A 115,343-nucleotide genomic window follows, 5' to 3' on the forward strand; every position below is an offset into this window, starting at 1 on the left:
GAGGATTTATATATAAATAATCCAGAATTAAAATTTCTTATAGCTAATTCAACTTTACTTGAAGGTGTTAATATACCTGCTACAAAAATGTTTATTCTAGACCCATTCAAGGGTAGAGGCTATATGAACCCTTCATCATTCAAAAATCTTATTGGTAGAATTTGTCGTTTTAGTGAAATTTTTGATGACGAGAGCGGTAATTTAGATTATCTACTTCCAGAAGTCCATGTATTAAAAGGACAGTATTGCTTTAAAGATTTTACTCCCAAAGGATTTATAAGAAAGACAAAATGCTCTGTTGTTGCTGATTTTGATGACATAAATGAGAATCCTTTACTTGAAAATTCCATTTCTGATGCTGAAGAAATCACTAATGCGAATGAGTTCATTGAAAATATAAGTGATAATAGCATCGTTGATATACCTAGTGCAAGAAAAGTTACTACATTTTTTGGTAAACTTTGCTTTCAAAACAACATAAATATATTCGATATAGTTGCTCATGAAGAAGAAATAACTGCCGAAATAAACGATTTATCTAATCTAGCAACAGACTTAGACATTGTTTTTGATCGTTTACATTATATTTTCTTCAAAAGAATGAATGAAGAAATAAATTCTAATAGCAACATAAGACGTCTGCAAGACGTTAAAGCCAGAAATTTCTACAAAATGATATTAAACTGGAGAATGTTAGGCATGAAAACATCTGATATGGTTTTACAGATGCTGGCTTATTGGGAAACTCTTGAAAATGATGAGCTAACCTATGTTGGTAGATGGGGAGATGAAAAACGCGGTGGATTTCGAGAATTATGGACAATAATAGCTAATAAAAGCAATTCAGAAAGAGTAAATCTAGCGATTGTTAGACTTAAAGAAGAATTTGATTTTATTGATAATGAGATAATTAAATATATAGAGGTTCTGTATCAACTTGAACTTCTTGAAGAAAAATTATATCTTAAATTAAAATATGGAACTAGCGATGCGGGTAAAATAGCATTAATTAATTGTGGAATAAGTAATTACTTATCAGATTTATTGAGAGAGAAATATAGTGATTTCTTTCAAATTAATCTGGAAGAAAATAATGTGACATTTGATAAGCAGATACTTGAGGTAATGGAAAGTGAAAAAGAAAACGGCGTTCTTATTACAGAAGTTAAAATTAATTCAAATATATAATTATCTTAAGAAATAGAATGATTTGAAATAATATAAAAAGATAGTAAAAAACTGTAACTTTTATAGCTACAGTTTTTTTGTGGGCAAGATTACTAACTTTTATATTATTGTTCTTTATTACGGGCAATCATATTAAATAATTTAACAATAAAAAAGCTTGTAGATATGGTTCCACAAGCTTATATTGAGCACATGGTTTAATTTACTCTTTAACATTGTTTTGTGAAGTAGTGTTTAAAGAGTAACTACACTAGAAGGTCTTTTTTAGGTATGGGCGAATCCACTCTATTTGTTTGATATACTTATTGTCTTTACGGGAGCTAACCCTTCTGTCTCAACCTCTCTTTTATTTTTCTCTCTTACCTAGTATATTAATGTTTCTTTAGTTCTTCGATTTGTTCTTCTAATGCTTTGATTTTTTGTTGTCTTTTTCTATAGATCATAAATAAAATAATCAATAGCAATAAGACAAAGAAGATGATTATATAAAGCAAGTATTTATTGTTATTTCGATGAATATACGCTCGGTCATTCAATGTTTTGGCTTCTTTTTCTTTGATCTCAAATTCTTTTTCAAAATCCCAAGTTTTCCCTTTTGATTCTGCATGGACAGCTAGTAGATATTTACCTGGCTTAAATTCTGTTTCTTGTAAACTTACTGGGTAGTTAAAAACTGAATTTGGTGCCATTTGCAGTTCACTTTTACTTGTTTCATAAAGGATTTTATCCGAATTTTTCTTTGTGATTTTCACCTGTACATTCATTCGATTTAAATAGGCTGCATTAGGATTCGCTAGGTGGGTAAAAACCACATTTCTATTATTGACTTGTCCTAAACTAACTTTTGATAATTCTAGATTGGGCTCTACTTCTTTATTCCCGTGAAGGACTAGTGCAATTACATAGCCAAATTGATTTTTAATCGCTACATCAGCGGTTGTTTTTTTAGGTTTTTCTGTATTTTCACTAGTAAAAACGAGCCCGCCTGACAAAATTCCTGAAAAATCTTTTTCCGGCATTGTGATTGTATAGTCCACATCTGTTGATTCGTGAGGTGCTAAGGTGATTTTTTTTGTGTTTGTTTTGACCAATTTACTTAAATTATAAGGTAAATCAATTGACTGATTTTGATCACTATTGTTATATTCAACGACCCCATTGGTATTGGTTGTAGCTGTTTTGACTTGGGTATGGATTATTTGTTCTTGCTCAGACCGATTGGTGATTCTAACTTTTATGGTATGACTTTCTTTTGGGTTAAGTCGTAAATCAAAGTATGTTTTGGTTTCATCGACTTGCTTCGTTGAAGGAATTGCTTTTACTTCATAACCTGCATCTTGTGCCTTGACATTCAGTGTTCCTACCATACATCCGAATGCAAAAACCGCCAATGGCAACAAAACTTTAAGTGTTCGTTTTAACATGTAAATTCCTCCATTTTTTTATTTCTATGTATGTACATGGAGGGGAACAAAACTGCTTTAGTCCTGTTCCTCTCACTAATTTATGTTAATTGTTTTCTGGTTGATCTAATAACGTCCATGTCAACGTTGTTTCGTATTGTTTAGCTACTTTGACTGTTTCACCTGGCACTTCTAAAACAGCTGCATCTTTTCCAAAATTTTCAATTGTCACACCATTACCAAGCCCTGCAGCTGCATCTAATATTGTTGTTGCTGAACCATCTGTGTTTAACACGACGTCTGTTTTAGCGTTCGCTGTCCCAGTTGATTTTTCTGAAATCGTCGGTGTTTTCAATGTGATTTGAGCATTTTGCAACTCTTTTTTATCAGCTTTAAGTTGTCCGTTTTCAGCAACTTGAACCGTCCAACCAGCTTCTGTTCCGCGAATATCTTGAACAGTTGTTGTTGTTTCTACTTTATTTTTATAGACTTCATCTTTAGCTGAAATCGGGTTAGAACCGAAGTCAAAATCGGCAACATTCAATAGTGTCAATGCGCCTTCTGTAGGTGCTGTAAAACCAATGTCACTTTTTGAGGTTGGTTGTTCTACTTCCTCTGCATTCACAACGATACTTCCGCTTAAAATCATTGATACTAGTAAAAATCCTACTAAAATTTTGTTTGTTTTCATTTACTTTCTCTCCTCATTCTTTAAAGTTCTATATGATATCATTCCAGTTAGAAATAACAGAATGGATATTCCACTTATTCGTAATTCTTTACTTTGCTGATTGTCGCCTGTCTGTGGTAAGGATCTGTTTTCCTGCTCCTGTTTTTTATCAACTTCGTAAAAACCGACAGTCGCTTTACTATCTTCTGCTGCTTGGCTTTCTACCATTTCAGTTAGAGATAAAAAGTAAGCGCACAGTAATAGCAATTGAATCCATTTTCTATTTTTATTTTTCATTGTTGAAGACCTTTCAATCATTGGACACAACATCGTATAATTCCCAACGGATTTCTCCAGAGTATTGATCGGCTAGCGCTTCTCCTGACTTCACAGCTACTTTCAATCCATCATTAGAGGTTGTCCAGTGATTAGTAACGTTATACTCATCATGAGTTGTTGTCACTGCCGATTGGATGACCGTTGAAGAGTCAGTATATATAGGAAATGACTGACCATCTTTTACATAAAATAACGACTCTGGTAATATGTGCTGCGTTTTATTTCCAGTCAAAGATTTACTTAGGGTTGCTCTTAACTGCCAATTTGAACCTAACATTCTTGTATCTTTCACTACAAGATCTTTATCTTTTGACTCCATCTTGTACTCTTCATCTTTCTCTGATAAGGCGTGTGTACCAAAACTAATTTCCGTTGGTACCGCAGAAAAATCCAAGTGTCCTTGATAGTTATAGAGAACTGTTTGTTCTTCATTCGAGAATAGTCCAGACTCATTTTCTGGTGTTTTTATCAAGGTATAACCAGAAATTTCTTTGGCCTTTGCCTGATAAGGCATGTTGATTTTTCCTTCCAAAATTTCAGTTGGTGCAATCTCTTGTCCATCTTCATTCAAATATTTTACATTAACAGATTTTCCTTGAAGCAAATCGGCTTTAAGTAAGGCTTCATTGCTTGTCTTAGATTCCTCATTCATAGTAGTAATAACTGTATTTGGAATCGCGATTTGATTAACTTGTGGATCAGCCAACTCTTCTTGATTTAGTTTTAGACTGCCATTTAGTTCCATCGTGTAGGTTTTTCCATAAAATGATTCATCAGCTAAACTTTCTGCTTTCGCTTCGATTTTCAATTCATTCTCTTCATTTTTAACAATGGTAAAACGATTTACTACATCAATCCCCGCTTCATCCTTAATGGATACATCTGTTGTAGAAATTTCTAATGAATCTGCCAACTTATCGGTCATTTTTAATGTCTGGACTGGAAAACGTTGAGAATAGGCTGGTATTTTTTGTGAAATACTATATAGCTGTCTTTTTTCAGGTCCTTTATACTCAAATTCCTCTCCTGATTTGATGGGTGCTTCAAGCTCTTCACCATTGATGATGTCCCCTACTCCTGGAAAATCATCATAGTCAAACATACCAGTACTTTCTTCAGTGCTAATTGGCATATTGGTGTGAATATCGTGGCCAGAAATCACACTTCCTAACACCCGCCCTTGTGTATCATCCAAAATTACAGATGCTCGTGGTGCTAAGACTGTTCCGATAAATAGTGATGCATTACTTCTAAATTTGATTTCTTCTTCCTCATCATTAAAGTTATGAACAAGATGCGTAGCTGTTTTATATGTCTTCTCCTTTAACTCTTCAGCAATAGTGTGGCTGTCTGATTTTATTAAAGGTATCGCTTTATCTGCGTATTTTCCTTCAAAAAAAACACCATTATTCCCTTCAAACTGGTACTCTTCATCCCCAGGTAAATTCGGGTAAGCCGTCGCATGAAAAAATGTACTGCCACTAAAGTTAAACGATGGAAAATGTTTATAATTAATAATCACATATGGAGGCAACATAGTATCTGGATCATAGTTGGTATAATTAATGGAAATATCTTGGGCATTTTTAAAGTGATCGATTCTACCATCAATATCAACAATAGCAACGGCTTGAGATGTCTCACCTTTTTTTAAAGCAATGTTGATCTGAATGGATGATTGTCCACCCCAATCATTAGGATTCACAACTTTTTTCTCTGTATTTATCTCTGCCGTTTGAACTGCTGAATTACAGATGATGGCTTGATCTGTATCGATCAACCCTGCATAATAATCACTGACAGCCTGAATGTTGTTCGTTATTTGAGAAAAATCAGAAATACCATTGTCCACAAATGTGGGAAACGAGTTCAGAGAATCATTGTAGATTCGTCTAGAAAAATTTTCACGCAATCCAGGATAATATTGTAAGGCCTCCGTCATTTGTTGTTCAGTCGGTAACTTACCTATGTAATAATGTAAATCTTCATCATCAATATATTTAAAACTTGTTTCATTGGCATACAATCGAATGATATCACTGCCTGTGATTGTCTCAGATACGACAGCTGGATCAATTTGTTCCAACTCCCATTGGCGTGATGATTTTTGATAATTTTGAAAACTGCCTTTGGCTAATCCGGAAGAACCATTAGATGTAATATTTTTCGCTAGAAACTGGCCAACAATTTGTTTCTCCTGTAACTGATCGGTATTAAAATAAAGAGTAGCACCAGCTGTTAAATTTGTTTTTGTTGACACCCCAAGCGGATATCCTACAGGAGGAGAAGAGGTCTCTGCAAAAACGTCCTCCGTTGAACCAACCATATGCAAAAGACAGAAAAATAAAACGAATAAACTAAACATGTTCTTTTTCATCGATTCTCCTATCTGCTTATTTCATTATGTAAAAATAGTAACAAGCGTTTTTTTATTACAATGAAATAATACATTTTTTTTCAGAAAAAATTTATATAATTATGAAACAATCTGTTTCATAATTAAAAAACAACAGTTCTTTATTATCAAAACCTACTGTTCCCAAGTAAAATAAGGCTGAAACAAAACAGTTAATTGTTTTGTTTCAGCCTTATAAAAAATTGAAATCCGATATATTTCAGAGAAAAAACAGATAGTTTACTCATTTCAACTAATTACCTTCTATGTCACTAAAAATCGTTTTATAAAAAATTTTATTGATTGTATCAATCATTTTCCCCCATTGTTCTGGATTCAACTGCTCATCAAGATAGAAATGTTCTGTTTGCGGATTTACTGCTTCATAAGAGTCTGAAATAACTAGATCTGCTGACGATACATCATTAGTGAATAGGATTCTGTCATGATTATAAACATCTAAAATAACCTTCTTTATTCCCTCTGCCAAAATCAAATTATTATTGAAAATAACACAAATTGACATACTCCCTACTTTTTTGCTTAAGTAAATACCCGAATAGATTGTCAATGACAAAATTGACATAACGCCTTTCAATGATTTCTTATTTATTTTAGAATAAAATTCCTGTTGCTGAATTAGGCTAGTAATTTTTTGAAAAATTTCCACATTTTCTCCATTATAATCAATTATTGAGTGAAATGAGAGTCCATTTTTATAGTAGCCAGAGATATCAATATTGATGTGCTTGATATAAATCAATAAAATAATCAAATAAAAATAAAAATCGACATATCCTTCTTCCGTATATTCTATGTCAAATTCTTGCTGAACTTCTGCCATCAATTTGGTTGTATACGTTGCAATTTCTAGTGTTGACTGTTGATAATCTTGAACGATTTTCTTTTTTGTTTCCTTCGAATCTAAATTGTAGATTAGTCCTCTAGTTGCATACAATAATAAAGCCCGTTCTTTCTTATACAACTCATCGGAGAGTCGATGTTTCAGAAAAGGCAGCAATTCTGTGTCTTTGGTATCAAAATAGGCAATATCTGCCATAAATTCTTCGGATAGTTCGATATAATTTTTTTGCCAGAGCACTCTTTTGAATGTAATCAGCTGGATAAACCGTAATTTTGCCCGTTGTGATTCTGATAAAGAAGCCGTATGGTCAAAATATCCCTCCAGCTCTTTGATTTTCCACCAAGATTCAGGATAGTTTTTATGTTCATATTCCGTTGACTTGAAAACGGACCAATATGAATAAAAGCTAAACAATCGAATCCCTATCTCATTTCCTGTCAAAGGACTGGAAAGTTGTTCAAACGAAATCTTCCCTCCAAAAGGAACCAGCATCTCTTTTAAAACTCGCAACTGTTTGTAGACCGATGAACTACTCATATGCAAATCAAGAGCCATCGCTTCAATCGATGCATAATGATTTCTCAATAGCCGATCTAAAATGAAAAAAACACCACTTTTTTCAACGTAAAATAAATGGATATAGTCAATTAAATAGCCGATACTATAAGATTCCGATGTTTTAATTTGATAGGTACCCGTTTGATTATTTTGTACTAAATGGACTTTTTCATCGAAGGTTTCTTCTACTTCTTTCGACAAATCATTAATATATCTGCTGAGGGTACTTTTCGTAAAATCATATTTTTGCAGCAACTCATTGAAGCTCAACCCATTTTTAGAGAAAACAATTGACTTAAACAGTTCAAATTTCATCCGTTCTTTTTTTCCCATAAAAGAATTTCGCATAAATGCCTCCTTCTAATCTGCTGTTTTATTTGCTACCCTCAGATTCTTTTCCTTATTATAGAACACTTTACTATTCTCTTGTTCGCAAACGCTCAATTTGTTACCTAGCTTTAAATGAAAATAAAGAGATAAAAGCAGCTCCTCTTCTTTCTTGGAGCTTTGCTTTTATCTCTCTTTATTATTCTTCAAATGGACGATCTTCACTAATCTGGATTGGTTCGATTTTTTTTGCTCTTCCTGTCTGATCATCTATATCAATGACACAAGCAGATAGCAAACTGCGCCCTTCCTCAACTACTTCAAAGCGCTTCGGTAATGCTGTTCTGAATTTCTCAATGATTGGTCCACGCTTCATTCCTAAAATACCATCATAAGGTCCTGTCATACCAACATCGCTTAAAAAGGCTGTACCTTCCGGTAAAATCCGCGCATCATTTGTCTGCACATGGGTATGAGTGCCAACCACTGCACTGACTTTCCCATCTAAAAACCAGCCCATCGCTTGTTTTTCACTAGTAGTCTCGCCATGGAAATCAACAAAAACCAATGGCGTCCGTTTACGGGCTTCAGTAACTAACTCTTCTGCTTTACGAAAAGGGTCGTCGATATCTGCCATAAAAACACGTGCTTGCATATTAATTACAGCTAATTCAAGTTGATTAACTTTCACAAACACCATGCCTTGTCCAGGTGTTCCTTGTGGAAAATTGGCTGGACGAATCATTTTTTTTGCATCATCGATAAATTCAAAGATATCTTTATTATCCCATGTATGATTACCTAAAGTGACAACATCCACACCGTCTTGTAAAAACTTCTTATAAATCTTCCCAGTGATTCCTCTACCTGCTGCTGCATTCTCGCCATTTAGAATCGTTACTTGGGGCCGGTATTTTTTCTTTAGTTTTGGTAAATATGTGCTGATAGTATCTCGACCTAAAGAACCGACGACATCCCCTATAAATAATATACGCAAAAAACTTCCTCTTCTCTTTTGATTTCTATTGTTATTATAGAGGTTTTTGGTTTGGAAGGAAAGGATTCATGAATAATACTCTTGGAGAATTTTTTATAGAATTACATTTAAACAAAAATAGAACGATTCAAGTGAATTATAATCTCTTTTCAAGTGAAAAAAGTTTTTAACTTCAAATAATACACCAACACGAAATAATTTGTTAAAAACATTACTTTATGTTTTTATAAAAGTTCTTTAAATAATATCTTTATAACAATAAGAATATCTGTTACTATTATCATTAAAGGATATTTGCTTATAATAATAGTACAAATTAAAGTAGCGTTTGCAATATGATTGTCTTGCTGCATATTGGAAGTACCCCAACCGATTTAATAAGTATCTATCCTAGCATTAATAATAAGAAGGAGATTGTCACATGAAGAAAACACCCAAAAATAAAAATAATCTACAAGAAACTAGAAGTAATAACGACATTAGCCAAGAAGAGCTTGCAGATAAAGTCAATGTTTCTATTCAAACAATTAAAAGTATAGAGAAAGGAAAATACAAACCTTCTAACTCGTTAGCTTTGAATATTGCTCAATCACTAAATAAAGAAGTAACTGATATTTTTTCTTAAATCATAATTGATTTAAGAAAAAATATCAGTCGATTAAATTATTTTATAAAGTGAATCAGATATCTGGTTATAAGTTAAAATGTATAAAAAATATCTTTGTACCTAGTTAATTTCTTAGCTTCTTTGCATCGTTTACCTAAAAAAACGATGGTTCCCTTCCCCCAATATCATATCTATTTTTGTATATTATCATTTCGAACTGCTAAACAAGACTTCTAAAGATTATCCAGACAGGAATTATAAAAGTGAATATAGTTGATTCCAGGTCTCAAGATAAAACATCTTTTCCACTAAACTTGCACTATTCTCTTACTTTATACAAATTATTTGATCCATCTATAGTAGTTCATTCTTTTACATACAGTTTCAAAATAAAGTTATTTCTGATCAGAAATTTCCGCATACAGTTCTCTGAATGTCCCATCTGAATCATAAACAACAGCGATTTCTTTCAAAAATTCTTGTTTTTTTCTTAGACCACTAGCATTGGAAACAACTGGTAAATAATCGTCTGTAATAGTTTCATTTCCTTCTTTTATTCTTTTTTCATACCCGTCTATCCCTGACTTGATTTTATCCTCAGGTAGTTTCATGTTTGTTCCGATTTGCTGGATTAGTTCATTTACATTATTATTCGGTAAAATTCCTTTGACGGGGGCAATTTTTATGTTCACTAGTTGAGATTTTAAGTACGCTTCCTTTTGGTCGGCTGAATATGCGTAGTTAAGTGTCACTTCTGCAATAATTTGTAGTTCTTGTTCTTTATAAAATGTGTAAAGGGTGCGAAATTCTAGTTCTTTGTTTCTGGCAAAAATCGAATAAGTGGTTTGCTTTTGTTGGACATCTTTTGATGGAATTTTTTTCACCAGAAGATGCTTGGTTTCTTGATAATATACTGGTATACCTAATTTATACTTCTCTTTTATTAATTTAAACGCTTCTTCTTCTGTTTTTAACTGAGAATCATCCCAGTCTCCAAAAGAACGTGTTTGTTTCCCACTCCAACTTAAGGCTTGATCTTCTTTGGAAAAGTTCGCATATCGAGATGACTTGGCACACCCAGCTATAATGAAAATAAAAATAAAAAATGTGACTCCTACATATATCTTTTGCTTACTCATTTAGGAATCACCACCCGTGTTGGTTCTTTTCCAGGAAAAGCTTCTTGTGAGAAGCTTAGTTCTACGTTGCCCTGATCAAAAAGTTCATAAAGAACAACACTTTCAACGGACTCTCCTTGCTTGACTTCTTTTGTTTGAACAGCCGTTAAGTCTTTAACATCTAGTAATGAAGTATCTTCTGGTAACGCACCTAAAGAGAGCATTTGATCATTTTGTTTAGCTGTCACAAGGCCTTTCCAAATAGAAGGTTGTGTTGGAGCAGCTTGTAAATTCGTAAAAGTATAACGAATGGCTAAGAGTTTCTTTTGGTTGGCACCTGTTAGTTGTCTTACAGCTGTGATTTCCATTTTTAAGTCTTTGTTCTCTGCGGTAATAACGTCCCCTTCTTCTTTCTGTTGGGCTTCTTCTTCTTTTTTAGACCTTTCTTCGTCGTAAGAAACTTCTTTAAAAGTTTCTACTGAAGTATCAATTATTTCTGAGCGTTTCTTATAAGAATTATCATCCGCAGAATAAAAAGTTAGTTGGATAAAACCATGTTCTGTCCAGATATAATAAAAATGTGCCCAAACACTTTTTTCATTATATGTAGTGTTTAAGGTATATTTATAGGCGGGGTTGTTGCCTATTTTTAGTTCCTTCATATAAATATCTTTTGCTTTTTTGTAGTTGTATCGACCTTTTAGCTTTTCTCTGGTTTGTTCTCCAAATCCTTTTTGATCTACTTTTTTCACTGGTGTGGTGATAATAAAGAGATAGGAGTTACTTTTTGTATCTTCTGCACTAAAAGCAGTTTGAAGTCCGTATTCGTCGTTTGCTTTTTTATCGGCATTCCAACCAGAAGGCAGCTGTAACTCATAAGTTACACCTTTATCTTCCAACTCTTGCTTTTTTTGATCCAGTGATTGCTTGCAGCCACTCAAAAAAAACAATAAAGTTAGTAAGAATACATAAATTGTCTTTCTTTTTCTCATTGCGCTCGTTCCTCTTGCTTTCTCTTTTGATTATTTTTCCGAGACCAATAGGCATATAATCCAAACAGAAGAACACAGCTGATAAATAACCCAATGCCTAGTTTCATTCCTTTTGGATAATACGTCAGTTGGATCGTGTGCTTGCCTTTGGGTACTTTCACAGTAATCAACGCATCCTCCACAGCCTCAATTTTGGCTGGTTTTCCGTCAACACGTGCCTGCCAACCAGCATCATAAGGAATGGTTGTAAATACTACTTGTTCTTTGTCTGTAGAAATGTCCGCTTGTACATGATTTCCTTTAACCTCAAAAGTTACTTCTTTTTGCTTAATCCCAGTGATAGCTTGATCTAACGCATCTGTTTTTAAGAAGACTACTGAAGGGCGAATCACTTTTACCACAGATGTTTCCTTGAATTTCGCTGTGACTGTTATCTTTTCTTCTTTATCATAGTAGCCAAGGTTATAATAAGAACCCGTCGAAGATAGAATCCCTGTTACTTTACTTCCTGAAGTCGTTACTTCAACAATCCCATCTTCTCCTCCTTGGGCAGCTCTGGCATCTAAAGTTAGGTAGGCTTGGGCTTTTTCTGGGACACTGACTTCCCAAGTGATACTTTTTTCTTCACTTGTATTCGTTTCTTCTGAGAAATAAGTGAAGTCGCCTTCTTCTCGGATATACATATTGTCACGTGAGACTTCAGTTAATCCGGTAAATTGAAAAAGAGGCGTTTGGCGTTCTGAAAGGTATTGGATCAAGGCCGTTTGATTGCCGTTGTTTTTGGTTCGATAAATGCCTTCATCTGTAAGCATGCCCAAAGGTAACGCATGCTCATTTTCGTATAAGCTATACTTCCCTTTTGAGGCAATTTTTTTAAATCCATATTTTTTAGGATCATTTTTGGCAATATTGTATTTCACACCTAGTAAGTCGTCCATTAAAATCGTGTTATTTCGATATTGAATGGTTAAATTCGTGCCGGGAGAACGGTAGCCTAAACGATCTAAATATTTGGAAGAATGACGATTCCTAACGGAAGAAAACATTGTAATCCCGGAATAATTATAGTTGAAACTATCCGTCCGACTGACGGCATCTATATTTTCTAACCGATAAAAGGCATTGTTTTCTGCTTTTGTTTTTTTCACTAATGGGTCGATATCTTTGTAAGCATTAGTATATTTTGACCGACTAATATAACCCCACTCTCGGTTGATTCCCATCATAATTTGGCGTGTATTAACATACATTTCTCCACACACACAAGCAACCAGAAGAGTTGGGATCAGCCAGGTTAGTTTCCACTCTTTTTCTTTTAATAGGAAAAGGAACAAGTAAACAATCAATACAATGACCGTGACAATCAACGATTCTTGGGTAATGTAGCTGTATCTTTTTTTATTGGAAAAAATCGCCGCCACAATAAAGACACCAATAACCGATAACCCAATATTCCCTAGTAAATTAAGATCTTTTTTCTCAAATTTCTCTAGTCCATATCCGGCTAAAATCAACACTAACGTTGAATATAAAAAGCTGTAACGGAATAAAAACATATTTGGTGAATGGAGTCCTTGCCAGAATAAATTTAATGGCTGAATATAAGAACTGGTTACCATAAATAAAAGCAACCCACCATAGAGTAATTTATTTTTTAAGGGGATTTTTTTCGTCACAAAATAGAAAATGAAAAATAACAATGGCAATAGCCCAATATAAACAAATGGCGCGCTACCGAATTTAGAAGTATCGTAAGTACCTACCATACTTTTGACGATAAAATCCCACGGTCCTAGATCTTTGGTAAAGAAATAGTTGATGGTATCCATTTTTTCCCCATTTGTTCTTAGGTCAATCACTGATGGAAGAATAATTATCATTGATGCGCCACCAGCAAGTATCGACGTCATCAGGTAAGGAAGGATTGCCCCTTTATTTTGTTTCCAATCTGTCAATGTACGTAGAATGAAGTATAGGAAACTAAAAAATCCCACCATAAATGCCATGTAGTAGTTTGTGACAAATAATAAAAAGTAAGACACAAATAATAGAATCGGTTTTTGTTTATCCATCACGCGATGAATCCCTAACAAAACTAACGGAAGATAAATCATCGCATCCATCCACATCAACATAATCGAATAGGCCACTGTAAAACTCATTAACGCATAGCTTACACTTAAGGCCACTTTTAACCATTGAGGTAAGCGGAAAGTATTTTGAGCAAATATCCAAAATGTCACACCCATCGCACCAATTTTAGTTAACAAAATCAGATACATAGCATCAGGCATATGTATGTTATCAAAGAAAAAAACGATAAAACTAAACAAACTATTCACGTAATAACTCATTAATGAGACAAAATTTACCCCTAGAGATCCTGTCCATGTGTAGAAAAAGGACTGTTCACCATGCAGTAAATTATTAAAACCTGCATAAAAATTAACCAATTGACCAAAGGCATCGCTTGCTAAAATCGTCCGATCACTGGTGGGATAAATCCCTAATTGGTAATAACTCACTGCCATGATTACGACTGGTATGAGAAAACTAAGTGCTATCGCTACACTATTTCTTTTAAAAAATGGTTTCTTTTGTTTCATCGTTGTCCTCGCTTTTCTTTACTTAATTAAACCAAGCCGATCCAATGGATAATACCTAAATGTCACGACTCCTTCGATTTTATTTCTATTTATCAGTCCTAATTCCCGACTGTCCGTAGAATTTCTTCTATTGTCTCCTAACACAAAAAATTGATTGTTAGGAATCGTTGAAAGACCTTCTAATTGAGCAGCTACTTCCCAAGTTACTCGAACCTTAAGTGTTCCGTCGGGCAGATCAACACCTGAAAGATTTGTTTCATTAGCTGGTGTTGGATTTGTCTCAGCCATTTGTCCATTCAAATAGAGTGTGTTTTTATCCAGCCAAATACGATCACTAGGCAGTCCGATTACTCGTTTTACATAAGACTCACTTTTGACTTCCCTAGGTTGGAAAGTAATAACTGAATAACGTGTGGGTTCTTTGTCTTTTATGATAAATAATCGATCGTTGTTTTGTAATGTCGGCATCATTGACTCACCGCTTACCATATGGGCTTTTACATTCAACAAAAAACAAACACTTAGAAGTAAAACCAACAAGAGGCTGATTATTTTAAGACAATACGGTTTTAACTGTTTTATTTTCTTTTGACTGCCTTTCCATTGTTTCTTCTTTTTGATACCAACCATCCTTTCTTTTGGTACAATCTAAAATTGTTGTATTAAATGGAGGGGGAAAACCCTCATTTCTACAATCCCTATAATATCTTTCTCATCTATATAACCATACGCTCGACTATCCGCAGCATAAGGGCGGTTATCCCCTAACACCAGATACTTCCCCTTAGGAATCACCTCTGAATCAGGCATCCAATCTGCTGTATATAGAGCCTTACTACTTTTCACTCGCTGGACTTCTGTTGCTATAAATCGTTCATAAACCTCTCGATCATTGACGTATAAGATATCGTCTTTAAAGCGAATAGCCTCGCCCGGCAGTCCAATTACTCGTCTTACCGATGTTTCTTTATTGGTTGAATCTCTATGTACAATTAGCTTAAATCGCTTTGGTTTAGCTAATTTATTGACGAATACCCACTCCCCATTGTTCAGTGTCGGTACCATTGAATAGCCTTCTACTTTGGTAAAAGAAAAAGTAAAAAAAGACAATAGATACAAAAAGATTCCTAATACAGCCAAACTAATCCCAAATTCAACTAGCCTTCGTTTTATCTGAGCCAATCGCCTTTGTTTATTGCGGATTTGTTTCCCCTTAAGAATCCGTTTTGTCTTCTTTTTTATGTGTGTGGGATGCTTCTTTTTTTGATGACTTAGTCGTATTCTAGAAACATCCGATTTATTTGTGTCCCCTTTGGTTCTTGTTTGTTTAGGGTGTGAGTGAGAATGACCACTTCTTTTAACACTCATGATAAAACCCCTTTGACTACTTTATTTTTTTTGCTTTAACGCAGCTTCATTTACACTGAATTGTTTAAAGACTTTTGTTTGTGTTTGTTTGATGCGTTTTAAGTCTGCTACATAGGCGGTAACAGTTTCTTGATTGCTTAACTGTTCTGTCGTAAGGGAATAGGCATTTGTTCCATATTCACGTAACTGAACATAATAACGATTTAATATCTGCTGCCCTTCTTTTGATAACCCGTTTGATGGGGTAGAACTACCATAAGAAGCCAATAATGAGCTTAATTCCATTAATTTCTCTTTTGATTTTTCCACGTCTCCCCCATTTTGAAGGCTGACCAAGGTTTTATTCACTTCATCTGTCACAAAATAACTTTGAACAATAATATTACTGTCCACTGAAGATAAATTGGTTTGTTGATAGTAACGGGCATAAAGTCCGCTACTAGCAAATAACACACTTAAAATAATCAAAAATGTTCCTCGTTTAATTTGATTTTTTTTCCTTTTAATTAATACCCGACGAGCACGAGCCCAACGTTTCTTTTTTTGTTTCTTTTTTGGTCGTTTTTGATTTAGTACTTTCAAATCCTTATGCGTTATAAAAAAGAGTAGGAAAGAAAAAAGACCGATAAAAAAGGTAAGTAGGAAGGCTGAACAACACCCCACAAATAACCAATCCAATACTGTCATTTTTTTATCTCCTTCCTCTCGTTAGCGTTTCTTTTTCTTGTTTCTTTTTTTCTTTTGTTGTTTCTTTTTTGATACGGTTCGAATGATTAAATAGATTGCTAGTAAAATAAGAAGAATACCGCCAACAATCAGTGCAATCACTTTCCAATTGATACCTCGATCTTGAATCAGAGAAACATCCTCAGCATTGTACTTGTCTGCCTCTTCTCGAGTGACTTTAAATTTTTCTCTCCATTCCCATTTTTTATCACCAGCTGTAATAACGATATGCCCAACGTAATCACCCGCGGCAAATAATTCACCATTTAGGTTCACAGGAAACGTCATTGCAGAATTAGGCGCCATCCGGTAATTCTCTTTTTTGGATTCATACAAGACTTCATCTGACCCGTCTTTAAAGATTTGCGCGTCAACCGTCATGCCCTCCACATAAGTTGGGGTAATATTAGAGAAATTGACCATAAAGGCATTGCGGTAATTGGTTAAACCGGTCTCTATTTTATTAAATTCTAAGTCTGGCTGTACTTGGGTATCTGTTTCACTCAGCAACATTCCAGCAATAAAGGCGTATTTATTTACAACACCTTTTGTGGTTTCATCTGCTTTTTTTTCTTCATCCGTTTGGGCTTTCTGTAAGTAGATTCCTCCAGAAATATAGCCATCATATTTTTCGTTTGGCATAGTAATTTCTACAGGAACTTTTTCCGTTCCTTTTGGTGGAAGTGTGATTTTTTCTGGCACTTTAGCAATGTCTTCTAAATCATATTTTAAAGAAGGATCTTTTTCGATCTTTGTTGGTCCGTACTCAATTACACCATTACTATTGGTTTTGGCACTGTGAACGGACAGATCAACCGTAAGCTCTTTATCTGTCATGTTATATAACTCAATTTCAACGGTTTGTTTTTGTCCCATATTCATTCGTAAATCAAAGTAGCCTACATTCCCTATTTGGTTTTCGGGTTTGATGATTTTGTAGCTATAGCCGATTCCTAAACCCTCTTCTTCTGCGGCATATGTAGGATGAGGGATACTTAAAAATAGACAGCTTATGTATAGAAATATAAATAGACTTTGTTTAATAAATAATTTCATAATTGGTTCCTTTCTCGTGACATTCTTCTATAAAATAGGGCGCCGGTCAAAATCAACCGGCAACCATTCTTTTTACTGTCATATAACACAGTAATTTTTTTACAACTAATTACTTAGCAGCAGTTAATACCCATGTTACTTCGCCTTTATAATCGCCTTCAAAGATTGTTTGATCTTTTCCAACTGTTAATTTCACTGATTTTTCAGATGATTCTTCACCTGTAGCAGTTAATTTACCAAAGTGGACATATGTTTGACCTTGACCTTGGTCTTTGTTTGCGCCAGTATTGTCAACGATTGTTTCAGCAGCTGCTTCTGTTACTTCTGCTTGTGTTTTAACCGCACTTGTTGGTAAAGCAATTTCTTCTGCGACATTTGTTTTACGGCCAATGTTTCTATACAATAAAGTAGCTCCTGAAAGTGTACGATCTTCAGACACTTCTCCTTCTTTAACTGTTGTTGTCATTGGTTTTGTGATTTGAGCTGTTAGCGTGTAATTGTGGTTCAATGTACTACGAACATCTTTAATTAATACGTTATTAGCCATAACGCCATTTTCTTCTTTATAGTTTTTAGCCCAGAATGTACGGTCGTTACCATCAGTAACAACGGCATTTTCACCAAAGCTTAGTGGTGTCACATCTTGAATACCGAAAATAGCTGGTTTTAATGGACGTGTAATCGTACCTGACTCAATTTCTGTGTCTTTTGAACCATCTGAATCAGTCAGACTTGGTCTTGTTGTATCATTGTCATCTTCTGTGTTACGAGTGAATTGGATATCCATATCACCTTTAACCGTTGTTTCATCTGCCTTTGTGATTCCAGGAACCGCTACCGCTACTCCTAGTGTTGCTAATAAAACTGCTCCGCATAATTTGTGTGTGAATTTCATTTTTGTTTCCTCCTATTAATGTATGTGATTTATTTATGGTAACTCGGAAATAATCCAAGTCAGCACCGTTGTGTAAGTTCCTGTTTCTTTTTTGGTTCCACCAGGAATAGATAACCGAACTGCATTATTTAAATAAACAGGCTGTTTTTTAGAAGCATCCGTGATTGGCTTCCCATTTTCATCTAATCGGGGGGCAAGCGTGGTAGAATCATCCATTGAATTTTCTGCTGATGATCCAAATACAATACTCCATGTCCCTCCGCCTGTTCCCTTTTCCGCTTTCGCCAAGGTGTACGTTTCCCCTAGATTGTTCAAATGAATCACTTCTTTTGAAACGGTTGGATACTTTGGAACTCCGTTTACTGTATTGATCCATGTTTTATCGAAAGAGAATACTGCACCATCAAGTTGATGTTTCTCATTATCTTGCTTTGTAAATTGGGTTTCTTGGCGGACTTGTACACTCCAACCCGTTTGTGTTTCTCTGTAGTCAGAAATTTGAATAAAATTTTCACGAGGTTCATTCATTCCTTCAAAGGATAACGAATTAACTGAGTAACTAGTGTCCCCTTTGATTATTTTGTTCGTACTGAAATTAATATTTGGAACAAAATCAAACCGTAAGGCACCGCCTGTTTTTCCGTATTCTTCCTTGCTGACTAATTCTTCTTTTGGGTTTTCAGGGTCTAAGATGCCAAAACCTGGATCTTTTAAGCCCTTAAAAGAAATCCCTATCTCACCTGTATTCTCTTGATCTTGCGCTTGAGATTGAACAGGAATCATCACTCCTGTTAGGCAAACAGCAATAAACAATTTTGCAGGAAGCCAATGAATGTTCTTCATTTACTCATTGCCCCTTTCATTGTTTTTTCTGTGTTTAAGCCAATAAAACACAAGTATCAACACGATCAACAAGAACCCGCTAATTAGCACACTGTATTTAACTAACTCACCTGTTGAAGGTAATCGACCTCTAGGTTTTCCAGATGTGTTAGGTAAATTAGAAGACGCACTTGAATCTCTAGGTTCTGATGAGGACGAGTTTGAGTCACTGCTACTTGATGAAGATGAATCATCAAACAGAGTGATTTCTCCTTTTACTTGAACCTCACCACCATCTTGTGCTGATACAGGTTTCACAATAACTACTAGAAAAGCAAGGATAAGGAAAGAAGAAAGGATGGTTTTGACTAAATACTGTTGTTTTCTCATGCGATTCTCCTTTCTTCTACTTCGTATTTTCCAGCGTGATTGTAATTTTCGCTTGGTATTTTCCAAGTGCTTTAACAGCTCCAGGTCTTAAATCAAGTAAGAATCCTTCCCCTTTAGACCAACGTTCTTTGGTGACATCGTAAATACCAGAACCAGTATTTTTATGATTAACAATAACGACCGTGTCTTCGCCCAGTGTCCAGTCTTCTCCCTGATAGTTATACTTGATGGCATCAGGAATAATGACTTCTTTATTCGCTAAACTGGTTAATGGCTGATCAACTTTCGCTTTTAGCGTCCATTCCTCTTTTTCTGTTCGAGTATCTGATACAACCAATGGTTTTCCAGTCACTTTAGGATCAGTGAACTTCACCGCATTAATTGTGGCTTTTTGTGTCTCGAAATCCAGTACATCTGGCGCTGAAATAATTGTCAAAGCTCCATCAAATTGATACGTAACGATATTTTCTGGGTTATCTGAAGCGAGCGTCACCACAACTTCATTATCTGGTTTTTTCACCAATTCATGATTCTCTTTCTTTAACTGCGCTAAGACATCGGTTATTTCAGATTCTTTGGTCAAATCTACTGTTGATCCTAGTTCCTTAACAAGAATAACGTCATCATGAAGCTCATTGCCATTTGTATCTATAAATTTTGCTGCTACCACACCAAAAATATTGATAGAAAAACTCGCTTTGACTATTGTCGTTCCTTTTTTCGCTTGAATAACGGCAAAATAACGTGTCCCAAACTGCGGTTGTTTCGGGAAGTTCGTAGACAAAACTGACAGTTCCACACCTTCTTGTGACCCTGTCTCAACATCCCAGGCCATAGCTTCTGATTTTTTCAAAAAAACCTCATTCTGTTGTTCGATTGGTAAATTAGCAATTTCAGTGGCTTCAGTAGTTGTAAGGGAAATGTCGTAAGCAGATATTAAAAGCCCGTTCGTCGGCACCGTACCTTTTACGATTACCACTGGAACTTTAATAATCGCTTTTTGAGAAGGATCATCAGCATCCGTCATGAGGACATAGACGAATACTGTCCCCGGATCACCTGTATAAATCGGATAATCTGGATTTAGATACTCAAACTTAGCTGTATGTCCTGGCAATATGACTGGATCCTTAATCAACGAACTGGCTGTTTTATCCCAAACACTCCCTGCACTAATGACCTGTCGTATGGGTTGCGCACCTAAGTTGTAGATATTGACCTTCACTTTATAGTCTGATGATGATATACCTTTCATTGCGCCCGCTGTTTCATAGGTTGCTTTTAAGTTTGTATCATAACTTTTGATTGTACCTGGTTCTTCATTCAGTTTTTCTGGTAATAACGTTCTTGGGATTGTCAGATGACCAGTAATCTTTTTAGCAGCATTTGACGTAAAAGGAATTTTTCCTTCGCTTTTGTCAGGATAGGTTGTATAAATCGTTCCTCCACCACTGACTGCTGGTATATCACTCAAGGTATAATCCGTCTCAAAATTTTCTGTATGTTCTGGATAGCTATTAAAGACATTGGGTGTTGCTTGCATTTTCATAGCTGACAATTCTTCACTACCATAAAATAAATCAAATCCTGTTTTTAAAGCTTGCCCTGGACTAATAGACAAACCGTTTGTTGTTCCTATTTGATAACCAGTGGGGCCCACGAATGGACCAACATATTCATACCCTGCAATATAGTTTTTGGTTTCAAATCCAGTATTATTATTATTAAAATAGTTGAGCCCACTATCATAACCTATAGCCTGTCTTGTGCCAGCATAATACTTCGTAGATTGAGTTAACCATTTCCCTTCGGAGTCTTTCAATCTAAACCAAACTGTATAGTTTGGGTCCGGTTTTTTGTCCAACGCTACATAAAAACCACGACTACCCCCTGTTGAATATATTGATGCCCTAAGTCTATCGCGGTCATAACTCGTACCCATAGACTGTAACATGGTAAATTTTTCTGGTTTATCTCCAAGATTATACATATCTAGACGGATGCCAAAACTAAGATCAGGCTGCAAAGATATATTGTAGACATACATAATTTTCTTATCAGTATCCACTAGAATCTGTCTAAGTGTATTCCCTTTTCGTAAATAATATTGTTCTTTAAATGTATTATTATTCTTAGGATCACTACCATTAAGTGCAGTTGCTCCAGACCATTGTGATCCATACAAAGGAACATATATATTGTTATTTCTAACAATGCCTGGGATATCAGCTATCCCATTCCCTATATAAAACGAATTACCATCTTTGTCCAGAAGCCTATATCCCGTTGTTGTACCAAGAATGGCTGGTACACCTCTTCCCGGAAACCCTACTCTAGACCTGTTAGTGGGGTTGATCAGTTGCCCTATTGAAGAATTTAACGGAATTTCTTGCCAGCCTTCCGTATCTCCTTCAAATACACCATCAGGAAAAACGCTAACGTCCAGATTATAAGATAATGACTCTGTTCCAGAAGTAACCGTCACAGTGACTTGCCCCTTTTGATCGACTGCGGTCAATTCACTACTTGTGACTGCTGCTTTTAGTGGGTCTCCCGTAGTTAGACTCCACGCTTTCGGAGATAAACTCTCTGTTAATTGACTGAGCAGTTGCGCTCCAGCTTTCCCTTTGATTTTACTCAAGGGTAGAAATGGTACATTCAAACGCAAACCTGCCTTTGAACTTACAAGGACCGTTCGTTCGGTAGCATTTGTTACCGTAACGGGAATTGGAATAACTGTTGAAATCGCGCCATTTTCTTTATCTGTCATCTTAATATAGCCCATCTGAAAACCTGATTTGCTGGAATTAAAACGATTGGCTGGGACTGTCGCTTTTCCCGTTTCATCAGCAACCCATTCATATGTCGCACTATCTGATACTGCTGTTAATGTTGGATATTTTCCAAATAGGTTCGTGGCATCCGTTCCTATATTCAAAACACTGTTTTGAACAACCGTTGCATAATAGGGCGCTTTCAGGTCAACTCCAAAAACCATGACAGGGATTGATGTTGTTGCTTTTTGTTCCTCAGCACCTGCTCCTATTGTCACTTCAAAAGTAGCAGTGTACGCACCCACTGTTTTTTCATCAATCGTTGTACTAAGAACATTTACGGAAATTGCGTTTCCTGTTTCCAGATACCACGCTCGAGCGTTTCCTTTCGTTTGTACCAACTGTTTTAGCTCTGTTTCTGTCTTATCTTGCGTATCTTTTGAGTATAAAAGGATTTTTCCATCTGTATCATCTACCTGTATAGCAACGCCATTTGTTTCTAACAATGTGGTTCCAGAGTTTGTTATGGTTACTGGAATCGGTACAATGATACTAGATGAATCAGCATTTTCAGTGATTCTCACGTAAATCATTTGAAAACCAGCATTCCCACTTTCAGGACTTACAGGTGAACCTTCGGCAGTCACATATTCATACGACGCACCAGATTCGGGATCAGGAAGTGTCATTTCAGAAAATAGTTGGCTTTGACCATCAGTTGTCGCCAAGTCAGGAAAAGCGGCATCTTTTGCTAAAGTTAGAACTTTCGCAGTCGCTTTTACCCCATTCTCATTTTCTATTGGGTTGAGCCGTCTTGTTGCAGACTTGTTTTCGTCTGATTCGCCTTGTCTTTCTTTTGACCTAGGTACATTTTTTGTGCGATCTTCATTTGCTGTTGACGAATTCTTCTCTGGGTTAGCTAGTATTGGAGAAGAATTCGTAGATAAAACGATTATCGTAGCGACAACTAAGATTGCTACAGCCCCTATACTCCATAATTTTTTCTTTCTTTGCTTTTCCACTTTTATTCTCCTTTCTTTTTTATTTTTACTACTATCTATATCCAAGCTTTTGTCGCAACACCTCCTTTAAGTAAATGTTCTACACTCATACTTGAAACAAACCTGTATGTTGAGGATATCGCTGAATAAACATTTCCTACCCAGTTTCAAATGCATTTTTCCTATCCATAAAAAGCATAGCCAACTGATCGAATCGTTTTTAAATACTTTGGTCTTAAGCTGTCACGCTCTATCTTATGGCGGACATGGAAGACTATGTTGGCCACACGATAACGTTTTTCTCCCATATCATCTCCCCACAATGCTTGATAGATTTCTTCATATGTCGCACCTTGCGCTTGTTTTTGCTTCAGAAAATCCAGTAATTTATATTCTAAAGGGGTTAAAAAAACTTCTGTACTCCCTTCCAGTTGAACCGTTAGTTTACGCTTGTCCAATTCAATTCCTTGTTCTACATCAGCAATAGGTAAAGCTGGTTCTTTTAGCAATAAATTCGTAAAAACTATAGAAAATTCATCTGGTTCCGTTCCTCTATCAAAAACTAATGTCGCACCAAGACGTAACAGAATCATCCGTTCTACTTTCGTACTTTCTTTTAGCAAAATAAAAACCAGTGGCACTTCACTCTGTTGAAAATTGAAAAGCAGACCACAAATTTCTCCCAAGGACTCTTCACTAGAGCTCTCTGTATAATCAAGAATGATCCCATCTATATTTGATTGCTGCGTTACTTTTGTTTCTGTGGTTATAGGTATGATGGTACATTTCTTTTCTTTTAGTTCTTCTATGTATTGAGAAGGCGAACTTCCCTTAGAATATAGTCCAATATTTTTCATAAACTAGCTCTTCCTTTCATGTTGGTTCTTTTTTTGTTATACTTTCTTTGAAAATAATTCTTTTTCTCTTTCTGTTTTTTTCTCAGAATTAGCCCTTCTAAGAAGAAATCGATGAATATCCTGTTAAAACTGCTTTTTTAGTTTAATTGACGTTTTTTTTGACGGGGGATACTTACTAATCAAAGGACATTTTTATATGTTTAAATCAAGTTGTTCATCGATCAGCGCTATGGCCTGTTCCCTTGTTTTCCAGAGAGAACTGGCATACGTATCCAACGTTAATTTGATGGATTGATGTCCTAATAAACTACTAACCGTTGCGATATCAATCCCTTTTTCAATACATCTAGTGGCAAAAGTATGACGTAAGACATGAAAATGGATAGACTCTATTTGGGCTACTTGTATCGTTTTTTTAAATCGATAATTGATCAGTCGTGGTTCAGCAAATGACTGTTTGTGATTCACAACAAAAGAACTGGTTGCTTCTTCTTTTTTTCTAGAGAGATACGTAAATAAGTTATCGGCAATCGGAATTTTTCTGACGGAACTTTGTGATTTTGGTAGATCAAAAATAATTTTTGTTTTGCTCGAATTTCCCGAAACAGACACACGTTGAACGGTTCGAACAACTTGAATCACACGGCTATCCAAATTGATATCCGCCCAAGTTAAACCACTGATCTCACCAATGCGAAGCCCTGTATATAACGCAATGATTACTGGTGAACAGTATCGATCTTGTAATGCCGCTTGGACTAAAGCCTGTTGTTGTTCGATAGAAAGAACGGCAATTTCTTTTTTTCTAATGGCTGGAAGTGAGAGTCCTACACAAGGATTTTCTAAAATCAGGTTTTCCTCATAGGCTTTTTTCATTGCGCTTTTGAAGATGGTCAACACATTATGAATGGTGGTTTCACTCAGCTCCTTCTCTAGTAAAAGAAAGACTAACTCTGTGATATCCTTTTTCTGAAGCTGAACTAGTTTTTTCTTTCCTATACAAGGTAAAATATGTTTTTTTAGTTTTGTTTGGTAAGAGGCATACGTTGATTGTTTAATATAGCGCACTAACAAATGATCTAACCAGTAAGTCAGCCATTCTTCTACAGATCCTTTAAACAACGAGCTCGACTGAACAGGAAACGTATAGGATGCTTTGATTCGTTCAAGTTCTTGTTTAACCTCTCCGTATTTTTTTCCATAAACGGACCCATAGATCCATTTACCTTGTTCATTTCTCTTCTTTTGATATCTGCCTTCCCAACGACCATCTTTACGTTTATAAATATTTTCTCCCTTTTTAGGCATGGTCACTCTCCTTTCAAATTTGACGATAAAAATGACGGGTATAGATGAAAGAAACATATTTTGTTTGGCTGAATTTCGTTAATTACCCATAAAAATCGATATAAATTAGAGAACTTTCGTTTTTTTATCACAAAAATCGTATAGACTTTTTCATAAATTTGTATTAAAATTAGAAAAACAGTGAATTTTTAATAATTTTTGAAATAAAAATACTTATTTTCTTTTCTTAGAAGGGCTAATTCTGAGAAAAAGAAAGAAGTATATCAGCTGAATCCACTACCTAAGTATAAAAAAAATAAAAATAACCAGATGGACATTGAAGCGATTACATATCTTTTCTATGTCTATTTTCTTTTTTTTATTTTCTATAAATTGTATACTTGTCTAAACGGAGGGATGCTAAATGCTCGAACAAATTTATGTTTACATCATTGAAGATGATGTTTTCTATAGGACCAAACTTCAAGAATCGATCTTATCCTTTTCATCCTTTTCAGATTTTTTTTCTTTAAAAATCCATGTGATAGAAGAACCAGAATCATTCTTTTCCCAACTAAATAAGTTAACCATTCACGATAATGATATTTTCTTGATTGATATTGACCTACAACTATCTTTTTCAGGAATTGAAATTGCAACAAAAATAAGAGAACAAAACAGTGATAGTTTCATTATCTTTCTAACAAACTTAGAAGATAAAGGGATTGAGATTCTCAACCTGCAAATTAATGCCAAATCATATATAATTAAAGGGATCGCTACTGATCCACGTATTTTGGAAAATCTATTTGAAGGAATAAAAAAAGAGCTCATCAAACGAACCCAAGATAATGATGATTATGTATCCTTTAAAAAATATGGTGAAATTGTTCTTATAAAATATAGCGACATTGTCTATGTAAAGTCATTGACGAAAATCCGAAATACACTTCTTGTCAAAACCATTGATTCTGAGCTAGTCGTTGAAGGGAGCATCAATAAATTAAAGAAGATGATCCTTTCTCCTTATTTTTATCTTGGCTTAAAGTCTTCAATTATTAATTTAAATCATGTCGTTTCTTTGAGTCGTGCAGATGGTATTGTTACGTTTGATGGCGGAAGTGAGCTAGAAGTTGGTAGACGGGTCATTGATAAATTGACAAAAGCTATCTAAAAATAAGGAGAGAGAGTCTATGCCTATACTATCATTCATAATCTTATTTGCACTGAACCATCTGCAGGTTTGTTTGCTTTTAGGTTATAAAAAATTTTTCAATTTACGGCAAACTATTTTCTTAACCAGCTACCTTGTCACCCTAATGGCTTTCGCGCCCCTTATGCTAACGAATCCTACTCGAGATTTGATCCCTTTTTTATTCGCTCTATTTATGATTATTCAAATGATCTTTATGTATCACTTCTTAAAAAATTGGATATTGATTTCCTTTTATTTTTTGATAGAAATAACATTGATGATCCTTTCTTGGTTGATTACTTGGGATCTTATCCATTTCTTATGGATCTATAAGTTCATTGCATCAGCTCAGTTTGAAAATCTCCAACCACCTGCTCTTTTTTTTCAACAGTTGTTTCTATTCATCTTTTTACTCATTACAAAGAAAATAAATGCTAAGTATCAAATTTATGAAGCTATGTCACATATTCAAAAAAAATATATGATTCAGTCTATCGCAAGCTTAATTCTTTTCTGCTCACTAGTCATACTTAGAGTCACTGATTCAAAGAGACTTGAAACTAGTCGTTTTTTTTACCTTACCGGTCTTTTATTAGTTCTTTCAGCTGCTTATTCTTATGTTGCTTCTCTCATTGGCCGATCGTATCTACAACAACAGCAGTTTTCTCTTCTTTCAAAAAAAAGCATACAAGACTCGGAAAATATCAATTTGGCTAACGAATTTAGACATGACTATCGAAACATTCTTTTAAGTTTAAAAAACCAGCTTGATCACAATCAGGATGATCAGGCAAGGCATTACTTAGATTCAATTATTGAATATTCTGCTCCATTTACTGAAACGGATTATTATACCCAGATTTCTACTATCAATATTCCTCCTGTGCAAGGAATATTGATTAATTTTTTTGAAGATTGTTCAAAAAAACAAATTCCCATCCAAATTTCGATTAATCAAACGATCTCTTATACTGATATCACCATCCATTTAATCGATTTTATTCGCTGTTTATCTATTCTTCTAGATAATGCAGTTGACGCCTCACTTGACGTTGAAAAACCACTGATTCAGCTAACAATTGAAAAACGGAATGGTTTCCTTTTAATAGAAGTTAAGAATGCTTCAAATAATTCAGCTTCACTAGAACGTATTTTTGAAAATCATTTTACGACAAAAAAAGGCCATCAAGGAAAAGGGATTCCTATTTTTATTAAGCAACTAAAACAATACCGAGAAACTTCATATATGTTCGACCAAATGGACGGTTATTTTGTAGCTAGTTTTTCGTTACCTCCAGCTAAATAGTCAAAAATAAACCAAAAACAAAGACAGACACTAGGTCAGTTTGTTTTTGGTTTATTTTTAGTTACGAGAAAAGTTACAAATCGAAACAATAAAAAAGGGATTCCTATTTAAAATCTATTTCGAAAGAGAAGTGATTTTATTAGCAAAAATAGTAATCGTAACAGTTGCTTTTGACTCCAGTATTAGTCATGAAATTCAAAAAACAAGCAAGAAACAACACTTGTCTCTTACTTGTTTTTTTTAATCTTACCAGTCAGGAATGTAAAGTGTTGTAGATGTTAATTCATACGTCACATCGATCTCCAGTTGATCTGCCGCCCCAGTATAATTTTCTGGGATGTACTCTGGTTTTTCATTAAAATATAAATAGTTTGAATAACTATCAATAGCTGTAATCGATCCTACATCTGGGATTTTAATAATCTTCGGAAAATTAAATGTATTCATCGTTTGTCCATCTGGTTTCGTTATTAAAAATTTGATTTCTTTCGGCAAAGTGTACACCGTTCCAACTTTTACAACTAGTTCATCCGGCGCTACAACACTACCTGGTATATAGGTCTTCCCATTGTATGAACTTGTGTAATAGTAATCATCAATATCACTCACATCAGGTCGTAAGTACTCTGCATAATATTGAAGCGAGTTTAAGGCAAGTGGGGCTTTCGTATTTTTGTCAATATAATGAATATTTATTTTCACTTCATCTGTATAATATAATTTGATGACCGTCTCATCTGTTGAAAATACTCCCTCAAGTTCACCTTCTGCATGTTCAAACAAAAAATTCGTGATTTCTTTTTTCTCTACATGAAATCCCTGACCTAATTCACCACTTAAGGTATCTGCAGGCTGGATTTCTCCCCCTGTCTTATCCAAGTAATAAATCGTTACCTTTCCTTTTTCAACAACAGGCTCTTTCTTGTATTCATAAGTAACTGTCTGAGCGTCTTCTTTAAATGTCCCTACTGAATTATTTGGCAATTTGTTTTCGTTCAAGGTGTAATTCGCTATAGGTAACTTAAATTGTTCAGAAGACACGTCATAAACTTCGCCAATAGTTCCGTGGATTGTTTTGACTTCATGAATCTCTTCACTATTTTCATCTATATAACGTACAGTGACTGTTGATTCGATTGTTGGCGGTATCACTTCAGAACTTGGATAGTACCCTATGTATTCATATCCTTCGATTAGAGTTGGTTCAATAATCTTTGTTTCACCCTTAGATATTGAAATATTTTCTTCAAGAAGCAATGGTTCTCCTGCCGCTAAAGCCATCATGGATGAACTACTTATAGCCGCTGGAATAATAATGATAAGCAATAGTTTACTATACTTTCTCCGTTTATAAAAAATAAACAAACTAGCAACTATAAACCCACTTCCACATAACAACAAGTTAGAATGCTCAAACTCTCCTGCTTTTGGCAATTTAGACTGATTACTTGTTTTTGAAGTACTCCCGTCATTCTTTGGTCCAATCAATAATCCTAAATTAGAACTATTATCAGAATTTGCAGCAGCTGATGCTTTTTGGTAAATAAGATTATACTGTCCATACTTTTCACTTACTGAAGGCTTTTCCTTAATAATCGCAGCTTGTTCTTGTGGACTAAGATTGTCAATATCGTAAAAGTTGATCTGGGCTGCTTCGCTTGATAAAGGCAGCAAAAATAGTGTGATTGCCAAAATAAATAAGCTGGTAATGGTTTTTTTCATGATTAAGCTCCTTATATAAAAATGTGCTTTTTATATAATAAATGATAAAAAACACGAGAATATTCAATTAAATCATATTTATAAAAAAATTAATTAATAAGGAAAGTTCTTTTAATAGTTTGAAATTGGATAAATAACCTTGTTCCGAACGTAGAACACTTCTTATCGCTTAATTAGTGTTTCATCACCTATATCCACCCTTTTTCCTTTGCAATACCCACTGCTTCAATCCGATTTTTTGCATCTAACTTATTCAAAATCTCAGACATATAATTTCGCACCGTTCCACTAGTCAAAAATAATTTCCCAGCAATCTCCTTAGAAGACAAGCCTTCACCAACTGCTAGCAATACTTCTTGTTCCCTCTCAGTCAACGGATTTTCTTGTTGTGAAAATAGCCCTGTCACAAGTTCAGGTGAATAAAACTTTTTGCCTTGCATAACAGCACGGATATTTCCAATCAATTCATCTGTCGGTGTATCTTTTAAAAGATAGCCAGCTACATCTGCTTTGACCGCACGTTCAAAGTATCCTTCTTTGGCGAATGTCGTCAAGATAATAACTTTTTGTACTTGCCCTTTTAACTCTTCGGCTAAATCCAAACCAGTTTTCAATGGCATCTCGATATCTGTCAAACAAACATCAGGTTGGTGGGCTTTAATCAGTTCTGATGCTTCTACACCATTTTTAGCAATCCCTACAACATCTAAATCTTCTTCTAAACTTAAAATTGTTGCTAGGGCAGACGACAATAATCCTTGGTCTTCTGCAATAATTAATTTAATCATTGATTATCTCCTCTTTTTTATTCACAGGTACTGTAAATACAACCTTCGTTCCATTCTTCTGAGTAAATTTCAGCTCTCCATCAATACTTTCAACTCGCTCACTTAGTCCAGTTAGCCCATTCCCATGCATTGATTGTCTCATCCCACGACCATCATCTTCAACCATAAAAATGTATTCCGTTGCCTCTTTTTCAATACAGATTTTACACTGACTGGCTTTACTGTGACGAATTACGTTTGTGATACATTCTCTTAAGCAATAACTCACTGTATTTTGAATATCGGTTGGAATCCCCTCTGTTAATTCCTCTCCTTCCGTGGACAAAATAATTTTCGCTGTTCGTAGATTTTTTTCAATCGTAATCATTTCTTCAACAATCAAAACATAACGCATACTTGAAACAATTTCCCGCACAGTTTTTAAGGTACCTCTTGATGTGTCAGCAACTTCTAGCATTTCTTTTTTGGCTAGTTTAGAATCTTTATCTATAAGCTTACCAGCAAGTTCCGCTTTAATGGTCATGATTGATAACGATTGCCCTAATGTATCATGCAAATCTCTAGCAATTCGATAGCGTTCTTCTTGTTTAATAACATATTCCATTCGTTGCGTTGATTGATACATCTGCTTACGTAGTTGTGCTTGTTTACGAATCGAACGCCCCGCAAAAGGAGCCGCACAGATAAAAAATCCATACACGAAAATCGTGATTCTAAACTCATCTGTCATATAATTTGGTAACTGATTCAATGCAAACGGAACTGGTGTAAGCATGCACAATAAGGCAACATAATAATAGCGAAATGTATTTTTCTTCATCGGTATAAAACCAATCATCCACGCTGGATAGATAAATAAATAAATATAGCCAAAGTACACTGTATAAAACAGTGATATCACATACATCAAACCCATCCAAAACGGAAACCACTTCCCATTAAATAAACAATTTCGATATGTCACAACAAAAATCCCCAACACAACTAATGCCAGTTGTTTATCAAAATTATCATACGGAAACATCGCAATAATCGGAATCAATATAAAAATCAGCCAAATAAATGCGACAAATCCATCTTCTTTCGGATACAACCTAAATTTTCCAATCATAACTTTCCCCTAACGTCTTACTTCTTCTTTGCGCCCATTCAGATATATTGATAATACCATAAGGACAATGAAATAAACGAAAATGATCAAAATTCCTTTTATATCCGGCAATTGACCATCTGCTAATTGTTTTGCTCCTTGTGCTGCATAAAATGTCGGTAAACCTTCAGCAATTTTTTTAACTACTTCTGGAAACATGTCGATCGGCCACCATAACCCACTGACGATCGCTAATGGCATCAAAACCATATTGTTCAGTACACTTGCAGTATTAGGATCTTTCACTAAACTGATGATCGTAGCTAACGCTGTAATCGGTAAACAGCCATACAAAATCCATAATCCGCTAGTCAACCAAGCGCTTGTCGTCATTTCTACTCCGTTTACAAAATGACCTACTAGAAAAATGACAATCAGTAATAAAATATTGATTAAAAATTGAGTCAAAATCTTGCTGGTATAATAAATGCTTTCCGGAAGTGGGGATAAACGTAGAAACTGCTTCAGCCCTTGCTTGCGATCTTCAATTAACGTCATAGAGAAAGAAAATAATGAACTGATCATTACACTATATGTCGCCATTTGGATCATACTATCTTTATAAAAAATACCCATGTGTTCTTCTGGAACCCCCATATTAAAGACTTTAGTAAAAAGTAGATAAAATCCGACGGGCATTCCTAATGAAAAAAAGATAAATGGTTTACTTCTAAATAACGAACGGTTCAAGTCCGTTTTGGTTTGTATAATTAATGCGTTCATTTGTTTTCCTCCTCTACCAATGTGTTGAAGACCATTTCTAAGTTTCCTGGCACAATCAATAAATTGGCGTATTTGATATTTTCTGCGATTAATTCTAAAAGTGTTTCATCACTATTTTCGGTATAAAGAATTACTTGGTCTGCCTCTTTTTCGACTGATGACACATAAGGTAATGCAGCCAATTTTTCGTAAGTTGTTTGATCTAATAGCTGAAAACTCAGTTTGTTTTGCAACATTTCTGACTGAATGCTCTTCAATGTCCCATCATGAACGATCTCTCCTTGTTTCATTAGTAAAATTCGACTGGCTACTTTTTCGATTTCTTCTAAATAATGTGTAGTTAAAATAATTGTTTTGCCTTGTTCTCTTAGTGTATTGATTTTGTTCCAGAAAATTTTACGGCTAGTCACATCCATACCTGTTGTCGGTTCATCTAAGAAAATCAAGTCTGGGTTGCCGATAATCGCTAAGCCAAATGTTAAACGGCGTTTTTGCCCGCCGGATAATTTAGTTGTGTAGGTATTTTGATGTTCATTTAAACCAGTCAGTTTTAATAATTCTTTTAACGACAGTGGTTGCGGATAGAAGCTACGAAATAGAGTAAATAGCTCTTTGACTTTAACATTTTCTAACGTTGTACTCTCTTGGAGCATTACACCCATATTGAGTTTATTTTTTTTATTCATTGGATTTTTCCCAAAAAGCTTGATTTCACCACTTGTTGAATGAATCAAACCTGTTAAACAATTGATCAAGGTCGTTTTCCCTGCGCCATTTGGACCAACTAAAGCAATTATTTCTCCTTTACTAACAGTTAATGAAACTTGCTTTAAGATTGTTTTTTTATTGATTGTTTTCGTTAGATTATTTACTTTGATCATTTTTTTCTCCCCTTTACTTATGGACTTATCATACCTAATGTTAGGAGATTATATTAGAAGCGTTTGTCACCGATCTATATGACATTTGTCATACAATAAGTAGAACACGTTTACTCCAACTTTAAGTAATGTAGGAATAATAACTATTTATACAAAAAAAACTCTTCTTGCATAATTACAAGAAGAGTTTTATAAACTGTTTTAATCTTCAATATAAGTCCATTTGAAGTCATATTTTGCGCCTGTTGGGTGATACACAACATCTTTGACTTTGTCAGAACGAAGATGTGCTTCAGATTTTTGATACAATGGAATAACACCCATGTCACCCATCAATACTTTTTCTGCATCCAACATATCTTGCCAACGTGCTTCTGGATCATTTGCATTCGTAGTTGCAGCATTATTTACTAATTTATCATATTCAGGGTTCGAATAGTGTCCTCTATTATAAGAGTTACCTGTTGTAAATAAATCTAAGAAACTACTTGGATCAGCATAATCAGCACCCCAAGCTGTAACTGCAATTTGGAAGTCCCCTTTGTTTGAACGATCCAAACGAACAGAGAATGGTACAGGGCTAACAGATACTTTTAGCCCATCCAAAGTATCAGATAACGTTCCTTGTAGATACTCAGCCATTTTCTTCGCATTGTCTGTATCATCAATCAATAAATCTACTGATAGTGTAGAAATACCTAATTCGTCTTTGGCTTTTTTCCATGATTCTTTGGCCTTATCTACATTATATGCAACTTCATCACCAAGTTCTTTTGTAAAGTCTTCGTTTGTTTTCGGATCAGTTGCTAGACCAACGGGAACTAAGCCTGTTGGAACTGTTGAACCATTTGCTAAAATTTGCTCAACTAACGCCTTACGATCAATTGCATAAGATAATGCTTTTCGTAGATTTACATTACGGTAAGGCGATGTTTCTTCTCTTTGGTTTGGTTCAAGATAGAATGTTGAGGCTCCTTTTAAAGTAATATAGTTTGGTTCATTTTTCATTTGTTGCGCTAATTCACCAGACAATGGCACTTCATCTGCTTGACCATCTTGGAATAAGTTTAATGATGTTGGAGCTTCTTTTACAACATCGATTGCTACTTTATCTAATTTTACTGTATCTTTATCCCAGTATTTATCATTTTTTGTGTAAGACCAACTTGTATCTGTTCCTGGACCATCAAAATCAGTTAAAGTGAATGGTCCGTTGTAGACTGCTTTATCACTAGCTGTTGTATAGTCTTTGCCGTATTTTTCAGCAATATCTTGTCTTTGTGGTAAGAACGATGGGAAGGCTAACAAGTAATCAAAATATGGTGTTGCTTTTTCTAAAGTAATTTCTAATTCATACTCACCAATAGCTTTGATTCCAAGGTCTTCTTTTTTCATTTCACCTTTAGAAATTTTTTCAGCATTTTTTACAGAGTTAAACATGTAAGCATACTCTGATCCTGTCTTTGGATCAACTGTCCTTTGCCAACCGTAAACAAAATCCGCAGATGTTACTGGTTTATCATCTGTCCATTTTGCATCTTCTCTTAATTTAATTTTGTATGTTAGACCATCTTCACTGACTTCAGCTTTTTCGGCCGCTCCTGCTGGCTGAGGTTTATTCTCTTTATCTAGACGATAAATTCCTTCATAGACATTATTCAAAGCAATAAAACTTACTTCATCTGTTGCTACTGAAGGGTCAGCAGTCGGCATTTCTTGTCTTTCAATGAATCTAAAAACTTTCCCATCACTACCTGAACCGTCGCTAGCATTTTTAGCGTTCCCGCCACAAGCAACTAAGGCAATACTTGATAAAGTAATCAAGCCTAGTAAGGCACTTTTCTTTAATTTCATATAAAAAACCCCCAATTTTAATAAAAGCTATAATAAATATATCAAATTTGCTGGTTTGTCGTAATTAAAACACTAGGTTGATTTTAGTAAAAATATTCTGAATTTTTTCTAATTATATGAAAAAACAAAAAAAGAAGCAATGTGCCTTAAGACATTGCTTCTTTCTAAGTTATATTTTGCTATTTCGCGTAATCTACTGCGCGTGTTTCTCGGATAACCGTCACTTTGATGTGACCAGGGTAATCCAAGTCGTCTTCGATCTTCTTACGAATATCTCTAACTAAACGAACAGCTTCTAAGTCTGTGATTTCATCTGGTTTAACCATTACACGGACTTCACGTCCAGCTTGTACCGCAAAACTAGACTCAACACCCTCGAATCCATTAGAAATATTTTCTAAGTTTTCTAAACGTCGAATATAATTTTCCATCGATTCGCTACGAGCACCTGGTCTAGCAGCTGATAAAGCATCTGCCGCAGCAACCAATACAGAAATAACAGAAGTTGCTTCTACGTCACCATGATGGGATGCAATCGCATTGATAACTGTTGAATTTTCTTTGTATTTAGTAGCTAATTCAGCACCAATCTCTACGTGAGAGCCTTCAATTTCATGATCCAATGCTTTACCGATATCATGTAATAATCCAGCGCGTTTCGCTAATTGAACATCTTCACCAATCTCTGCAGCCAATACTCCAGTTAACTTAGCAACTTCGATTGAGTGATTCAACACGTTTTGTCCATAACTTGTACGGAAACGTAAACGACCTAAAATCTTAATCAAATCTGGATGTAAAGTGTGCGCCCCCACTTCAAAGGCTGCTTGTTCTCCGTATTCACGAATACGTTCATCCATTTCTTTACGAGATTTTTCAACCATTTCTTCAATACGGGCTGGATGAATCCGACCATCTTGAATCAATTTTTCAAGAGTCATACGAGCGATTTCTCTACGAATTGGATCAAAACCAGAAAGTACAACAGCTTCCGGCGTATCATCAATAATCAAGTCGATTCCTGTTAAGGTCTCTAATGTACGAATGTTACGTCCTTCACGGCCGATGATTCTTCCTTTCATCTCATCGTTTGGTAAACTAACAACAGAAACAGTTGTTTCAGAGACTGAATCCGCTGCACATCGTTGAATCGCTAGAGAAAGTAAGTTTTTGGCTTTACGATCTGATTCTTCTTTGGCACGTTGTTCAGATTCTTTGACCATCACTGTCAACTCATGACTTAATTCTTCTTCTGTTGATTTCATGATGATATCTTTTGCTTCATCTTTAGATAGTGAAGCAATACGTTCTATTTCTTGGTGTTGCTTTTCAACTAGTTCTTCTACATCTTTTTCTCGCTCATCAATTAATTGCTGTCTAGCACCAAGTTTCTCTTCTTTTTCTTCCAGTGAGTTTTCACGTTTTTCAAGAGAATCATCTTTACGATCTAACGTTTGTTCTCTTTGTAATAAACGATTTTCTTGAGATTTAAGTTCTACTTTGCTTTCTTTCAACTCACTTTCAATTTCTGATCGATACTTCTGGTTCTCTTCCATAGCTTCTAATAAAGCTGCTTTTTTCAGAGTTTCCGCTTCTTTATTGGCAAGTCCAATTATACCTTCTGCAGACGACTTTGCACCATCTATAGCCTTTTCATGACGTGATTTTGCAACGACTAACCCTAAACCAAGACCGACAATTACACCGATGATAGCGAGGAGAATTTCTAAACCCATTGTTTCCACCTCCGGACTATCTTCAAATTTTCAATATTCATGTAGTTTTCTGATAAACTATAATCAATTATCAATATGCCTACTTGCATAAGTGTATTTACATACAACTTTATTCTAATGTTTGTATCCCAGTGTGTCAACTCAAAAAAGCCCTTTCTAGACGAAAGAGCTCTGTTGCATAAAATATTTACTGCCGCAAAAAAAACAAACCAATAAAAAGCTTTTAAAAACGCTTATTGGTTTGTTTTATAAAGTATATTATTCTTCGTCAAGAGGTAGTTCTTCTTGTCCTTCTTCTACTTCAATAGCAGTCGTTGTTCCATCACCGATACCAAAAGCATCACGAACACGTTTAGAAACCTCTTCCACCATTTCTGGATGTTCAGTCATATAAACTTTGACATTTTCACGACCTTGACCAATTCGCTCTTCTTTATAGCTGTACCAAGCACCGCTCTTGTCAACGATATCTTTTTCAACAGCCATATCAAGTAATTCTCCCTCTTGAGAGATTCCTTGACCGTACATAATATCTACTTCAGCTACTTTAAATGGTGGTGCGACTTTATTTTTAACCACTTTAATCTTAGTGCGGTTACCGATAATATCTGTTCCTTGCTTCAATTGTTCTGCACGTCTTACTTCTAAACGAACAGTGGCATAGAACTTCAAGGCACGTCCACCAGGTGTTGTTTCAGGGTTACCAAACATAACACCAACTTTTTCACGAATTTGGTTAATGAAAATCGCGATTGTCTTCGTCTTATTGATAGAACCTGAAAGCTTACGTAAAGCCTGTGACATCAAACGTGCCTGCAGTCCAACGTGACTAGCGCCCATTTCTCCATCAATTTCTGCACGAGGTACTAGGGCTGCAACAGAGTCAATAACAACGATATCGATAGCTCCACTTGAAACTAACGCATCCGCGATTTCTAATCCTTGCTCACCCGTATCTGGTTGTGAGAGAAGTAATTCATCAATATTTACACCTAATGCTTGGGCATACTGAGGATCTAAGGCATGTTCAGCATCGATAAAGGCTGCTGTTCCACCTTGTTTCTGTACAGAAGCGATTGCATGTAAGGCTACCGTTGTTTTACCTGAACTCTCTGGTCCATAAACTTCAACGATTCGTCCACGAGGATAACCACCTACACCTAATGCAACATCTAATGCAAGAGAACCACTAGGAATAGTTGAGATCTGTTGGTCGATCTTTTCCCCTAATTTCATTACTGAACCTTTACCAAAGTTTTTTTCGATTTTTTTTAGTGCGGCATCTAAGGCCACTTTACGATCATCTGCCAATCGATAATCCTCCTTATATATAAACGATTTAAATTCCTTTTCAATAAATATATCATAACTGGTTTATTTAAAAAAAGCAAGAGAAAAACGAACAAACATTCGCCTTTTTTATTTTTTCTTATTTACTGCTCTTCGAATCAAGTCTAACCCTTTCATCACGGCACTTTGACGAATAGACTTTCGATCACGATTAAAATGTTGGAGAACCGCTGTCGTTGGTTGTCCTTTTTCTGCCAGTCCAATCCAAACAGTCCCTGCTGGTTGTCCTTCTAATTCATTAGGGCCTGCAACACCTGTAAATGATACAGCAAAATCAGCATCTGTCAGCTTTCTTGTTTGTTCAGCCATAGCGATTGCACATGCTTCACTGACCGTTCCTTCTTTTTCTAGTAACTTGCGATCAATTGCTAAAAATTGTTCTTTGGTTTCAAGAGAATATGTGACAAAACCTCCTTTAAATACTTCTGACACACCAGAGATATCTCCCAATGTACTTTGGAAAAGACCTACTGTTAGACTTTCCGCTGCTGAGACAGTTTTTCCGTACTTTTTCAATGCATCTACCGTTACTTTTACTAGACTGTTCTCATCCCCATACCCATAGAAATATTCCCCTACTTTTGCCATAACTTGGGCTTCTAAATAATCTAATAGCTGCTCACCTTCTGCTTTATCGGTGACTTTAGCTGTTAAACGCAATGTCACTTCATTTGGTTTGGCGTAAGGTGCTATCGTTGGATTTGTCTGATCATCGATCAACACTTTTAATTCTGTTACTAACTGTGATTCACCAATGCCATAAAATCTAAGAACTCTAGAAATCAGCTGCTCTTCTTGTGGAAATAGTTCCTCTAACAATGGTCGAACATTTTGCTGAAACATTGGCTTTAATTCACTAGGTGGCCCTGGCAATAATAAATAGGTCGTTTCATCTTCAGTAATCAGTGTTCCAACAGCCAGTCCTGTCGGATTTTGAACTGCAATGCCTCCGTCAATCATCAGAGTCTGCCTCAAATTATTTTCCGTCATTTTACTTTTTGAAAATGCAAAAAATTCATGAAGTCGAGCCAGTGCTTGTTCATCTTGTACTAAAGAACGATGGATATGCGCCGCAACTGTATCTTTCGTTAAATCATCTTCTGTCGGTCCTAGACCGCCACATAAAACGATTAAGTCACTGCGACGTTGCGCTTCAACTAATAATTGTTCCAAACGCTGTGGGTTATCTCCCACTACGGTATGATAATACACCTCGATTCCTAAGTTTGCTAACTCTTCTGATAAAAATGTTGCATTTGTATTTACGACTTGACCTAATAACAACTCTGTACCAACTGCAATGATCTCTGCTTTCATTTTTCTCCTCTTCTCTAATAAGATACGTAAACGATTCTTATTTCATTTTATCACATGAAATTTTTTTATAACCTTTAAATGACTCACTCGTATTATTATTTAAAAGATAGATTAATTATCATTTTAATAATAATATGATACAATTTGTATATTCGTATATTGTCTAATTTTAGAAGCTGATACTAAATTTTTTCATTTTAAGAGTAAGTATTTTAGAAAGACAATAATTCGAGACAACTAAGGAGGAGAAAGAGATTTATGGGAACTTTTATTATGTTGGTTGGTTTTTTAGGGGTAATTGTTGGAGGCATTTTTTCAGTAAAAGCATTCATTAAAAAACAACCGAAGAAGAAAGCATTACTTTTAACTGGAATTAGTTTTATCGTGATGATTGGAGCTACCTCTTTACTGCCCACAATGCCGCAAATAGAATTAACTGAAGAATCAGTAGAAACAAATGCTGAAGGAACAGTAATAATCACAGGAAAAACAAATGATCAAAGTCAGATCACTCTAGATGGAGAAAAAATTAAAACTAAAAAAGGTTTATTTTCTTATGAAGTAACCTTGAAAGATGACCAAACGAAAAAACTAACTTTTGTCGCTTCAATTGGTGACAATGATAAAGCAAAAACAATCGAGCTTCGACCATCAAAAGCCTTTGTTGCTTTTTTAAATGAAGAAAAACAAGAACAAGAATCAATAAAAAAAGCGGAAACTGCCTTAGTTTTAGCCGAAAAAAAGCCTACGCAAAAAAATTATGATGAAGCTGCAACTCGTGTCACTTCTCTGACTAAAGAACAAGAGGATTTAACTAATCGTCTAGCAATCGTAAAAGAAAACGTACCTATTTATGAAGCTCTCGAACTGGCAGAAACAAAGCAAACAAAAGAACATATAGATTCTGCTAATGCCTTAGTAGCCAAAGCAACTTTAAATAAAGAATCTTTATTAAGAAGGTTAAACACCCTTCAACAAAAAATCACGGAAAAAGAGAAAGCCGAAAAACAACTTGCAACTGCCCGTGAAGCGGTGGAAAAAGCAGAACAAGAACCGACAGATGAGCATTACAATTTAGCAATCGCTAAAATCAAAGAACTTCCAAATAACAATACAGATTTAACCAATCGAGCAAATAAAGTTAAACAAACTCTCACTACTCAAAAAGAAGAAGCCAAAAGAGTCGCTGAAGCTCAGAAAAAAGCCGAACAAGAAGCTCAAAAAATTGCGGCTGAACAACAGCAAGCACAAGCAGCTGCGCCAGCTCAAACCCCAGCTCCAAATACACAGGGAACTGGAGAAACGGTTTTAGTTACTCGGACTGGAGACAAATATCACAACCGTAAATGTGGGAATGGCACTTACACTCCAGCAACATTAGAAGAGGCCCAAAGTAGGGGCTTAACTCCTTGTTCTAAGTGTTTCGGCTAAGGAACCCATAAAAAAAGAATTTCCCTGTTTAACGGGAAATTCTTTTTTTATTATCCTTCTATTGATGAACACTAAAACGTTGGTTCAGATGCGCACCATTTTGAATTTCATCTACCATTGCGATTGCATAGTCAGCATATGAAATATAGCTCTTACCATCTTTATCTGTTTCCAATTCTTCACCAGCCGCAACATACTTACCTGTAGCTGGACCTTCAGCGTCAAATTCTGCTGCTGGGCTGATATATGTCCAGTTAACATTTTTAGAGGCTTCTAATAAGTCTAACCCTTTACCCATTGCAGTTGCTAATGGTTGAAATGCTTCTGGAAACTCTGGTGTTTCACTCAAACGTAGCGTATGCTCTGGATTAACAAATAAACTTCCAGCTCCGCCGACAACTAACAAACGTGTTTTTTGATTTGTCAAAATATCGATTAAGTGTTGTGTTGAACCAGTAAACTCACTAACATCGCCCCAAAAACCTAATGCACTGACCAAAACGTCAAAATCTTTCACATCATCTGTCGTTAAACCATATACATCTTTTTCAATAACTGGTGTTCCATCAGTGATTTTTGCTGCGTCACGCACAATCGCTGTAACCTCAAAACCTCGTTTTTTTGCTTCTTTCAAAATTGCTGAACCTGCTTTTCCGTTTGCTCCTAAAATTGCTACTTTCATATTTAATCTTCCTTCCTATTTAATGAAACTTTTTTTGTTACATTTAAATTTAAAAAGAGAAGAGACTCTTTCAGGCCTCTTGTTGCTTGATTTGATGAATCACATCAGATAAAGCAATCTCTTTTAATTCTGATTCCATACTTTGTTGAACTTTTACATATTGTTCTTCTAAAACCGTTTGAATGTTTGCTCCTACTAAACAGTTTGGATTAGGATTTTGATGAATATTGAATACTTCATGATCTAATTCAACAGCTTCGTAAATATCATAAAGGGAAATATCTTCTGCTTTTTTCAGCAAATATGTTTGTGTTGCGCCCCTACTTGTATGAATGAGTCCAGCTTTTTTCAGCTTACTCATTAATCTTCTGACGACAACAGGATTTGTATTTACACTAGATGCAATCAATTCAGAATTGACACGATCGGGAGGCCCGATTTCAATCAAACTGAGAATATGAATCGCAACGCTTAATTTCGTTGACATGGCCATGTCTATCACTCCAACTCTTAGTAACAATTTAAGTTACATTTAAATCTTACTGCCATTCGAGAGAAAAGTCAACAGATAATGCTCAACTTTTTTTATAATAGACAACTATCCTTTTTTCTACCTGCTCTCTTGTATGTTCATAGAGCAACTAATAATTTTCATTTTCAGCTTCACTACAGGACTTATTTCTAATTTAATGATAAAATTCAAGTGGAGTATTTCAAGCATAGTCTACATATAAAAAGAAAATTATTTTTCAAAAGGAGCCTTACATGGAAATCAAACTAGAGGTACTTATTACTGAAAGCAAAACAACGATTCAATTTAACAACACTCAAGGTACCATAAACATAGTTAATACTGACGATCGAAAAGTTACATTAGAAAAACCCTCTATCTATTTTCTATTGAAGAACAACAACATTGTCGCAATTGAAAAAGCAGAACTAAGTTCTTCTTATCAAGATATCGATTTTAACAAAGCAATCACAGTCACTCCTCCATGGGATGTTGAGCTAGAATATCTTGAACAACTTTTTATTGCTGATGCGACAAAAAGCGGGATAAAACTTGTAAATAAGCCTCAAGAAGAATCAAATATTCCTGCGAATTACGAAAAAACAGTTACTGACTACAAAGATCAAGTATTATTGGTCCTTGAAAATTTTGGCTATTATTTAAAACACCACGAAGAACCTAAAAAAGCCAAAGCAAAACCTGCTAAAGCTCGTCATAAATGGACTAAAGAAGTCAGTCAGATTGAGTTTTTTATTGATACAAGAGAAAGCAAAGCAACCGCTCTTTGGCATAAACGAAATGAAATGCTTCTAAAATCTGGCGCTACAATGATGGCCAATCCCCCTCTCAACAAAGATGGTTCTCTAGGATTTTCTGCAAAAATGGGAGAAAGAATTCGACAAGATCATAAAGACAAGGTAAAAAATAATGTTACAACTGAAGATATCATTTTAAAAAGTGTGAATGAAGTTGGTTTATTTTTGTATTTTGGCGGAACAAATAGTTGGCTTGAACTGATTGATGCCAATGGGAAGACTATTAATGAATGGACAGTCGTTCAATAACAGCCAAAAAGAAGATGCACATTTCAGACTAATATAATATGAACCACTCGAGTAAATAACGTGACTCGAGTGGTTTTTTGTCCTAAAAAACTGCTACTACAAAAAAATTTATATTTTGTTTATTTTTTGTTTATTCTCCGTTTACTAACTTGAAGTAAGATTAAGTAGTGAAAGCACTAGTTATACACATAAAAAAATGGAGGTTTTACAAATGATTAAAAGAAAAACGTTTAAGGATACCTATGTTTACGCATTATTTACACTATTATTCATGTTAATAGCTGTGACAAACGGAGCAAAAGCATTTGCGGCAGAATTTGAGCCCAACCAAGTGATAGGCTCAACAAATTGGGAAGGAACATTTGTCTATGACGCACAAGGAAATGACGTAACAAGTCAAAATAGTGGTTTTATTGGTAGAGCAAAATATGATGCTACAACCAATCGCTATGAATTCTTCGACAAACAAACCAATGTATCTAGAGGAGACAAAGGTGTCTTCTTCATTACACCAGACGGTAAAAAAAGAATTTTACTCTCTGAGCTAGGTTACCGAGTTGTTGTTGATATGGTGAGATTAGATAAAGATATGTTTACTTATCGCAGACAAGGTGTACAAAAAGATGGATCAAATGGTTTCGTATTTGTAGAACATGTTCCTTATTCAGGTGAGTTAAACTTCACCTCACAACCCCCTGTCTTATCTAAAGAAACAGGTACAATTATCAAAGATCAACCAGGTATTGATATTCTTGCTTCTACTTTCTGGCAAGGAACAAAAGCACTTGATGCAGATGGCAAGGATGTTTCTGATTACAATAGAGGCTATTTAGGATTAGCTCGTTACGATAAAAAATCAGGCAGATATGAATTCTTCGATACAACAGGTAAAACTAGAGGCGACTTTGGTTATTACGATGTGATTCGTGATAATAAAGAAAGAACTCATATCTCTGTAGGTAGCAACTATGCAGCAACTTTAGAATTGACAGAACTAAATAATGAACGATTCACCTATTCTAGAAACGGTAAAGATGCAGAAGGTAAAGATATCACTATTACCGTTGAACATGAACCCTACACAGGTGAACTACCTTTAGAATTTACGTTTAATCCAGAAAATGAATTAATCGTGATGCCTCCAATTAAAACAGAAGAAGACGCAGAAGGCTCAGTAAAAAGTAACGCTATTGTAGAAGTTGAAAATCTTACTACAGCAGGCACAATGAAATTTAGCGAAAGTGCAAATACAGAAGCTAGCATCATCTTTGAAAAATTAAATACAAAAGACAATCTATCTACTTTAAAAGAAAAAGAAGTTGGAAAAGCAACTATCAGTGTGATTGATACACGAACAGGCTCAGGTTCAAAAGACGAATGGACAGTTAAATCTAAATTAACAGATGGACCTTTTGGAAACAAAGGATTTTTACTAAATAAACTTGCTGTTGTTTTAGAACCCTCTACAGAAGATAAAACGGTATCACCAACTGATAAAGTAACAATGAATGATAGTGATGAGCATCAAATTCTTACAGTCGGCTACCAAGAAGGCAACACTGAAAGAAAAACAGTAACACTTAATCCACAGTTGGCAATCGGTCAAAGCAGTTTATTACAAACTGGAGTATATGGCGCGAATATTACTTGGACATTAACACCTAAAGTATAATCTAAAGACAAGAGCTTGGAGCAAAACTATTCTTTCGTTTTGCTCCGAGCTCTAAAATCAAATATACCTATTTAAAATTTTTCTAAAGGAGTTTTAAGCAATGAAAACAAAAGTCTTTTTTCCTACTTCCTTTCTGTTGCTCTCATTTTTCTTATTATTAATCCCCAATATTGTTTCAGCAGCTGGGACCTCTTACTATGTCAAACCAGTCATTCCAGACAACCAGTTAGACAATACCGAAGATTATTTTAATATAGGAACATCATCAATAATTAACCAAACAATCGAACTACTGATCACAAATGAGTCTGATGAAGACAAAACAATGGAATTAGCCCTCTTAGATGGAATGACAACTAAAGATGGCGCAATTAGCTACGATATTGATCACAAATATGACGAAAGCCAACACTATAAGTTTTCGCAAATTGCTTCTGTAGAACAAAAAGAAATTATTGTTGAAGCGAATAGTACCCAACAAGTAAAGATACTGCTAAAATCTCAAACAGAAAATTTTGACGGTATAATTTTAGGCGCCATCAACATACATGAAAAAGAACAAGGAAAACAACCTGCAGCTGGATTAAATAATGTCTTTGCCTATAATATTCCAGTAAAGATACGAGTGAACAAAGACAATAAAGATATCCATCTAAACTATAAAGGTATGACTTTAGCAAAAACTCCCTCTGGAAAAGCAATAAATATGACCTTTCAAAATCCAGTGTCAAACATTATCAGAGAGCTAAATTTATCATTTGAAATCTATAAAAAAGGAAAATCAGCGGATATTCTTTTCAAAGATAGTATGTCTGGTATTGAGATAGCACCAAATAGTCTCTTTTCTCCTGAATTATCTCTTGTTAATTCTAAATTAAAAGCAGGTGATTATGTCTTAAAAATCGTTGGAAAATCGAAGGATATTGATGCAGTTTGGGAAAGCGACTTCACTATTTCACGATCCGATTCAGGTGATATTAATGAAGGTTTAGAAGTTCTTTCAAGTAATAATCGAATCTGGATCATCTTTGCTGTAGTCGCTACTTTAGTGGTTTTAGGAGGAGCCGGCTATGTCTTTTACAAAAGAAAAAAATAAAACTACTGTTCTATTCTTTCTGCTATTCATTACTGGTTTGTTTTACTATCCTAATGCAGCGAGTGCTGAAGATATCGTAAGTGAAGTGACTGTCGAGGTTTATAGAGAATCCCCTATTTTTGTAGACACTGCGCAAAAACTACTGCCAAAAACGAATGAGAAAAATGGATTGTTTTTAAGTTGGATTGGATTATTTTTAATTATGACCTATTGGATCTTGCTACAACTGTTTAAAAATAAGCCCCCCTTGGAACACTAACTAAAAATAAGGCCTGACAGAAGCAATGCTATCAGGCCTTATTTTTATTCTGTATTATTTAAAAATACCAAAGCCACCAGTCCAACCGATTTTTTCAGCAGATGCTAACGTAATTTGTAAAAAGCCCATTGCTTCAAGTTCACGTGCACGTTTTAATGAACCTGCATCTATAACTCCTAAACCACTACCATCTAACACATTTATTAATTGTTCTTTTGCTTTTGAATCATCTGAGGCAAGTAAAATAGTCGTTTGATGCTCACCCGCTACTTTTTTACTTGCCAGAGTAGCAGCGAAAGTTGTATTAAATGCTTTAATAACAATCGCGTCAGGCAATTCTTTGGCGATTTCAGCTGCTGCGGAGCTATCTGCTGGGACAACCAAGTTATCAAACGTATTAAAATCAACAGGATTGGTAATATCGATCACGATTTTTCCGGATAATAAGTTCTTGTATGAATTTAAAATAGAAGAAACTGCTGGATACGGCACAGCCAAGACCACAATATCTCCTAATTGACTTACTGTACTATCTTTTGTTATATACGTCACTTCATTGCCTGCGTCTACAAAGTTACTGCCAATTGCGCTTCCCATATTTCCTTTACCAAAAATACTAATAGTTGCCATTCTAAAAACTCCCTTACATTTTTTTGTTGTAGAATTTATAAATCTATTATAACGCTTACTAAAAATAAGTAAAACGAATTGTTCTTAGAGAACATATCCAACAGTAAAATCTTCCCTTTGATTCTTTCCTGCATTCTTAGTATAATGATTATGCTTTTTACGAAACTAATAGCGAGCAATAGAGTGGAGATTATATAATGACAACTAATTTTTGGGCAGAATTACCAAAGCCTTTTTTTGTATTAGCACCAATGGAAGATGTAACGGATGTGGTCTTTCGCCATGTCATAAAAGAAGCAGGCGCACCTGATGTTTTTTTTACTGAATTTACGAATTCAGATAGTTATTGTCATCCAGATGGCATCGAGAGCGTTCGAGGGCGTTTAGTTTTTACCGAAGATGAACAGCCAGTAGTCGCTCATATTTGGGGTGACAAACCTGAATTCTTCAGAGAAATGAGTATTGGATTAGCGGAAATGGGCTTCAAAGGCGTGGATATCAATATGGGTTGTCCCGTCCCCAATGTAGCAGGTCGAGGAAAAGGGAGCGGTCTTATTTTACGACCAGAAGTGGCCGCTGAATTGATCGAAGCGGCTAAAGCTGGTGGTTTGCCGGTTAGTGTTAAAACACGGATTGGATATGCAGAAATCGCTGAAATGGAAGACTGGATCACGCACTTATTGAAACAAGATATTGCCAATCTTTCGGTTCACTTACGGACGCGAAATGAAATGAGTAAAGTTGACGCCCATTGGGATTTGATTCCTCAAATTATGGAAATTCGTGATCGTGTTGCACCGCAAACACTAATCACGATCAATGGCGATATTTCCGATCGGCAAAAAGGTCTGGAACTTGCGGAACAATACGGTGTAGATGGAGTTATGATTGGTCGAGGGATTTTTAAAAATCCTTATGCGTTTGAGAAAGAACCTAGAAAGCATTCTCCAAAAGAGTTACTTGGATTATTGGAGATGCAACTTGATTTACAAGATCATTATGCTGAAATGGTACCACGCTCGATTGTTGGTTTACATCGTTTCTTTAAGATTTATGTTAAGGGATTCCCTGGAGCTAGTGATTTGCGAGTTAAATTGATGGGGACGAAATCTACGGATGAGGTTCGGGCGATTTTAGAGGAGTTTTATGAAGATAAACCAAAAGAGTCTCTGATTGAGTAAAATTAGACAGTAAATTCTAACCATTCAATCTTTGTTATCACATAAGAAAACAGAAGGTACAATCGGCTAAAGTCGATTGTATTTTACATATTTTTTTCTAAAAGCGTCTTCTAATCCCGCTTACCAGTAGTATTTAGAAGACTGCTTCTTACAGCATTGTCTAGAATGCTCGTTGGTCAATCCAACCAAGATTAGCTATATAATAGTAACCGCCTTTTTTTCCTGTTGCTGTCACTTTTTTTCCAATGTGATCTTTGGTGTTGCCTAACACTTGAACCCCTGAATACCACGGGAGAGGATTAATTTGATATCCACCATTTTTAATCGTCAATGCTTGGTTCACTTTTTCAACCGTGTCAAAAGCTTTATTATCAACCCAACCTTTTAACTCTGGAGTATAATAATAGGCGCCTACTTGTTGTGTTATTCTCACAACTTTTCCAAGATAATCAATTGTATTCCCTATTTTAATAAAGCCCTTTTCTCCCCACGGTAATGTATCAATCGTATACTTTTGATCTTTATGGAGCATTCTATATTCTTGAATCTCCGTCATTACCGTTTCTTTTGCGACAATTGCTGCTTCGGCATTTAAATACCCTTTCCACTCCCCTGCATCCGTGTACAACGAGTAATATCTCGCCCCGTTCGAATGGTTATAATACCCTTTAGCTAGTAATGTCTGATTAAATAGATTATCCGTTGTGTCTTTTTTGTTCCAGCTAAAACTACTCCATAGTGAATAACCTTTTTTAGTGATTGTTACATATTTTTCATAAGCAATATATGGTCCTTGCGGTTTACTGATGGCTTCCATAAACAGACTTGCTTCGGCATTTCTTCGACGTTCTAGTCCTGGTAAAACTTGTCCTCCTGCATGTTTGTATAATTTCATTTCATTAGCCGCATTTTGCCACTGTTTGTTATTAAGATATATAAGTAAATCTGATCCTCTAAGAATTTCTGAACCTAAATTAAAATGAAAACTCGCTAACGCATCAAATTGATTTTGATTCAACTGAGCGGTAACATATTTAAAGATTCCCGAAGAGTGACTTAACATATCCTCAGCTAAAAATGTATTAGCTTGAGCTTCTGTAATCACCATTCCTGGATAAACCCCTTTTGTATGACCATAACCAATAGTCCAAATACCAATAGGATCTTGATATGCTTTTAAATACAGGCCTTCAAATTCTTTTACTAAAGCAACACCTTTTTGTGCTACTTTCATCCCTTCATTAGCCATGTCTTCTCTCCTTTCCATATCAATGTAAGTAAAGAACACCAGAAAAAATGTTCTTCAACTAACACTTAAAACGCTCGATGATCAATCCACCCAAAATTAGCTATATAGTAGTAACCGTCTTTCTTTCCTGTTGCTGTCACTTTTTTTCCAATGTGATCTTTGGTATTCCCTAATACTTGAACTCCTGCGTACCATGGGAGAGAATTGATTTGATATCCACCATTTTTGATTGTCAATGCTTGGTTCACTTTTTCAACCGTGTCAAAAGCTTTATTATCAACCCAACCTTTTAATTCTGGGGTGTAATAATAGGCACCTGATTTTTTAGTCAACGTTACAACTTTTCCAGCGTGATCTGCTGTATTACCAATCTTAACAAAACCTGTTACTCCCCACGGAAGTGTATCAATTGTATATTTTTGATCTTTATGAAGCATCTTATATTCTTGAATTTCTATCATTTTCGTTTCTTTTGCCATAATGTTTTCCTCCTCTTAATTAAAATACCGCCACTCAGAATGCTCGTTGGTCAATCCAACCAAGATTAGCTATATAATAGTAACCGTCTTTTTTCCCTGTTGCTGTCACTTTTTTTCCAATGTGATCTTTAGTGTTGCCTAACACTTGAACTCCTGAATACCACGGGAGAGGATTAATTTGATATCCACCATTTTTAATCGTCAATGCTTGGTTCACTTTTTCAACCGTGTCAAAAGCTTTATTATCAACCCAACCTTTTAACTCTGGAGTATAATAATAGGCGCCTACTTGTTGTGTTATTCTCACAATTTTTCCAAGATAATCAATTGTATTTCCAAGTTTAACAAAGCCCTTTTCTCCCCACGGTAATGTATCAATCGTATACTTTTGATCTTTATGGAGCATTCTATATTCTTGAATCTCCGTCATTACCGTTTCTTTTGCGACAATTGCTGCTTCGGCATTTAAATACCCTTTCCACTCCCCTGCATCCGTGTACAACGAGTAATATCTCGCCCCGTTCGAATGGTTATAATACCCTTTAGCTAGTAATGTCTGATTAAATAGATTATCCGTTGTGTCTTTTTTGTTCCAGCTAAAACTACTCCATAGTGAATAACCTTTTTTAGTGATTGTTACATATTTTTCATAAGCGATATACGGCCCTTGTGGTTTACTATCTATATATGGCGGACGAATAACTCCCCAAAAATTTGTATAGCTTCTCGTAAATGCTCTAGCTGGACCTGATCCATCAAATGGTGCCTGGCCATTTTGTTCTACTGAAGTATAACTTGTCATCGTCGCACTTGTGATAATTCCTGTATGACCATATTGATCGTGTGCCCAGATAAAAATATCTCCAGGTAACGGTAGAAAATCAGCTGTGTTTTGGTATCGTTTAAATCCAGCAGGTAATCCTTGTGTTACCAAATCTCTAGCATTACCAGTTGGATGCCAGCCAAAATGTTCCATACAGAATGCTACCACTAGATCCATGCACTGAGCTCCATATACACCATCATAATCGATTTTTTGACCAATTTTTCCATTTGCCCAACTAACAGCTTGTTCTTTTGTAATTGACATTTCACTATTCCCTCTTTCTACTTTTTTTCCTAATAATTGGTATCGAGATCTCTAAACTAGACTAGTACTTATTAGGTACTCCTAGTTTATCTATTTTTGGTGAGAAGAAACTGGCTATATTCTGTTGAAAAACTCCCAGATTCTTTTTTTTCCTTCGAAAAGAGTAAATAAAATAAGATAATTTATTTAATGTGTTCTTTTTAAATATTCTATCTATTATAAAAAAAGCCACTTTCCCACAAGGAAATAGCGGCTTAAAATCCTTGATATACCAAAGATTAACATTTTGAGAATTGGGAAGTTTTACGAGCTTTTTAAGACCTGTTTTACAGCCTGAAATGTTTCATGTCTTATAATGAAATTTTCAAGTTGAAATTCATATTAGTAAAACCAGAAACAGAATATCATAAACGATTTGATTCTTACTCAGCAATGAAAACTGGATTTCTAATTAGTCCAATGGATAGACAACAGGTTTTAAAATATCAGGAACTGAGTACAACTTATTCATTAACAATGTCCCTAGAATAACGTACTTAGTAAGTGAGTGCCATAAACAATCAACTCAACTTTCTGTTCTTTTAGGTCAACTATCCAACCAATAAGTAGACGATTTTTTGAACTATTTGCTAATAGAAGAAATGCAACCAACCAATGAATATGAAGGCATTAAAAGTACTCGTAAAGAGCTAGATAAAGCGATTAAAGAAAAAGATAAAAGCTATCGTTTTTCCGGTCTTAGTAGGCTTTATTCTGAGATAGCTATTGGTGAAAGTAAAATCATTAAAACCCCTACAGATATTCGCTCAATCTATGATGATTTAGTCTCTCCTGAAGTTGAACTTGATAACCAACTAAGTCATAATAATTTATTTAGAACAGATTCTGTTCAAGTTAGCAGTATCAGTGGTGCTGTTCATTTTGGTGAATATCCAGAAAATATTGAAACACAGTTAGCAACTATGCTAGATTTTATTAATCTTCCTGAAGAAGAATTTCCAATGATTTTAAAAATCATTATCTCTCATTATATGTTTGAGTATGTTCATCCTTTTTATGATGGTAATGGCAGAGTAGGTCGTTTTATACTGTCAAACTACCTAGCAAAAGAATTAGATATCGTTTCAAGTCTTTTAATGTCTCGTAGTGTTAAAATTAACCAACCTAAATACGAAAAAGCTTTTTTATCTATTTCTGAAAAAGATAGCTTTGGCGAGGGAACGTTCTTTGTGATAACTCTTTTAAAATTACTTTTAGACACCCAAAGAGAGATTAGTTCCCATAGCAAAAAAAGACACTTTCCAAAATTTGGAAAGTGTCTTGAAATGTTACAATTGAATGGTACTCAATTTCTTGCGAAATCTCCGTCCCATATTGTATTAGTAACCAAAATTCGTAACTATACAACAATTCTGTGCGTCTTAGAATACTACCTATTTTATAATACTCTCGAAATTGCCATTTTGTTCTCTGAAGCTTCTTTTTAGTTTTCTCTCTTATAACGAGTTATTTATATTGATTTTTGTGTTACTCAAAATGATTATTAATTTCTATAGGAATATTCTCTCTAGGTATATTCAATTCCGAATTAATATTATAGTTTTCTCTAAAACGTCCTATATCAAAAAACATCCCTAAATTATACTGCGGTGTTATTTTAAAACCAATTAATTTTCTGCCTTCAAAAAGGAGTAACCTTTCACCTATAAGACCATTTGGACTACTATTGTTTTCGGTGAATAAAATAGTATCAGAGGAAGTAACAACTACGTTATTTCATCTTCCATCAAGTAACGAGATACGAAGAATCTTCAATCTCCGTTACTAAAATAGAATCAGTACCACCACCAGAACTGCTTTTTGACTACCTTTTGACTAATTATTTTTTGTATTTATTTTCCATCTATTATATCTCCGCTAAAAAATATTTTAATTTCCTCTGAAACTTCCTTTGCTTCATGGTTATGAAGATAGTGAGGGCAATCATAATAAACAATTTTTCCATTTCTGATTTTCTCTAGATAGTACTGGAATCTGGAAATGCTCTAGAGTTATATCTTTAACTTGTTTCACTTCATTAAGTATAATAGAGTTACTTTTCAGACACATCCTAATAATCACTAGCACTTCTTCTGAATATTTTTCATCATTTAATATGATATACGTTGGATTTTCATTCGTTGGAAAAACAATTATTCCATTTAATTTTTACTTTTAAAGCAAGATTTATATCTTATTCATAAAACGACATTAACCTAAATTTGTTTCCCTCCTTGGATTCGTTTTCATAATTCTATTATAAAAGAAAAGACTGTAGACTTCATCCAAATATTGGACTTTGTCTGCAGTCTGATATTACTTTTCATTTCCGTATTTTTCTATACTTTTTATATTGCAATATTCTAAAGCTAGTTCATCTAACTCACCAGTTTTTCGCATACTCTCAATAGCTTTATTTACTTCTTGTCTTAGCTTTTGATTTTTTTTATTCAAAATAAATAGTGATGGCTCCACTTTTATAGGTTTATCTATTATTAAGATTTGATTTTTCAACTTTTCATCTTTTTCAACTACTGCACTAATACGTGAATAGTCATCGATAACTCCATCCCAACGATTCATAATTAAACCGTTCAAACAATCTGACATTCCGATAAATGAGCTACTTTCTTTACTTTTTATTTTTATATTTGGATTATTTCGAGAGTAATCTTCATAAATTTTCCTTAAACCATCTGAATTAGGTAATGGTTGTAAAGATTTGCCATTCATATCGCTAATATTTTTAATACTACTTGTTTCTTTTACTGCTAATGTCACTCCAACATAATAATATGGCTCTGAAAAAAGGAATTTTTTATTTCTTTCTTCTGTATAATATTTATTTCCGGCTTCAATATCGTATTTTCCTTGTTCTAAACCTGTTGCTGCAATATCGTAATCGACCATTTCATATACAAATCGATAGTCACTAAGCCTTTCATCTATTTCCCTTAAAATTCGATAATCCAATCCATCTGGTTGTCCATTCTTATCAGTAAATGTAAATGGGGCTATGTTATTATCTAAGGCGACATAGACAGTCGTTACATCTGTATCTTTGGATTCTTGATTTCTACAAGAAACTAAGACAACTATTAATAATAGACTCATAACTAAAGCTACTTTTCTTTTCATTGCATGCCTCCTAATTTTATATTTTTAAGCATCAAACTAAATAAAATTTCAACAACAATGTTCATTACCCAATAAATCACCGCCACAATAATATACACCTCAAAATAGTTTAAAGATTGATTGCCTATTATCTTCGCTCTTCCCATTAAGTCAACGACCATAACCATATACACTAAAGATGTATCCTTTAATAAACTAATACAAGCATTACACAAATTGGGAATAGCTATAACCAATGCTTGCGGGAAAACAATTCTCTTTAAAGCTATCAACATACTATGACCTACTGATACGCAAGCATCTATCTGGCCCTTATCGACTGATTTTAAAGCTGTACTAAAAATGTCTGATGCATAGACTGAATAATTTAAAGATAAGCTAATCAAAGCAATTACAAATGGAGAAATTGTTCCTAAACTATTAAAATACTCTGCTACCAATAATGGTACTACATTAAATAGAATATAAAGTTGAACAACCATGGGAATACCACGAATAATGATAATAGAAAAGTTAATGCTTGTTCTTATAAACTTATTTGATCGTAACTTCAATAACGTTAAAAACATTCCTAAAAATAGACTTACTAAAACAGAAATGAAGAATAGGGATAGTGTTGTTGGTAGCTCTTTTAACAGTTCTTGTATAGAATGTAGTATAACATCGACATTAAACAATCGTTCACCTCATTTCTATATAACGTTCAAATCTATAAGATAGTTATTAAGTTAATTTCTTTTCAACTGTCCTTAGTACTGCTCTAATTCCGATTGATAAAACTAAATACAGACTTGCTACAATTAAATACACACTAAGTTTATTTACGCCTAATTGTTGATCTATTATTTGGCTGCCTCTCCCCATTATTTCCACAACACCAATGGAAAATACTAATGATAAAGCCTTAAATTCATCAATGAGTAGATTGTTTATATTAAGCATAACAAGCTTAAAGCCTTGTGGAAATATAATTCGTAAAAACAGGTATTGATTACTGTAACCTATACTTTTTCCTGCTTCAATTTGCTCTCTTTCAATACCCAAATAGCCACTTTTGAATATTTCACTCATGAATGCTGAAAGATTAAGACTCAAAGCTAAAACTGCATAAATTACAGGATTCAAATGATGGATATTTAAATTAAAAATATCCATCATTTTAGGAATTCCAAAATATAAAAGAAATAACTGAACAATAAGTGGGGTCCCTTTTTCAAAGGAAATAAATACAACTAAAATTTTTTTAATAACTGATCTATCTTTAACTAAAACACAGGTACTAATCAATCCTAAAATACAGGAAATGAATACAATTATTAGATAAAGACTGAGTGTAAAAGGTACTACTTTAATAATTTCTACTAATTCATTTAATTTTTGCATACTTTGTACCACAGCTAGCTACCTTAATTTTTTTTGAGTTTCTACGAATTAATCCCTCAGCTGTCAAATAATAGATACTATGAGCAATTTCATCCGCAAAGTTCTCATCATGTGTTACGATCAAAATACTCATCCCAAAACTAGAACATTCTTGAATAGTCTTTTTTATAACATCAATGTTCATAGAATCCAATGCGGATGTCGGTTCGTCAAGTAAAAGTATACTTGGCTTTAACGCAACTGCTCTTAAAATCGCAACTCTTTGTTGTTGTCCACCAGATAATTGCTTAGGATAATAATCTTTAAACTCTACCATTTCAATTTTTTTTAACAAACCAAGTCCAATATTCTGAGCTTCTTTATTTTTCATTTTTTTGACAAAGATTAGCCCTTCAATAATATTTTCTAAAACGGTTAAATTTTTAAATAGATGATACTCTTGAAAAACAGTAGCCGTCTTCCTTCTCATTTTTAGAAGTTCCTTTTTTTGATAATGTTGAAAATCAAGAGCTTGTTCATCAATTTCCATTTCTCCACTATCTGGAATATCGAGCAAATTAATACACCGCAAAAAAGTTGTTTTTCCAACTCCACTAGAACCAAGAATAACCGCAATTTCTCCTGATTCGATAGTAAAATCAATATTATCCAAAAGACTTACACCATTAATAGTTTTATAAACATGTTTAAATTTAAACAAAAAATCAACTCCATATTTTCCAATTAAACTATCGTTATCTCCATGTTTTGCTCTATCTCCGAAATTTTTTGATCAATTTCTGAAAAAGAGGTTCCTGTTATTGTCACATGACCTAAAGCAATTGAATCGGGAGGTAATTTTACTTCGTCTCCTTCTTTCACGTACATAAGAAATTCAACTATATCTTTATTTAAAACATATTTTTCTTTTCCAACAATATTATTTATTCTTCCTTCCTCAACAGGAAAAAAGTGTTGAAATCCTACCTTATTAGATACCGTTGGCGTTAACTGTTCTATTCCTATTTCTTTACCGATACTTTGTTCTACTATCAGCTTTACCATATCAATACCCGTAGAGATTAAAATAGATTGGTAAACAGGTCCTCCTCCAATTCTTGATCCTACCTCTAGAATAAACACTTCACCTTTTTCTGTGATTCTAAATTCAGAGTGCGTAGCCCCCATATTAATACCTAATGCCGTATTCGCCATCTTTGTACTAATTTTTATTTTTTCTTCAATTTCTTTGCTATGTCTTGTAGGTGTGGTAAAATATCTTTCCTCAAAGTATGGTCCATTCATTGGAATATTCTTATCATGAATTCCTAAAATATGTGTTTGTCCATTAACTACCAGCGATTCAACACTAACTTCTGCGCCCTCTAAATACTCCTCTATCAACATACTGTCACCAAATTCTTTAGTAGTCATCTCAAATAGAGGATCGTATTCAAACTCTTTAAAACTTTTTGATTTTAAATGATGAAAATTAGCAACAAGTTCTTCCTCTGAATTAATCCTCATAACAGATAAACTACCACCACCTATCAACGGTTTAACCACTACAGGATAACCTATTTCATTACAAACTTTTTTTGCTTTTTCAATTGTATTTGCTAGGTCAAATTTTGATGAGTTCAGTTTATAGGTCATGAACTTTTTTCGCATTAAATATTTGTTTCTAGATACTATCGCTACTTCGAGAGGGATAAAAGGTAACATTAAATATTCAGCAATTTGCGAAGCAAGAGGTACAGCATGCTCAACAAATGTCGCAACACCTGTAATATCCATTTCTTCTGACAAACGATTAACGGCACTTAATACATCTCTGATGTTTTCCGTATCTATATCTATTACCTTGTCAAAATACTTAGCTTCCCAAGTTGGTTTTTTCATGATTAACGTTACATGATGGTCATATTTGGCTAATGTTTCAAAGTGTGAAACTCTACTGGGGTTTACAATATTAATAAGGATAATGGTCTTCATTTTATCACCTAGTCTCTTATAATTTTGATAGTAATCATTGAAAAAATTTGATCTAACGTTTCTTCTAATTTAATTCTTGTTTCAGCGCAACAAAGGATCCATCCTTTACGATCCAGACTACTCTTTAGAACAGGCACTGTGTCTCCAACTCTTAAATCTAGCTCCATAGATACTAAGCCATCTGCTCTTAAAGCTTTATCCAATCCCTCAATACTAACTACTTTTCCATGAGGCAAATCAAAATATCTTATCCCAGCATTTCTTCTTATCGGCAGTTCTGTCTTCATTCCATGAGGTAAACTGCTTAGATAACGAATGATTGGTTCTACAAAATTAGTTTGGTAAACCATTTCTGCCATAGGTAAAACATGGTCTCCACCATATCTAGTATGCAGTTCGACTAAGTGAACAGACTGATCATTTATATACATTTCCAAGACTATAGGTCCAAATCTAATATCTAAAGCTCGTACAATATCTTTTAACCATTCATAACATCTGCCAAATATTTTATCTGTTTTAACATGGGGAATTGTGTGTCCGCTTTCAATAGTTGTATTTTGATAAAGGTGTTTTTCTTCCACATCAACTAAATAAATATCATCTTCCATTACGATAAATTCTATACAAACTTCCTCACCTTGAAGAAGTTCTTCAACCAACACAGTAGAACTACCCGTAATTTTCTGATACTCTTGATATGCAGCTTCAATTTCTTCAATTGTATTTATTTTTTCTACCCCGATGCTTCCCCTTAAGTTTAATGGTTTGATTACAATTCCATTTTCAACCTGTTGAAAAAAATGCTGAATCTCCAACAAATTATGACAAACTCTAAATTGAACATCATCTATTCCCTTTTCACTTAAAATCTTCCTAGTTTTATCTTTATCTACACAATTAGTAACAGCTTCTACAGAATTGCTAACAAGTCCAAACTGATGAGCTATTTTCGCTGTATGAATTAATGCTGTCTCTCTGAAAGAATAAATAATATCTATTTTTTTATTTTCATTTTCTTTTTTAAATAACATTAATAACTCTTTATAGTCTGAGATGTCACACGGTATAAATCGGATATTTTTATTAAAAAACTGGGCAGATTTTTCAAATTGATCCTGTGAATCTACCACTATAAGCTCATAATTATATTTACTAATCGTTTCAATCAGTTCTTTTATTAAATTGGGAGGTATGCCCACTAAAAAAAATCGCTTCATGGTTTACCTTGTCCTTTCTTTCCAAAAAAGTTGGCTACCGAATTGATGACTGTAGCTGCCGTCATAATATCCTCTTCGCTTATATCTAAATGAACAATCGCTCTTACAGTATTTTTACTCCACGGATACGTGTAAACACCATGATCAATACACTTATCCACAAATATTTTTGAATTTTCTAATTCTAACTTTGAAATATCAATCATAACAATATTCGTTTCTGGAACTAAAACTTCAACATAGTCGTTTTCCTTCAGCTCTTCACAAAAAATTTTAGCATTTATATGATCATTTTCTAATCTACTAATATTATTTTTGATTGCATACAATGCGGCAGCTGCCATAAATCCAGTTTGATGCATAAATCCTCCGTACCATCTTCTATATCTTTCAGCTTTTTGAATAAATTCCTTACTCCCCATCAGTATAGAGCCAAAAGGGCCACCTAAGCCTTTTGAAAATGAACAAGATAAACTATCACAAACAGAACCAAACTTGGCCGGATCAATATTCAAGGCAACACAAGCATTCAAAATTCGCTCACCATCAATATGGAGTGGAATTTTTTTGGCTTGAGAATATGAATAAACACGCTCAATAAGTTCAAAAGGATAAATTTTTCCCGAATGATAGTTGATTGTATTTTCAATTAAGATTAAGCCCACATCTGGAAAATGAGCTCCTTTCATTCTTTTTCTCATCTGCTCTTCAATATTTTCAGGAGTCAGTAAACCATCTTCTGTAGGTACTGTACTTAAACAAACATTAGCTAAGCTTGTAGCAGAGCCCGTTTGAAAATAATTGACATGATAACTTTCATCTAAAATAACCTCTTCACCTGATGTCGTCCATGTTTTAATTGCCACTTGATCACTCATTGTTCCCGAAGGCATGAATAACGCTGCTTCCTTTCCAAACAAATTAGCGCAATAGCGTTCAAGTTCTAAAGTTATCTGATCTTCACCATAAGCTTGATCCCCTACATCTGCGTGATATATTGCATTTCTCATCTCTTGAGTAGGCAAAGTACATGTGTCACTTCTCAAATCGATTTTCATATTTACCCTCCTGTAATTGGTGTTAATAAAATGATTTCATCCCCGTCACTCACTTCATAATCAATTGTTTCTATTTCATTATTCACAATTACTGAAAATTTATAGTCAAGTAATTCTCCAGCTTCATTAATAAATAATTTTTGAAGATTATCATATTTCGAAAAAACAAATTTTAAAATAATATCCTTTACTGTCCTCATCTCATCTTTTTCAATTTCATCTGACTTAGTCTGTGTAATTTTTTTTATACCTGTTTGATAAGCAACTTTAATCACTAATCTTATCCTCCTTTACAATCACTTTGATTTCTCCTTCAACATCACCTTCGTAAAAGCATTTAAATGCTCTACCTTCATCAAGAATACTGACGATAAACATCAATTCACCCGTACCTTCACCTAATTTTTTATCCAGTTCAGAACAGTTCTGTTTTGATGGACCATTTTTCCATGAACCTTCATGATGCAGATGATATCCTCCTAAAAAGGACATAGAAGCTTCTTCAAATGTTAGTATCGCCTGCAACGTTTCTTTAGGTGAACTAATCCAACCTCTCTTTTCTATTGCTAAACCTCCACCAGTTGCAAATTGATTAATCAAACTAGTAAATTGCAACTGATATTTTTTATTGGTTCTAAAATTTTCTTTCAAAATAATGAAATTCTCAATATGAACTTGATGCTCTTCGATATATCCACCTAATAAGCCAAAAGCTTGATTCTCATGTGTTTCATTCTCTACCCATTGACTCGCTAGTTTTCTATCACAATGACTATAAATTTCTTGTAATAATGATTGAAATATAAAAACTGCATTAATTTTATCTAACATTTTTTTCCTTTCTCTTCTTGTCGTACTCTCTTTATTTTGGTCCAGGTGTTCTCATATCCATCAAATAAAAGCAGATTTTCATGTAAATCACTTTTGATACCTATCAATTCTTTCAATACTTCTAAAGCTTGATAGGAACCTATTATCCCAGGAATCGGGCCTAATATTCCTTTATCTTTACTTTCATCATCCACCTTATCACTACCCAAAAAGTTCAAATATGAATTGTTCGTACTACCATCAAAAATAGTAATTATTCCTTCAAAATTTTGAACGGCTCCAAAAATTACTTTTTTTCCATATTTTCTACTTAATTCATCAATTTTTTTTCGAGCGACAATGTTATCTGTGCAATCAACAATTACATCATAATAAGAAAACTCATAGAAATCATCCTTTTCGTTAATATTAAAAGCATAACTTTCTACCTCACAGGATTCACAAGATTCCATTAATTTTTTTTCAGCAATTTCCACCTTACTTTTATCCATATGTTTCTCATCGTATAAAATTTGTCTGTGCAAATTGCTAGGCTCAATCTTATCAAAATCTAATATGCCAATTTTTCCTATACCTGATCTCACTAAATATTGACTAACAATACTTCCTAAACCGCCAACACCAACAACTAAAACTTTAGAGTTCTTTAGTTTGAATTGTCCTTTCGTTCCAATTTCAGGCATCATTATTTGCCTCGAAAATTTATTTTTTGCCATTATTATCACCTCTTAACTGGAATTATGACTATTAATTATATTTCAGCATAATTACTATAGTGATTGTTAAGAGGAGATTAAAAATTTTATAATATACACACAGAGATATTGGAGGTATAGATATGAATTTAGGAATAATAATAAAACGAAAAAGGCTTGAGAAAAGTTTATCTCAAGCAGATTTAGCTTATGGAATTTGTTCTCAAAGTACTATTTGTAATATAGAAAATAATAGTAAAACCCCTAACGCTCTTATGTTGTCTGAGATTTCAAAAAAACTTTCTATTAACTTTGAAGAAATAATGCAAGATATAAATAAAGAAATTAATTTTTTCAATGAAATTAACAAAGATATCTATTTTGAAAAATATGAGTCAGCTAAATGTAAAATTATCAAGCTAAAAAAAAAATTGACTTACTCACAATCAGATTCATTTTATCAAGAACTTTATTTTACTGAGGGAATTATCTACTATTTTCATGAAAAAAAATTTAAAGAAGCTGAATATTTTTTTTCTTATTCGTTAGAATTCGCAAATTTTGCTCCCATCTTTACTCATTTAAATACCTTGTCACATATATGTCTTTGTAATCTAATATTAAAAAATATCAATGCTTTAGAAAAAAATTTCGTTAAAGTTCAATCACTTTACAAAAAAATTATCAGTAATTATTCAGAATCAGAAATGTTGAAATCAATTGATAGTCTATATATTTATCAATTTTTGCTTCACCAACTATCAAATTATCAAGAATCTATTCTAGTAGGTGAAAAACTTTTTGAACTACTTAGAAAAAATCATCAATCTCTATATGTAGAAAAAACAACTTATCTATTGATGTGTTCGAATAAAAAACTTAAACAAGACAAAGAAGCATTAAACTACACTGAGATAGTTAAAATATTTTCAATCTTCAACGCTACTAATTCACTGTTCGAAAATTTCTGTTAACAGAGACAGAAAATATTTTTTTTGATCACTATAGCCCATTTCTAAGAATAAATTTAATCTCATATCGAGTCGTTCTCTAGTTAATTTATCATCCTTGTTTTCTGCTATCTCAATACAAAATAAGTGACAATCTATTATCATTAACTGATTCATTTTGTTTTCTTTTTTTGCAATCCGTTTTGCTCTTAAAAAATAATTCGCTGATTTTTTCAACTCTTTATTTTGTAAAAGCAATGTACCCATGTTCATTAAAATGTGTACTTTTAAATTATTTTCGATTTGAATATTTTCATATTTAGTAAATTCTTGTATTGCCCGCTCAGTAAAAAATAATGCTTCGTCTATTGTAAACAGAAAAATAAAATTATTTAGTAATCTGAATTCATCTAAAAACCAGTTGTCTGCATTAAACAGGCGAGGTCTTATAATATCAGCTAAGCTTGCTAATGTTAATTCTGTTTGAAAATTATTTTTAGCCAATAACATTTGTGTCAAAAAATAGATTGTTTCGAATTCTTTTTGACCGGCTTTTAAATGAACTTTTACAATTGAATCAATTTGCCTAATAATCTGTAAATCTTGATTAATTTCTGCTGCTACTAACCTTTTATGCAATGCCATTTCTTCAACAAGTCTATAACCATTATGAATATAATTAACTTCTTCCAAACTTACTTGAAGTCTTTCTAGTAGTGCGTTTACTTTAAAAAAGCTAGGTTCGTAATTACCATTTTCAAATCTTGATAAATTAGACCTGCTTAGAATCCCTTTTGATAGCTCCTGTTGAGTAATATTTTTACTTTTTCTAATGAAACCAATTGTTTTACCAAAATTTTCTTTTATCATTTCTCACCCACCTTTTGTTCCTTATACGGCACATTACAATTGAGTTCTATAATTCCTTGCTAAAATAAACTTAATAAAAAGAAAAGAGGTTCTATATGACAAATACAAAACTTAATAAAGAGACCACTACTATATTATTAGGAACTTTATTTACAAGAATGGCAATGTTTATGAGTACACCCTTTTTAGCAATCTACTTAACAAATGAACTACACTTTTCTCCATTACAAACTGGCTATATTATTGGAATAAACCCGCTGATTAATGTGTGTTTTAGCTTTATATGCGGTTATATCTCTGATAAATTAGCCGTCAAGCATATTTTAACTTGGACCCCCATATTTTGGGGAATCATATTTATTTCTTTTAACTATGCACATTCATTTTACATGTTCCTATTCCTGAACGCAATTAACGGACTATGCTATAGCCTTTTTGAACCTACCGCAAAAAAAACATTGTCATTTTATACAAATGAATCTAAAAGGCTGCTTGTTTATAATCTTCGTTACGCGGCAATTAATTTAGGCGGGGTAATAGGTCCGTTACTAAGTCTTATTTTTAATGTTAAAAAAAGTTTAATTTCATATCTATTTTTAGGAGGAATTTATATCCTCTTTGGGCTAACGAACCGAATCATTTTTAATGGCGAACAAAAAAATGAACAGCGTACAATAAACACTTCTGCACACAAAAAAGTTAACATAAAACAACTGACACCTTACCTATTATTAATGCTTGGAATTACTTTTTCTTATTTTGCTTATGCACAGTTCAACTCTACAATTGCTCAATTTTTTGCAAATAGTCCAATTTTCAGCAATGGAGTTAAAACATATTCTTTAATTATTTCTACTAACGCTGCTCTTATCGTATTATTACAATACTTTGTTTTAAAAATGACAAAAAAAATCGCTTCTTTCACTGTATTAATTTTTAGCAATCTTTTATTAGCTTTTAGTTTATTGATCATGATTTATTCCTACCATCTAGCAATGATAGTTGTTATGGTTGTCTTTTATAGTTTCGGCGAACTATTACTTGGTGCACGTTTTGATTTTCTAGTAGATCAATTGGCTCCTGAAGAAAATAAAGGTTTCTATTTTGGTCTGGCTGAATTAACTAAATTCGGCAATACTATGGGTCCCATCGTTGGCTCATTTCTACTTGGCATTTATGGCTATACCAACAGCTTCCAGTTATTTTCCAAATTAGCCTTCATCACAATTATAGGTACTTTATTTATTTTCCTCAGCAAGTTAATGTATTCTCGTTTTGATTTAACGGCTAAAAAATAGTTTTTTAAGTAATTTGATTTACAAACATTTAACAACTCTTATGAATGTAAACTACCTGACACAGAAAAATAGATGCTCTGTTTTAGAAAGCCATTTAGACAATTTATTTAGCTTTAGCTCTTCAATTTCATATAGCTTATCTGTTGAATTAGACACAACTATCTATACAGGTTGATAGTACGTTTAGCAAGAAAATCATTTATTTTAAAAAAACAGACCTAAAGTCAAAATTGAAAAAATCCTTTGCTATTTTGTTAGATTCCGAGGAGCGAGAATTGTATTTTTACAACGACTAGCTCATTTATTTCTGCAAACGGTGGGCATGTTATGCTAAAATGTTCCGAGAACTAGCTAAGATATTGCTATTTTGTTAGTTCCTCGAGGCACTGACAAAACTATATTCCCAACAAAAGAAGTTAACAGCGTTTTGTGTTGTTGACTTCTTTTATTGGGTTTTACCGCTAGAACGATTCTATTTCTTTAAATTTTGTATTTCCTTCTGAACTTCTTCACTGAACATTTCCAAACAATTCTTTGGTACTGATCCAACCTTATAAAGATCATTTACTTCGCTGTATCTATAAATTTTAACAACTTCCTCTAGCTTCTCTTCATTAATTCCATAGTATATAATTGTTGAATTATCTATTGTTAATCCAATCTCCTCAAAATTAGCAGTAAAAATATTATGCTCTCCTTTTTTCACTAAAAATTAAGGAACAGAAAAGGCGAAAAAAATATTACTCTATAGAAACCGTTCAAGAATCTTTGCAATTAATGAAAAAAGAACATGGATTTCAAAACTATGTCCTTCTTGCTCTAACTTATTATCTAGGAGCAACAAAAGATAAAATTTATCCTCTTGTTTGGGCTGACATTGACTTTCAGAAACAACGAACCTCTTTATCCCATAAGTTTGTTAAAAACAAAGAAACTGGCAGATATGAGCGTGTAGAGGGTATGAAAAACGGCTACCGGTTCCGAGATGTTCCAATCAATGATACCATTGTGAATTTGTTAAAAGAGTTGAAACAAAAACAATCAATCGAATTGAAGTGCCTAGGTATTAAACAAACATCCCAACAATTTCTATTTACCTATGTGAATCAAAAAGGCGATATAAAACAGCCACTTCATACAGATTGACTCAATAATAAGTTAAATCAGCAGGAGAAAAAAGATGGGCTTCCTCATATCATCCCTCATGGTTTAAGACATACTTTTATTTCAGATTTACTAAATCAAGGACTCGACGATTTAATTATTAAATCTCTTGTCGGTCATGCAGAAACTTCTAACATGATTCGAGACGTTTATGAACATGCAAATGAACAAACCAAAAATTGAAACAATCAAACGTTTAGAAGAATATAGAAAGACGAACCAATATTAATTGGTAACGAGAGACGAACAACTCGTTACCAAATCAAAAAAAGACACCTTCCAAAAAATGGAAAGTGTCTTGAAATCCTTGATATAACAAAGATTAACGTTTTGAGAATTGTGAAGCTTTACGAGCTTTCTTAAGACCTGGTTTTTTACGTTCTACCATACGGGCATCACGAGTAAGAAGTCCAGCGCGTTTTAAAGCAGCACGGAAATCAGGATCTACTTCTAATAATGCACGAGCGATTCCGTGACGGATCGCACCTGATTGACCAGAGTAGCCTCCACCATTAACGTTTACCATTACATCATAAGCGCCTTTAGTTTCAGTTACACCAAATGGTTGGTTGATAACTTCACGCAAGTCAGCGTGTGGAATATATTCTTCAACGTCTTTTTTATTTACAGTAATTTTACCAGTACCAGGTACTAAACGTACGCGGGCAACTGCATTTTTACGACGGCCAGTGCCGATATATTGTACTTGTGCCAATGAATTTCCCTCCTTAAATTAGGTTAGTGATATCTAATACTTCTGGTTGTTGTGCAGCGTGTGGATGCTCAGCTCCACCGTATACATTCAACTTAGTAAATTGTTTACGGCCTAAAGTGTTTTTAGGAAGCATACCTTTTACAGAAGTTTCGATTAAACGACGAGAATTTTTATCGCGTAATTCACCAGCAGTAACAGATTTCAACCCACCTGGGTATTGGCTGTGACGGTAGTAAATTTTGTCAGAAGCTTTGTTACCAGTTAATTTAATTTTGTCAGCATTAATTACAATTACGAAATCTCCAGTATCCACATGTGGTGTGAATGTTGGTTTATTTTTTCCACGTAAGATAGAAGCAACTACAGTTGATAGACGTCCCATTGGGATATCTGTTGCATCTACTACATACCATTTACGTTCTACTTCGCCAGATTTGGCCATATATGTTGTACGCACGATTCTTTCCTCCAATTTTCTATTCGATGTTTGACATTCACTTGAGTTTCCGGGGCTCATTGTGGGGCAAACAATACCATTTAACATGATACCTTCTATCGCTAGTAAAGTCAATGGATTTCTGATGTTTTCCTCTATTTTTCTTCTTCCTTTTTTACGATTCAAAAAAATACATTCTAATTCAAAATGGAAAAATCGAAAATATGCGTAATGTATATTACGTTACTTCTAAAAGATAAAATGCATATTATTCCTAAAATATTTATTTTTATGTATATTTATTTATAAAAAATGTTGATTTTTGCATTTTCAGGTGATATGATGAGAACAATCAAAAAGACAATTTAGAAAATAAGGAGTGTTACTGATGAAAGAAAAAGTTGTTTTAGCCTACTCTGGAGGATTAGATACCTCCGTTGCTGTTAAATGGTTAGTTGACGAAGGATATGATGTGATCGCTTGTTGTTTAGATGTCGGTGAAAAGAAAGATTTAGATTTCATCAAGAATAAAGCATTAGAAGTTGGGGCCTCTGCTTCATATACCATTGATGCTAAAGAGGAATTTGCTCAAGAATTTGCCTTAATTGCTTTACAGGGTCACACGTTCTATGAACAATCTTATCCATTAGTGTCCGCTTTATCACGTCCGCTGATTGCTAAAAAATTAGTTGAACTAGCCCACGAAACAGGAGCAACGACAATTGCCCACGGATGTACAGGAAAAGGGAATGATCAAGTGCGTTTTGAAGTAGCGATCAATGCCCTTGCACCCGAACTCGATGTCATTGCTCCCGTTCGTGAATGGAAATGGTCACGTGAGGAAGAAATCAATTATGCAAAAGAAAAAGGCGTACCAGTCCCTGCCGATTTAGATAACCCTTATTCTGTCGACCAAAATCTTTGGGGACGTGCCAATGAGTGCGGAATTTTAGAAGATCCTTGGGCAACTCCGCCAGAAGGTGCTTATGAATTAACAGCTAGCTTAGAAAACGCGCCTGATGAAGCAGATATTATTGAGTTGACTTTCGTCGAAGGTGTACCTACAGCTATCGACGGCAAAGAAATGCTGCTATCTGATTTAATTTTGGATTTGAATGATTTAGCTGGTAAACACGGTATTGGTCGAATCGATCATGTAGAAAACCGTTTAGTGGGGATCAAGTCAAGGGAAGTTTATGAATGTCCAGCAGCAATCACGTTGATGACCGCTCATAAAGAACTAGAGGATTTAACTTTCGTTCGAGAAGTAGCACACTTCAAACCAATCATCGAAAATCAATTATCAAAAATTATTTATGATGGCTTATGGTTCAATCCGTTAACTGACGCATTGATTGCTTTCTTAAAATCTACGCAAAAATATGTAAACGGTGTGGTTCGGGTAAAACTTTTTAAAGGTCATGCCATTGTTGAGGGACGTAAATCAGAGAATAGTCTATATAACGAAAACTTAGCGACTTACACATCTGCCGATACTTTTGATCAAGATGCTGCCGTTGGTTTTATCAAACTCTGGGGACTCCCTACCAAAGTCAATGCAGAAGTTCAAGCTGCAATAAATAAAAAATAATTAGGAATGATTTTATTTTTATCTAGGTTAAATTTTAAAGCGAGATAACTTTCACTTTTGTTGTAAATAAGATTATCCAATTCAGCCATTCAAATCGACCTATCCTAGGAGAACTTCCTTTCGAGCCGCGGATTGAAAGGAATCGATAGGTGTTCATCTGATAGCTAAGCTCGTTACGACGGAGAGCAAGAATTTTTACTAAAAAATTAATCCCTGTCAGCTACGCTATCTTCCATAAACAATTAATGAGTAAACAGGTTATCTACATCGGGAAGTAGATGACCTCTTTCTTATCATAGTGAATAATAATACATAAATGAGGTGTACGTAATGGAAAAATTATGGGGCGGACGTTTTGAAGGAAAAAGCGAAGCATGGATAGATGCCTTTGGTGCTTCGATTCCTTTTGACCAAAAATTAGCCAAACAAGATATTACTGGGAGTTTAGCACATGTAAAAATGTTAGCTAAAACTGGAATTTTAACAAAAAAAGAAGCTGAGCAGATCACTATTGGGCTCAATACCATCCAGGAAAAGTTAACCGCTGGTGAGCTTGAATTCAGTATAGAAAACGAGGATATCCACCTAAACATTGAAAAACATCTTCATGATGAAATTGGTCCAGTTGCTGGAAAATTGCATACAGGCCGTAGCAGAAATGATCAAGTCGCTACAGACATGCATCTCTACTTAAAAGAAATCGTTCAAGAAGTCATCGGGAAGATCCACTTATTTCGCCAAGTTTTAGTTCAAAAAGCTGAAGAAAATATTGAGACCATTATGCCCGGCTACACTCACTTACAACACGCGCAACCTATTTCCTTTGCTCACCATATGATGGCTTATTACGGCATGCTGTCACGAGATCAAGAACGTTTTTCAGAAAGTTTGAAACGAATCGACATTTCGCCCTTGGGTTGTGCTGCTCTTGCCGGCACTACTTTCCCGATAGATCGTGCCTATTCAGCTGAATTGCTAGGTTTTTCTTCAATCTATGAAAATAGTCTAGACGGTGTGAGTGATCGAGATTTCATCCTAGAATTCCTTAGCAATAGTTCTATTTTAATGATGCATCTTTCTCGTTTTTGCGAGGAAATCATCTTATGGTGTAGCCACGAATTTCAATTTATTGAATTGACGGATACTTTTTCTACAGGCAGCTCGATCATGCCTCAGAAAAAGAACCCAGATATGGCAGAATTGATTCGTGGGAAGTCTGGTCGCGTATATGGCAATTTATTTAGCCTCTTAACAGTTTTAAAAGGTTTGCCGTTAGCTTATAACAAAGACCTGCAAGAAGACAAAGAGGGCATGTTTGATACGTCTCATACGATTTTAACTAGTTTAGAGATCATGGCAGGCATGGTTGAAACAATGAAACTAAATCAAGAAATCATGGAAAAATCGACAGAAAAAGATTTTTCAAACGCAACGGAGCTAGCCGACTACTTGGCAAATAAAGGAATGCCCTTCAGACAAGCGCATGAAGTTGTCGGAAAATTAGTATTACAATGTACGAAACAAGGGATTTATTTACAAGATATTCCATTAAAAGAATACCAAGCTATAACACCACTGATTGAATCAGATATCTACCAAACCCTAGCATCAAAAACAGCAATCGAACGTCGACACTCATATGGCGGAACTGGATTCAATCAAGTGAAAGCAGCAATTGATCGCAGCAAGCTGAAACTTGATAGCGAAGAAAACTAAAAAAGCTTATGAAAGATAGTAAACTATCTTTCATAAGCTTTTCAATTCCGTTGATTAACGAGTTTTTGTACGTGAATCTGCATCAATACCAGGTGCTTTACCTAGTTTTGCTTGCAACATCCAGATATTTTTCTCAATATCTGTTTTGTTTGCAATAAAGATATCTTGTGTAGAATCATCGCCTTCTTCACCGGATACTTCAATTCCTTTTTGATACAGGTCTGCTAAATAGCGGTAGCCTTCGACTAATTTTTCCATACGTTCAGGAATTGTACGTTCGTATGTGCCAATTTCATCTTCAATACCAGTATGGTCAGCAAATTCTTGTAATGTTGAGTAAGGTGCACCATCTAAGGTAATTAAACGTTCAGAAATAACGTCTAATTGATCATTGATTTGGTCCATATATTCGTCCATTTTAGGGTGTAATGTCAAGAATTCTGGTCCACGCATATACCAGTGAGTTTGGTGGATTACCACTGAAAACTGGCTTAGGTCCGCAACTAGTTGGTTTAATACTTCTTTAGTTTGTTCAAATTTCATTATACATCATCCTCCTAAATTTTTATCTACACTTTATTGTAGTACGAAACAACAAAAAAGTACACTAAAATTTCCATTTTTAAAACATTTCTCATTTAATAATTATTACAAACTGGATTGTTAGCTATTATTAGGTATTGGTATCGTGTCCAATGAATCGATAATCTCTTTTGCAACTTCGTTTAATGCTTCTTGCAATTCTTTATTCATCGTATCTATATCTTTTGAACCAGAAATGAACGCCATAAATAAATTAGATACAGCTTTTTTTTGATTATCTGGTACAAACCACTTTCCTTTTTCTTTTTCTAATTTTAGTTTCAGTTCAACTGGATCCGTTTTAATTTTAATTGATTTGACCCGCTCTTCTAAAATAGAAAAAGTTGCATCCAATGTTTTTTGCTCATCCTTGGCTATTTCAGGATCAGCTAATGTCTCTTTTACTAACTGCCTTGTCATCTCTTGCATCGCACTCACCAGATCCAATCCAGTCACATAATAAGTGATTGTGGCACCAGTTTTTGTTTCATCTATTTGAACAATTTTATAGGTTGTTTTTTCTCTTGCTTGCTGTAAAAGTTCGTTTGTTAACTGATCTGACTGTTTCTCTGGAACCTTTGCTCCGGTAGAGGATAATCCTTTGGCGAAATTTTCTTCGAACATTTTACTATTTTCATCCAGTTCTTTACCAACTTGTTCACCATCACGAAATTCTTTAGCAAACTTACTCTCTTCTTTTTGATAAACTAAACGATCAACGAACAATGTCCCAGCATCCTCTGCAGAAATCCCTTTAGATCCGCAACTCGTCAGAAAAATTCCCGCTAAAAGCAAAGAGATGATCCATAACTTCTTCATTTCCTTTCCTCCGTTCTCTTACTACTAGTAAAGCAAGTTCAGCCTTATTTGTCAAAAAAGTTATTCTAAATCTGCTCTTAATTTCGCTAATTGGTGATAACTGGTCGATAATTGCTGCTGGGTTGTTATAAATAGTGGATAAATCTGTTGATAAACTTCATAGTTCTCACCATTAGGTTCTACTATTTCATAAATTTTAACTTGTTCACAAGCTGTTTTTAAATCTGAAATTATACCTAAACTTTGCCAGCCTAATAAGACAGCCCCCAATGCTGAAGCTTCAATATTTTCAGTTAATGAAAGTTTATACCCAAAAACATCCGCCATCACTTTTTTAAAAACCTCTGAATCCGCAAAACCACCTGTCGCTCGAATTTCTTTCACAGCTCCGCCTAACTCTTCTAATTCTGTTAGAATACGCTTCAAATTCAAACAAATTCCTTCAATCACAGCACGCATCATTAATTTATCATCATGATTTCTTTTTAAGCCCACGAAACTACCCGTAGCTTCCGCATTCCACAATGGCGCACGCTCTCCAAGCAAATACGGATGAAACATCAGTCCCTTAGCTCCAGCTGGCATCCCTTTTACTAGCTCCATTACCTCATTATAAGGATTTTTCCCAGCTATACGTGCTTCATTTTGAACTTCTTTCAATAAATTTTCGCAAGCCCAATCGAAAATTCCGGCTCCATTACTTGTCGCGCCCCCAATAACCCAATGGTTTTCATCTAGAACACAACAAAAGGTCTCCGCTTGTGAATGAGTACAAGGCCGATCAACAATATAACGTAATGCTCCACTTGTTCCAACAGTCAATGTAGCCGTTCCTTTTGCCATTGCACCTAATCCTAGATTAGATAATGGTCCATCTGCCCCTCCCAACACAAAAATTGTTTTTGCTGACAAGCCCAAGTGCTCTAGCCATTCAGCACCTAAATCTGTTAATTGGTGAGTCGGTCTAACCAACAATGGCAACTGCTCAGTTGTGATTCCCATCTCTGATAAAGCCTGCTGATCCCAAATAAGATCATGAATATTTAAAAATCCAGTCCCAGAAGCTGTGCTGATATCTGTGATATATTGGCCGAATAATCGATAAAAAACATACTCTTTCATGCCAATGAATTTCTCTGCTTGCTCATAAATTTCCAGAAATTCTTCTTTCAGCCAACGAATTTTATGAAAAGGGGTCATAGGATGCATCGGTAATCCTGTATTTTGATACATCGTTTTTCCTAAGATTGTATCCTTTAGCTCTTCTGCATATTTTTCTGCACGATTATCCGCCCAAGTGATAACCCGAGTCAGTGGTTGATTATTTTTATCCATTACAATCAATCCATGCATCGCCGTAGAAAAAGATATAAGCGAAATTTCATGCGGCTGTACTGCACTTACTACTTGCTTAATACACGTAACCACTGCTTGAAAAATCTGCTCCACATCTTGTTCTGCCATACCTTCTGTTTCCTGAATGAGTGAATAACGAACGTATGCCGATGTCTGAACCTTTCCATCCTCACTAAAAGCGACAGCCTTTGTCTGCGTTGTGCCAATATCCACACCAATTGCTATTTTTTCCATATTCTCGCCTCATTTCTCACTTTTATTATTCCTAATAAAAAAAGAATTGTCTAGTTAAAAAAAGTGTTTAATTGCGTATTTATTTATGAAAGGAGATTTTTATGTCGATCATTTATTTTATTTTTGGTAGTGTTATTGGTTCGTTTCTTTGTCTAATAGCCGAACGAATTCCTATCGGAAAATCTATCTTATATCCTGCTTCTCATTGTTCTTATTGCCAGACTAAGTTATCAGTTCTTGAATTGATTCCGATTATTTCTATTATTTTTCTACGTTTCCGTTGCCGTTATTGTAAGTATAAATTATCATCAGTTTATTTTTACAGTGAGATGGTTTGTGGGTTGCTTTGTTCTTTTGTAGCTTTTAAGTCTGTTTACTCGCTGTATTCTCTTTGCTTTTTATTTACAGCAGTTACGTTATCTTTAACAGACATTTTCTATTTAATCGTTGAGCCTAAAATTTTCTATCCATTCTCTATTTTACTATGCATAGTGCACATTTATTTAGCTTTGCCTATTTATCTTTTCACAAGCATTATTATTTTCTTTAGCTTACATGCTTTAAACTATATCTTGCCTGATTCCATTGGAGGTGGAGATATTTTGCTACTAACCGTATGGGGAGCGCTTTTAGGGAGTGAATCTCTTATCTTTTTATTGTTCATTGCTAGCAGTAGTGGCTTGCTTTTTCTTTTAGTTTCCCGATATATTTTAAAGAAAAAAATGCGGCAACTTCCATTTGTACCATTTTTAAGTATCGGATTAATTTTTGTGTTTTTATGTAAATAAATAACAAGACAAAAGTAACATCAGCTTCTGTCTCGTTTTATATGTTATTTATCTTTCCAATTTTTCCGAATAAATCCAGCACGTCCAGAGCCTTCTTTATATAAGTTATAGTGTATGCTATGTTTTTTATAATACTCTTGATGATAGTCTTCTGCAGGATAAAAGGTTTGAGCTGGCTCTATTTTGGTCACGATTGGTTGCGTAAAACGCCCACTTGCTTGTAATGCAGCTTTCGATTTTTCTGCGATTTCTTTTTGAGTCTCATTGGCATAAAAAATGACTGGACGATAGGAATCGCCCCGATCAGCAAATTGACCTAGAGCATCAGTTGGATCTGTTTGTTGCCAGTAAGTTTCCACTAGTTTTTCATACGGGATAATGGTAGGGTCATAGGTAATTTCAACAGCTTCTGTATGTCCCGTCAAACCAGTCGTAACTTGTTCATATGTTGGATTTTCAACGTGCCCTCCCGTATAGCCAGCCACAACCGAAATGATCCCTGGCTGAGTATCAAAAGGTTTGACCATACACCAAAAACAGCCGCCAGCAAAAATTGCCTTTTCATATTGATGTTCCATTCTCACTTCACCTCTTCTTTTCCTTTATCATAAGCTGAATAAAAAAATAATGATATTGATTTGCCTGTAAAAAAAGGTATTGACCTGGGATGGTTCCCATATGATAAGTTAAACAAAAAGAAGGAGCTGTTCAAAAAATGAAAATCATCATTGAAGAAAACTATGAAAAAATGAGCCGAGTCGCAGCAAACATTCTACTAGGTAAAATGTACCAACAAAAACGAGTGAACTTAGCGATAACTGCTGGTTCAACACCTGTTAAAATGTATGAATATTTAGTTACTGACACAAGAAACAAGACCTATCTTGATAATGTGCACTATTACAACTTCGATGAGATCCCGTTCAAACAGAAAAAAGGGTATGGTGTAACCATGACAAATCTCAATAATCTCTTCTTTAAACCAGCTGAAATTCCTGAAAGCCAAATCCATCCTTTAGACGAAAATAACTACAAAACTCAAGACAAAAGAATTGAACAAGATGGCGGATTAGACTTGATTTTATTAGGTATCGGAGCAGATGGACATTATTGTGGGAATCTGCCAGGAACAACTAAATTTGAAGATTTAACCTCTTACGTGGGAGCAGATGCTACCGAAAATATGAAAGACATCTTACTAAGTGAAGTCGGTGGAGATGAAAATGAATGCCCAGACTTTTATGTGACGATGGGACCAAAAAGTGTGATGCAAGCCAAAGAAATTGTGCTTTTTGCTACAGGCAAGAGAAAAGCTTCTATCATCAAACGTGCATTCTTCGGTCCAATCACAAATGAAGTTCCTGCTTCTTTATTACAAACACACCCTAATGTAACGATCGTTTTAGATCAAGATGCTGCATCAGAGCTTCACTAATTAAAAAAGGCTTGAAATCAATTGATTTCAAGCCTTTTTCTATTTAACTATTTATTCAACTCATTCAAAGCATCTTCAGCAGCCATTTGTGCTTCAATATCAGAGATACTGTAGACATTTTCGCTAGCTACGCCAACTTCTTTTGGTTCCATGTTACGGTAACGAGCCATACCAGTACCAGCTGGAATAATCTTACCGATGATAACATTTTCTTTCAAACCAAGTAATGGGTCTTTTTTGCCGCGGATTGCAGCATCTGTTAACACACGAGTCGTTTCTTGGAATGACGCAGCAGATAAGAAACTGTTTGTTTCTAATGATGCTTTTGTGATTCCTAGTAAGACTGGACGGCTTGTTGCAGGAACGCCGCCAGCTACTAATGTGTCATAGTTACGATCTTTAAATTCAGCGATATCTAGTAATGTACCTGGCAAGATTTCAGTGTCACCTGGATCCATAACACGAACTTTGCGAAGCATTTGACGAACCATTACCTCGATATGTTTATCCCCGATTTCCACCCCTTGCATACGGTAAACACGTTGTACTTCACGTAATAGGTAGTTTTCAACAGATAAAACATCGCGAACTTGCAACAATTGCTTAGGATCAATTGAACCTTCTGTCAATGGCTCACCACGACGGATTGTATCACCTTCAGCAACTTTCATACGAGCAGTATAAGGTACTGTATACGTACGTGTATCAGTTTTCCCTTTGATCGTTACTTCTTTTTGACGTGTTGCAGGATCTTCAGAAATATCGATTACTTCACCGGTAACTTCTGTGATGACTGCTTGTCCTTTCGGATTACGTGCTTCAAAGATTTCTTGGACACGAGGTAGACCTTGAGTAATATCATCTCCGGCAACCCCACCTGTATGGAACGTACGCATTGTCAACTGAGTACCAGGCTCTCCGATTGATTGAGCGGCAATTGTACCAACTGCTTCACCAACTTCAACACCAGAACCAGTTGCTAAGTTACGACCATAACAGTGCTTACATACACCATGTTTGGTGTTACATGTAAATACGGAACGAATCGTCACTGTTTCAATACCAGCATCCACGATTTCTCTAGCAAGATCTTCAGAAATCAATTGATCTTCACCAATGATTACTTTACCAGTTTCAGGATGGATTACTGATTTACGTGTATAACGACCAAGTAGACGTTCTTCTAAAGGTTCAATGATTTCATTGCCTTCACGAATCGATTGGATCACTAAACCACGGTCAGTTCCACAATCGTCTTCACGGATGATTACATCTTGGGCAACGTCAACTAAACGACGAGTCAAGTAACCTGAATCGGCTGTCTTCAAGGCTGTATCGGTCATCCCTTTACGAGCTCCATGGGTAGAGATAAACATCTCCAAGACAGAAAGTCCTTCACGGAAGTTAGAAATGATCGGTAATTCCATGATACGGCCATTCGGTGCGGCCATAAGTCCACGCATACCAGCAAGCTGAGTAAAGTTGGAGATGTTACCACGGGCACCGGAATCTGACATCATGAAGATTGGATTTTTAGCATCCATACTTTCGATCAGTTTTTGTTGAATGTCATCTTTAGCAGCATTCCAAACAGCAATAACACGTTCATAACGTTCGTCATCTGTAATCAGACCACGACGGAATTGTTTTGTAATATTTTCTACTTGTTTATGGGCATCATCAATGATTTCTTGTTTCTCATGCAATACCATGATATCAGCGATACCAACAGTCATACCAGCATGAGTAGAATGTTTATAACCTAAATCTTTCATTCTATCAAGCATCTTAGAAGTTTCAGTGATATGGAATCTCTTGAATACTTCAGCGATGATATTTCCTAAGTTTTTCTTCTTGAATGGTAAAACTAATTCTTGTTCTTTAATGTGAGCAGGAATGTCTGTACCAGCCTCTACAAAGTACTTATCAGGCGTTTGCACGGTTAAGTTGTAGTCAGTTGGTTCATTCAAGTAAGGGAATTCTACAGGCATGATTTCATTAAAGATAATCTTACCTACAGTTGTGATCAAAATACGTTCTTTTTGCCAATCCGTAAACGGTTTGTCGCCAAGTAATGTTGTTTGAACCCCAATACGTGAGTGTAAATGGACATATCCATTGCGCCATGCTAACACAGCTTCGTTCATGTCGCGGAAGATCATACCTTCCCCTTCACGCTCGTCTTCTTCCATTGTTAGGTAGTAGTTACCTAAGACCATATCTTGAGAAGGTGTTACAACTGGTTTACCATCTTTTGGATTCAAAATGTTTTGAGCCGCTAACATCAGCATACGCGCTTCTGCTTGCGCTTCTTCGTTCAATGGTACGTGAACGGCCATTTGGTCTCCATCAAAATCGGCATTGTAGGCTTCACAAACTAGTGGGTGAAGACGAATTGCACGACCTTCAACTAATACTGGTTCAAAGGCTTGGATACCAAGTCTGTGCAGTGTAGGTGCTCGGTTAAGCAATACTGGATGTTCTTGAATAACTTCTTCTAAAATATCCCAAACTTCATCTTCTCCGCGTTCGATTTTACGTTTTGCGTTTTTGATGTTTGTTGCGATTTCACGTTGAACTAGTTCACGCATAACAAATGGTTTAAATAGTTCAATCGCCATTTCTTTTGGCAAACCACATTGGTACATCTTCAAGTTAGGTCCTACGACGATAACTGAACGACCAGAGTAATCCACACGTTTACCCAGTAAGTTTTGACGGAAACGACCTTGTTTCCCTTTCAACATATGAGAAAGAGATTTCAACGGACGGTTACCTGGTCCAGTTACCGGACGGCCACGACGACCATTATCGATCAACGCATCCACAGCTTCTTGCAGCATACGTTTTTCATTTTGTACGATGATACTTGGTGCATTTAAGTCTAATAAACGTTTTAGACGATTGTTACGGTTGATTACACGACGGTATAAGTCATTCAAATCACTTGTCGCAAAACGTCCACCCTCTAATTGAACCATTGGGCGTAAATCTGGCGGGATAACTGGAATAACATCCATAACCATCCAGCTTGGTAAGTTTCCAGAAGCACGGAATGCTTCTAAAATATCCAAACGACGGATTGCACGTGTTCTTTTTTGACCTTGAGCTGATTTTAAATCTTCTTTTAACCCAGCTACTTCACCATCTAAATCAACGTTATCCAATAATTGTTTAACAGCTTCTGCACCCATTGCTGCCGTGAAACCTTGACCATATTGATCACGTTTGTCACGGTATTCGCGCTCTGTTAATAATTGTTTTTTCTCTAGAGAAGTATCTCCGGCATCAATTACTACATAAGATGCAAAGTAAATGATTTCTTCTAAGGCACGAGGACTCATGTCCAAGACAAGACCCATACGAGATGGAATACCTTTGAAATACCAGATATGTGAAACGGGTGCTGCCAACTCGATGTGTCCCATACGTTCACGACGAACTTTAGAACGAGTGACTTCTACACCACAACGGTCACAAACGATTCCTTTATAACGGATACGTTTATATTTACCGCAGGCACATTCCCAGTCTTTTGTTGGGCCGAAAATGCGTTCACAGAACAAACCTTCACGTTCTGGTTTTAACGTACGATAGTTAATCGTTTCGGGTTTCTTTACTTCACCGTAAGACCAGCTTCTGATCTTTTCTGGAGAAGCCAAACCTATTTGCATACTTTCGAATTTATTTACATCGATCAAAAGGGATTCCCTCCATTTCTTGATAGGAAAAGTTAGAGCTGGAAGAAAAAATACTGTACTTTTTCTTCCAACAACTATGTTCGTTACCTCTCCGTAAAGAGAAAACAAAACATAACTAACTTGACAATTTTAATAAGACTTTTAACAATTAGTCTTTTGTATCTTCAGCAGTTTCTATTTCTTGTTCAAGAACTGCATCGGCAGCTTCTTTAGCTTCAGCTGCTTCTTTTTCTAATTGTTTCGCTGATTGTTGTTCGGCAAATTTTGTTAGGGCATCAACTGTGATCAAGTCATCATCATCGTCATCCATATCACGTAATTCGATTTCTTGTTCTTCGATGTCCAAGACGCGCATATCTAATCCTAGTGATTGTAATTCTTTTACCAACACGCGGAATGATTCTGGAACGCCTGGTTTTGGAATTGGTTCACCTTTGACGATGGCTTCGTATGTTTTCACACGACCAACAACGTCATCAGATTTGTACGTTAAAATTTCTTGTAATGTGTAAGCTGCACCGTATGCTTCCAGTGCCCATACTTCCATTTCCCCAAAACGTTGTCCACCAAATTGAGCTTTACCTCCAAGTGGTTGTTGGGTAACAAGTGAGTATGGTCCAATAGAACGGGCATGCAATTTATCATCAACCATGTGGGCAAGTTTGATCATGTACATCACACCAACAGAAATACGGTTATCAAATGGTTCACCTGTACGTCCGTCGTAAAGAACAGTTTTCGCATCACGAGCCATACCCGCTTCACGAACTGTTTCCCATACATCTTCATCGTTTGCACCATCGAATACTGGTGTTGCAATGTGGATACCTAACTGACGAGCAGCCATACCCAAGTGCAATTCTAGTACTTGTCCGATATTCATACGTGATGGTACCCCTAATGGGTTCAACATGATATCGATTGGTGTTCCATCTGGAAGGAACGGCATATCTTCTTCCGGCATAATACGGGATACAACCCCTTTATTACCGTGACGACCGGCCATTTTATCCCCTTCATTGATTTTACGTTTTTGAACGATATACACACGAACTAACATGTTCACACCTGGAGATAATTCGTCTCCAGCTTCACGAGTAAAGATTTTCACATCATGAACAATTCCGCCGCCACCATGAGGCACACGTAGAGATGTATCACGAACTTCACGAGCTTTTTCACCAAAGATTGCATGTAGTAAACGTTCTTCAGCAGATAACTCAGTTACCCCTTTAGGCGTTACTTTACCTACTAATAGGTCACCATCTTTAACTTCAGCACCGATACGGATAATTCCCATTTCGTCAAGGTCTTTTAATGCATCTTCCCCAACGTTTGGAATTTCACGAGTGATTTCTTCAGGGCCTAATTTTGTATCACGAGCTTCTGATTCGTATTCTTCAATATGAATAGAAGTATAGACATCATCTTTCACCAAACGGCGGCTCATGATGATCGCATCCTCGTAGTTATACCCTTCCCAAGTCATGAACCCAACAAGAACGTTTTGTCCTAAAGCCATTTCGCCTTCTTCCATAGAAGGTCCATCAGCTAATGTATCGCCTTTTTCAACTTTTTCGCCTAAAAGAACGATTGGACGTTGGTTGTAGCTTGTTCCTGAATTTGAACGACGGAATTTTGTTACCATATATTTATCTAATGCGCCATTGTCACGGCGAACGCGTACTTCTGATGCATCCACGTATTCAACAACACCATCATGTTTACATAAAAGAGCGGCACCTGAGTCATGTGCTGATTTGTATTCCATACCAGTTCCCACAAGTGGTGAACGAGGTTGGATCAAAGGCACTGCTTGACGTTGCATGTTGGCACCCATCAAGGCACGGTTGGAGTCATCGTTTTCCAAGAAAGGAATACATGCTGTCGCAACGGCAACTACTTGTTTAGGTGAAACGTCCATGTAATCGACTCTATCGATCGTTACTTCAAGGTTTTCACTTTGCAGACGAGCCATTACTAATTCTTCAGCAAAAGTTCCATCTTCATTTAAGCGTGAGTTTGCTTGCGCTACGATATAGTGATCTTCCGTGTCAGCAGTTAAGTAATCCACTTGATCGGTTACTTTACCAGTTGCACGATCTACACGACGGTAAGGTGTTTCGATAAATCCAAATTTGTTGACCTTTGCATAACTTGACAAGCTATTGATCAATCCGATATTTGGTCCCTCAGGTGTTTCAATCGGACACATACGGCCATAGTGGGAATAGTGAACATCTCGAACTTCATAACCGGCACGGTCACGAGTCAAACCACCAGGTCCTAAGGCAGATAGACGACGTTTGTGAGTCAACTCACCTAGAGGATTTGTTTGGTCCATGAATTGTGACAATTGAGAAGAACCAAAGAATTCTTTGATACTTGCTACTACTGGACGAATATTGATCAATTGTTGTGGTGTCAACGTTTCAGTATCTTGGATAGACATTCTTTCACGAACTACACGTTCCATACGAGCTAAACCAATACGGAATTGGTTTTGCAATAATTCACCAACTGAACGAATACGACGGTTTCCTAAGTGATCGATATCATCCACGTTACCGATATCTTCTTGTAAGTTAAAGAAATAACTCATTGAAGCTACGATATCTGCTGGGCGAACCGTTTTCACACTTGTATCAGGATAACCATTACCAATTACGTTAACGATGCGTTCTGGATCTTTTGGAGAAAGAACTTTGATTACTTGAACCGTCATTGGTTCAGTTACCACGCCATCTTCGCTAGGGTAATAAGTCACGCTGTTTAAGCCGTTGTCAATATGTTCACCTAATGTTTCCATTACTTGATGAGTTAACACTGTTCCTTTTTCAACAAGGATTTCTCCTGTTTCAGAATCGATCAATGTTTCTCCTAAAGTTAGGTTCAATAGACGTGTTTTTAAATCTAATTTTTTGTTGACTTTGTAACGACCAACATTTGCTAGATCGTAACGTTTTGGATCGAAGAAACGAGCATTCAACAAGTTACGAGAACTGTCTGCTGTTTTCGGCTCACCAGGTCGAAGACGCTCATAAATATCTTTCAAGCCTTCTTCTGTACGAGAATCGCTAGCATTTTTGTGTAAGTCTTTTTCGATTGTATTACGTAAACTTAATGTTTCGCCGAAAATTTCAAAAATTGTATCGTCAGAGCCAAAACCTAAGGCACGAACTAAAACAGTTAAAGGAATTTTACGAGTACGGTCAATACGTACGTAAGAGATGTCTTTAGCATCAGTTTCCATCTCTAACCATGCGCCACGGTTAGGAATCACTGTTGAACCAAAGCCTTCTTTACCATTTTTATCTACTTTTCCGTGGAAATAAACACCTGGTGAACGAACCAATTGAGAAACGATAACACGTTCTGCTCCATTGATGATGAATGTTCCCATTTCTGTCATTAGAGGGAAATCACCGAAGAAGACTTCTTGTGATTTGATTTCTCCAGATTCACGGTTTGTCAATCGTAGAGTAACGTGTAAAGGTGCAGAGTAGTTTGCGTCATGTGAACGCGCTTCTTCTACAGTATACTTAGGTTCTTTTAATTCATAATCCACAAATTCCAAGGATAAATTGCCTTGAAAATCATCAATCGGTAAAATGTCTTCAAACATTTCTCTTAATCCTTCATCTAAAAACCATTGATAAGAGTCTGTTTGAATTTCGATCAAGTTGGGTAATTCCAACACTTCACTGATCCGGGCGAAACTTCTACGTTCGCGGTGTTTTCCGTATTTTACTACGTGTCCAGCCAAGCTCTTCACTCCTCTAATTAAAAGTCTATCAAAACACTAACCGAAAACATTTCATTAATATTACAAATATTAAATATTTGTAATATTGTGCATTTTTTGCAGTTTTTAGGCAAAAAAAAACCAAAAATAGAATGTGCTCTTGAAAATTTCTCGTGCGTCTCTACTTTTGTTTCCCTATTAAAAACCGGAACGGACAATATTTCGCTCCTGCTTTGTCATTTTTCAGATAGTTTTTGCATCTATACATTGTACTTCCTACTATAGTAAAAGTCAAGGGTTTCTATAGACTTTTCAGGTTCAGAAAAAAGGACACTCTACAATGATTGAGCATCCTTTTTTTCACTTATCATAATTTACTTAACAGTTACTTCTCCAGTTACTGTCGCATCCTCTTTATCTAAGGTTGCTGATGTTTTATATTCTTCTTTTTCAAAAGTTACTTTACCTTCAACTTTTGTTCCGTTTAAAACAAAACCATTTGCTTTAACTAAGATGTCTCCTTTGATTGTTCCGTTAACAATGTTGAAGTTTTCTGTTTCAACGATCAATTGAGGAACGGTTACTGTATACTCAGCTGTAACTTTTTTATCTGAATCTTGTGCATACAAAGCTAATTTTCTATAAATATCTCCTGATTTTTCACCTTTGTCATGGAACTCACCTGCAACAGTCACATCTTTATCAAACGTAAGGTCTGCAGTAGCTGCAACGATCCAGTTGCCATCTTTGCCTAAAGCTTTTTCGATTACTTCTGGTTTATCACTGATTGAAGCACCACTTACTGCATCCACACTTGAACTCATTGATGTTTCAGTTTTGCTGTCAGACGAACTATTTTTAGAAGTTTTATTGTCACTGTTACATGCACCTAATACTAATACAGTTGCTGCTAATGTTCCGAATGTAATTAATTTTTTTGAAATCATATTTTCTCTCCTCGTCTTTTGTTATTTGTTTCTCTAGTAAATTCTAGCATGAAAGAGTTAAATTTAAAAAAATTATATCTTTTATATACAACTTTTATATTTACCCATAATCAAACTAGGCTAAATAAAAATAGTGGGACCAAATAAAAAAAGAACCCAACTGCGCGAAGCAATCTGATTCCTTTCTTTATTAAGCAACTTATCCACCTATCAAAAAGTCTAAAACATTCCAACCATCTGATGTTTGACCACGATATAATTCTGTAAATCCACATCTTTCGCAGCTAACGGTGATAAATTTTTTGTTTTGCACATCAAATATTTTGGCAAAGTTTCCACCTGTTGCTTGAAACTGATCTGAAACATAATGTGTATGTCCACATTTATCACAAACATATTGTTGTTTTTCCATTTTTCTCCACTCCATCTCTATGAATTCCCCATTACTTTTAATGGTACAAATCTTTCTACCACTTAACTATAGCAAGCTTTTCAAGAGAAATCATACATCCAAAGATGGATTTTTTTCTCCTCATTCAGGCGTATTGCGGTTGACCGCCCTCTTCTTCATCAGATACAATGGCAGTATTATAAAGGAGCGAAGTCTATGTCTACAAAGAGCCAGGTATTGACCCTATTAATGAAACAAGCACCCGCATTTATTTCCGGAGAAGATATGGCGCAACAACTTTCCCTTTCACGAACAGCTATCTGGAAAGCAATCAACGAATTAAAAAAAGAAGGACATATGATTTCCAGTAGCCGCAACAAAGGTTATTGCTATGAACAGTCCGATGTTTTATCTGCCGAAGGAATACGTTTGGCTTTAGATTCAGTAACACCTGAACTTTCAATCCACGTGCTAAATTCTTCAGAATCTACCATGAAAGATGCAAAGTTAGCCGCCATCAATGGTAAACCAACTAACACATTAATCGTAGCAGATATTCAAGAAGCACCAAAAGGCCGATTCGGTCGGCCCTTCTTCTCAAAAGCGGGTGGTGGCATTTACATGAGTATGCTGCTAAGACCCAATCAAATTTTTGAAGAAATGGCCCAGTATACGCTAATCATGGCTGTAGCAATCACTCGTGCAATGGACAAACTAACCCATGTAAATGCACAGATCAAATGGGTTAATGATATTTACATTAATGGAAAAAAAGTCTGCGGCATTTTATCAGAAGCCATGAGTGATGTTGAATCTGGTCAAATTTCAAACGTTATTATTGGGATGGGAATCAATTTTTCTTTGAAACAAAATGAATTTCCAGAAGAACTTAGAGAAAAAGCAACTTCACTATTTCCAAAAAGCCCACCAAGCATTACACGAAATGACTTGATTGCATCCATTTGGAATGAATTTTATAAAATACTGAATCAACTACCTGAACAAGATTTTTTAGAAGAATACCGTCAAAAATCATTTGTACTAGGGAGAAGTGTGTCATTTACGCAAGCAGGCATCGAGTATGAAGGGATTGCTACAACAATTAATGATCACGGAGAATTGGTTGTACGACTTCCAAATAAGACCGAAAAAGTGCTCTCTTCTGGTGAAATCAGTCTAAGTAGCATATATCCTGCGGTTTAGTTGAGCAAAACATCAAACATTAAGAATTTATTAAGAACATAAAGCTTTCCCTTTCACTTGTTTGTTATATATTTCCGATATGTTACATTTACATTGCAAAATAATACGAATGTTACAAAAGGAGAAGATTTATGAAAAAAATAGTTTTTTGTTTGGTTGCCTTATCTCTCACTCTTCCAGTTCCAAGCTTTGCGGAAGAATCCCCACTAATTGGAAATCCTTCAACTGGAATTTCCACAGTGTTAATTAAGGAGAACGGAACAAAACAAAAAGTTACCCTAGCGATGTCCTCTCCTATTAAGAATGAAGAAAACAGAAAAATCTCATTATTAAACACAGGAGAACAAAAAACCGTTTATCTTTCAATCGCTGGAATTGCCATCATTTTACTAGCTATCTTATTTCTGTTTATTAAAAGTAAAAAAAATCGGTAAAGTGTAAGAAGGAAGCAAAACCTGGTAACGGTTCTGCTTCCCTCTATTTATTTATAGCTTCTCTAAAATAATTGTTAGTAATAACCCAAACAGGTAACTGCTGTTAAATGCCACCAAATTTTTGATTGAATAGCTAAAACTTTTAGGATGAGGTAATTCTTCTTTAAATAACTGAAGATTTTTCCAAACAGTCGGCAAAGATAAAAATACAACCAAAATCGGCCAACGATACACGCCAAATGGCAATCCAATCAAAACGACTAGGTAACAAGCTAGCATCAGTAGTTGAAATAAAACAACACCCTGTTTTCGACCAATATAGTAAACTAACGTATAGCGATGATTTTCAATATCTGTATCTAAATCTCTCAAATTATTTGCTAACATAATATTGGCAATGGTAAACACCATCGGCAAAGCGGCCCAAACGACCGCTAATACCGCCCACAAACTCCCCGTCAAAGCAAAGGTTCCCTTACTCCAGTCAAGCAGCAAATAAAACGGACGATTCTCTTGGACATTCAAATAAATCGTCATAGCAAAAATCCCAAGCCCCATTGTAAAGCCGCTGAATACTTCCCCTAAAGGCATTCTTGATAAAGGTATCGGACCAAAGGTATAAAAGATGCCTATAAAACAACATACACCTCCCATAACCAAAAACAACCAACCTGTCTGAATTGTCAAAATAACACCAATCATCGCAGAAAAAGCAATCATTCCAAAAATCATATTCCTGACAAGCCCTGGGGAAATTCCCGAGCTGCCAATAATGTTCTCTTCGTACTTATATACTTGAGATTTTGCTTTTTTGAAATCCATATAATTATTGATTGCGGTCGTTGCCATATCAAAAACAACCATTCCAATAAAAAACAGTGATGTATAACCTAACTGAAACTCGTGAAAATAAGCAATAGAGAACAACACCCCAATAGCAAAAGGAAATAGACTAGCTAACTTCGTCCGAATTTCCACAACTTGCAAAAACACATTCAACGACATATTTATTCTCCTTACTTCAAGTCTTTACGCTCACCCATTGTATAACCTGAATCTTTTCCTAATTCAAAACTCTTTTCAATATCTTTACTTACGTATACTTTATCCTCTTTTGTAACAAAAATCACATCAACATTTTTCAAGCTTTCCGCATATTCCAACCCTTTTTTTACTCCCATAGAAAATACAGCTGTTGATAATCCGTCACCATCAATAGATTCGTTTGTAATTATTGTCACTCCAGCAATATCATTATCAAATGGATACCCCGTTTTTGGATCAAATAAATGATGATAGCTTTTGCCGTCTACTTCTAAAAAGCGCTCGTAGATACCAGAAGTAACTAACGTTTTATTACTTTCTTGAATGGTTCCAATTACCGTATTACGCGCTTTATTGGGATCTTGGATACCAACATTCCAATCCATATCCTTGCCTCGAGGACTATGCCCTAGCACATAAACATTTCCACCTAAATCAACGATTGCCGTCGTTACACCGTTATCTTTTAAGACTTTCACCACTTCATCCGTAATAAATCCTTTAGCAATGGCACCTAAATCAAGCTGCATGCCTTTTTCTTCAAGATAAACAGACTGATCTTTATCATTTAATTTTACTTTTTTATAATCAACTAATTTTAACGCCTGATCAATTTCTTCTTGTGAAGGTTTACGGGCATCATCAAAACCAATATGCCAAAGTTGTGTGACTGGACCGATGGCCATATCAAATCCGCCAGAAGAATCTTCACTATATTCATATGCTCTTTTTAACAGCGGATAAATGTCGTCAGAAACTTTGACTGGTTTGATCCCAGCTTGTTCATTGATTTCATCTATTTCTGATCCTTTTTCGTTTACAGTGATTTTATCACCTAATTCTTTTACTCGATCAAAAGCTTTTTTCAATACATCTTTTTTACCATCATCATAAATTCTTACTCGTACATATGTCCCTAATAATGATTGCTGATCTGAATAAGGTTCTTTATTAATTTTTGACTCTTTATTTTTTCCGTTACATCCGGCTAGAATAACTAAAATTAGTGCCGCCATTACTATTATTAGTGATTTTCTGTTTTTCATCGTATCCCTCTTTCTAAATAGAAAAATTATCCTATTCATAGTAGCGCTTTTTTTCGTGAATGGGAAGGATTTTCTATCTGCTATTTATGTATTTTGATAAAAATAAAAGCAGAATTCAGAGTAGTACCTGAATTCTGCCACATATATTTTTTGGTTCACTTGTGTAAAAAATTATTTTTTCATTACGATGTTATCTACAACGATTTCGTTAGTGTCGCCTTTTTCAGCGGCATTGATTAATTGTTCAGCGTACATCATAAATGAATGAGAGCTGTGAGTTGCACCTGTTACGACTTCTACGTCTGCAGCTGATTTGCCTTCTTCACTCATTGTTTTTACTAATTCTTCATTTAACGTTTTGATGTATTCAGCAGGGCCAACGCCAGCTTTGTCTTTCATGTTTTTGTTGTAGTCAGCGTCATCTTTTTTAGACTTGCCTTCATCATTCACGTTATCGTAGTTAGATTCAGTTACTTTTCCATCTTTAACGACAATTGAAAAGTCTGTGTGGTAGCCATTTGAGTTATTTTTTTCTTTCAATGAATACGTACCATCTTTAAGGTCAGCACCATTGTCGATTTCGATTGTTTTTGTATCCCCAGCTTGAGCAGCTTGGATTAATTGTTGTGCATAGTTTTGGAATGATTCACTAGAGTGAGTCGCACCAGTTACAACTTCAACACCATCAGCGCTTTGTGCTTTAACAAAAGAGTCATTTAAGTCTTTAATGTATTCAGCTGGACCTACACCAGATTTTGCTTTCATGTTTTTGTTGTAGTCTTTATCATCAGCTTTTGATTTGCCTTCAGCATTGATATTGTCATATTTAGATTCAGTAATTTTACCATCTTTAACAGTCATTTCAAATGTTGCACGGTAACCATTAGATTCATTTTTTTCTTCTAATTTATACGTGCCGTCTTGTAAATCTGCACCAGCTTCTTTTTCTGTTGCTTTAGAAGATTCAGCTGTTTTTGATGTTGCAGTGTTTGAGTCAGATGATTTTGCTGTCTCTTTCTTTTGATCTGATCCACATGCTGCTAATAAAAGAGATGAAAGTGCGATAGCTGTGAAGCCTTTTACAAATTTGTTCATTTTCATTTTAGTCACCTTTTCCTTTTCTTTAACATTCCACAAAATAAGTTTGTGATATATTTTACATTCTATAGAAAATTTTGATTATGTCAAACACATTTATAAAAGAAAGACAAAATTTTACCCATTTTTCACGCTTTTTTAATAAAAAAAAATTATTCCCTCTATTTATGAATTGTTATTAGACAAAAACAAAAAATGGCTTTATAATGAATTCGATTGTGTATTTATTATCATTTTATATTTCATTTTTTTAAGGAGCGGATTATCAATGACAAAGCAAAAAATTGTCGTTGTGGGAGCTGGTTATGCTGGAGTTTCAGCAACTAAATTTTTAGCCAAAAAATTAAAAAAAGATTCTGACGTTGAGATTACTCTAATTGATCGTCATTCTTACCACACCATGATGACTGAGTTGCACGAAGTAGCTGGAGGACGCGTTGAACCTTCTGCGATTCAATATGACTTACAACGTTTATTCTCACGTAAAAAGAATGTTAATCTTGTAACAGACACTGTAACTGGTATTGATAAAGACAAAAAAGTCGTTCAAACAAAGTTAGGTTCTTATGAATTTGACCAATTGATTATCGGTATGGGTGGCGAGCCAAATGATTTTGGTACTCCAGGCGTAAAAGAACATGGATTTACTCTATGGTCTTTTGAAAATGCTCTGAAAATTCGCGAACATATTTTGGAAACAGTTGAAAAAGCAGCAATCGAACCAGATCCAGAAGTTCGTAAAGCGATGCTAACATTTGTTGTCTGCGGTTCAGGATTTACTGGTATCGAAATGGTCGGCGAACTAATCGACTGGAAAGATCGTCTTGCAAAAGACTTCAAACTTGATCCTAATGAATTTACATTAATGGTCGTTGAAGCAATGCCGACAATCTTAAACATGTTATCTCGTAATGATGCAGCCAAAGCTGAACGTTATTTAGAGAAGAAAAATGTTAAATTATTACTTAACGCACCAATCGTTGAAGTGGCTGCAGATCACATCAAATTAAAAGATGGTTCTTCTGTTGCAACCCACACATTGATTTGGACTGCTGGTGTTAAAGCGACTTCTGACGCTGCTGACTTCGGTTTGGAATCAGCTCGTGGTAATCGTTTGATTGCAAATGAATTTATGCAAGCCAAAGGATACGAAGACAAAAACATTTATATCGTTGGTGACTTGGTCTATTATGAAGAGTTTCCTGAAACACCAACACCTCAAATCGTTCAAGCAGCTGAACAAACGGGTCACACAGCAGCAGCTAATATTGTTGCTGATATTAAAGGGACTGAAAAACATAAGTTCAAAGGAAATTATCAAGGATTCATGGTTTCTGTCGGCTCTAAATGGGGCGTAGCAAACCTATTTGATAAAATTCACCTTAGCGGCTTCTTAGCAATCATTATGAAGCACATCGTTAACTTGAAATATTTCTTTGATATCCGTTCTGGTTATTATATGTTCCAATATATTATGCATGAATTCTTCCATATTAAAGATGACCGTAATGTAACACGAGGACATTCTTCTCGTTACGGCAACGTTTTATGGAGCGTACCACTACGTGTATTCTACGGAACAGTTTGGTTAGTAGAATCAATGAAGAAAATTGTTGGAAACGGTGATTACTTAAAACCAAGCACTTGGTTTGGCGAAGGTTCATGGTTTACTGATAAAGTTGTCTTCCCATTCCCTTGGTTGCAAGAACAAGTTACAACAGGTGCATCTGCAGCTGCTGAAACAACAACTGCAGCAAGCGGTGCCGGAGCAGACGCGGCAGCTGATACAGCAACTAAAGCTGCTCACTTTGGTTTAAGCTATGCATACGGTGAAGAACCAATGCAAGTTTTCGATCATATGCCTAAATGGTTTGAAAGTGTGATGAAATTCATGATGCCAAACCAAGACGTTGCTTTATTCATGCAAAAATTCATGACAATCGTTGAAGTCTTGATTGCTTTAGCCTTGATCGCTGGATTATTCACATGGTTAAGCAGTGCTGCTACAATCGGTTTAACTGTTGCTTTCTGTCTATCAGGTATGTTCTATTGGGTAAACATCTGGTTTATCTTTGTAGCCTTCGCTTTAATGAATGGTTCTGGGCGTGCACTTGGTTTAGACCGTTGGGTTATCCCTTGGTTACAACGTAAACTAGGTAAATGGTGGTACGGAACACCTAAATCCAGATACGGCAGTAAATAATTAGTCCTTTTATAGTAAAAATCTAAGAGAGTTCTAGGTTTACTCCTAGAACTTTCTTTTCTCATTATGATAGATGAGTCAAAACTAAAAACTACAAAGGAGAGGAAAGAAGTGAATTTTAAAGAATTTATTCAAAAAAGTTATTTGCGCCCTTGGGATATTGTAATTATTTTACTTTTAGCCCTCAGTTCTTTCTTGCCCCTTGTTGTTTTTGGCATACAAAATACAGCACCAGCTGACGCAACAAAACAAGCCGTATTAAAAGTGGATGGTGAAGTAATCAAAGTCTTTGATTTAAAAGAAGATGGACCCACTTATACATATAAATATGAGGATTCTGATGGTGATTATAATTTGATCGAGGTAAGTGGAGATAAAATTCGTATGGTGGAATCAAATTGCGGAGATCAAATCTGCGTACAACGTGGTTGGATATCTAAAGCGGGAGAAACACCGATTGCTTGCCTACCCCACAATCTATTCATCACAGTTGAGGCTTCTGACGGGAGTGAAGATGGCAGTTTGATTTATTAAACAATGTCAGTATATTATGAGCAAATTACAAAAAAACATCTATATTTCCATGCTAGTTGCCCAAGGTATAATTATTGGATTGATTGAAAATATGATTCCTTACCCCTTTGCTTTTGCTCCTGGCGCAAAACTGGGTCTAGCTAACTTAATTACGATCATTGCCATTTTTACAATGCGAAAAAGAGATAGTTTCTTTCTAGTTTGTATGCGTCTAATTCTGACGACTTTACTAGGCGGAACAATCTCTACATTCTTTTATAGTGCCAGTGGTGCTTTACTCAGTTATTTAGGAATGCTTATTATCATGCAGCTAGGACCTAAACGTGTCAGTATTATCGGTATTAGCGCAGCTGGAGGCTTCTTGCATAATGTTGGACAACTATTAACCACTTGCTTCTTTGCCCAATCATGGGCTCCTATGCTCTATCTGCCGTTCCTTTCGATTATTGGTCTATTATCTGGTATCGCTATAGGAATTGCAGCCAATTATCTATTGCGTCATGTTCAAACCTTACGGCAATTTCAATTAAATTATGAATCGACAACAAAACATAAATGGAGTCAATATTTCCAGTAATATTATAGTCTGATCCAGTACAACCAAAGGAGTCATTTTATGAACATTCATCCAATGTGGAAAAAATATCCTGAACTTGCAAAAGAATTAAACAGCACATTAAAGCTGATGGAAAACAGTGTTAACCTAAAAAATAAAGAAGTAGAACATGCGGTCATGTCTATGATCCATTCTGGAGGCAAATTATTGCGTCCAGCCTATCAACTTTTATTTTCGCAATTTGGTGAGAAGAAAGAAGCAAAAAAAGCTATCGCCTTAGCTGCGGCTATTGAGTTATTGCACACAGCAACATTGATACACGATGATATTGTAGACGATGCAGACATTAGAAGAAATTTACCCACTATTCGTTCTCAATTCGGCAATAGTACCGCAGTTTATGCTGGGGATTATCTATTTGTTAGCTGTTTCAAACTTTTAGCGGACTACTCTTCTTCTTTAAAAAGTATCCAGTTAAACTCTAGAAGTATGGAAAAAATATTAAGTGGCGAATTAGGTCAAATGGACAATCGCTACAATCTTGAGATGACCATCGATCAATACCTAGAGAACATTTCTGGTAAAACTGCCGAACTTTTTTCACTAAGTTGCTTTGTCGGTGCATACGAGAGCGGGACAACAGAACGATTTGCTAAAAATTGTGGAAAAATCGGTGAAAGTATTGGAATTGCCTTTCAAATTATCGATGACGTTTTAGACTATACCCAAAGTCCAGAACAAATTGGCAAGCCCGTATTGGAAGATGTTCGTCAGGGAATTTATTCACTACCACTTTTATATGCCTTAGAAGAAGGACGGGAAACCTTGGTTCCTTATCTAGAAAAAGGAGCATCATTAACTGAAGCTGAAACAAATAAAATCTACGAACTCGTCCATTCGTTTAACGGAGTTGCTAAAGCTCAAAAACTTGCAAAAACGTATACGCAACAAGCATTAAAAGGAATTAGTAAGTTACCTGAAACATCTACCGGTGCTAAAAGTGAGTTATTGACGATCACACAAGCAATTCTTGCACGAACAAACTAAAAACAAGGATAAAACGTTAACCGTTTTATCCTTGTTTTTTATCTCATCGTCACAAATTCTTCTGAACCTGTCGGATGAATGGCAACTGTATTATCGAAATCTTTCTTCGTAGCCCCCATTTTAATAGCTACTGCAAAACCTTGGAGCATTTCATCTACGCCAAGACCTATTCCATGTAACCCAACAATTTTTTCTTCCTCACCTACACAAACCAACTTCATATCGCATTTTTGACGATATTCACCTAATGCAAAATACATTGGTGTAAAAGTAGATTGGTAGATTTTGATATTTTCATCACCATATTTTTCGACTGCTTCCTTTTCTGTTAAACCAACTGTAGCAATCGGAGGATGTGTAAAGACCACCGTTGGTATCGTCTCGTAATCTAAATGCTCATTGACTTTCCCATTAAATAGGCGTTCTGATAATCTTCTTCCTGCCGCAATCGCAACAGGTGTTAAATCAATTTTTCCAATGACATCTCCTACAGCATAGATACCTGATTGTGTAGTGTTTTGAAACTTATCTACTTTCACAATACCGTGATCGCCCAACTCAACTTGAGTATTCTCTAACCCTAGTGAATCAGTATTCGGTCGACGACCCGTTCCATAAATAACACAGTCTGCAGTAATTTTAGTTCCATTTTCAAACGTAATTTCTAACGCTCCTGATTCAAGTTTTTCAATCGAACGAGGAGTACAATGAGGATAAATATGCATCCCATCTTTACGATAGTGCTCAACGACTTTTTCAGATAACAGTTCATCAAAATCACGTAGAGGACGTTCATTTCTAAAAGCCCAGTGTGTTTCAGACCCCAGCCCGTTGACCGTTCCAGCAAGTTCTGCTGCTATATAGCCAGCTCCTACAAAAACCACGCGCTTAGGCAACTCTTCTAATGCAAAAAAGCCATTAGAATCAATCGCATACTCCCCACCAGGAATATCCAATTTTACAGGTCGTCCGCCTGTTGCAATCAAAATGTGCGGTGCAGTATATGTTTCTTCCCCAGCCTTGACCGTATGATCATCAATAAACGTTGCATACTCAGATAACACTTCAACATTATTACTGTCTAACCCACGATGATAAGCAGCATGTAAATTATTGATATAAGCTTCACGATTTTGAACAAGTTCTTTAAAATTAAATGCCTTTAACTCCACATCAAATCCGTAGCCTTCTGTGTCTCGTTTCATCATTTCCATCATGGAACTTGCTTGCCACATGACTTTTTTTGGTACACAACCAACATTAACACAGGTTCCACCAATGTCAGAAGCTTCAATCAGTAAAACTTTGGCACCATGCATACCAGCACGATTTGCTGAAGCGATACCGCCACTTCCTCCGCCAATCACGATGTAATCATATTGTTTTGACATAGTTTCACTTGCCTTTCCTGCAATGAAAGGGATAAGCCGTAACAGCCGATCCCTCAATCACTTTATTTATTTTTTCTTACGAATCATATCTCCAATTGCTACTGGATTTTCAACCGGCATTGTTAAAATCATCATTGGATTTGGTGCACGGTCAATCGATTCACCATCTTCATTATACATAATTTCTACCCTTTGATGGAAGTGATTGAACCCAGGTCCGTAAAATTCAATCTCATCACCTACGCTGAAATGGTTTCTTTGACGTATGGTTGCAACTTTTGTTTCAGGATCATAAGCCATAACTTCTCCAATAAATTTATATTGAGGAATCTTGCGGCGTTCTCCAAATAATTGCTCTTCATCTGTTGGTACATGATAATAAAAACCAGTTGAAAGCTCTCTTTGAGCCACTTTCCAAAGTTCGTCAATCCATTCTTGTTTGCATTCATAGTTTTCCGGATCTTCCATATACGTATCAACAGCTTTTTTATATACATTAGCCACAGTTGAAACGTAATGGATAGATTTCATCCGTCCTTCGATTTTAAAGCTGTCCACTCCATTTTGGATCAATTCAGGAATATGCTGGATCATGGCCATATCAACGGCACTCATTGAAAACTCTTCTTCTACTTCACCTTTATCAGTTAAGTTTGTCCGCTGACCACCAAACGGCATATCGTATAACTCATATTTCCAGCGGCAAGATTGAGAACAGCCACCGCGGTTCGCATCACGCATTGACATGTGATTAGACAACGTACATCTACCAGAATATGAAATACACATTGCTCCGTGGATAAACGCTTCAATCTCCACATCTGTATTTTTTCGAATTTCTGCCACTTCGTCCATTGATACTTCACGAGCTAGAACAACACGCTCCAACCCTTCGTTTTTCCAAAATTCCAGTGTTTCATAATTTGTAGCTGAGGCTTGTGTCGACAAATGGATCGGTAAACCTGGTGCTTCCGATGCACAAATTTCAATCAAAGCTGGATCAGAGACGATTACTGCAGAAATACCAACATCTCGTATTTCTCTAAAAAATTCTCCTGCTCCTTCTTGATTTCCTTCATGAGTGACCATATTTGCCGCCACATAGACTTTTGCACCATGTTCTTTAGCGAACTCTACCCCTTCGATCATATCTTCTTTTGTAAAGTTTCCTGCGCGACTGCGTAATCCGTAAGCATTCCCGCCAATATAAACGGCATCTGCACCATAATGAATGGCTGTTTTTAGTTTTTCTAGCGTCCCTGCTGGTGCTAAGACCTCAGGACGCTTCAATGTTCGTTCGTTTGTCATATGTTTTTTCTCCTTATTTTATCTCATCTGGATCTAAATCAAAAAATCCAATATCTAATCCACGATTTTCTGGATGTAATGCTTCGATTTGTTCGATTGATTTTTGAGCATGCTCACTCGACCAAAGACCCGCTTTGATTTGTTCTTTTGCATCTACGAATAATTTAGCTACTTCTACAAAATTTTGACCTGGTGCATAGATTCCATCGAGTTTCCACTTTGTGTAATTATGTTCATGTAGTTTGCCAAGTTCACCGATTAAATTTACATCATTGTCCGCAAAAATATGTGTACCGTGGCTATCTTCATAAATAGAATAGTGTGTTTCTTCTTTTTTCGGTTCAGATATAAATAAACCACGTTCTTTACTGACTGACTCATCACTTTTTGTAAAATTATAGTAGTTTTGCAGTAAAGGTCGTTTTGATTGATGAATACATGTGGCGCCATATACAAGTATTTCTGCTGGAACCATCAAATTATCTTTCATGGCTTTCATTTCTTCAAAGGGAACCTCACGTGCTAACACGGCTCCAACCGATCCACGTTTCGCCCAGAAATTAATTTGACGGGAGCTAGTCACTAGCGTTTCACCATCATAGATGTAAGGAATATCAATATTATCCCGCTGCATTACAAACACAACACCTGGATCGCCAACCGTTACTTGATCTACGTTAATCTCCTTTAAAAACGTTAAATATTCCGGAACTTGCTTCATCTTTTCTGGATGCATAATCCCGTTTAGTGCAACAGTGACTTTTTTACCAGCTTCATGAGCCTTTTCAGTAATCATTCGCTGTTCCTCACGAGAAAACGATATTGGCAAGCGTAACCCAAACATTTCTTCTCCAATATATAAAGTGTCCACCCCTACTGCTAACAACGCCTCTGCTTGTTCGACGGACTCAGCAGTTGCAATAAGTTCAATCATTTTGTATCCTCCCTTAAAGGCTGAACAGGTTGTCCATCCCTTGAATCTAGATAATTTTAAAACTGAATACACAAGCTTAGCATCGACTAAATGATAGTAAAAGTTGAAATATGACACTTTTAGTCACAGGCAAATTTTGTCTTTTTTTCCGAGATGCTAGTTCATAAAGCTAAGTAGCTTAAATCGCTCATTCAACTAAAATTATTTGGCACTTTTTTTTATTTTTGTAGCCTTCTAACGACTGTTTTATAGTAGCACAGGTTCACAAACTTTCCAATAGCCTCTCTTTATTTTAACGAACTTTTTTCACAAATCAGCTCCTCTATTCTTTTTTATTTTCCCTAAAATTAAAAATACCGAAGCAGGTGATTTAACACTGCTTCGGTATTTCGATAGTTATAATCAAACGGATTGTAAGACTGGTTCTTGTTTAGGTGATTTAACATTCAAGGTTATCTTCCCTTTGCTTGCCCCAACTGTCACTTTATCGCCTAAATGAATCTGACCAGAAAGTAGCGCTTCACTTAAACGATCTTCCACTTCTTTTTGTAGTGCTCTTCGAATCGGTCTTGCACCATATTCAGGATCAAAACCAACTTTGCCGATTACTTCAATTGCAGCTGCTGTGATTTTCACATTGACATCTTGTTCTCTCAAACGTTGAACAATTGATTTACTCATGATTTTCACAATCTCGTGAATTTCAGCTTGATCTAGCGAGCGGAAGACTACTGTTTCATCGACACGATTTAAAAATTCAGGACGGAAAGCTTTTTTTAATTCTTCCAGAATCCGTTTTTGCATCGCATCGTAATCTTTCGTCAAATCTTTCACATTGAACCCGACATTTTTTTCTTCACGAATCGCTGTTGCACCAATATTTGAAGTCATAATCAAAATCGTATTTCTAAAATCAACTTTACGTCCTTTAGAATCAGTTAAATGACCATCATCTAATACTTGTAATAAAATATTAAATACATCTGGATGTGCTTTTTCTACTTCATCTAACAAGATAACAGAATATGGTTTTTGACGGATTTTTTCAGTTAATTGTCCGCCTTCTTCATACCCAACATAACCTGGGGGCGAACCAATCAAACGGCTAGTGCTGTATTTTTCCATAAATTCTGACATATCCACTCGGACAAGAGAATCTTCACTGCCAAACATTGTTTCAGCTAAAGCTTTCGCAAGCTCCGTTTTACCAACACCTGTTGGGCCTAAGAACATAAATGAACCAATTGGTCTGTTTGGATCTTTTAACCCACTACGGGCGCGTCGAATTGCACGTGAAACAGCTTGAACAGCTTCATCTTGTCCAACAACCCTGTGGTGTAAGATACTTTCTAATTCCAGTAAACGTTCACTTTCTTTTTTCTCTAACTGTTGTAAAGGAACACCTGTCCATTGTGAAACAACATTTGCGACATCTTGCTCAGTAACACGATTTCCATAGCCCGATGCTTCTTTTTCTTCCAACATTAGAATATTTTCTAGTTTTCGAGCCAATTTTTTCTCTTTTTGGCGTAACCTTGCTGCACTTTCAAAAGATTGAGTCTGGATTGCTTCTTCTTTTTCTTGAATCAAACGAGCAATTTCCAAACGCAAATTATTGATTTCAGAAGGTTCATCGGCTAAATCTAAACGAACTTTTGCAGCCGACTCATCCATCAAGTCAATAGCTTTATCAGGTAATTGACGAGAATTAATATAACGTACCGATAAATGAACTGCTGCATGTAAGGCATCGTCAGTAATTTCTACCCCATGATGTTCTTCATAACGGGAACGCAGACCTTTTAAAATTTCCTCTGCTTCTTCAGGCGTCGGTTCATCAACTTGCACTCGAGCAAAACGACGTTCTAAAGCAGAATCTTTTTCAATATATTTTTGGTACTCATCTAGTGTTGTTGCACCGATCGTTTGCAGTTCACCACGAGCAAGAGCTGGCTTCAAAATATTAGATGCATCAATCGCACCTTCTGCACCGCCCGCACCGATTAAAGTATGCAATTCATCGATAAATAAAATCACTTGTCCATCTTGATAAATTTCATCAATCACTTTTTTCAAACGATCTTCAAACTCACCACGATATTTCGTGCCAGCAACTAAGGCACCCATGTCTAGCATCATCAAACGTTTTTCCAACATATCCTCAGGTACTTCACCATTGACGATTTTTTGAGCTAAACCTTCTGCGATTGCTGTTTTACCAACACCAGGTTCTCCGACCAAAACAGGATTATTTTTAGTTCTGCGGCTTAATATTTGGATTAAACGTCTAACTTCTTGTGAACGTCCAACGACAGGATCCAAATCGTTTTCACGTGCTAATTTTGTTAAATCACGTGCTAAAGAATCTAACGTTGGTGTTCCTTTAGGAGCTGATTTTTGAGCTTGGTTATTGCGACGACGCCCAACGTTACCGCTCATTTGTGGATCAGTAACTCCTATTTTCTTCATTACTAATTGACGCATCTTTGATAGACTTAAACCTAAATTCAATAAAATACGGGAAGCTAGTATATCTTCATCTCTTAATAATCCCAGTAAAATGTGTTCTGTTCCTATATTAGGTGCTCCTAAGCGTTTAGCTTCATCACCAGCATAAGCAAAAACTTGTTTTGCACGAGGAGAATAAGGTAAATATGCACCTTTAGGATATCCTTTAACCGTTCCATATCCAGTTAAATGTTCAATCTCTTCACGGATATCATTTTTATCTGCGCTTAACTGGCGCAAAGCTTTCCCAGCAATTCCGTTTGGCTCCAACACCAAAGCTAACAATAAATGTTCTGAGCCCACGGATTGATGCCTAAAATATTTTGCTTCTTCTTGTGCAATAGCTAAAACCGCCTTGGCACTTTCTGTAAATAATTCGTCCATACTATCATTCCTCCTCGTAACTCAAACGTTCTAAAAATGAATGCATCAATTGAGCACGTAAATAATCTTCATCAGATCCTGCTTTGCCCAATACTTGTTTTCCAAGTACAGACAACATAATATTTCCTTCTCTTTTCGTGATTACGTCTTCTTCATACAACTTCTGTACAAAGATCAGTGCATCTTTTTCTGAGAGTTCATTCCCTGTAAATTGGGCGATTTGTTTTAACAACTGGTCACTATCAGAAATTTGTACCTTTGCGATTCTGATATAGCCGCCACCACCACGTTTACTTTCAACAGAGTACCCACGTTGAATTGTAAAACGCGTGTTGATTACATAATTAATCTGGGAAGGAACACAATTGAATAAGTGAGCCATTTCCGCTCTACGAATTTCAATCTTACTGCTTTCTTCAAGAATCTTCTTTAAATACGCTTCTATTAAATCTGAAGTATTTTGATTACTCATCACACTCATCCTTTTCCCTTGACTAATACTGACCTTAATTATACATAATTTCAAGTGTTTAATAAAGAAGAATGCCCAATTTGATAAGAAAAGATAAATATGTTTGGATATCTAATGTTTATCATTAACGATTAAACAAAAAAGAACAGAGTAATTACTCTGTTCTAAAAATCGGGAAGACAGGATTCGAACCTGCGACCCCTTGGTCCCAAACCAAGTGCTCTACCAAGCTGAGCTACTTCCCGTAGCTATAATAATAAAAAAAGACTAAACGCTTAAAAGGAATCAAGTTCTTTGAACCTTCTAATCCGCAGTCAAACATTTTAACTATGCACCCAAAGGGAGTCGAACCCCTAACCTTTTGATTCGTAGTCAAACACTCTATCCAGTTGAGCTATGGGTGCTACATTACTAATGCCGAGGACCGGAATCGAACCGGTACGGTGATCACTCACCGCAGGATTTTAAGTCCTGTGCGTCTGCCAGTTCCGCCACCCCGGCGAAAAGAACAAGCTAAGCGGAAAACGGGGTTCGAACCCGCGACCCCCACCTTGGCAAGGTGGTGCTCTACCACTGAGCTATTTCCGCAATTTGGATGCCGGCTAAAGGATTTGAACCCTCGACCCTCTGATTACAAATCAGATGCTCTACCAACTGAGCTAAGCCGGCGTATTTGCCTAGTTATGAAACGAGACTAAAAATGCGGGTGAAGGGACTTGAACCCCCACGCCGTAAGGCGCTAGATCCTAAATCTAGTGCGTCTGCCAATTCCGCCACACCCGCAAAATATTTCTATGAGCCGTGCAGGGCTCGAACCTGCGACCCTCTGATTAAAAGTCAGATGCTCTACCAACTGAGCTAACGGCTCAAAAAATGGAGGTTGACGGGATCGAACCGCCGACCCCCTGCTTGTAAGGCAGGTGCTCTCCCAGCTGAGCTAAACCTCCAAGACAACACTTTAGCGTGGCGACGTCCTACTCTCACAAAGGGAAACCCTTCACTACAATCGGCGCTAAGAAGCTTAACTTCTGTGTTCGGCATGGGAACAGGTGTATCCTTCTCGCTATCGCCACCACACTGGGTGTTGTTACTATTAAGTTGAGTGATTATTCACTCAAAACTGGATTGAAGTAGTAATCAAAGCTTCCGAAAAACTTTTTTATTTCGTTTCTTTGGTTAAGTCCTCGACCGATTAGTATTGGTCCGCTCCGTACATCACTGCACTTCCACTTCCAACCTATCTACCTGATCATCTCTCAGGGGTCTTACTTTCTTAAAGAAATGGGAAATCTCATCTTGAGGTGGGCTTCACACTTAGATGCTTTCAGCGTTTATCCCTTCCCTACATAGCTACCCAGCAATGCCCTTGGCAGAACAACTGGTACACCAGCGGTAAGTCCATCCCGGTCCTCTCGTACTAAGGACAGCTCCTCTCAAATTTCCAACGCCCGCGACGGATAGGGACCGAACTGTCTCACGACGTTCTGAACCCAGCTCGCGTGCCGCTTTAATGGGCGAACAGCCCAACCCTTGGGACCGACTACAGCCCCAGGATGCGACGAGCCGACATCGAGGTGCCAAACCTCCCCGTCGATGTGGACTCTTGGGGGAGATAAGCCTGTTATCCCCAGGGTAGCTTTTATCCGTTGAGCGATGGCCCTTCCATGCGGAACCACCGGATCACTAAGCCCGACTTTCGTCCCTGCTCGACTTGTAAGTCTCGCAGTCAAGCTCCCTTCTGCCTTTACACTCTGCGAATGATTTCCAACCATTCTGAGGGAACCTTTGGGCGCCTCCGTTACCTTTTAGGAGGCGACCGCCCCAGTCAAACTGCCCACCTGACACTGTCTCCCACCGCGATAAGCGGTGCGGGTTAGAGGGTTCATAACACAAGGGTAGTATCCCACCAGCGCCTCCACCGAAACTAGCGTTCCGGGTTCATCGGCTCCTACCTATCCTGTACATGTGGTACAAACACTCAATATCAAGCTACAGTAAAGCTCCATGGGGTCTTTCCGTCCTGTCGCGGGTAACCTGCATCTTCACAGGTACTAAAATTTCACCGAGTCTCTCGTTGAGACAGTGCCCAAATCGTTACGCCTTTCGTGCGGGTCGGAACTTACCCGACAAGGAATTTCGCTACCTTAGGACCGTTATAGTTACGGCCGCCGTTTACTGGGGCTTCAATTCTGAGCTTCGCCGAAGCTAACCCATCCTCTTAACCTTCCAGCACCGGGCAGGCGTCAGCCCCTATACGTCATCTTTCGATTTTGCAGAGACCTGTGTTTTTGATAAACAGTCGCTTGGGCCTATTCACTGCGGCTGACCGAAGTCAGCACCCCTTCTCCCGAAGTTACGGGGTCATTTTGCCGAGTTCCTTAACGAGAGTTCGCTCGCTCACCTTAGGATACTCTCCTCGACTACCTGTGTCGGTTTACGGTACGGGCAGTTGTTTTCTCACTAGAAGCTTTTCTTGACAGTGTGACATCAGGAACTTCGGTACTATTATTTCCCTCCCCATCACAGCTTGTCCGTACAGAGTAAAGCATTTGACTCTACTCAAGACTTACTGCTTGGACATGCACTTCCAGTCGCATGCATTCCTTAGCCTCCTGCGTCCCTCCATTGCTCAAACAAAAACAACTGGTACAGGAATATCAACCTGTTGTCCATCGCCTACGCCTATCGGCCTCGGCTTAGGTCCCGACTAACCCTGGGCGGACGAGCCTTCCCCAGGAAACCTTAGTCATACGGTGGACGGGATTCTCACCCGTCTTTCGCTACTCATACCGGCATTCTCACTTCTAAGCGCTCCAGCCGTCCTCACGATCGACCTTCAACGCCCTTAGAACGCTCTCCTACCATTACACCAGAGGTGTAATCCACAGCTTCGGTAAACTATTTAGCCCCGGTACATTTTCGGCGCAGGGTCACTCGACTAGTGAGCTATTACGCACTCTTTAAATGGTGGCTGCTTCTGAGCCAACATCCTAGTTGTCTGTGCAACCCCACATCCTTTTCCACTTAATAGTTATTTTGGGACCTTAGCTGGTGGTCTGGGCTGTTTCCCTTTCGACTACGGATCTTATCACTCGCAGTCTGACTCCCGGATATAAATGAATGGCATTCGGAGTTTATCTGAATTCGGTAACCCGAGATGGGCCCCTAGTCCAAACAGTGCTCTACCTCCATCATTCTTAATTCCGAGGCTAGCCCTAAAGCTATTTCGGAGAGAACCAGCTATCTCCAAGTTCGTTTGGAATTTCTCCGCTACCCACAGCTCATCCCCGCACTTTTCAACGTACGTGGGTTCGGTCCTCCAGTGCGTTTTACCACACCTTCAACCTGGCCATGGGTAGATCACATGGTTTCGGGTCTACGACTACATACTCATTCGCCCTATTCAGACTCGCTTTCGCTGCGGCTCCGTCTCTTCAACTTAACCTCGCATGCAATCGTAACTCGCCGGTTCATTCTACAAAAGGCACGCCATCACCCATTAACGGGCTTTGACTTGTTGTAGGCACACGGTTTCAGGATCTATTTCACTCCCCTTCCGGGGTGCTTTTCACCTTTCCCTCACGGTACTGGTTCACTATCGGTCATTAGGGAGTATTTAGCCTTGCGGGATGGTCCCCGCGGATTCCGACGGAATTTCTCGTGTTCCGCCGTACTCAGGATCCTCCTAGGTGTTGCCAACATTTCGTCTACGGGGCTATTACCCTCTTTAGCGGACCTTTCCAAGTCCTTCGACTATCTTGACAGACTACCACAACGGAGTCCTACAACCCCAACAAGCAAGCTTGTTGGTTTGGGCTCTTCCCGTTTCGCTCGCCGCTACTCAGGGAATCGAATTTTCTTTCTCTTCCTGCAGGTACTTAGATGTTTCAGTTCTCTGCGTCTACCTCTAACCAGCTATGTATTCACTGGAAAGTAACATCCTATAAAAGATGCTGGGTTTCCCCATTCGGAAATCTCTGGATCATAGCTCACTTACAGCTCCCCAAAGCATATCGGTGTTAGTCCCGTCCTTCATCGGCTCCTAATGCCAAGGCATCCACCGTGCGCCCTTATTCACTTAACCTTACGATCTTACGATCGGTTTTGTTTGGTTCGTTTCTCTAGCGATAGAGGCGTCACCAATAAAATAAGCTTCGAACAATTTTAATTAAAAAACTCATTCAACGCGGTGTTCTCGGTTTGTTTTGATTACTTTTTTACTTCAATATCCAGTTTTCAATGAACAATTCGTTTGAGAGAAACATATAATAAGAAAAATAACCAACGGTTATTCTCTATTTATAAGAGTAAACCTCTCAAAACTGAACAAAGTATCGACGAATGTGTAAGTTTCCGTAATATTCCTTAGAAAGGAGGTGATCCAGCCGCACCTTCCGATACGGCTACCTTGTTACGACTTCACCCCAATCATCTATCCCACCTTAGGCGGCTGGCTCCACAAGGGTTACCTCACCGACTTCGGGTGTTACAAACTTTCGTGGTGTGACGGGCGGTGTGTACAAGGCCCGGGAACGTATTCACCGCGGCGTGCTGATCCGCGATTACTAGCGATTCCGGCTTCATGTAGGCGAGTTGCAGCCTACAATCCGAACTGAGAGAAGCTTTAAGAGATTTGCATGACCTCGCGGCCTAGCGACTCGTTGTACTTCCCATTGTAGCACGTGTGTAGCCCAGGTCATAAGGGGCATGATGATTTGACGTCATCCCCACCTTCCTCCGGTTTGTCACCGGCAGTCTCGCTAGAGTGCCCAACTGAATGATGGCAACTAACAATAAGGGTTGCGCTCGTTGCGGGACTTAACCCAACATCTCACGACACGAGCTGACGACAACCATGCACCACCTGTCACTTTGTCCCCGAAGGGAAAGCTCTATCTCTAGAGTGGTCAAAGGATGTCAAGACCTGGTAAGGTTCTTCGCGTTGCTTCGAATTAAACCACATGCTCCACCGCTTGTGCGGGCCCCCGTCAATTCCTTTGAGTTTCAACCTTGCGGTCGTACTCCCCAGGCGGAGTGCTTAATGCGTTAGCTGCAGCACTGAAGGGCGGAAACCCTCCAACACTTAGCACTCATCGTTTACGGCGTGGACTACCAGGGTATCTAATCCTGTTTGCTCCCCACGCTTTCGAGCCTCAGCGTCAGTTACAGACCAGAGAGTCGCCTTCGCCACTGGTGTTCCTCCATATATCTACGCATTTCACCGCTACACATGGAATTCCACTCTCCTCTTCTGCACTCAAGTCTCCCAGTTTCCAATGACCCTCCCCGGTTGAGCCGGGGGCTTTCACATCAGACTTAAGAAACCGCCTGCGCTCGCTTTACGCCCAATAAATCCGGACAACGCTTGCCACCTACGTATTACCGCGGCTGCTGGCACGTAGTTAGCCGTGGCTTTCTGGTTAGATACCGTCAAGGTAAGAGCAGTTACTCTCCTACTTGTTCTTCTCTAACAACAGAGTTTTACGATCCGAAAACCTTCTTCACTCACGCGGCGTTGCTCGGTCAGACTTTCGTCCATTGCCGAAGATTCCCTACTGCTGCCTCCCGTAGGAGTCTGGGCCGTGTCTCAGTCCCAGTGTGGCCGATCACCCTCTCAGGTCGGCTATGCATCATGGCCTTGGTGAGCCGTTACCTCACCAACTAGCTAATGCACCGCGGGTCCATCCATCAGTGACACCCGAAAGCGTCTTTCAAATCAACACCATGCGGTGTCGACTATTATGCGGTATTAGCACCTGTTTCCAAGTGTTATCCCCCTCTGATGGGTAGGTTACCCACGTGTTACTCACCCGTCCGCCACTCCTCTTTTCAAATGAGTGCAAGCACTCGGTAGAAAAGAAGCGTTCGACTTGCATGTATTAGGCACGCCGCCAGCGTTCGTCCTGAGCCAGGATCAAACTCTCATAATAAAAGTTGAACACAATCCGAAGATTGTTAAGCTCATTTGGTTGCTAGCATATTGCTTCGCTTTTGTTAAAAATTGTTGTTTGTTTTTACCGTTGTAAAAACAACCTACACATTTGGTTCGTCTTACTTTGTTCAGTTTTCAAAGGCCTACTTTGTTACCTCGCAGCAACTTTTATATCATATCAAATCAACGATTTGATGTCAACACTTTTTTTCAAAAGTTTCAAAGTTTTTTTCTGCTTGTTGTTGTCGAGTCTTTCTTGACAACTTCATTAGTTTATCAGGTTGTTTGTTATTTGTCAACAACTTTCTTCCTGATTTTTCAAGTTTTTTTAAAACTCGAATTGTTATTCTATTTTTGTCGTTTGGCGTTTTTCATCAGTGCCTTGCGACAAGATATAATATACCAAGTTTCAGTGCTTTGGTCAACTAAAATTTGCACTTTTTTTAAAGTTTTTTTCGTTACCGATTGTTTTATTACTTTTGTTCTTTATTGTTCGTTTTTAAGGAGGAAAACTTGCTTTTTAGTGTCAATTCTTAAATTTTGGTAACATATTCTAAATTTCCCGTAACTTCGCTTTGGTTTTGTCAATTTTTCCGAATATTTGTTAGAATAGAAAAGAAGAATTCTACTATTAGTATATGGAGGAAATGAATGATATGAAAATTTTAGTTGCTGATGATGATAAAGAAATCGTTGAACTACTGAGTATTTATATTCACAACGAAGGCTACGAGGTAGTCAAAGCTTACGATGGAAAGGAAGCTTTATCCAAGATTCGAACGATTTCAGATATTGATTTACTCATCTTAGATATTATGATGCCTATTATGGATGGGATGCAAGTAGTCAAAGAGTTACGAAAAGAATCCCAAATCCCAATCATTATGCTTACTGCTAAAACTACAGATATGGATAAAATCAAAGGTCTAGTGGCTGGTGCAGATGATTATGTGACCAAACCTTTCAATCCTTTAGAAGTCATGGCTCGTGTTAAGTCTATTTTGAGACGTAGTCAAATGCAGCTTAAAGCAGACGAGCCTGATGTACTTGAAATTGGATCATTGATCATCAATAAAGATTCTCATGAAGTCAAAACGGTTGATGGAAAAGAAATTCAGTTAACTGCGTTAGAATTTGGTATTTTGTACTTACTAGCTAGTCATCCAAATCGAGTTTTCAGTGCAGACGAAATTTTCGAACGTGTGTGGCAACAAGAAAGTATTGTTTCTGCAAAAACAGTTATGGTTCATGTCAGTCACTTGAGAGATAAGATTGAAGAGGCAACTGGTGGAGAAAAAGTCATTCAAACAGTTTGGGGAGTGGGATATAAAATCGATGCTCGTTAGACAAAAGAAAATAGAAAAGCAAAAACGGATTACCTTAACATCAAAAGAAATCAGCGAACTACTCGCTGAAGGAATCGTCACGATTATCCTCTTGCTTCTATTAAATGTCTCAATTACGGTTATTCTCAGCGGCAGCCAAACATTACAAGGGCTTATCTGGGCAACTAAAGGGGCTTTCGCTGAAGAGTTGAAAACTGATTTATTTTGGAGTTGGGGGAAATTCATCATCCCTATCTTTTTTGTGGTTGATGTCGGTGTACTGTATTGGCGCCTCATTCGTCGTTATCGGCAAATGCAGTTGCGTCACATTATCAGCGAGCTACATTATATCGCTGACGGTAACTATGATCATCGTATTCCTTTTGAATTAAGCGGCGACTTAGCAAAAGTTGTTACTAGTATTAATGGTTTAGTTGATAGCACCGTAGCAGCTATTGAGGATGAACGTAAAATCGAAAAATCAAAAGATGAACTAATTACAAATGTTAGTCACGACATCAGAACACCTTTAACTTCTATTATAGGGTATTTAGGTTTGATTGAAGATCGTCAGTTTAATAATGAAGAAGACTTATTAAAATACACCCACACTGCTTATGTGAAAGCCAAACAAATGAAACTACTAGTAGACGATCTTTTTGAATATACAAAAGTCAGACAACCCTCTGTCCCTATTAATACGATTAACTTTGATATGGCTCAATTAGTTGAGCAACTTGCCGCGGATTTTGAGTTAGAAGCCGATAAAAATAATATGAAGATTCAGGTAAACGCTAATCCTGAATCAATAAAAATGGATGGTGATACGGAAAAACTAGTACGTGTCTTCAATAATTTATTATCCAACGCACTGAAATATGGTAAAGGCGGTAAGAATATTGTTATTGACGTGGAAAAAGTTGGTACTGAAGCTGTCATTGCTGTGAGAAATGATGGTCCTCCAATTCCAAAAAAATCTTTAGATCAATTGTTCGATCGTTTCTATCGTGTAGAAGAATCACGCTCACAAGAAACAGGAGGAACTGGTTTAGGTTTAGCTATTGCGCAGAGCATTGTAGCTCTACATGGTGGATATATCTATGCAACTTCTGATAATCATTGGACATCTTTTATCATTCACTTACCTTTAAAACGAAATTGATTGACTGAGGTTGACATTCAAATGAAAATTTTGTATTCTAGTGACAAGCAAAGAGAAAAAGTATTTATAGTTCTGAATCAAAGAGAGTTTGCGGTGGTGAGAGCAAATATTCTACTATAAAGAAGTCCGTCTCTTTTAGATGCGTTTGACGAAATAAGTTGAACCGGCAGCAACCGTTACCTGCATTTACAAGGGCAGCATTATAGCTGAACTTGGGTGGTACCGCGAAATTCAAGTCATTTCGTCCCAAGAATTTTTTTCTGGGGACGGAGTGACTTTTTTATTTTGCTACAATATTATCTAGATTCAAGGCTGAAAGAGCTCTTTTAGCTTTTAAAACAAGGAGGAGTAATTATGTTAGATGTAAAAATGATTCGTCAAAATTTTAATGATGTTCAAGCAAAACTGAAAACCCGTGGTGTTAAAGAAGAGGTTCTAGTCGAGTTTTTACGCTTAGATGAAAGCCGACGTAATTTATTAGTGAAATCAGAAGAACTGAAAAAGTATCGTAACGATGTGTCTGCAGAAATCGCACAATTAAAACGTAACAAAGAAGATGCATCCGCAAAAATCAATGAAATGAAAGAAGTTGGCGGCAATATCAAAGCTTTGGATACTGAAATCGAAGATATTGATGCCAAACTTCAAGAAATTTCTACAACATTACCAAATCTCCCTCATGACTCTGTACCTGTAGGAGCAGATGAAGAGGATAATGTTGAAGTACGTCGTTGGAGTGAACCTAGAAGTTTTGCTTTTGAACCAAAACCTCATTGGGATGTAGCAGAAAATTTAGATATTCTTGATTTTGAACGAGGAGCAAAAGTATCAGGAAGTCGTTTTGTTTACTATAAAGGTCTTGGTGCTAGACTAGAACGGGCATTATACAATTTTATGCTAGATATGCACGTCTATGATCATGGATATACTGAAATGATGACGCCTTATATCGTAAACAGTAATTCTATGTTTGGTACAGGACAATTTCCTAAGTTTAAAGAAGATGTTTTCCAATTAGAGGGTACAGATATGACGTTGATTCCAACAGCTGAAGTTCCTTTAACAAACTACTATAATAATGAAATTTTAGATAGTAAAGATTTACCTATCTATTTCACAGCTCTTAGCCCATCTTTCCGCTCTGAAGCTGGAAGTGCTGGTCGTGATACACGAGGCTTGATCCGTCTGCATCAATTCAATAAAGTTGAAATGGTAAAATTCAGTGATGCGGAGCATTCTTATGAAGAATTAGAAAAAATGACAGCTAATGCGGAAGATATTTTACAAAAATTGAATCTACCTTATCGTGTGATGTCGCTTGCTACAGGTGATATGGGCTTCTCTGCTGCTAAAACCTATGACTTAGAAGTCTGGATCCCAGCCCAAAACGCCTATAGAGAAATCAGTTCTTGTTCAAACTGTGAAGATTTCCAAGCCCGTCGTGCTATGATCCGCTACCGTGATGAAAACGACAAAGTTCAATATGCTCATACTTTAAACGGCTCTGGTTTAGCTGTCGGTCGGACTGTTGCTGCTATTTTGGAAAATTACCAAAACGAAGATGGCTCAGTAACGATTCCTGAAGTATTAGTTCCTTATATGGGTAATTTGAAATTAATTAAATAAATAAAAAGAATCACTAATTTCCCCCCATGACTGTTGAAAGTATAAAACAAGCATGATACATTAAAATGAGCGAAAACAACTAAATCTATAAAATTAGAGGGATTAAACGTTATGGACAGAAAAAATCAGCCACGTGGTACTCGACATAGTCGACGTGAAAGAAATAATCATACCTTTTCAAAAAAGATAGTTCTTGCATCTATTCTTGGGATCTCTTTTATCTTAGTCTGCGGTGGTGTTTACGCAACCTACGCGATGCAGCATAAGCCAAAAGAAATAAATAAAGTTGAAGATGACAGCAATTATAAACAAAAGGAAGCTTCACTATTAAAAAAAATTCGAGAAACTCAAAAACAAGACGGACTCGAAAGTACTGAACAAGAAAAAACAAGCGGTACTATCCAAACACTGATTTATGAACCTGTCAACACTGACGATATCCCTCAATTACCAGCAGTAAAAACTGAATTAACTTCTTTAATAGAAACAGCTCAAAAAAATCAGCCGAAAGAAACGGCCATTAAAATAGTTGGACATATAAAAAAAATCAAAACCACTGAAAAAGTGATAGGCTATCAACCAACCGTTGATACGTATACTTGGGATTTAAAAAAAGAGGATTGGTCTGAAAAAACTGATTCAAGTGAAAACATTGCCTATGTCAATCAAGCAACGAAACAACCACTGACATTGCAAGATATTTTTATAAGTGAAGCTAATCTCTTAGCTGTTCAACAAACTATTCAGCAAAAATTACTTGATGAAAGTCCCGATGGTAATGCTATCATTGACGGTGTTCTCAACATGCCAAAGATTTCATTCGATGGAACTGCTTTTACGTATCATTCTGATAAAATCAGTTTATCGTTACCTGAAAATCCGACTAATAAAAAAGAATTTACGTTACCTTATAAAGAAATTGCCAACTACATCAACACAGAATTTGTTGATCCAAACTCTATCCAAGATGCAGTGACAAAACCTTTAGATCCAAATCAAAAGTATATTTCACTAACTTTTGATGACGGTCCAAACCCTGAAACAACACCACGGCTTTTGGATATTCTAAAAGAAAAAGATGTCAAAGCGACATTCTTCATGTTAGGACAAAATGTTGCAAAGCATGAAGCTCTTGTCAAACGAGTTGCAGAAGAAGGCCATGAAGTAGCAAGTCATTCTTATTCACATCCTCAATTGACAGGTGTCGATGCACAAAGAGTTAAAGATGAAGTTCAAGAAACAGACAAAGCAATCTATCATGCTATAGGAAAAATTCCAACTGATTTTAGACCACCCTATGGTGCTGTAAATCCAGAAGTAGCAAAAATCATCGGTAAACCGATCATCCAATGGTCTGTAGATTCTCAAGATTGGCAAAGCCATAATGCGGGAGCAATCATTAAACGTATTCATGACACAGCCTACAATGATACCATCATTTTGATGCATGATATCCATCCTGAAACAGTGGATGCTGTGGCAACTGTGATTGACCATCTACGTGGAGAAGGTTATGAGATTTTACCTTCTAAAGAATTATTAGGAAATAAAGCCAAACCACTCCATATGTACTATGGTTCTAAAGATGAACGTCCAGTGCAATAACTGAAAAAAACGCCTATGCCAGCATTTGGACATAGGCGTTTTTTCAGTTATTGTTCTACAGAATAATTAGGTGCTTCTTTTGTAATTTGTACATCATGAGGATGAGATTCTTTTAACCCATTCCCACTCATTTGTATAAATTGTGCTTCTTCACGTAATTGTTTTAGGTTTGCTGCTCCAACATAACCCATACCTGATTTCAAACCGCCAATCATTTGGAAAACAATATCTGATACACTACCTTTATAAGCAACACGGCCTTCAATACCTTCTGGAACTAATTTATTGGCTTCATTAACGCCACCTTGGAAGTAACGATCACTTGACCCTTTTTCCATTGCTCCTAATGAGCCCATCCCACGATATGTTTTAAAACGACGACCTTGATAAATTTCAAACTCACCAGGTGATTCATCTGTTCCTGCCAACATGCTACCTAACATAACTGCATGTCCGCCAGCTGCCAACGCTTTTACGATATCTCCAGAATACTTGATTCCACCATCAGCAATGATTGCCTTACCATATTTACGTGCAACAGATGCCGCATCATAAATTGCTGTTAATTGAGGTACTCCAACACCAGCAACGACACGTGTCGTACAAATTGAACCAGGTCCGATTCCGACTTTCACTACATCTACCCCTACATCATAAAGAGCTTTCGCCCCTTCAGCAGTAGCAATATTCCCGGCAATAAGAGTTGCTTCTGGGAATGTATCACGAATTTCTTTGATTTTACGAATGACACCGGCACTATGACCATGGGCTGTATCAATAATGATCGCATCTACCCCTGCTTCTAGCAACGCTTCCGCACGTTCGAATGTATCACTTGTAACACCAACAGCAGCAGCAACTAACAAACGACCATGTTCATCTTTCGCTGCATTTGGAAATTCAATTACTTTTTCAATATCTTTGATTGTAATCAGACCGCTTAAACGGTTGTTCTCGTCAACGATTGGTAATTTTTCGATTTTATGTTTTTGTAAAATCTTTTCAGCATCTTTTAGAGAAGTGCCAACTGGGGCTGTTACTAAGTTGTCTTTCGTCATTACTTCTTCGATTTTCATTTGATAATCTGTTACAAAACGCATGTCACGGTTTGTAATGATCCCAACTAATTTACGATTGTCCATCGTTTCTACGATTGGTACTCCACTAATACGATATTTACTCATCAGATTTTCAGCATCTGCAACTAAATTCGTAGGTGTTAAGAAAAATGGATCAATAATTACGCCACTTTCAGAACGTTTTACTTTACGAACCTCGTCTGCTTGTTGAGGAATACTCATATTTTTATGAATAACACCTAAACCGCCTTGGCGCGCCATCGAAATTGCCATTTTACTATCTGTGACCGTATCCATACTTGCACTGATTAGAGGAATATTCAATTTAATATTTTTTGCCAATTGCACACTCATATCCACTTCATTTGGCAACACGTGACTTTCTGCAGGGATTAATAAAACATCATCAAATGTAAGACCTTTTTTCGCGAATTTTGTTTCCCAGTTAGACATTTTCCAGACCACTCCTCTATTTAATTTTATATAAGAAAATAACAGATATTAAAATAGAAGTCAACCGCATTTCCTTGTTTACAGAAATTTTCTGCTGGTTTTACAAAACATGAGTATTTTCTCATACTATTGTTATCTTTTTAAAAGGATAACTGGGGTTAGTTCTTCTATTTAAACCTTGCCGAAAACAAAAGTTCAGCTTTCCATATTATGCATATCAAAAGAGTCAGAACGGATATTCCTAATGACATTTTTTGAGCCAAAGTCGAATGGTATGAAATCAATACACTTCCTTTACCAGATAACTGAATATCCACTAGTCCATTTTGTTTATTTAACGACGTCGGCATCATTTGTTCTTTTCCATCACTGGCTATTTCAGCCTGATAGCCATAATAATAGATAAACGGAATGGTCACCGTTGATTTTTGTGTATTTTTTGTATGATAGTTAAATGCCACCGAGTCAAATGTCATTTCAATATTTGAAACGTCTATTTCATCTTTATTATAAACCACTTTTCGCTTTTTATTCTTTTTGATCGTCTCATAGTTAACTTCTTTTGGTAAATATTCATGTCCAGCACCAATATAATAACTATTTGTTTGATTATATGTCTGATAAGGTACGTCTCTTTCCCCTTCAGTATCAACGCTTTCCTTCTCATATAATGCAACACCTAATAAGATAATAATCATTAAAATTATCGGGCTACTTGGAAATTTTTTAAATAATCCTAAATCATCATTTGCGATCAGATAAGACAATAGCATGGTTACAATCGATAAAAAACGCCAAGGAAATTGAATCGTATTTATTGGTGTTTGATTTAATAATTGCCATGGAAACAGATTCGTCGTTATAAACATAAAAAAGACGGCAAGAAGAATCAAATCACGATTAGATGCTTTTCGTTTAAAAAGAGTTGCTGCATAGGCAATTAAACCCAGTAATAAAATAATCCCTATGTTCGCTGAAGATGCATGAAAAACACTATTTTTAAAACTATTGGTCAGTAAACTGCCTAAAGAATAGCTTCGGTCAGAAATAAATGTCAATGGATTTGAAGTTACTTGAAACGTGACATGACTCATCTGCTCAAAAACAGGTATCAAATAAAAGGCTAGCAATAACATCGTTATTCCTGCGGCCTTCAGTATCGCAATCATCACCTCTTTTTTTAAAAATCGTTTCAAGTTTAAAATTATATACATCCCTATAAAAATACTAATGATTTCTAAAGAAATAAAATGAGCTAATCCAATTCCTGTCATAGCCACGGTCAACAGGAACCATTTCTTCTCCTGACCATTTTTTAACAAATATAAACTTGCCAATACCAACGGAAAGAAACTCATTGCCAAAAGTTCTCCAATTGCTTGCCGATTAAAAAAATCTTGTAATCGATAAATAGATAATGTATATAGTAATGAAAATAAATAACTTTTGAGTTTCGATAACTTCATATATCTACCTGACAGATAAGTTAAAATAAATGTACCTAGGTTTATTCCGATAGCAAAAAAAATAAAGCTAGTTGCCAAAGAAAAACCAGCCGCACGTAAAACTGCCGGAGGATACAAATAAAAATCTGGATAGAATAAACTGGATGCATACCCATAACCACCGATAAAAAAATAACTGATTTTCGGTAGCAGTATTCCTTGTTTCAAAGACAACGCTAATCCTTCAATTCTATTTTGATGAAAATGATAATCATCGCCAATCAGAATATGACTATTTTCAAAATAGACAACATATAACGACAACACGCTTATTATAAAAAAACTTAGAAGTATCAGTAATCGACTATATCGATTAGTCCATACCTTCATTAATCCACCTCTTCATAATGAAAAATTAGTTGAAACTTTCATTCCTACTATTCCTATGGTATCTTGCTAGAGCATTTCTTTCAAACACGACCCCTTCATACTGATAAAAAGAAAAAAAGATTTAAACAAAACCAAAAATCGGTTTGTTTAAATCTATTCATCTAACTATTTAGAACTTTCATATTGAAGTTAACGAGCCAAACTGCTACGCATATTGTATTTTTTCTTTAGTAGATAACGAATACCTAACGCTGCTCCCCCAATAATGATCACAATAATCGGATCTAAAACAGGATTAATAATCGGCGGTAACATTGCTGATCCTGTAAAAACGGCAAGCCATAAGAGCATTGCTCCGACTAAGATTAAACCCGTTTTGAACCAACCTGGACGTTGGGATTTATCCACGCCTGGACGGTCATATTGATATACATACTTGTACATTAGATAAAATACATACCCTCCAGCCATTGATGCTAAT

General features: G+C 36.1%; 95 protein-coding genes, 8 tRNA genes, 3 rRNA genes and 1 other annotated feature (2 of these 107 cut by a window edge). Of the genes, 29 read left to right on the forward strand and 77 right to left on the reverse strand.

Annotated elements, in window-relative coordinates:
- Positions 1–1,188, forward strand: the end of a protein-coding gene (locus tag AC4BB2_RS12785) for a DEAD/DEAH box helicase (RefSeq protein ID WP_490473285.1). It extends 1,245 nt beyond the left edge of the window; the window shows 1,188 of its 2,433 coding nt (coding positions 1,246–2,433); the start codon falls outside the window, past its left edge; the stop codon is at positions 1,186–1,188.
- A gap of 371 nt (positions 1,189–1,559) precedes the next feature.
- Here AC4BB2_RS12785 and AC4BB2_RS12790 read toward each other — a convergent pair whose 3' ends face one another.
- The 6 genes from AC4BB2_RS12790 to AC4BB2_RS12815 all read right to left on the reverse strand — a co-directional run bounded on the left by AC4BB2_RS12790 (position 1,560) and on the right by AC4BB2_RS12815 (position 8,742).
- Entirely contained in the window at positions 1,560–2,612 is a 1,053-nt protein-coding gene (locus tag AC4BB2_RS12790; protein ID WP_490473286.1) for a WxLIP family cell surface protein, read from the reverse strand.
- An 85-nt stretch (positions 2,613–2,697) separates the two neighbouring features.
- Entirely contained in the window at positions 2,698–3,282 is a 585-nt protein-coding gene (locus AC4BB2_RS12795) for a WxL domain-containing protein (protein ID WP_490473287.1), read from the reverse strand.
- Entirely contained in the window at positions 3,283–3,558 is a 276-nt protein-coding gene (locus AC4BB2_RS12800) for a hypothetical protein (protein WP_490473288.1), read from the reverse strand.
- 13 nt (positions 3,559–3,571) lie between these two features.
- Entirely contained in the window at positions 3,572–5,977 is a 2,406-nt protein-coding gene (locus AC4BB2_RS12805) for a MucBP domain-containing protein (RefSeq protein ID WP_490473289.1), read from the reverse strand.
- A gap of 271 nt (positions 5,978–6,248) precedes the next feature.
- Positions 6,249–7,766, reverse strand: coding sequence for a helix-turn-helix domain-containing protein (locus AC4BB2_RS12810; protein WP_490473290.1), 1,518 nt, complete (start codon positions 7,764–7,766; stop codon positions 6,249–6,251).
- Positions 7,767–7,944: 178 nt separating this feature from the next.
- Positions 7,945–8,742: a TIGR00282 family metallophosphoesterase gene (locus AC4BB2_RS12815; protein ID WP_490473291.1), complete on the reverse strand. Its 798-nt coding sequence runs from the start codon at positions 8,740–8,742 to the stop codon at positions 7,945–7,947.
- Between the two features lie 421 nt (positions 8,743–9,163).
- Between AC4BB2_RS12815 and AC4BB2_RS12820 the strand changes: the two genes are divergently transcribed.
- Positions 9,164–9,367 carry a helix-turn-helix transcriptional regulator gene (locus AC4BB2_RS12820; RefSeq protein ID WP_490473292.1) on the forward strand — a complete coding sequence of 68 codons (204 nt, stop codon included), beginning with the start codon at positions 9,164–9,166 and terminating at the stop codon, positions 9,365–9,367.
- A 377-nt stretch (positions 9,368–9,744) separates the two neighbouring features.
- Here AC4BB2_RS12820 and AC4BB2_RS12825 read toward each other — a convergent pair whose 3' ends face one another.
- From AC4BB2_RS12825 to AC4BB2_RS12885, 13 genes are all read right to left on the reverse strand, one after another.
- A complete protein-coding gene (locus AC4BB2_RS12825) occupies positions 9,745–10,488 on the reverse strand; it encodes a hypothetical protein (protein WP_490473293.1) in 744 nt (247 codons plus the stop codon).
- Positions 10,485–11,459 carry a DUF5067 domain-containing protein gene (locus AC4BB2_RS12830; protein WP_490473294.1) on the reverse strand — a complete coding sequence of 325 codons (975 nt, stop codon included), beginning with the start codon at positions 11,457–11,459 and terminating at the stop codon, positions 10,485–10,487. The genes AC4BB2_RS12825 and AC4BB2_RS12830 overlap by 4 nt, the downstream gene beginning before the upstream one ends.
- A complete protein-coding gene (locus AC4BB2_RS12835) occupies positions 11,456–14,065 on the reverse strand; it encodes a YfhO family protein (protein ID WP_490473295.1) in 2,610 nt (869 codons plus the stop codon). The genes AC4BB2_RS12830 and AC4BB2_RS12835 overlap by 4 nt, the downstream gene beginning before the upstream one ends.
- An 18-nt stretch (positions 14,066–14,083) precedes the next feature.
- Positions 14,084–14,695, reverse strand: a complete 612-nt coding sequence (lepB, locus tag AC4BB2_RS12840; protein WP_490473296.1) for a signal peptidase I — start codon at positions 14,693–14,695, stop codon at positions 14,084–14,086.
- An 18-nt stretch (positions 14,696–14,713) separates the two neighbouring features.
- A complete protein-coding gene (gene lepB / locus AC4BB2_RS12845) occupies positions 14,714–15,433 on the reverse strand; it encodes a signal peptidase I (protein ID WP_490473297.1) in 720 nt (239 codons plus the stop codon).
- Between the two features lie 21 nt (positions 15,434–15,454).
- A complete protein-coding gene (locus AC4BB2_RS12850; protein ID WP_490473298.1) occupies positions 15,455–16,120 on the reverse strand; it encodes a YccF domain-containing protein in 666 nt (221 codons plus the stop codon).
- Between the two features lie 21 nt (positions 16,121–16,141).
- A complete protein-coding gene (locus AC4BB2_RS12855; RefSeq protein ID WP_490473299.1) occupies positions 16,142–17,215 on the reverse strand; it encodes a WxLIP family cell surface protein in 1,074 nt (357 codons plus the stop codon).
- Between the two features lie 109 nt (positions 17,216–17,324).
- On the reverse strand, positions 17,325–18,110 hold the full coding sequence (locus AC4BB2_RS12860) for a WxL domain-containing protein (protein ID WP_490473300.1): 786 nt from the start codon (positions 18,108–18,110) through the stop codon (positions 17,325–17,327).
- Between the two features lie 33 nt (positions 18,111–18,143).
- Complete coding sequence (locus AC4BB2_RS12865) at positions 18,144–18,953, reverse strand: WxL domain-containing protein (protein ID WP_490473301.1); 810 nt, start codon at positions 18,951–18,953, stop codon at positions 18,144–18,146.
- Complete coding sequence (locus tag AC4BB2_RS12870; protein WP_490473302.1) at positions 18,954–19,322, reverse strand: EF2685/EF0750 family sortase-dependent surface protein; 369 nt, start codon at positions 19,320–19,322, stop codon at positions 18,954–18,956.
- Positions 19,323–19,338: 16 nt separating this feature from the next.
- On the reverse strand, positions 19,339–23,118 hold the full coding sequence (locus AC4BB2_RS12875) for a WxL domain-containing protein (RefSeq protein WP_490473303.1): 3,780 nt from the start codon (positions 23,116–23,118) through the stop codon (positions 19,339–19,341).
- Between the two features lie 161 nt (positions 23,119–23,279).
- Positions 23,280–23,954, reverse strand: coding sequence for a winged helix-turn-helix domain-containing protein (locus tag AC4BB2_RS12880; protein WP_490473304.1), 675 nt, complete (start codon positions 23,952–23,954; stop codon positions 23,280–23,282).
- A gap of 192 nt (positions 23,955–24,146) precedes the next feature.
- Positions 24,147–25,262, reverse strand: a complete 1,116-nt coding sequence (locus AC4BB2_RS12885) for a tyrosine-type recombinase/integrase (RefSeq protein WP_490473305.1) — start codon at positions 25,260–25,262, stop codon at positions 24,147–24,149.
- A gap of 403 nt (positions 25,263–25,665) precedes the next feature.
- Between AC4BB2_RS12885 and AC4BB2_RS12890 the strand changes: the two genes are divergently transcribed.
- Both AC4BB2_RS12890 and AC4BB2_RS12895 read left to right on the forward strand, forming a co-directional pair.
- The gene (locus AC4BB2_RS12890) at positions 25,666–26,415 is read left to right on the forward strand and encodes a LytR/AlgR family response regulator transcription factor (RefSeq protein WP_490473306.1); all 750 of its coding nucleotides are present in this window, start codon (positions 25,666–25,668) and stop codon (positions 26,413–26,415) included.
- A gap of 313 nt (positions 26,416–26,728) precedes the next feature.
- Positions 26,729–27,742, forward strand: coding sequence for a sensor histidine kinase (locus tag AC4BB2_RS12895; protein ID WP_490473307.1), 1,014 nt, complete (start codon positions 26,729–26,731; stop codon positions 27,740–27,742).
- Positions 27,743–27,988: 246 nt separating this feature from the next.
- Here the strand turns inward: AC4BB2_RS12895 and AC4BB2_RS12900 are convergent, their stop codons facing one another.
- The 9 genes from AC4BB2_RS12900 to AC4BB2_RS12940 all read right to left on the reverse strand — a co-directional run bounded on the left by AC4BB2_RS12900 (position 27,989) and on the right by AC4BB2_RS12940 (position 39,263).
- Complete coding sequence (locus AC4BB2_RS12900; protein WP_490473308.1) at positions 27,989–29,464, reverse strand: MucBP domain-containing protein; 1,476 nt, start codon at positions 29,462–29,464, stop codon at positions 27,989–27,991.
- 188 nt (positions 29,465–29,652) lie between these two features.
- The gene (locus tag AC4BB2_RS12905; protein ID WP_490473309.1) at positions 29,653–30,252 is read right to left on the reverse strand and encodes a response regulator transcription factor; all 600 of its coding nucleotides are present in this window, start codon (positions 30,250–30,252) and stop codon (positions 29,653–29,655) included.
- Positions 30,245–31,363, reverse strand: a complete 1,119-nt coding sequence (locus tag AC4BB2_RS12910) for a sensor histidine kinase (RefSeq protein ID WP_490473310.1) — start codon at positions 31,361–31,363, stop codon at positions 30,245–30,247. Before AC4BB2_RS12910 ends, AC4BB2_RS12905 begins: the two co-directional genes overlap by 8 nt.
- A gap of 9 nt (positions 31,364–31,372) precedes the next feature.
- Positions 31,373–32,125: an ABC transporter permease gene (locus AC4BB2_RS12915; RefSeq protein WP_490473311.1), complete on the reverse strand. Its 753-nt coding sequence runs from the start codon at positions 32,123–32,125 to the stop codon at positions 31,373–31,375.
- Positions 32,122–33,006: an ABC transporter ATP-binding protein gene (locus tag AC4BB2_RS12920; protein WP_490473312.1), complete on the reverse strand. Its 885-nt coding sequence runs from the start codon at positions 33,004–33,006 to the stop codon at positions 32,122–32,124. Before AC4BB2_RS12920 ends, AC4BB2_RS12915 begins: the two co-directional genes overlap by 4 nt.
- 201 nt (positions 33,007–33,207) lie before the next feature.
- On the reverse strand, positions 33,208–34,860 hold the full coding sequence (locus tag AC4BB2_RS12925) for a peptide ABC transporter substrate-binding protein (protein WP_490473313.1): 1,653 nt from the start codon (positions 34,858–34,860) through the stop codon (positions 33,208–33,210).
- A gap of 179 nt (positions 34,861–35,039) precedes the next feature.
- On the reverse strand, positions 35,040–36,596 hold the full coding sequence (gene rny / locus AC4BB2_RS12930) for a ribonuclease Y (RefSeq protein ID WP_490473314.1): 1,557 nt from the start codon (positions 36,594–36,596) through the stop codon (positions 35,040–35,042).
- Between the two features lie 258 nt (positions 36,597–36,854).
- Entirely contained in the window at positions 36,855–37,907 is a 1,053-nt protein-coding gene (gene recA / locus AC4BB2_RS12935) for a recombinase RecA (RefSeq protein ID WP_490473315.1), read from the reverse strand.
- Positions 37,908–38,015: 108 nt separating this feature from the next.
- Positions 38,016–39,263 (reverse strand): competence/damage-inducible protein A, encoded by a 1,248-nt coding sequence (locus AC4BB2_RS12940; protein WP_490473316.1) that lies wholly within the window; start codon positions 39,261–39,263, stop codon positions 38,016–38,018.
- A 258-nt stretch (positions 39,264–39,521) separates the two neighbouring features.
- Between AC4BB2_RS12940 and AC4BB2_RS12945 the strand changes: the two genes are divergently transcribed.
- Complete coding sequence (locus AC4BB2_RS12945) at positions 39,522–40,694, forward strand: hypothetical protein (RefSeq protein ID WP_490473317.1); 1,173 nt, start codon at positions 39,522–39,524, stop codon at positions 40,692–40,694.
- A 58-nt stretch (positions 40,695–40,752) separates the two neighbouring features.
- On the opposite strand, the gene AC4BB2_RS12950 is transcribed toward AC4BB2_RS12945, so the two are convergent.
- Together AC4BB2_RS12950 and AC4BB2_RS12955 are read right to left on the reverse strand one after the other, a co-directional pair.
- Complete coding sequence (locus AC4BB2_RS12950; RefSeq protein ID WP_490473318.1) at positions 40,753–41,376, reverse strand: NAD(P)-dependent oxidoreductase; 624 nt, start codon at positions 41,374–41,376, stop codon at positions 40,753–40,755.
- 70 nt (positions 41,377–41,446) lie between these two features.
- On the reverse strand, positions 41,447–41,869 hold the full coding sequence (locus AC4BB2_RS12955) for an Rrf2 family transcriptional regulator (protein ID WP_490473319.1): 423 nt from the start codon (positions 41,867–41,869) through the stop codon (positions 41,447–41,449).
- A gap of 272 nt (positions 41,870–42,141) precedes the next feature.
- Here AC4BB2_RS12955 and AC4BB2_RS12960 point away from each other — a divergent pair, with 272 nt between their 5' ends.
- The 4 genes from AC4BB2_RS12960 (at position 42,142) to AC4BB2_RS12975 (ending at position 45,978) form a co-directional block, all read left to right on the forward strand.
- Positions 42,142–42,951, forward strand: coding sequence for a hypothetical protein (locus tag AC4BB2_RS12960; protein WP_490473320.1), 810 nt, complete (start codon positions 42,142–42,144; stop codon positions 42,949–42,951).
- A gap of 211 nt (positions 42,952–43,162) precedes the next feature.
- Positions 43,163–44,623, forward strand: a complete 1,461-nt coding sequence (locus AC4BB2_RS12965) for a DUF4822 domain-containing protein (RefSeq protein ID WP_490473321.1) — start codon at positions 43,163–43,165, stop codon at positions 44,621–44,623.
- Positions 44,624–44,723: 100 nt separating this feature from the next.
- Positions 44,724–45,719, forward strand: coding sequence for a WxLIP family cell surface protein (locus AC4BB2_RS12970; RefSeq protein WP_490473322.1), 996 nt, complete (start codon positions 44,724–44,726; stop codon positions 45,717–45,719).
- Positions 45,694–45,978, forward strand: a complete 285-nt coding sequence (locus AC4BB2_RS12975) for an LPXTG cell wall anchor domain-containing protein (protein ID WP_490473323.1) — start codon at positions 45,694–45,696, stop codon at positions 45,976–45,978. Before AC4BB2_RS12970 ends, AC4BB2_RS12975 begins: the two co-directional genes overlap by 26 nt.
- A gap of 54 nt (positions 45,979–46,032) precedes the next feature.
- On the opposite strand, the gene AC4BB2_RS12980 is transcribed toward AC4BB2_RS12975, so the two are convergent.
- Complete coding sequence (locus AC4BB2_RS12980) at positions 46,033–46,608, reverse strand: NADPH-dependent F420 reductase (RefSeq protein ID WP_490473324.1); 576 nt, start codon at positions 46,606–46,608, stop codon at positions 46,033–46,035.
- Positions 46,609–46,805: 197 nt separating this feature from the next.
- Here AC4BB2_RS12980 and AC4BB2_RS12985 point away from each other — a divergent pair, with 197 nt between their 5' ends.
- Positions 46,806–47,789, forward strand: coding sequence for a tRNA dihydrouridine synthase (locus AC4BB2_RS12985; RefSeq protein WP_490473325.1), 984 nt, complete (start codon positions 46,806–46,808; stop codon positions 47,787–47,789).
- A 160-nt stretch (positions 47,790–47,949) separates the two neighbouring features.
- Here the strand turns inward: AC4BB2_RS12985 and AC4BB2_RS12990 are convergent, their stop codons facing one another.
- The 3 genes from AC4BB2_RS12990 to AC4BB2_RS13000 all read right to left on the reverse strand — a co-directional run bounded on the left by AC4BB2_RS12990 (position 47,950) and on the right by AC4BB2_RS13000 (position 50,607).
- Positions 47,950–49,038 carry a glycoside hydrolase family protein gene (locus tag AC4BB2_RS12990; protein ID WP_490473326.1) on the reverse strand — a complete coding sequence of 363 codons (1,089 nt, stop codon included), beginning with the start codon at positions 49,036–49,038 and terminating at the stop codon, positions 47,950–47,952.
- Between the two features lie 65 nt (positions 49,039–49,103).
- Entirely contained in the window at positions 49,104–49,517 is a 414-nt protein-coding gene (locus AC4BB2_RS12995; RefSeq protein ID WP_490473327.1) for a GW dipeptide domain-containing protein, read from the reverse strand.
- A gap of 34 nt (positions 49,518–49,551) precedes the next feature.
- Complete coding sequence (locus AC4BB2_RS13000) at positions 49,552–50,607, reverse strand: CHAP domain-containing protein (RefSeq protein ID WP_490473328.1); 1,056 nt, start codon at positions 50,605–50,607, stop codon at positions 49,552–49,554.
- A 617-nt stretch (positions 50,608–51,224) separates the two neighbouring features.
- Between AC4BB2_RS13000 and AC4BB2_RS13005 the strand changes: the two genes are divergently transcribed.
- Positions 51,225–52,094 carry a Fic family protein gene (locus AC4BB2_RS13005; RefSeq protein WP_490473329.1) on the forward strand — a complete coding sequence of 290 codons (870 nt, stop codon included), beginning with the start codon at positions 51,225–51,227 and terminating at the stop codon, positions 52,092–52,094.
- A gap of 868 nt (positions 52,095–52,962) precedes the next feature.
- On the opposite strand, the gene AC4BB2_RS13010 is transcribed toward AC4BB2_RS13005, so the two are convergent.
- The 10 genes from AC4BB2_RS13010 to AC4BB2_RS13055 are packed head-to-tail and all read right to left on the reverse strand — an operon-like array spanning position 52,963 to position 60,966.
- A complete protein-coding gene (locus AC4BB2_RS13010) occupies positions 52,963–53,784 on the reverse strand; it encodes a transporter substrate-binding domain-containing protein (protein WP_490473330.1) in 822 nt (273 codons plus the stop codon).
- The gene (locus tag AC4BB2_RS13015) at positions 53,781–54,461 is read right to left on the reverse strand and encodes an amino acid ABC transporter permease (RefSeq protein WP_490473331.1); all 681 of its coding nucleotides are present in this window, start codon (positions 54,459–54,461) and stop codon (positions 53,781–53,783) included. The genes AC4BB2_RS13010 and AC4BB2_RS13015 overlap by 4 nt, the downstream gene beginning before the upstream one ends.
- A 46-nt stretch (positions 54,462–54,507) precedes the next feature.
- Positions 54,508–55,167, reverse strand: coding sequence for an ABC transporter permease subunit (locus AC4BB2_RS13020; protein WP_490473332.1), 660 nt, complete (start codon positions 55,165–55,167; stop codon positions 54,508–54,510).
- Positions 55,151–55,867 carry an amino acid ABC transporter ATP-binding protein gene (locus AC4BB2_RS13025; protein ID WP_490473333.1) on the reverse strand — a complete coding sequence of 239 codons (717 nt, stop codon included), beginning with the start codon at positions 55,865–55,867 and terminating at the stop codon, positions 55,151–55,153. The genes AC4BB2_RS13020 and AC4BB2_RS13025 overlap by 17 nt, the downstream gene beginning before the upstream one ends.
- Before the next feature lie 23 nt (positions 55,868–55,890).
- A complete protein-coding gene (locus tag AC4BB2_RS13030) occupies positions 55,891–57,141 on the reverse strand; it encodes an ATP-grasp domain-containing protein (RefSeq protein WP_490473334.1) in 1,251 nt (416 codons plus the stop codon).
- Positions 57,142–57,149: 8 nt separating this feature from the next.
- The gene (locus AC4BB2_RS13035; RefSeq protein WP_490473335.1) at positions 57,150–58,361 is read right to left on the reverse strand and encodes an ATP-grasp domain-containing protein; all 1,212 of its coding nucleotides are present in this window, start codon (positions 58,359–58,361) and stop codon (positions 57,150–57,152) included.
- The gene (locus AC4BB2_RS13040) at positions 58,358–59,419 is read right to left on the reverse strand and encodes a threonine aldolase family protein (RefSeq protein WP_490473336.1); all 1,062 of its coding nucleotides are present in this window, start codon (positions 59,417–59,419) and stop codon (positions 58,358–58,360) included. The genes AC4BB2_RS13035 and AC4BB2_RS13040 overlap by 4 nt, the downstream gene beginning before the upstream one ends.
- Before the next feature lie 2 nt (positions 59,420–59,421).
- Complete coding sequence (locus tag AC4BB2_RS13045) at positions 59,422–59,694, reverse strand: MoaD/ThiS family protein (protein WP_490473337.1); 273 nt, start codon at positions 59,692–59,694, stop codon at positions 59,422–59,424.
- Positions 59,687–60,250, reverse strand: a complete 564-nt coding sequence (locus tag AC4BB2_RS13050) for a hypothetical protein (RefSeq protein WP_490473338.1) — start codon at positions 60,248–60,250, stop codon at positions 59,687–59,689. Before AC4BB2_RS13050 ends, AC4BB2_RS13045 begins: the two co-directional genes overlap by 8 nt.
- Positions 60,244–60,966 carry a HesA/MoeB/ThiF family protein gene (locus AC4BB2_RS13055; protein ID WP_490473339.1) on the reverse strand — a complete coding sequence of 241 codons (723 nt, stop codon included), beginning with the start codon at positions 60,964–60,966 and terminating at the stop codon, positions 60,244–60,246. The genes AC4BB2_RS13050 and AC4BB2_RS13055 overlap by 7 nt, the downstream gene beginning before the upstream one ends.
- A gap of 122 nt (positions 60,967–61,088) precedes the next feature.
- Here AC4BB2_RS13055 and AC4BB2_RS13060 point away from each other — a divergent pair, with 122 nt between their 5' ends.
- Positions 61,089–61,919 (forward strand): helix-turn-helix domain-containing protein, encoded by an 831-nt coding sequence (locus AC4BB2_RS13060; RefSeq protein WP_490473340.1) that lies wholly within the window; start codon positions 61,089–61,091, stop codon positions 61,917–61,919.
- Here the strand turns inward: AC4BB2_RS13060 and AC4BB2_RS13065 are convergent.
- Positions 61,896–62,765 (reverse strand): helix-turn-helix domain-containing protein, encoded by an 870-nt coding sequence (locus AC4BB2_RS13065; RefSeq protein ID WP_490473341.1) that lies wholly within the window; start codon positions 62,763–62,765, stop codon positions 61,896–61,898. The two genes, AC4BB2_RS13060 and AC4BB2_RS13065, sit on opposite strands and share 24 nt — an antisense overlap.
- Positions 62,766–62,860: 95 nt before the next feature.
- Here AC4BB2_RS13065 and AC4BB2_RS13070 point away from each other — a divergent pair, with 95 nt between their 5' ends.
- The 3 genes from AC4BB2_RS13070 (at position 62,861) to AC4BB2_RS13080 (ending at position 65,410) form a co-directional block, all read left to right on the forward strand.
- Positions 62,861–64,063, forward strand: coding sequence for an MFS transporter (locus AC4BB2_RS13070; RefSeq protein WP_490473342.1), 1,203 nt, complete (start codon positions 62,861–62,863; stop codon positions 64,061–64,063).
- A 777-nt stretch (positions 64,064–64,840) separates the two neighbouring features.
- The gene (locus AC4BB2_RS13075; protein WP_490473343.1) at positions 64,841–65,209 is read left to right on the forward strand and encodes a site-specific integrase; all 369 of its coding nucleotides are present in this window, start codon (positions 64,841–64,843) and stop codon (positions 65,207–65,209) included.
- A 51-nt stretch (positions 65,210–65,260) separates the two neighbouring features.
- Positions 65,261–65,410, forward strand: a complete 150-nt coding sequence (locus AC4BB2_RS13080) for a tyrosine-type recombinase/integrase (RefSeq protein WP_490474703.1) — start codon at positions 65,261–65,263, stop codon at positions 65,408–65,410.
- A gap of 139 nt (positions 65,411–65,549) precedes the next feature.
- On the opposite strand, the gene rpsI is transcribed toward AC4BB2_RS13080, so the two are convergent.
- On the reverse strand, positions 65,550–65,942 hold the full coding sequence (gene rpsI / locus AC4BB2_RS13085; protein ID WP_010762225.1) for a 30S ribosomal protein S9: 393 nt from the start codon (positions 65,940–65,942) through the stop codon (positions 65,550–65,552).
- A gap of 13 nt (positions 65,943–65,955) precedes the next feature.
- The gene (rplM, locus tag AC4BB2_RS13090; protein ID WP_303393681.1) at positions 65,956–66,402 is read right to left on the reverse strand and encodes a 50S ribosomal protein L13; all 447 of its coding nucleotides are present in this window, start codon (positions 66,400–66,402) and stop codon (positions 65,956–65,958) included.
- Positions 66,403–66,766: 364 nt separating this feature from the next.
- Here rplM and AC4BB2_RS13095 point away from each other — a divergent pair, with 364 nt between their 5' ends.
- Positions 66,767–67,969: an argininosuccinate synthase gene (locus tag AC4BB2_RS13095; RefSeq protein WP_490473344.1), complete on the forward strand. Its 1,203-nt coding sequence runs from the start codon at positions 66,767–66,769 to the stop codon at positions 67,967–67,969.
- A gap of 330 nt (positions 67,970–68,299) precedes the next feature.
- Positions 68,300–69,685: an argininosuccinate lyase gene (argH, locus tag AC4BB2_RS13100; RefSeq protein WP_490473345.1), complete on the forward strand. Its 1,386-nt coding sequence runs from the start codon at positions 68,300–68,302 to the stop codon at positions 69,683–69,685.
- A gap of 54 nt (positions 69,686–69,739) precedes the next feature.
- Here the strand turns inward: argH and AC4BB2_RS13105 are convergent, their stop codons facing one another.
- The 3 genes from AC4BB2_RS13105 to AC4BB2_RS13115 all read right to left on the reverse strand — a co-directional run bounded on the left by AC4BB2_RS13105 (position 69,740) and on the right by AC4BB2_RS13115 (position 72,676).
- The gene (locus AC4BB2_RS13105) at positions 69,740–70,228 is read right to left on the reverse strand and encodes a Dps family protein (protein ID WP_490460472.1); all 489 of its coding nucleotides are present in this window, start codon (positions 70,226–70,228) and stop codon (positions 69,740–69,742) included.
- Positions 70,229–70,348: 120 nt separating this feature from the next.
- Entirely contained in the window at positions 70,349–71,086 is a 738-nt protein-coding gene (locus AC4BB2_RS13110) for a DUF5105 domain-containing protein (protein ID WP_490473346.1), read from the reverse strand.
- 60 nt (positions 71,087–71,146) lie between these two features.
- Positions 71,147–72,676 carry a gluconokinase gene (locus AC4BB2_RS13115; protein WP_490473347.1) on the reverse strand — a complete coding sequence of 510 codons (1,530 nt, stop codon included), beginning with the start codon at positions 72,674–72,676 and terminating at the stop codon, positions 71,147–71,149.
- Between the two features lie 101 nt (positions 72,677–72,777).
- Between AC4BB2_RS13115 and AC4BB2_RS13120 the strand changes: the two genes are divergently transcribed.
- On the forward strand, positions 72,778–73,464 hold the full coding sequence (locus AC4BB2_RS13120) for a prepilin peptidase (protein WP_490473348.1): 687 nt from the start codon (positions 72,778–72,780) through the stop codon (positions 73,462–73,464).
- A gap of 44 nt (positions 73,465–73,508) precedes the next feature.
- Here AC4BB2_RS13120 and msrA read toward each other — a convergent pair whose 3' ends face one another.
- The gene (gene msrA, locus AC4BB2_RS13125; RefSeq protein WP_490473349.1) at positions 73,509–74,042 is read right to left on the reverse strand and encodes a peptide-methionine (S)-S-oxide reductase MsrA; all 534 of its coding nucleotides are present in this window, start codon (positions 74,040–74,042) and stop codon (positions 73,509–73,511) included.
- Between the two features lie 137 nt (positions 74,043–74,179).
- Between msrA and AC4BB2_RS13130 the strand changes: the two genes are divergently transcribed.
- Entirely contained in the window at positions 74,180–74,899 is a 720-nt protein-coding gene (locus AC4BB2_RS13130) for a glucosamine-6-phosphate deaminase (RefSeq protein ID WP_490473350.1), read from the forward strand.
- Positions 74,900–74,946: 47 nt separating this feature from the next.
- Here the strand turns inward: AC4BB2_RS13130 and rpoC are convergent, their stop codons facing one another.
- The 4 genes from rpoC to AC4BB2_RS13150 all read right to left on the reverse strand — a co-directional run bounded on the left by rpoC (position 74,947) and on the right by AC4BB2_RS13150 (position 83,704).
- Entirely contained in the window at positions 74,947–78,600 is a 3,654-nt protein-coding gene (gene rpoC, locus AC4BB2_RS13135) for a DNA-directed RNA polymerase subunit beta' (RefSeq protein ID WP_490473351.1), read from the reverse strand.
- A gap of 148 nt (positions 78,601–78,748) precedes the next feature.
- Positions 78,749–82,366, reverse strand: coding sequence for a DNA-directed RNA polymerase subunit beta (gene rpoB / locus AC4BB2_RS13140; RefSeq protein ID WP_490473352.1), 3,618 nt, complete (start codon positions 82,364–82,366; stop codon positions 78,749–78,751).
- 353 nt (positions 82,367–82,719) lie between these two features.
- Positions 82,720–83,292: a polymer-forming cytoskeletal protein gene (locus AC4BB2_RS13145; protein WP_490473353.1), complete on the reverse strand. Its 573-nt coding sequence runs from the start codon at positions 83,290–83,292 to the stop codon at positions 82,720–82,722.
- A 199-nt stretch (positions 83,293–83,491) separates the two neighbouring features.
- The gene (locus tag AC4BB2_RS13150; RefSeq protein WP_490473354.1) at positions 83,492–83,704 is read right to left on the reverse strand and encodes a zinc ribbon domain-containing protein; all 213 of its coding nucleotides are present in this window, start codon (positions 83,702–83,704) and stop codon (positions 83,492–83,494) included.
- Between the two features lie 195 nt (positions 83,705–83,899).
- On the opposite strand from AC4BB2_RS13150, the gene AC4BB2_RS13155 reads away from it, so the two are divergent.
- A complete protein-coding gene (locus tag AC4BB2_RS13155) occupies positions 83,900–84,886 on the forward strand; it encodes a biotin--[acetyl-CoA-carboxylase] ligase (protein WP_490473355.1) in 987 nt (328 codons plus the stop codon).
- A 131-nt stretch (positions 84,887–85,017) separates the two neighbouring features.
- Positions 85,018–85,320, forward strand: coding sequence for an LPXTG cell wall anchor domain-containing protein (locus AC4BB2_RS13160; RefSeq protein WP_490473356.1), 303 nt, complete (start codon positions 85,018–85,020; stop codon positions 85,318–85,320).
- A 51-nt stretch (positions 85,321–85,371) separates the two neighbouring features.
- Here AC4BB2_RS13160 and menA read toward each other — a convergent pair whose 3' ends face one another.
- The 3 genes from menA to pplA form a co-directional block, all read right to left on the reverse strand.
- On the reverse strand, positions 85,372–86,325 hold the full coding sequence (menA, locus tag AC4BB2_RS13165) for a 1,4-dihydroxy-2-naphthoate polyprenyltransferase (RefSeq protein WP_490473357.1): 954 nt from the start codon (positions 86,323–86,325) through the stop codon (positions 85,372–85,374).
- An 11-nt stretch (positions 86,326–86,336) separates the two neighbouring features.
- Positions 86,337–87,410 (reverse strand): FAD:protein FMN transferase, encoded by a 1,074-nt coding sequence (locus tag AC4BB2_RS13170; RefSeq protein ID WP_490473358.1) that lies wholly within the window; start codon positions 87,408–87,410, stop codon positions 86,337–86,339.
- A gap of 171 nt (positions 87,411–87,581) precedes the next feature.
- Entirely contained in the window at positions 87,582–88,511 is a 930-nt protein-coding gene (gene pplA, locus AC4BB2_RS13175) for an extracellular electron transfer flavoprotein PplA (protein WP_490473359.1), read from the reverse strand.
- A gap of 265 nt (positions 88,512–88,776) precedes the next feature.
- Between pplA and AC4BB2_RS13180 the strand changes: the two genes are divergently transcribed.
- From AC4BB2_RS13180 to AC4BB2_RS13195, 4 genes are all read left to right on the forward strand, one after another.
- Positions 88,777–90,711, forward strand: coding sequence for an FAD-dependent oxidoreductase (locus tag AC4BB2_RS13180; protein ID WP_490473360.1), 1,935 nt, complete (start codon positions 88,777–88,779; stop codon positions 90,709–90,711).
- A 111-nt stretch (positions 90,712–90,822) separates the two neighbouring features.
- Complete coding sequence (locus tag AC4BB2_RS13185) at positions 90,823–91,245, forward strand: NusG domain II-containing protein (RefSeq protein ID WP_490473361.1); 423 nt, start codon at positions 90,823–90,825, stop codon at positions 91,243–91,245.
- A 16-nt stretch (positions 91,246–91,261) separates the two neighbouring features.
- Positions 91,262–91,822, forward strand: coding sequence for a Gx transporter family protein (locus AC4BB2_RS13190; RefSeq protein ID WP_490473362.1), 561 nt, complete (start codon positions 91,262–91,264; stop codon positions 91,820–91,822).
- A gap of 39 nt (positions 91,823–91,861) precedes the next feature.
- Positions 91,862–92,848: a polyprenyl synthetase family protein gene (locus AC4BB2_RS13195; RefSeq protein ID WP_490473363.1), complete on the forward strand. Its 987-nt coding sequence runs from the start codon at positions 91,862–91,864 to the stop codon at positions 92,846–92,848.
- Between the two features lie 38 nt (positions 92,849–92,886).
- Here the strand turns inward: AC4BB2_RS13195 and gor are convergent, their stop codons facing one another.
- From gor to AC4BB2_RS13275, 16 genes are all read right to left on the reverse strand, one after another.
- The gene (gor, locus tag AC4BB2_RS13200; protein WP_490473364.1) at positions 92,887–94,239 is read right to left on the reverse strand and encodes a glutathione-disulfide reductase; all 1,353 of its coding nucleotides are present in this window, start codon (positions 94,237–94,239) and stop codon (positions 92,887–92,889) included.
- Between the two features lie 66 nt (positions 94,240–94,305).
- Complete coding sequence (locus tag AC4BB2_RS13205) at positions 94,306–95,547, reverse strand: peptidase U32 family protein (protein WP_490473365.1); 1,242 nt, start codon at positions 95,545–95,547, stop codon at positions 94,306–94,308.
- Between the two features lie 13 nt (positions 95,548–95,560).
- Positions 95,561–96,481 carry a peptidase U32 family protein gene (locus AC4BB2_RS13210; protein ID WP_490473366.1) on the reverse strand — a complete coding sequence of 307 codons (921 nt, stop codon included), beginning with the start codon at positions 96,479–96,481 and terminating at the stop codon, positions 95,561–95,563.
- 402 nt (positions 96,482–96,883) lie between these two features.
- Positions 96,884–99,373, reverse strand: coding sequence for an ATP-dependent Clp protease ATP-binding subunit (locus AC4BB2_RS13215; RefSeq protein WP_490473367.1), 2,490 nt, complete (start codon positions 99,371–99,373; stop codon positions 96,884–96,886).
- A 4-nt stretch (positions 99,374–99,377) separates the two neighbouring features.
- Entirely contained in the window at positions 99,378–99,845 is a 468-nt protein-coding gene (locus tag AC4BB2_RS13220; RefSeq protein ID WP_490473368.1) for a CtsR family transcriptional regulator, read from the reverse strand.
- A gap of 171 nt (positions 99,846–100,016) precedes the next feature.
- Positions 100,017–100,090, reverse strand: a tRNA-Pro gene (locus tag AC4BB2_RS13225).
- 85 nt (positions 100,091–100,175) lie between these two features.
- Positions 100,176–100,249 (reverse strand) — tRNA-Arg (locus AC4BB2_RS13230).
- Positions 100,250–100,260: 11 nt separating this feature from the next.
- A tRNA-Leu gene (locus tag AC4BB2_RS13235) sits at positions 100,261–100,346 on the reverse strand.
- A 15-nt stretch (positions 100,347–100,361) separates the two neighbouring features.
- Positions 100,362–100,433 (reverse strand) — tRNA-Gly (locus tag AC4BB2_RS13240).
- 8 nt (positions 100,434–100,441) lie between these two features.
- Positions 100,442–100,514 (reverse strand) — tRNA-Thr (locus AC4BB2_RS13245).
- A gap of 32 nt (positions 100,515–100,546) precedes the next feature.
- A tRNA-Leu gene (locus AC4BB2_RS13250) sits at positions 100,547–100,628 on the reverse strand.
- 12 nt (positions 100,629–100,640) lie between these two features.
- A tRNA-Lys gene (locus tag AC4BB2_RS13255) sits at positions 100,641–100,713 on the reverse strand.
- A gap of 6 nt (positions 100,714–100,719) precedes the next feature.
- Positions 100,720–100,792: transfer RNA gene (locus AC4BB2_RS13260), tRNA-Val, on the reverse strand.
- 14 nt (positions 100,793–100,806) lie between these two features.
- Positions 100,807–100,922 (reverse strand): 5S ribosomal RNA (rrf, locus tag AC4BB2_RS13265).
- Positions 100,923–101,017: 95 nt separating this feature from the next.
- Positions 101,018–103,929 (reverse strand): 23S ribosomal RNA (locus AC4BB2_RS13270).
- 285 nt (positions 103,930–104,214) lie between these two features.
- Positions 104,215–105,775, reverse strand: a 16S ribosomal RNA gene (locus tag AC4BB2_RS13275).
- The 16S, 23S and 5S rRNA genes sit together here with 8 tRNA genes alongside, the layout of an rRNA operon.
- A gap of 658 nt (positions 105,776–106,433) precedes the next feature.
- Between AC4BB2_RS13275 and croR the strand changes: the two genes are divergently transcribed.
- The 4 genes from croR to AC4BB2_RS13295 all read left to right on the forward strand — a co-directional run bounded on the left by croR (position 106,434) and on the right by AC4BB2_RS13295 (position 111,495).
- A complete protein-coding gene (croR, locus tag AC4BB2_RS13280) occupies positions 106,434–107,123 on the forward strand; it encodes a response regulator transcription factor CroR (RefSeq protein WP_010766703.1) in 690 nt (229 codons plus the stop codon).
- Positions 107,113–108,264, forward strand: coding sequence for a sensor histidine kinase CroS (croS, locus tag AC4BB2_RS13285; RefSeq protein WP_490474704.1), 1,152 nt, complete (start codon positions 107,113–107,115; stop codon positions 108,262–108,264). Before croR ends, croS begins: the two co-directional genes overlap by 11 nt.
- Positions 108,265–108,307: 43 nt before the next feature.
- Positions 108,308–108,516 (forward strand) — a binding site (T-box leader).
- A gap of 102 nt (positions 108,517–108,618) precedes the next feature.
- A complete protein-coding gene (gene serS, locus AC4BB2_RS13290; protein WP_490473369.1) occupies positions 108,619–109,890 on the forward strand; it encodes a serine--tRNA ligase in 1,272 nt (423 codons plus the stop codon).
- Between the two features lie 111 nt (positions 109,891–110,001).
- A complete protein-coding gene (locus AC4BB2_RS13295; RefSeq protein ID WP_490473370.1) occupies positions 110,002–111,495 on the forward strand; it encodes a polysaccharide deacetylase family protein in 1,494 nt (497 codons plus the stop codon).
- 47 nt (positions 111,496–111,542) lie between these two features.
- Here AC4BB2_RS13295 and guaB read toward each other — a convergent pair whose 3' ends face one another.
- The 3 genes from guaB to AC4BB2_RS13310 all read right to left on the reverse strand — a co-directional run.
- Positions 111,543–113,027 carry an IMP dehydrogenase gene (guaB, locus tag AC4BB2_RS13300; protein WP_490473371.1) on the reverse strand — a complete coding sequence of 495 codons (1,485 nt, stop codon included), beginning with the start codon at positions 113,025–113,027 and terminating at the stop codon, positions 111,543–111,545.
- Between the two features lie 167 nt (positions 113,028–113,194).
- Positions 113,195–114,862 carry a hypothetical protein gene (locus AC4BB2_RS13305; RefSeq protein ID WP_490473372.1) on the reverse strand — a complete coding sequence of 556 codons (1,668 nt, stop codon included), beginning with the start codon at positions 114,860–114,862 and terminating at the stop codon, positions 113,195–113,197.
- A 189-nt stretch (positions 114,863–115,051) separates the two neighbouring features.
- On the reverse strand, positions 115,052–115,343 hold the final stretch of the coding sequence (locus tag AC4BB2_RS13310) for a DUF1129 domain-containing protein (protein ID WP_490473373.1). The gene runs 392 nt beyond the window's last position; 292 of the gene's 684 nt are visible here — the last part of the coding sequence; its start codon lies off the right edge, out of view; its stop codon occupies positions 115,052–115,054.

The organism is Enterococcus sp. AAFC-DPL-5146, from assembly GCF_058216635.1.

What these genes read in the sequence shown, in the direction of transcription:
- AC4BB2_RS12790 (WP_490473286.1), bottom strand. Translation starts at nt 2,612, where the DNA reads ATGTTAAAACGAACACTTAAAGTTTTGTTGCCATTGGCGGTTTTTGCA.
- AC4BB2_RS12795 (WP_490473287.1), bottom strand. Translation starts at nt 3,282, where the DNA reads ATGAAAACAAACAAAATTTTAGTAGGATTTTTACTAGTATCAATGATT.
- AC4BB2_RS12800 (WP_490473288.1), bottom strand. Translation starts at nt 3,558, where the DNA reads ATGAAAAATAAAAATAGAAAATGGATTCAATTGCTATTACTGTGCGCT.
- AC4BB2_RS12805 (WP_490473289.1), bottom strand. Translation starts at nt 5,977, where the DNA reads ATGAAAAAGAACATGTTTAGTTTATTCGTTTTATTTTTCTGTCTTTTG.
- AC4BB2_RS12810 (WP_490473290.1), bottom strand. Translation starts at nt 7,766, where the DNA reads ATGCGAAATTCTTTTATGGGAAAAAAAGAACGGATGAAATTTGAACTG.
- AC4BB2_RS12820 (WP_490473292.1), top strand. Translation starts at nt 9,164, where the DNA reads ATGAAGAAAACACCCAAAAATAAAAATAATCTACAAGAAACTAGAAGT.
- AC4BB2_RS12825 (WP_490473293.1), bottom strand. Translation starts at nt 10,488, where the DNA reads ATGAGTAAGCAAAAGATATATGTAGGAGTCACATTTTTTATTTTTATT.
- AC4BB2_RS12830 (WP_490473294.1), bottom strand. Translation starts at nt 11,459, where the DNA reads ATGAGAAAAAGAAAGACAATTTATGTATTCTTACTAACTTTATTGTTT.
- AC4BB2_RS12835 (WP_490473295.1), bottom strand. Translation starts at nt 14,065, where the DNA reads ATGAAACAAAAGAAACCATTTTTTAAAAGAAATAGTGTAGCGATAGCA.
- lepB (WP_490473296.1), bottom strand. Translation starts at nt 14,695, where the DNA reads ATGGTTGGTATCAAAAAGAAGAAACAATGGAAAGGCAGTCAAAAGAAA.
- lepB (WP_490473297.1), bottom strand. Translation starts at nt 15,433, where the DNA reads ATGAGTGTTAAAAGAAGTGGTCATTCTCACTCACACCCTAAACAAACA.
- AC4BB2_RS12850 (WP_490473298.1), bottom strand. Translation starts at nt 16,120, where the DNA reads ATGACAGTATTGGATTGGTTATTTGTGGGGTGTTGTTCAGCCTTCCTA.
- AC4BB2_RS12855 (WP_490473299.1), bottom strand. Translation starts at nt 17,215, where the DNA reads ATGAAATTATTTATTAAACAAAGTCTATTTATATTTCTATACATAAGC.
- AC4BB2_RS12860 (WP_490473300.1), bottom strand. Translation starts at nt 18,110, where the DNA reads ATGAAATTCACACACAAATTATGCGGAGCAGTTTTATTAGCAACACTA.
- AC4BB2_RS12865 (WP_490473301.1), bottom strand. Translation starts at nt 18,953, where the DNA reads ATGAAGAACATTCATTGGCTTCCTGCAAAATTGTTTATTGCTGTTTGC.
- AC4BB2_RS12870 (WP_490473302.1), bottom strand. Translation starts at nt 19,322, where the DNA reads ATGAGAAAACAACAGTATTTAGTCAAAACCATCCTTTCTTCTTTCCTT.
- AC4BB2_RS12880 (WP_490473304.1), bottom strand. Translation starts at nt 23,954, where the DNA reads ATGAAAAATATTGGACTATATTCTAAGGGAAGTTCGCCTTCTCAATAC.
- AC4BB2_RS12885 (WP_490473305.1), bottom strand. Translation starts at nt 25,262, where the DNA reads ATGCCTAAAAAGGGAGAAAATATTTATAAACGTAAAGATGGTCGTTGG.
- AC4BB2_RS12890 (WP_490473306.1), top strand. Translation starts at nt 25,666, where the DNA reads ATGCTCGAACAAATTTATGTTTACATCATTGAAGATGATGTTTTCTAT.
- AC4BB2_RS12900 (WP_490473308.1), bottom strand. Translation starts at nt 29,464, where the DNA reads ATGAAAAAAACCATTACCAGCTTATTTATTTTGGCAATCACACTATTT.
- AC4BB2_RS12905 (WP_490473309.1), bottom strand. Translation starts at nt 30,252, where the DNA reads ATGATTAAATTAATTATTGCAGAAGACCAAGGATTATTGTCGTCTGCC.
- AC4BB2_RS12910 (WP_490473310.1), bottom strand. Translation starts at nt 31,363, where the DNA reads ATGATTGGAAAATTTAGGTTGTATCCGAAAGAAGATGGATTTGTCGCA.
- AC4BB2_RS12915 (WP_490473311.1), bottom strand. Translation starts at nt 32,125, where the DNA reads ATGAACGCATTAATTATACAAACCAAAACGGACTTGAACCGTTCGTTA.
- AC4BB2_RS12920 (WP_490473312.1), bottom strand. Translation starts at nt 33,006, where the DNA reads ATGATCAAAGTAAATAATCTAACGAAAACAATCAATAAAAAAACAATC.
- AC4BB2_RS12925 (WP_490473313.1), bottom strand. Translation starts at nt 34,860, where the DNA reads ATGAAATTAAAGAAAAGTGCCTTACTAGGCTTGATTACTTTATCAAGT.
- rny (WP_490473314.1), bottom strand. Translation starts at nt 36,596, where the DNA reads ATGGGTTTAGAAATTCTCCTCGCTATCATCGGTGTAATTGTCGGTCTT.
- AC4BB2_RS12940 (WP_490473316.1), bottom strand. Translation starts at nt 39,263, where the DNA reads ATGAAAGCAGAGATCATTGCAGTTGGTACAGAGTTGTTATTAGGTCAA.
- AC4BB2_RS12945 (WP_490473317.1), top strand. Translation starts at nt 39,522, where the DNA reads ATGGGAACTTTTATTATGTTGGTTGGTTTTTTAGGGGTAATTGTTGGA.
- AC4BB2_RS12950 (WP_490473318.1), bottom strand. Translation starts at nt 41,376, where the DNA reads ATGAAAGTAGCAATTTTAGGAGCAAACGGAAAAGCAGGTTCAGCAATT.
- AC4BB2_RS12955 (WP_490473319.1), bottom strand. Translation starts at nt 41,869, where the DNA reads ATGGCCATGTCAACGAAATTAAGCGTTGCGATTCATATTCTCAGTTTG.
- AC4BB2_RS12960 (WP_490473320.1), top strand. Translation starts at nt 42,142, where the DNA reads ATGGAAATCAAACTAGAGGTACTTATTACTGAAAGCAAAACAACGATT.
- AC4BB2_RS12965 (WP_490473321.1), top strand. Translation starts at nt 43,163, where the DNA reads ATGATTAAAAGAAAAACGTTTAAGGATACCTATGTTTACGCATTATTT.
- AC4BB2_RS12970 (WP_490473322.1), top strand. Translation starts at nt 44,724, where the DNA reads ATGAAAACAAAAGTCTTTTTTCCTACTTCCTTTCTGTTGCTCTCATTT.
- AC4BB2_RS12975 (WP_490473323.1), top strand. Translation starts at nt 45,694, where the DNA reads ATGTCTTTTACAAAAGAAAAAAATAAAACTACTGTTCTATTCTTTCTG.
- AC4BB2_RS12980 (WP_490473324.1), bottom strand. Translation starts at nt 46,608, where the DNA reads ATGGCAACTATTAGTATTTTTGGTAAAGGAAATATGGGAAGCGCAATT.
- AC4BB2_RS12985 (WP_490473325.1), top strand. Translation starts at nt 46,806, where the DNA reads ATGACAACTAATTTTTGGGCAGAATTACCAAAGCCTTTTTTTGTATTA.
- AC4BB2_RS12990 (WP_490473326.1), bottom strand. Translation starts at nt 49,038, where the DNA reads ATGGCTAATGAAGGGATGAAAGTAGCACAAAAAGGTGTTGCTTTAGTA.
- AC4BB2_RS12995 (WP_490473327.1), bottom strand. Translation starts at nt 49,517, where the DNA reads ATGGCAAAAGAAACGAAAATGATAGAAATTCAAGAATATAAGATGCTT.
- AC4BB2_RS13000 (WP_490473328.1), bottom strand. Translation starts at nt 50,607, where the DNA reads ATGTCAATTACAAAAGAACAAGCTGTTAGTTGGGCAAATGGAAAAATT.
- AC4BB2_RS13010 (WP_490473330.1), bottom strand. Translation starts at nt 53,784, where the DNA reads ATGAAAAGAAAAGTAGCTTTAGTTATGAGTCTATTATTAATAGTTGTC.
- AC4BB2_RS13020 (WP_490473332.1), bottom strand. Translation starts at nt 55,167, where the DNA reads ATGCAAAAATTAAATGAATTAGTAGAAATTATTAAAGTAGTACCTTTT.
- AC4BB2_RS13030 (WP_490473334.1), bottom strand. Translation starts at nt 57,141, where the DNA reads ATGAAGACCATTATCCTTATTAATATTGTAAACCCCAGTAGAGTTTCA.
- AC4BB2_RS13035 (WP_490473335.1), bottom strand. Translation starts at nt 58,361, where the DNA reads ATGAAGCGATTTTTTTTAGTGGGCATACCTCCCAATTTAATAAAAGAA.
- AC4BB2_RS13040 (WP_490473336.1), bottom strand. Translation starts at nt 59,419, where the DNA reads ATGAAAATCGATTTGAGAAGTGACACATGTACTTTGCCTACTCAAGAG.
- AC4BB2_RS13050 (WP_490473338.1), bottom strand. Translation starts at nt 60,250, where the DNA reads ATGTTAGATAAAATTAATGCAGTTTTTATATTTCAATCATTATTACAA.
- AC4BB2_RS13055 (WP_490473339.1), bottom strand. Translation starts at nt 60,966, where the DNA reads ATGGCAAAAAATAAATTTTCGAGGCAAATAATGATGCCTGAAATTGGA.
- AC4BB2_RS13060 (WP_490473340.1), top strand. Translation starts at nt 61,089, where the DNA reads ATGAATTTAGGAATAATAATAAAACGAAAAAGGCTTGAGAAAAGTTTA.
- AC4BB2_RS13065 (WP_490473341.1), bottom strand. Translation starts at nt 62,765, where the DNA reads ATGATAAAAGAAAATTTTGGTAAAACAATTGGTTTCATTAGAAAAAGT.
- AC4BB2_RS13070 (WP_490473342.1), top strand. Translation starts at nt 62,861, where the DNA reads ATGACAAATACAAAACTTAATAAAGAGACCACTACTATATTATTAGGA.
- AC4BB2_RS13075 (WP_490473343.1), top strand. Translation starts at nt 64,841, where the DNA reads ATGAAAAAAGAACATGGATTTCAAAACTATGTCCTTCTTGCTCTAACT.
- AC4BB2_RS13095 (WP_490473344.1), top strand. Translation starts at nt 66,767, where the DNA reads ATGAAAGAAAAAGTTGTTTTAGCCTACTCTGGAGGATTAGATACCTCC.
- argH (WP_490473345.1), top strand. Translation starts at nt 68,300, where the DNA reads ATGGAAAAATTATGGGGCGGACGTTTTGAAGGAAAAAGCGAAGCATGG.
- AC4BB2_RS13105 (WP_490460472.1), bottom strand. Translation starts at nt 70,228, where the DNA reads ATGAAATTTGAACAAACTAAAGAAGTATTAAACCAACTAGTTGCGGAC.
- AC4BB2_RS13110 (WP_490473346.1), bottom strand. Translation starts at nt 71,086, where the DNA reads ATGAAGAAGTTATGGATCATCTCTTTGCTTTTAGCGGGAATTTTTCTG.
- AC4BB2_RS13115 (WP_490473347.1), bottom strand. Translation starts at nt 72,676, where the DNA reads ATGGAAAAAATAGCAATTGGTGTGGATATTGGCACAACGCAGACAAAG.
- AC4BB2_RS13120 (WP_490473348.1), top strand. Translation starts at nt 72,778, where the DNA reads ATGTCGATCATTTATTTTATTTTTGGTAGTGTTATTGGTTCGTTTCTT.
- msrA (WP_490473349.1), bottom strand. Translation starts at nt 74,042, where the DNA reads ATGGAACATCAATATGAAAAGGCAATTTTTGCTGGCGGCTGTTTTTGG.
- AC4BB2_RS13130 (WP_490473350.1), top strand. Translation starts at nt 74,180, where the DNA reads ATGAAAATCATCATTGAAGAAAACTATGAAAAAATGAGCCGAGTCGCA.
- AC4BB2_RS13145 (WP_490473353.1), bottom strand. Translation starts at nt 83,292, where the DNA reads ATGATTTCAAAAAAATTAATTACATTCGGAACATTAGCAGCAACTGTA.
- AC4BB2_RS13150 (WP_490473354.1), bottom strand. Translation starts at nt 83,704, where the DNA reads ATGGAAAAACAACAATATGTTTGTGATAAATGTGGACATACACATTAT.
- AC4BB2_RS13155 (WP_490473355.1), top strand. Translation starts at nt 83,900, where the DNA reads ATGTCTACAAAGAGCCAGGTATTGACCCTATTAATGAAACAAGCACCC.
- AC4BB2_RS13160 (WP_490473356.1), top strand. Translation starts at nt 85,018, where the DNA reads ATGAAAAAAATAGTTTTTTGTTTGGTTGCCTTATCTCTCACTCTTCCA.
- menA (WP_490473357.1), bottom strand. Translation starts at nt 86,325, where the DNA reads ATGTCGTTGAATGTGTTTTTGCAAGTTGTGGAAATTCGGACGAAGTTA.
- AC4BB2_RS13170 (WP_490473358.1), bottom strand. Translation starts at nt 87,410, where the DNA reads ATGAAAAACAGAAAATCACTAATAATAGTAATGGCGGCACTAATTTTA.
- pplA (WP_490473359.1), bottom strand. Translation starts at nt 88,511, where the DNA reads ATGAAAATGAACAAATTTGTAAAAGGCTTCACAGCTATCGCACTTTCA.
- AC4BB2_RS13180 (WP_490473360.1), top strand. Translation starts at nt 88,777, where the DNA reads ATGACAAAGCAAAAAATTGTCGTTGTGGGAGCTGGTTATGCTGGAGTT.
- AC4BB2_RS13190 (WP_490473362.1), top strand. Translation starts at nt 91,262, where the DNA reads ATGAGCAAATTACAAAAAAACATCTATATTTCCATGCTAGTTGCCCAA.
- AC4BB2_RS13195 (WP_490473363.1), top strand. Translation starts at nt 91,862, where the DNA reads ATGAACATTCATCCAATGTGGAAAAAATATCCTGAACTTGCAAAAGAA.
- gor (WP_490473364.1), bottom strand. Translation starts at nt 94,239, where the DNA reads ATGTCAAAACAATATGATTACATCGTGATTGGCGGAGGAAGTGGCGGT.
- AC4BB2_RS13205 (WP_490473365.1), bottom strand. Translation starts at nt 95,547, where the DNA reads ATGACAAACGAACGAACATTGAAGCGTCCTGAGGTCTTAGCACCAGCA.
- AC4BB2_RS13210 (WP_490473366.1), bottom strand. Translation starts at nt 96,481, where the DNA reads ATGATTGAACTTATTGCAACTGCTGAGTCCGTCGAACAAGCAGAGGCG.
- AC4BB2_RS13215 (WP_490473367.1), bottom strand. Translation starts at nt 99,373, where the DNA reads ATGGACGAATTATTTACAGAAAGTGCCAAGGCGGTTTTAGCTATTGCA.
- AC4BB2_RS13220 (WP_490473368.1), bottom strand. Translation starts at nt 99,845, where the DNA reads ATGAGTAATCAAAATACTTCAGATTTAATAGAAGCGTATTTAAAGAAG.
- croR (WP_010766703.1), top strand. Translation starts at nt 106,434, where the DNA reads ATGAAAATTTTAGTTGCTGATGATGATAAAGAAATCGTTGAACTACTG.
- croS (WP_490474704.1), top strand. Translation starts at nt 107,113, where the DNA reads ATGCTCGTTAGACAAAAGAAAATAGAAAAGCAAAAACGGATTACCTTA.
- serS (WP_490473369.1), top strand. Translation starts at nt 108,619, where the DNA reads ATGTTAGATGTAAAAATGATTCGTCAAAATTTTAATGATGTTCAAGCA.
- AC4BB2_RS13295 (WP_490473370.1), top strand. Translation starts at nt 110,002, where the DNA reads ATGGACAGAAAAAATCAGCCACGTGGTACTCGACATAGTCGACGTGAA.
- guaB (WP_490473371.1), bottom strand. Translation starts at nt 113,027, where the DNA reads ATGTCTAACTGGGAAACAAAATTCGCGAAAAAAGGTCTTACATTTGAT.
- AC4BB2_RS13305 (WP_490473372.1), bottom strand. Translation starts at nt 114,862, where the DNA reads ATGAAGGTATGGACTAATCGATATAGTCGATTACTGATACTTCTAAGT.